The sequence below is a fragment of the Flavobacterium ginsenosidimutans genome (assembly GCF_003254625.1).
GTDB lineage: Bacteria > Bacteroidota > Bacteroidia > Flavobacteriales > Flavobacteriaceae > Flavobacterium > Flavobacterium ginsenosidimutans.
Map to the genome: position 1 here is coordinate 1 of NZ_QJRJ01000067.1, position 103,713 is coordinate 103,713.

Here is a 103,713-nt window from a genome sequence, read left to right on the forward strand (position 1 = left end):
GTTCTTACAGGTGTTTAATTAAATATATTTGTCTAATAATCTGTATCGATTATTTAGGACTAGTCACTGTAAACTGAAACTGAGACTGAAAACTAAAAATTATTTCTCTTTTCTACGTTTACGTTCTGCTTTAATCATAGATAATTCACGGCTAGTTTGACCAGCAACAGAAGTGTTTTCTTCTGCACGTCGAATCAAGTATGGCATAACATCTTTTACAGGTCCAAATGGTAAGTATTTAGCAACGTTATACCCGTTTTCTGCTAAGTTATAGCTAATATTATCACTCATTCCGTATAATTGTCCAAACCAGATTCGATTATCGTTTTTAGCGATACCTCTCTGCTCCATCATTTCCATCAATTTATAAGAGCTCAATTCATTATGAGTTCCTGCAAAAATGGCCATTTTATCGATATGCTCTAACATATATTGTACAGCATTATCATAATTGATATCAGTAGCTTCTTTAGAAACACAGATTGGAGAAACATACCCTTTTTCTTCAGCTCTTTTGTGTTCTTTTTCCATGTAAGCACCGCGAACTAATTTCATTCCGATATAGAAACCTTCTGCTTTTGCAACTTCATGAAGTTTTTTCAAATAATCTAAACGATCCCAACGATACATTTGTAAAGTGTTGAATACAATTGCTTTTTCTTTATTGTATTTGCGCATCATATCGGTAACCAAATCATCAGCCGCATCTTGCATCCAGCTTTCTTCACCATCAATTAATAATGCTACATCTTTTTTATGAGCTTCACTACAAACTTTATCAAAACGAGCTACCACTCTATCCCATTCTGCTTGTTCTGCAGGAGTAAAAGCTTGTTTTTCTCCTAATTTCTCATATAATTCAAAACGTCCTAAACCAGTTGGCTTAAATACCGCAAATGGAATTGCAAGACGTTCTTTTGCAAAATCTACTGTTCTTAGTGTCATTTCCAAAGCAGCGTCAAATTGCTCCTCTTCTTCTTTTCCTTCAACAGAATAATCCAAAACAGACGAAACTCCTTTTGTAAACATTTTGTCTACAACACTAAGGCAGTCATTTTCGTTTACACCACCGCAAAAGTGATCAAAAACAGTTGCACGAATTAATCCTTCTACTGGTAAATGAGCTTTAATTGCAAAATTAGTTACAGCTGTTCCAATTCTTACCAAAGGCTCGCTGTCAATCATTTTGAAAAGGAAATAAGCTCTATCAAGTTCCGTATCACTTTTAAGTGAAAAAGCAACTTGAGTGTTATCGAATATCTTTTCCATTAAATTTATTTTTTATGCAAATATAGAGAGTGTTTTGAATATTATTCATCAAAAGATATCATATTTTTTAATATCTTTAATCAGACTGCTGTTTATATTAAATTATGAAGTAAATGTTTACCCATTCTTAAAATTAGTTTTATTCTTAATTAGGATATAGATCAGTATTTTAAACAAATTAGCCTTAAAGTTTGAATATTATTAAACTAAAAATGCCTTATTTTTGCGCTTTCAATTAACTAAAGAATTATGCAATCTATTCAAGCCAACAATTATCTCGTACATTTCAACCAGAATGCTTACGAAGCTTTAAATAAACATTTAAGAGAAAATAAATATTCTAATATATTTATAATTGTAGACGATCAAACCAATGAATATTGTCTGTCTAAATTTATTCCTCTTGTTGAAACTGATTTGGCAATTGAAATCATAGAGTTTGAAGCTGGAGAAGCAAATAAGAATATTGAAACTTGTATTGAGATCTGGAATATTTTGACAGAACTTGGTGCCGATAGAAAATCTCTTATTATTAATTTAGGAGGAGGCGTTGTTACTGATTTAGGTGGATTTGTGGCTTCTACTTTTAAAAGAGGTGTAGATTTTATTAATATCCCAACTACTTTATTATCTATGGTTGATGCATCTGTTGGAGGAAAAACGGGTGTTGACTTAGGAAATCTTAAAAATCAGATTGGAGTTATCAATGTACCGCAAATGGTACTAATTGACACAAAATATTTAGAAACTTTGCCGCAAAGCGAAATGCGTTCAGGTTTAGCAGAAATGCTAAAACATGGTTTGATATATGATGCGCCATATTGGAGACAGTTTTCAGATTTAAAATCAATTGTTTTCGATGAATTAGATCAATTAATTTATCGTTCAGTTGAAATTAAAAATGAAATCGTTATTCAAGATCCAACTGAGAAAAATATCCGTAAAGCTTTAAACTTCGGACATACGCTAGGCCACGCTATTGAAGGATACTTCCTAGAAAGCAAAGAAAAAACGACTTTACTGCACGGAGAAGCTATTGCAGTCGGAATGATCTTAGAAAGTTATATTTCTCTTCAAAAAGGTTTAATTTCTCAAGAAGAATACAGAGAAATTAAAACTATAATTAAAGGTATTTATGAGGATATAATTTTTGAAGAAAATGACATCGATCCGATCTTAGAATTGTTAATTCACGACAAAAAAAATGAATACGGTTTAATTCAATTTGCATTAATTGAAGGAATCGGAAAGATAAAAATTAACCAATCCGTTGAAAATAAATTGATTCTAGATGCGTTTCAAGATTATAAATCTTAAACTTTTTTTAATCGAAAGCGTTGCATTTGGTATATTTTATTTTTTACATTTGCCCCATGAAAACAAACAAGCAGCAAAGACAATTTAGCTCTTATAGAAACCGCCTCAACAGTTCTTTACTTAGAATGTTGAATCGTTTTTATAATAGTAAAAGTCCGTTTTGTTTTGATGTTTTCCAATGTTCAAAAGCCGAGCACGAAAAACTGCCGATTATATTTGCCAATATTAGAGTTTGAATTTAAGATTTAGCATAAAAAACACTAAATTTAAAATACAATTACAATCTCTAAAACTTTGACAAATAAATGAATACAAAATATTCTGATCTAATAAACCAAACATACTACTTTCCACAAGAGGAATTTAAATTAAACAAAGACAACTTATTGTTTCACAACATCGATTTGATGAAATTGGTTGAACAATATGGTACACCGTTAAAGTTTACTTATCTGCCTCAGATTTCTGAAAACATAAATAAAGCAAAAGCTTGGTTCAGAAAAGCAATGGAGAAGAACAAATACGACGCAAAATACTACTATTGTTATTGTACAAAAAGCTCTCATTTTGAATATATTATGAATGAAGCTTTCAAGAATAACATTCATATAGAGACATCATCTGCTTTTGATGTTAATATTGTTGAGAATTTGTTGGAAAATGGTAAAATCAACAAAAGCACGTACGTAATTTGTAACGGTTTTAAAAGAGACGAGTACATTACTAACATTGGTAGGTTAATCAATAACGGACATAAAAATACTATTCCAATTATTGATAACTATGAAGAGTTAGATTTGCTTCAAGCAGAAATTAAAGGGAAATTCAAAATTGGAATCCGTATTGCTGCCGAAGAAGAGCCTAAATTTGAGTTCTATACTTCTAGATTAGGTATTGGTTACAAAAACATAGTTTCTTTCTATAAAAAACAAATTCAGGAAAATGATAAATTAGAGCTGAAAATGCTTCACTTCTTTATCAATACTGGAATTAACGATACATCATACTACTGGAATGAGCTTGTAAAATGTATTAAAGTTTACATAGCTCTTAAAAAAGAGTGTCCTACTCTAGACGGCCTTAACATTGGTGGTGGTTTCCCAATTAAAAACTCACTTGCCTTTGAATATGATTATCAATATATGATTGATGAAATTATCAATCAAATTAAAATTGCTTGTGAAGAAGCTGAAGTAGATGTTCCAAATATTTTTACGGAATTTGGATCATTTACAGTAGGTGAAAGCGGTGGTGCAATCTATCAGATTTTGTATCAAAAACAACAAAATGATAGAGAAAAATGGAATATGATCGATTCATCTTTCATTACCACTTTACCAGATACTTGGGCTATAAACAAACGTTTTATCATGCTGGCTATCAACCGTTGGAATGATACTTACGAACGGGTTCTGTTGGGAGGTCTGACTTGTGATAGTGACGACTATTACAACTCTGAGCAAAACATGAACGCCATTTATCTGCCTAAGTATAACAAAGAAAAACCTTTATATATTGGTTTCTTTAATACTGGCGCTTATCAAGAAACAATTGGAGGATATGGTGGTCTTCACCACTGTTTGATTCCGCAGCCTAAACACATTTTAATTGATCGTGACGAAAACGGAATTCTGGCAACTGAAGTGTTCTCAGAACAGCAAACTTCTGACGATGTTTTAAAGATTCTAGGCTACAAAAAAAAGGTGTAAAAAAACGGCAGATTAAGTTCTAATTTTTCTTAAAAATTTCTTAATTTGCATTAACATCCAAAAAGGTTAAACTTTTTAATTCAAAAAAAACAAAAAAAAATGAAAGGACCAATCAGTCAGTTTATTGAAAAACATTATTTGCATTTTAATTCTGCTTCATTAGTAGATGCTGCAAAAGCATACGAGCAGCAATTAGCTGATGGTGCAAAAATGCTGGTAAGTATGGCTGGCGCAATGAGTACAGCAGAAATTGGTAAAATTTTTGCCGAAGTAATCAGACAAGACAAAGTACATATTATTTCATGTACTGGAGCAAATCTAGAAGAAGATATCATGAATTTAGTAGCTCATTCTCACTACGAAAGAGTTCCTAATTATCGTGATTTAACACCAGAAGATGAGTGGGCTTTATTAGAAAGAGGATTAAATCGTGTTACTGACACTTGTATTCCTGAGCATGAAGCTTTCCGTCGTTTACAAAAACACATTTACAAAATTTGGAAAGATGCTGATGATAAAGGAGAGCGTTATTTTCCACATGAGTTCATGTACAAAATGTTGTTATCTGGCGTTTTAGAAGAGTACTATGAAATTGATTTAAAAGATAGCTGGATGTATGCAGCTGCAGAGAAAAACCTACCAATTATCGTTCCTGGATGGGAAGATAGCACAATGGGTAACATCTTTGCTTCATACGTGATTAAAGGTGAATTGAAAGCATCTACTATGAAATCTGGAATTGAGTACATGACTTTCCTTGCGGATTGGTATTCTAAAAACAGTTCAAACGGAATTGGATTCTTCCAAATTGGTGGTGGTATTGCTGGTGACTTCCCTATCTGTGTAGTTCCAATGCTATATCAAGATATGGAAATGCACGATGTTCCATTTTGGAGCTATTTCTGCCAAATTTCAGATTCAACAACTAGTTATGGTTCTTATTCTGGAGCAGTTCCAAATGAAAAAATCACTTGGGGTAAATTAGACATCAAAACCCCTAAATTTATTATTGAATCGGATGCTACAATTGTTGCTCCGTTAATTTTTGCATATTTATTAGATTTATAGAATAATTTATGAAAAGAGTTATAGTAGACTACGCCAAACTTACCAACGAAATTTTAAACCTTTTGGTAGAGAAATTTCCTGATGGTTATGATGATTCGGATGTAATCCGTTTTAGAAATGCTAAAAACGAATTGGTTGAAGCTGTTGAAGTTCGTACTGAAGACACAATTTATTTGGTGAAAATTAGTACTAAACTTGCCGACAGAATTGAAAACTACGATGAAGATGATGATTTAGATGTTGATGTAGATGCAATTGCACCAGTTAAAGGCATAGATCTAGATGAAGATATTAGCAACGACGATGATGACGACGATGATAATCTAGACAAACCTGATAGCGATGGAGGTGATGACGATGATGACGATGATGATGATGACAAAGCCGACACTGATTATGATGAAGAAGAAGACGATGAAGATTAATTCATTTTCTTTAAAATAAATAAAAGGAACTCGATTTGGGTTCCTTTTTTTATGTTTTAATTTAAAGTTTAACCAAAATTTATATTTTTGCATTTGTAAGAATATTTTTATTCATACAGCAGAAATTTTATGCCCATGACTACAGAAATTTTACATACGACATTAAAAGAAAATTTTGGTTTCGAAAAATTTAGACCCAACCAGGAATCTATTATTAATACAGTATTATCTGGACAAGATGCCTTAGCTATTATGCCAACTGGTGGCGGTAAATCGATCTGCTTTCAGCTTCCGGCTTTAATCTTACCAGGAATTACTATAGTGATCTCTCCTCTTATTGCATTAATGAAAGATCAGGTTGACAGTTTAAAAACTAACGGAATTTCGGCTTGTTACATAAATAGTTCACAATCAGCGCAGGAGCAGCAATATTATATAGATAATTTAAAATCTAATAATTTTAAGTTGGTTTATATTGCACCAGAAAGCCTTTCTTATCTTGAAGTTGCGTTTAACGAATTAACAATTAGCTTAATAGCGATTGATGAAGCACATTGTATTTCTTCGTGGGGACATGATTTCAGGCCGGCTTATACTAATTTAGGTTATTTAAAGAGCCGCTTCCCTTCTACTCCAATTTTGGCATTAACTGCTACGGCCGACAAAGCAACTCGTACAGACATAACAAAACAACTGAACTTAAGAAAGCCAAAGACTTTCATTGCATCTTTTGATCGTAAAAATTTGAGTTTAGAAGTCCGCCCAGCTCTAGATCGCGTAAAGCAAATAATTGATTTTATTGAGAACAAACCGAATGAATCGGGAATAATTTATTGTCTTAGTCGAAAAACTACTGAAGAACTAGCTGAAAAATTGAAAAAAAGCGGAATTACTGCAAAAGCTTATCATGCTGGTTTGGATAATGATACACGTGCTAAAACTCAGGATCAATTTATAAATGATGACTGTCAGGTTGTTTGCGCAACAATTGCATTCGGAATGGGAATTGACAAATCGAATGTTCGTTGGGTAATTCATTATAATCTTCCAAAAAATATTGAAGGTTATTATCAGGAAATTGGACGTGCAGGTCGAGATGGTTTGCCTGCAGAAACTGTACTTTTTGAAAGTTATGCAGATGTAATTCAATTGCAGAAATTTGCTTCTGATGGACTTAACTCAGATATTCAGCTTGCAAAATTGGATCGTATGAAACAATATGCTGATGCGGTGAGTTGTCGAAGAAAAATTTTATTATCGTATTTCGGAGAATTGGTAACTGAAAATTGTGGTAACTGTGATATTTGTAAAAATCCTCCAACTTTTTTCGATGGTACGATTCTCGCGCAAAAAGCATTGTCAGCTATTACACGATTAAAGGAATCTGAACCTCTGGCTGTAATTGTAGATTTTTTAAGAGGCTCGAGAAACGCGTATATCTACGAAAAAAATTATCAAGAGCTAAAAACGTATGGAATTGGCGTTGATGTTTCTTGGTACGATTGGAACCAATATCTTATTCAGCTTATTAATTTAGGGTATTGCGAAATTGCTTTTCATCAGCACAATAAAATTCTCCTTACTCCTTTTGCAAAGAAAGTTTTATTTGAAGGAGAAAAAGTAAAACTTACAACTGTAGTTAAAAAGGTAATTGATAAAAACGAGATTAAAGAAACTAAACAAAAAGCAACTAAAAATTCTCTTTTTGAAACGCTAAGAAAATTACGTTATGAAATTGCAGAGGAAGAAGAAGTTCCTGCTTATGTAATTTTTAGTGATGCTTCTTTAAGACAAATGGAAGTTTTAAGACCAATGACCGATGAAGATTTCCTTGCGGTTGAAGGTGTTGGTAAAGCTAAATTAGAAAAATATGGCTCTGAATTTATTAAAGCTATTATTGAATTCCAACGAAATAAATCAGTTGTCAAAAAGGAAAAAAAAGACAATACTTATAAAAAAACGCTGGAATTATTTCAAAATGGAGTTTCAGTTGAAGAAATAGCAGAACAGCGAGATTTGAGTCAAACAACAATTATTTCGCATTTAGCTAAATTATACGTTGACGGCCATGATTTAGATTTAAGTCAATTTGTTTCTGATGATGAAATTCTTCAAATTGAAAAAGCTCATAAAGAATTAGAAAATCCAAATGCATTAAGACCTTACTTTGATTATTTTGAAGAAAAAATGTCTTATGATAAAATTAGATTTGGTTTGGCTTTTTTGGAGAGAAAGAATCAAAAGGTATAAAAGAAAGACTTCGACTTCGCTCAGTCCGACATTTGACATTTAAGATCACTATTGTCAGGCTGAGCGAAGTCGAAGCCCTCGTTTTCAGAAATATCTAAATTATATATAACGACAAACCCGACAGGTTTCTAAAATCTGTCGGGTTTATTTATGCTTAAAAATGTAAGGCTTTTACAAATATCTTTCTTCAAAAATTTTCTGATGATGTTTTTGATGTCCAATCATAACAAAACCTAAAGCGCGAACTGAAATTGGATTATTTGAAGCAGTTCCAATACGTTTAAGCTGTTCTTGAGATAAGCTTTTATAAAACAATAAAGTTGAATGTCTTACAGCAGAAAATTCAGTAAGTAAATCTTGAATACTTCTACTGTTTGAATCTGTATTATCAGCATAATCATTTTCTTCAAAACTTGGCAAAGGCGTTTTATCGTTTCTTGAAAAACGCAAAGCACGATATGCAAAAATTCTCTCAGTATCTATTACGTGCTGAATAATATCTTTGATTGTCCATTTCCCTTCTGCATAACGATAATCAAATTTATCCATCGGAATATTTTGAACAAATCGAATGAATTCATGAAGCGAAATTTCCAAATCTTCAATCAAAATTCCGTCACCAGCTGCTTTTATATAAGTGCCAAAGTGACCTGAATATTCATTATCTAATAATTCTGCTGCTCTCATTTTTATTAATTTTTAAGCTGAATTTCTACTTGCATTCGTATTACCAAATAAAGATCTTGTAACGATTTTCTCGTACACTTTCACTAATTCTTCGTCTGGAGTTTCTTCTTTATTCAACTCATTGATTCTCAATAATGCATATTGCTGAATAGTCAACAAAGGTAAAACTATACGCTCTCTTATCTGAATCGAAGCAATACCATCTGGATAATTTTCCATTAAAGTTTTGTGATCAGCAATTTTTAATAAAAGACGTTTTGTTTCTGAAAACTCGTCATAAATAATCTGCCAGAATTCACCAAATTCAGGATCTTTTCTCATATAAGCTGTCAATGGCAAGAATGATTTTGCTAATGACATCATACTGTTTTCAAGTAAAGTTTTGAAAAATAAAGAATTGTGATATAAATTACTCACTTTATCCCATTGTCCTGTTTCTTCAAAATGTTTTAAGGCTGACCCTACTCCGAAGAAACCTGGAACGTTTTGTTTTAACTGGCTCCATGAACCAACGAATGGGATTGCTCTTAAATCAGCAAAATCTAAGGATTCTGATTTGCTTCTTTTTGACGGTCGGCTTCCAATGTTAGTTTTTGAGTAATATTTCAGCGTACTCATTTTTTCTAAGTACGGAATAAACTTTGGATGATTCTTGAAACTTAAGTATTTCTCATAACCTAAATTAGCTAAATCCGTTAAGATTTGAGTTTCATCTGCTGTCAATTCATTTTTCTCTTTACTAAATACTTGATTTGTAACACCTGCACTCAATAAGTTTTCAATATTATAACGACAAGAGTCTAAAGTTCCAAAATTAGAGCTAATAGTCTGACCTTGAACAGTTATCTGAATCTCATTGTTTTCAATTTTTGGTCCTAAAGAAGCATAGAATTTATGTGTTTTTCCACCGCCACGAGCTGGAGGCCCACCACGTCCGTCAAAGAAAATCGCTTTAATTCCGTATTCTCTAGAAATTTTAGTCAACGAAATTTTAGCTTGATAAATACTCCAGTTAGCCATTAAATATCCACCATCTTTAGTTCCGTCAGAGAAACCAAGCATAATTGTCTGTTTGTTTCCTCTTGCTTTCAGATGCTTAGAATATTCTGGATTTGTATACAATTGCTCCATAATAGAATGAGCATTTTGTAAATCATCTACAGATTCAAAAAGCGGAATAATATCAACAGTTGGATTTTCCCAATTATTCAAACGAATCATTGCAAAAGTTTCCATCACGTTCAATGCACTTTCGTTATTACTAATAATATAACGATTAGCACCTTCTTCACCATTGTTTTGCTGGATGGTTTTAATCGCTTGAATTGATTCTAAAGTATATCTTGTAATTTCATTTTCGAAATCACTTGGATTTAAATTCCCTTTTACTTTCGATAAAACATCAATTTTTTGATTTTCTGTTAATTCGAAATAATTCTTTGGAAAAACATCGGAACTAGAGTTCAAATAATAATTTACGACATCTTTGAAAACTGCATTATGAATTTTACTATTTTGGCGAATATCTAAAGTCGCAAAATGGAATCCGAATAGATTGATTTTTACTAAAAAAGCTTCCAATTCATCCAAGTATAAAGACTGATGTTTTTCAATAATTATAGTTCGGATCTTATTTAACTGCGTCAATAATTCCTCTAAAGTGATGAAAATATCACCTTTAGAATAAAATACAGAACGGTAAAGTTTATTTTCAAGTTCAGCTACTAAAGTGTCTACACCTGAGAAAGTTAACTTACGTTTTAGATTTCTCATTTCTACGTAATAACATTTCAAAATTGAAGTACGCAAACGGTCCGCAACTTTAAGGGTAATATCTGTAGTTACAAAAGGATTACCGTCACGGTCACCTCCAGGCCAGAAACCTAATTTGATCAATTGATTCTGAATTGGATTTCCTTCTAAAATATTTTTTTGAAGATAATGTACAATTTCTCCAGCTGTAGCATAAAATACATTTTCTAAGTACCAAATTAAACTTACCGCTTCATCATAAGGATTTGGTTTCTCTTTCTGAATGAAAGGGGTTTTTCCTAATTGAGCCAGTAATTGTTTAATCTGAAGTAGATTGTTTTGACGAATCGCTTCTGTCAAATCATTTATAATACCTAATACAGGTCCAGGGTAAAACTGAGTTGGATGCGCTGTTAAAACCGTACGAACATTGAAATTTTCCAGAAATTCACTTAGTTCGTCATCTTTTTCTTTAGCATCCGATTTTTCCTTGATATCTCTTAAAGATCCGCGTCCTTCCATGTTATTAACTTCTGGAAAAGCAGCATCTTCAATGGCGTCAAATAATACGATTTGGCGTTCTATATATTGAATAAATCGAAACATAAGATCGATTTTTTCTGCTTCAGAAGTATTATTTAAAAATTTATTTGAGAAAAAATCAACAATTTCTTTTGGTGTTTCCTGTTTTTTAAAGCCTGTTTCGCAAGTTTCTGTAAATAAAGGAAGTAAAACTCCTGTATTATCTATAGAATCAAAAGGCAATGTTATGAAAACACTATTATAAATGTGATATTTTGAAAGAACGTCTTGATTAAAACGTTCAATTTTTGGCAACGTATACATAAAATCGTGTTATAGTTGGTTGGTTAATTGGTCATAAAAAAACCCCAAGAATAAACTTGAGGTTATATTTTAATATAGCATTCAAGAAAAGTTCTTACATATTTTTGAAAATAGTATGCATCAAACGCTTCTTATCGTTAATACTTTCCTCTAATGAGATCATTGTTTCTGTTCTGTAAACACCTTCAATATCGTCGATCATGAAGATAACTTCTTTCGCGTGTTTAGTATCTTTTGCTCTAATTTTGCAAAAGATGTTGAATTTTCCTGTAGTAACAGAAGCTACAGTTACGAATGGAATTTGATTGATTCTTTCTAATACAAATTTAGTTTGAGATGTATTATTAAGGAAAACCCCAACATAAGCAATAAATGAATAACCTAATTTATCGTAATCTAAGGCTAATGAAGATCCCATGATAATACCGGCATCCTCCATCTTTTTTACTCTAACGTGTACTGTACCAGCAGATATCAATAGTTTTTTTGCAATGTCAGTAAACGGAACTCTCGTATTGTCTATTAACATATCTAAAATCTGGTGATCTACTTCATCTAAACGAAATTTACTCATAATTGTTTAATTAATATTACTAATTGCTATTACAAAGTATAAAATTATATATAAAAAACAACAAATTCACATAAAAATTAACTTTTTATTAATCCGTTAACAAATTTAACATTTTTATTTAAATAAAAATTTGCTTTCTGACCCGTTTTTGGAAAATTTTGGAAATCGTCCGAATATTCTGCACCCTTTGCGTCGTATTCATAATGACCAAAATAATTTTCCAACTCGCCTACTTCAACTATGTAAGCGTTAAAATGAATCTTATTTTCGATTAATTCTTCTTTGTATTGAGCGACAAAATTCGTAATAATTTCGATACCATCATAATTTATTTTGACATTTTTATACATAAAATCATAAAAAACCACATTATTTTGTGAAATATTCAAATATTCACCAAATCTATTATCAACTAAATCGTTTTCGGAAATTAGTTTAAAGCTCAAAATTAACGCGAAAAATATGTATTTACGGGTGATTTCCCTTTCATAGTCCCCTGGATAGTGTCCAGCCTCAAATAAGATCGTAGGAGCTCCTAAAAACTGAAAAGTATCTCCAATGCAATTAATATTGAAAGAATCATCAAAACGTCCAACTTGCCCTGGAATGTATTTTTGAAGCTCTTCATTTATTCCTGCAATTATATTTATTGCTTTCTGTCTCACATCATTAACATCTCTTTCTTCATTATAAGATGGTGCTAAAAATGAAACAGTTGCCGGTTTTCCAGTAGTTCCAGCTCCAAATATAGTACGCTGATCATGAAGGTTGAAGCAAAAATCTGGCTTAAAAGTTTCGAAAACTTCTCTTAAAACATTGCTTTCTGGTTGAGTCAAATTTTGAGAATCTCGATTTAAATCAATTTCATTTGCATTAGCACGAGTATATAATCTAGCGCCATCTGGATTTAGAATTGGAATAGCATAGAATGTAAAGGTACTAAGTAATTGTTTTGCTAAATCCGTATTGTCATTTAATAAATTAATGAAATCAAATAAAGCTTTTGTTGTTGTACTTTCATTTCCGTGCATTTGTGACCACAGATATACGCGTGTTTTTCCTTTACCAATTTGATAACTATATATAGGTTCGCCTAAAACTGATTTACCAATAACTTGTACTTGGTTGTCTGTATTTAGTTTATCCAAAAGAGGCTGAATATGGTCTAAAGTCAGATATCTGCCAGATATTGAGTTTTCTTTGTACTGTATAAAAAGTTGTTCTAAATTCATTGCGTTTTCGATTGGTTTACAAAAGTAAACATCTTTATTTTTACAATTGTAAACTATCGAAAAAGTTAAGAATTTAAAATTGTAAACAATATTTTAAAGATTTTATTAGCTAAGCATATAACTTATTTCAGCACAACCAATTAATTAGATAATTACATATTAAGTGATTCTTTTTCAATTATTTAATAAGTATCATTTGACATATAAATTTAACATAAAAGTATACTATGCTTAAAATTGAAACATTAAAATTGTATCGCATTGTATTTTTATTTACATTTGTAAATAGACTATTTTAAAACAAAAATTTACAATGGTAAACATAGACGATTTTGTAAAAAGACTTGAAACTATACTAGATTATTATGGTTTAAATGCCTCTGCATTTGCCGATAAAATTGGTGTACAGCGTTCTAGTATGTCTCACCTTTTATCAGGAAGAAACAAACCAAGTTTAGATTTTGTAATGAAAATTCTAGAAGTTTTTCCTGATGTTGACTTATATTGGATTTTGATTGGAAGAGGAAATTTTCCTAAAAATAGTGATGACGAAATTCGAGAAAATTCAAAAGACTTAACTCCTATTCAATCTAACGAAAATTCTGGTGGAGATTTATTTTCTGCTACAGAAATAAATGAAGAAGAAAAAAGAGAAATAAAAAAATCATCCCTTCCCAAAAATGTAAATTTTAGTTTAGAAGACGATGATATTGATAAAATTGTGTTTTTCTATAAAAATGGTACTTTTAAAGCCTATTCTCCATGACGCAAAAATTAGAGCGTATTTGACTCTTTGTCCAGAAAATTTTCAAATATGCGATTCTCGCGCGTTTGGAAAAAATCTAAAAAATCACAGTTTTACGCCATTTTCAGGGATTTTGCCTAAAACTCCTTCATAATGTTTTTTTAAGATTTCAAAATCGGCTTCATAATTTCCAGTTGGATAAAATAGTGTTCCAAGATTTACTTCTTTTTTACCCCAATCAAAAGCTACGGGAACAATTGGCACATTAGCTTTAAGCGCTATAAAATAAAATCCAGTTTTAATTTCTTTTACTTCTTTTCTAGTCCCTTCTGGAGCAACGGCTAAACGGAAGATTTCTTTTCTATCAAAAATAGCTGCAATAGAATCTACTTTGTTTAATCCGCCGGAACGATCTAAAGGTTCGCCTCCAACATTTCTAAAATAATACCCAAAAGGGAAACGAAACAATTCTTTCTTTCCTACCCAATTCATTTGTAGTCCAGAAATTCCTCGCGTAAAAAGTCCTATATAAAAATCGTGATTACTTGTATGAGGCATCACCATAAGTATACATTTTTTTACTTCAGCATTTTCTATTCCTACTATTTTCCAGCCCATTAGCTTAAAAAATATGAATTTGTACAATAGTTTTTTCATTAAAAATTTAATATTTGGTGCAAATTAAAGATTTAATGGTAAATTTGAGTAAAAGCATTCAAAATGATTCAAAAATTTTTCAGTTATATAATACCAATAAAAATATTTAAAAAGAAATCAGCCAGAAGTAAAATGATCGAAGTCACTTGGGCAAATGGAGAATTAGTTTTGGATACTGAAAACACAAATTATTCATACGGAAGTTTACAGCGTATATTAAGGTACGGACTTCGAAATATCGGTTACGACAAAATTTTAGAAATGGAACACATTTTATTATTAGGAGTTGCCGGCGGAAGCGTTGTTAAAACATTGGTAAACGAAATAGAATATAACGGAAAAATAACTGGTGTAGAAATAGATCCAGATATGATTCAGGTTGCAAATGAGTATTTTAACCTTAATCAAATTAAACAATTAAAAGTTGTTATAGACGATGCATTTGAATTTGTTTTAAAAACAAAAGATAAGTACGATCTCATAATAATTGATATTTTTGAAGATACAAATATGCCAAACTTTTTGTTCGAAAAGTTTTTTGTAGATAGAATATGTACGCTTTTAAAAGATAATGGTGTTGTATTGTTTAATACCATGATTTTAGATGAAGCGCACAATGTCAGAAACAGAAAATATGTTTCTGAAGTAAATCCAAAAATGTTTAAAACCAAAATGCTGCCTCGCATTGAAGTTCACAACGAATTAATAATTATAAATAAAGTAGCTTAAATTCCATGAAACCCCTTGCCTCTATCTTAAACGCCTTACCACCTACTAAAGTTATTGATGAAACAATTAGTATTTCAGAATATACTCCGTTAAATCTATCGGTTTCAAATCAAGATCTAATGAATTCTAAGTTAGATACTTCAGAAGATTTTGAAAAATATATTTCGAATTATTTAAAAGAGAACAACGCCAAAGTTGCTTTTGGCGGTTATATTGAAGGACGTTTTTTATACCAAAGAAGTCCCATTTTTTTGAATGCTACAAAACCTGAACGAAATATTCATATTGGTTTAGATTTATGGGCAGAAGCTGGGACAATAGTTCTTGCCGCATTAGATGGCAAAGTACATAGCTTTAAAAACAATATTGGTTTAGGCGATTATGGCCCAACTATAATATTAGAACATGAAGTAGATAATGAGAAATTTTATACTTTATACGGACATTTATCGTTAGAAAGTATAGAGAACTTAAAAATCGGAGACCATTTTAAAAAGGGTGAAAAGATTGCAACTTTAGGAAATGCCTCAGTCAATGGAGATTATGCGCCCCATGTCCATTTTCAAATCATCCATAAAATTGAAGATTATTGGGGAGATTATCCTGGTGTCTGCAATACAAAAGACCTTAACTTTTACATTGAAAATTGTCCCGATCCTAACTTATTATTAAAAATTACTTAAATAGTTATGAAGAAAGCAGGATTGATTATATGTTTGTTATTATTATTAATTGGATGTAAATCGAAAACGGTAAGTAGAGATACAGAAGATTTAAAAATAAAAAAAGTTTCTGGAGCAGAAGTAAATGCAAATCAGCAGCGTAAAGCGTACGATTTAGGAAAGAGAGTTTTAGAAACGTGTAATACTTCAAAATTTAAACCTTTTAATGAAACTGAAGTAACTAAATCGGTTATGGAAAATACAACGGAAGAACGTTTAACCAAAACCTGCCAAAGATTTAGACAGTATTACGGAAGTTTTATAGATTTAAAATTAGATGGAGTTTACAAAACCAAACATGAAGTCATTTACCGCTACCACGCATTGTACAGCAAAAAAGTTGCCAATAAAGAATTGCGAATTTTTGTAAATGAAGACAACCTCATTTCTGCCATAAAATCAATGGATTGGGATGAAAAATTTGATGCCAAATTAGCCGATCAATAAATACTATATATATGAATTTTAAACTACCACTACTTCTGTTATTATTTATTTCAACTTTTGCTTCAGCACAGCAAACTATAAGCGTAAAAGGTTCAGCTCCTTATCCAGCGACACAAGAATATACTTTTATTTGCGAAAAATATGCTTACTCTGGCGAAATTAATGTTCAAATAGCTAAAACGGAAAAAGGAGGTGTTTTAAAACTAACCGTTTCTACAGCAAGCGACAAAGCAAAAATTGCTGGTGGCGTTTATGTCGATTTGACAAATGCAGATGTTATTGCATGTACCGACAAAAATGTAAAAGAATCTGCAGACGGCAAAACAACTGCTTACTATTATTTTACACCTGCGGAATGGCTGAAGCTTAAAAAGACTGATATTTATGCGATAAGATTCATAATTGCTGGTGGACCAGATATTTCAGGAAATCTAACAGGACATTTTACAGCTTACAGTAAAGTGAAATATTTTTCAACTGCATTTGATAAGTCTAAAAAAACATTTGATACAGCAAAAGAAATTAGTGTTTTATAATGATTTTTTAATCTAATAAATCTTATATTTAACATAAATATTTTTTTATGAACGCAAATGAAGCCTTAATCACAAAGTTTTATACCGCTTTCGCTAACGCTGATGCAAAAACGATGAGCGAATGTTATCATCCAAAAGTTCATTTTATCGATCCCGCTTTTGGTTTATTAAAAGAAGAACAGGTTTCAAAAATGTGGGAAATGCTGCTTTTAAAAAGTAAAGGAAATTTAAAAATTGAATTTTCTAATGTAAAAGCAGATGATTCAACTGGTTCTGCAAATTGGACGGCAACTTATAATTTTAGTAAAACCAACAGAAAAGTGATCAATAAAATAAGCGCCGAATTTGTTTTTCAAGATGGCTTAATTATCAAACATACAGACAATTTTGATGTATGGAAATGGTCAAAGCAAGCCTTTGGAACAACAGGTTATTTACTTGGCTGGACAGGATTTTTCCAGAAAAAAGTACAGACGCAGGCTTTGTTATCACTCCAAAAGTTTCAAGAAACCAAATAATATCCTTAAATTGAAAATCCTTAATTACATTAAAGTATAAAAGGGTTTACAATTTAATATCCGCCTTTTGCCCGATTATAATTATTTGTTGCTCATTGTTTTGTACTAAAGTGTCAATTCAAAATACTGATGAAAGAAATCGTACACAAAAAATTAAATCAATTACAGGCAACTGCAATCTGCGGAAACGATATTAGTTCTTCTTGTCTATACGTTTCAGCTTTAACAATACTATATGCTGGTCAGTATGCTTGGATTTCACTTTTAATTGTTGCTGTTGTATTATTTCTTTTCAGAAAAATTTATGGTGAAGTTGTTGGAGCAATTCCTTTAAATGGAGGTGCTTACAATGTTTTATTAAACACCTCTACTAAACGTTTAGCTTCTTTAGCGGCAACTTTAACCGTTTTGTCATACATGGCAACTGCTGTAATCTCGGCATCCGAAGGAATGCACTATTTACATGGAATATTTGACGGACTAAATGTTACAATTGCAACTGTCGTCGTTTTAATTTTGTTTACTGGATTAGCTATTTTAGGAATTGGAGAATCTGCCTTTGTGGCTGTTATCATCTTCATGACCCATATCGGAACATTGACATTACTGGTTTTAACTTCTATCGGTTTTGTACTCATGAACGGCTTAGATATTTTTTATATCAATTGGCAAACTCCAATAGCTTCAGGAAGTATCAGAACAGCACTTTTCTTAGGATTCTCCGCAGCAATGCTCGGAATATCTGGTTTTGAAAGTTCAGCCAATTTTGTTGAAGAACAAGAACATGGCGTTTTTCCTAAAACACTCCGAAACATGTGGGGAATTGTGAGCCTCTTCAATCCCATAATTGCTATTTTATTAATTAGTGTAATTCCGTTAACTGAAGTTGGAGAAAATAAAGAATCCCTTTTAGCTTATTTAGGACAAACAACTGGCGGAGCTTGGCTTGCTTGGCTAATTTCTATCGATGCCGTAATGGTGCTTTGTGGAGCCGTTTTAACTTCATTTGTTGGTGTTTCGGGACTTTTAAACCGAATGACATTAGATCGAATTCTACCAAATTATTTTCTAAAACAAAATAAAAGAGGTTCTCATTACAGAATCGTTATAAGCTTTTTAATTCTTTGTATTTCAGTTCTTTTTGCGACAAACGGACATTTAGAATCTTTGGCTGGCGTTTATACTTTTTCATTCTTAGCTGTGATGGCGCTTTTCGGAATTGGAAACTTACTTCTGAAATACAAACGCAGAAAACTGCCAAGACCTGAACGTGCTCGAGGAATTGCCGTCGTTCTTGCTGTAGCTTTTGTTATTACAGCTTTTATAGGAAACATGCATCTTAACATCAATTCGTTTTACACATTTCTGCAATATCTTATTCCAGCTTTAATTTTCATTGGTGTTATGCTTAACCGTGTGTTTTTAATCCGATTGCTGATTGAAGCTTTAGAATATTTTTATCAGCCATTAAGAAAAATGGTGATTATAAGTAACCGTTATCTTCAAAATTTAAGTTCTGAAATCAATTCGCAAGAGTTCGTCTTCTTTACAAAAGGTGACGATATCACTATCTTGAACAAAGTCTTGCAATACGTTGAAGACAACGAAACAACCAAAAAACTTAAAATAGTTCACGTAAAAAGTGATCCTGTAAATAATGAAGCGCTTAAAAAAGACTTAGAAGTTTTAGACCGTGCTTACGACGGATTAGATATTGAATATATAGAAATTGAAGGCATATTTGGCCCTGAAATTATAGACGAGCTTTCTCAAAAATGGAAAATTCCTAAAAACTTTATGTTCATAGGATCTCCAGGAAATAGATTCTCATACCGCGTTGCAGATCTAGGCGGCGTCCGATTGATTATGTAATTTTTTTAGAAGCAGACCAATTCGTGTTTTTAAGAACACTCGTCCCGCTATCCGTTTCAATCTTTTGCGCCGAACCCCGGCACAAAAGGATTTCCTCCCGAAGCCTCGGGACTATCGGGGCTAAATTACAAGTATATTTTTCATAAGAACATAAAACCGAATAGTATAAAAACAATCCCGACAAGTTTTGAAAACCTGTCGGGATTAATATGATCAGTTTATCTTTGTAAAAATTTTAAACTTTGAAAAAAATCTTTTAAAAGCTAGCTTTGCGATCTCAACAGCAACTAATATTTAGCTCAAAAAAAAACTTCCCAACTCTGCGAAAATCCTTTGTGAACTCTGCGTTAAAAAATAGCCAAAAGTTAAGACTTAAACCAGCTTTCAACTAATTCATCTTCAAAAGAATTCGCATCTTTATGAATAAACTCATTACGGTTTTTATCATAAGAATAATCCAAAGCCCATTCTTTATGATTTGCCGCCAATTCTTTTATGCTGTTACAAACAAAAGCAATTTCTTTATCTGTAGTTGTTGGGTGAATAGACATTCTAATCCATCCTGGTTTTTTGATCAAATCACCAATTGTAATTTCATTAACCAATTTATTAGAAGTTTCTTGATCAACATGTAATAAGTAATGGCCATAAGTTCCTGCACAGCTGCATCCTCCTCTAGTCTGGATTCCAAAACGATCATTTAAGATTTTAACTCCTAAATTAAAATGAAGATCATCAATAAAAAACGAAATAACACCAAGACGTTCTTTGTGCTGTCCTGCTAAAATTTTAATAGTATCAATTGGATCCAATTCAGAGAAAACATAATCTACAATTTCGTGTTCACGCTGCATAATGTTTTCAATTCCCATTTCTTCTTTCAATTCAATGGCAAGAGCAGTTTTTATCACTTGAAGAAAACCAGGAGTTCCGCCATCTTCACGATCTTCAATATTATCAATATATTTATGTTCTCCCCAAGGATTTGTCCAGCTAACTGTTCCTCCACCTGGGCAATCTGGAATCATATTATTGTATAGCTTTTTATTGAAAATCAAAACTCCAGAAGTTCCAGGACCGCCCAAAAATTTATGAGGCGACATGAAAACAGCATCCAAATAAGATTCTGGATCGGCAGGATGCATATCAATTTCAACATAAGGTCCCGAACAAGCAAAATCAACAAAACAAACACCATTATATTGATGCATTAATTTTGCTGCTTCATGAAATGGAGTTCTTAATCCAGTAACATTAGAACAAGCTGTAATAGAAGCAATTTTCAAGGTTCTATCTTTATATTTTTCCAATAAAACTTCAAGATTTTCTAAATTAAAAAGCCCTTTTTCACAAGACGGAATAATCTCTACATCGGCAATAGTTTCTAACCAAGAAGTTTGATTAGAATGATGTTCCATATGTGAAATAAAAACAATTGGCTTTTTCTCAGCAGGAACATTGGTGAAACTTTTCAAATTTTCAGGAATTTTCAATCCTAAAATACGCTGGAATTTATTGATAACTCCAGTCATTCCCGTTCCATCCGTAATTAAAACATCATCATTGCTTGCATTTGCATGACGCTTAATAATATGTCTTGCATGATGATATGCTTTTGTCATTGCAGTACCAGAGACAGTAGTTTCAGTATGTGTATTGGCAACAAATGGTCCAAATTGATTTAAGAGTTTCTCTTCAATTGGGCGATACAATCTTCCGCTGGCAGTCCAGTCAGTGTAAATAATTGATTTTCTGCCATAAGGAGAGGTAAATTCTTGATTTATTCCGACAATATTCTGCCTAAATTCCTGAAAATAAGTTTCCAGTGTCATGGTACTATTTTTGCTATTCATTAGTTGTGCCTTGTGTTTGATTGCAAATATATAGTTTTTTTATAAAATTGCGAATTTATCAATAGTAAACTTCAAACACTATATTACTGTTTAGTATTTTTAGTTAAAAGAACTTTTTTTTAATAAATTATCACAATATCCTATCGAATTAATAGGCATTAAACTTATAGAAAGTAATTACTTATGGGAAATTTATCAGTTGCTACTTTTGGTGGCGGATGTTTTTGGTGCATTGAAGCTGTAATTCAGCGTTTAAAAGGTGTAGAATCAATAAAATCGGGTTATTCAGATGGGTTTATTAAAAATCCAGCTTATCGGGAAGTTTGTACTGGAAGAACAGGACATGCAGAAGTGATTCAAGTGACATTTAACCCTGACATAATTTCATATCATGACTTAATTTTCATATTCATGACAAGCCATGATCCAACAACTTTAAATCGTCAAGGTGGCGACAGCGGAACGCAGTATCGTTCTATTATTCTGTACCATAACGATGAACAGAAAGAAATTGCTGAGAAAGTATTTGAAGAAGTACAGCCAGCATATGCAGATCCAATTGTAACGCAATTAAAACCTTTTGAAGTTTTTTACGAAGCAGAAGATTATCATAAAAATTATTATAATGAGAATCAAGAAGCTGGATATTGCCAAGTTGTAATTGATCCAAAAATTCAAAAACTTAAAAAAATGTATGCCGATATGCTAATTGGCTAATTTTTAAGTTTTGCCACAGATTAAATTTATAAATTAGATTGTCACCCTGAGCGAAGTCGAAGGGCGTTCCAATTGGACTTGGACTTGGGCTTCGACTTCGCTCAGCCTGACAAAGATTAGAATAAAAAATCCTTTTAATCTGTGGCCAAAAAAGAAAGAAAAACTAAAATGAAAAATCTAAAAATAAAAAACCGCTTTACAGCAGAATTACCAGCAGATCCAGACTTGACAAATGAAGTTCGTCAGGTTAAAAATACGCTGTTTTCATACGTAAATCCGATTAAACCTTCAAATCCAAAACTAGTTCACGCTTCTGAAGAAGTGGCTGAATTAGTTGGTATTTCTAAAGATGAAATTCAATCAGAAGAATTTCTAAATACGTTTTCTGGAAAAGAAATTCTTCCAAAAACCCAACCATTTGCGATGTGTTATGCTGGTCATCAATTCGGAAATTGGGCAGGACAATTAGGCGATGGTCGCGCCATAAATTTAACGGAAGTTGAAAACAATAATCAGTTTTATACACTTCAATTAAAAGGTGCTGGTAAAACACCATATTCTAGAACCGCAGATGGTTTAGCTGTTTTGCGCTCTTCTATTAGAGAATATTTATGTGCTGAAGCCATGTATAATTTGGGAGTTCCTACTACCCGATCACTTTCGCTCATTCTTTCTGGAGATCAGGTTTTAAGAGATATTTTATATAACGGAAATCCTGCCTATGAAAAAGGTGCGATTGTTTGTCGAGTTGCTCCTTCATTTATTCGTTTTGGAAGTTTTGAAATGCTGACGGCTAGAAACGAGCTGAAAAATCTTAAACAATTTGTAGAGTTTACGATTAAGCATTATTTTCCTGAAATTACTGGAGAACCAAAAGATCAATATTTACAGTTCTTCCAAAAAGTTGCAGATACAACTCGAGAAATGATTTTACATTGGCAACGCGTTGGATTTGTTCATGGTGTAATGAATACGGATAATATGTCGATTCACGGAATCACGATCGATTATGGTCCTTATGGCTGGCTCGAAAATTATGATCCAGATTGGACGCCAAATACAACTGACAGTCAAAATAGAAGATATCGTTTCGGAAATCAGCCTCAGGTTGCGCAGTGGAATCTATTTCAATTGGCAAATGCGCTTTATCCTTTAATTAATGAAGCGGCACCTTTAGAAAAAATTCTGGATACGTTTATTACTGATTTTGAAAATGATTATAAAACAATGTTTTTTAGTAAATTAGGAATATTTACTTCAAGTGATGCTGATGACAAAATCATTAAAGGTTTAGAAGAAATTCTGCAGTTATCAGAAACCGATATGACAATATTTTTTAGAAATCTTAGTAAGATTAAAAAAGATGATTCTGTAGAACAAGCATTCGAAAAAATAGAATACGCATTTTATATTCCAGAAGAAATAAAAGAAAATATTCTAGACGCTTGGCAAAAATGGTTTACAGTTTATTTAAAAAGATTAAATACTGAAACACTTTCAGATGAAGAAAGAGCTTCAAAAATGAACCAAATTAATCCAAAATATGTATTGCGAAATTATATGGCACAATTAGCTATTGATGCTGCAGATAAAGAAGATTATTCTATAGTTGATGAATTATTTCAACTTTTGAAAAATCCATACGATGAACAATCAGAATCTGAAAAATGGTTTGCAAAACGCCCAGATTGGGCTAGAACAAAAGTTGGCTGTTCGATGCTGTCTTGCAGTTCTTAATAATAAAAAGGTTCACGACTTCGCTCTAACTGACAAACGTGTTTTTATAACTTTGTCACATTGAGCGAAGTCGAAATGCTTTTTAGCTCAATGTGACATATTTTCACTTTGAGCTAATATAATCCATAATTAGATTAGCATGAATTCTAGAGTTTTCTATAAACCATTTATGCGTCTGCATTCCGCCGCATACTACTCCGGCAAGGAATAAACCTTCAACATTTGTTTCCATCGTTTCTGGATTGTAAGAAGGAATTTTTAATTCATCCTCAGAAAGCTGGATTCCTATTTGCTCTAGAAAATTTAAGTTTGGCTTGTAACCTGTTAAGGCTAGAACAAAATCATTTTCAATAGTAATTTTTCCGTTTGGCGTTTCAATTTCTACTTCGTCTTCTCGAATTTCAGTAATATTTGATTGAAAATAAGCTTTAATACTTCCTTCAGCAATACGGTTTTCAATATCAGGTTTTACCCAATATTTAACACGACTATTAATTTCGTTTTTACGAATTACCATTGTCACATCTGCTCCTTTTCTCCAGCACTCTAAAGCCGCATCTACAGAAGAATTATTAGCTCCAACGATCAAAACTTTTCTAAAAGCATATTCGTGTGCTTCTTTGTAATAATGACGAACTTTTGAAAGATTTTCACCCAAAACCCCCATTTCAATTGGAATATCATAAAAACCTGTTGCGACTATAACATTCTTAGATTCGTAATTTTGTTTATCGGTACTAATTTTGAAAATTCCCCTATTTTTCTGAACATCAATTACTTTTTCAAATAAATTAATATTGAATTTAAAGTAACGATGAATATTTCTATAGTATTCCAAAGCTTCTTGTCGTCCAGGTTTTGGAGCCAAACAATTAAATGGAATTTCACCAATTTCCAATCTTTCTGCAGTAGAGAAAAAGGTCATGTAAAGCGGATAATTAAAAATACTGTTTACGATCGCGCCTTTTTCTATAATCAAATATTTTAATTTTTTCTTTTCGGCTTCTATTGCACAGGCAAGACCAATTGGTCCGCCGCCTACAATAATAAGGTCATATATTTCTTCTGTCATTTTATTTCTGCCAGTCTTTAAAAGGATTTTTACTTAAATAGGCGTTGTAATACCTCTCGTCGTTTGTAACTTCTTCGCCAAGCCATTCTGGTTTTTCAAAAATCTCATCTTCAGAATTTAATTCGATTTCAGCCATAACTAAGCCTTCGTTTTCTCCATAAAATTCATCAACCTCAAATACGTGATCTCCAGATTTTATTTCATAACGAGTTTTTTCAATTTTACCTTTTTCGCACAATTTTAATAATTCCTGAGCTTCGTCTAGCGGAATTTCATTTTCCCATTCAAAACGAGACATACCGCCACTATGGCTAATTCCTTTGATTGTGATAAAGCCTTTATGTCCTTTAATTCTAACCCTAACGGTACGCTCAGGTGCAGAACTTAAATAACCCTGAGCAATCTTATTTTGAGCAAAAGCTTGATTCTTGAAGTCATTAGATTTTACAAGAAATTTTCTTTCTATTTCGACCATTTTAAATGTGCATTATTTTTTATGCAAGTTACTCATTTTAATCAAGCTGCTGAAATTATAGAAAATCAAAAATATGTTAATTGATCATTTTAAGAACAAATCCAAAATATTAAAATAACTGATTATTAACACGTTACACATTGTTATTTTAACTAAATTTGATAAAATCTTAATTTCATCATCTATGTCTAAAAAAGCACTTTATCTATTAGGCATTGCTGTAACGATTATTTTAGGTACTTTTTTGTATCTAAAATTTTGCTGCAACTGCTCTGAGAAAACAACAACGGATGATACTCCAAAAACAGCTTCCCCTACTGTTCAAGAGCCCAATTTTGTTCCGTTTGTATTAAATGGTTCGGGAATTGAATATCGTACAAATGATAATCTCAAGTTCCTCAAAAACAGCGCAAGGCTTATAATGCCTGTAAGTGACTCGATTACAACTGGTATAGACAAATTAAAAGCGTTTTTGCAAGCAAACCCAAAGCAGAAATTAACGATTACTGGTTATGCTACGTCTGATGAAACAAATTCAACTACTTTTGAAAATTTAGGTTTAGCAAGAGCAATTGATATTAGAAATTATTTTGTTTCAAAAGGAATCCCTGAAAGTCAGTTTAATACAAAAGGAGAAATTTTAGATACATGGAAAATGAACGCAGATACTCTTCTTGGCCCTGCAGATTATTCATTTGAAACTGTCGATTCTACTTCTACTGCAAACGATGAATGGAGCGCATTAAAAACTAAAATTAATGCAGATCCATTGATTCTTCATTTCAATACAAATCAATCCCGCCAAACATTAAGCGATAGCGAGAAACAAAAAGTTGCTGATATTGCTAAATATATTGAAAATATAAAAGATGCTGTAGTTCTAGTTGTCGGTCATTCTGATAATGTTGGAAATCGTGATTCTAATATTGTTCTAGGCCAAAAAAGAGCTGAATTCTCTAAAGATTATCTTTCTAAAAACGGAATTGATAGTGCCAAAATTGAAACCAACTCAAAAGGTCCGGACGATCCAATTGGTGATAATAGTACTCCAGAAGGGAAAGCAGAAAACCGAAGAACAGTAATTACAATCAAATAATTAATCAAAAATATACGATCATGAATATACCTTGTATCTTAATACCTATACTAGTTGGCTTAATCTGTGGAATTTTGGGTTACTTACTAGGAAAAATGAACTCAAGAAATGATGATTCACTTTCAGCATCGCTTCAAGCCGATTTAGACGCATGCAAAGCTAATACACGAAATCTAAATGCGAGAATCTCTACATTAGAAGCTGATCTTGCAGCAAAATCTAAAGCAACAGCACAATCATTTACTGCCGCAGCTCCTGTAATTATTCCTTTTGACGCAGAATTGGCCGAAAATGTTTTAGGCAAAAAAATAAAAGAAAACGATTTGAAAATAGTTGAAGGAATTGGCCCTAAAATCGAAGCTTTGTTTAATGAAGCAGGAATAAAAACTTGGCACGAACTTTCTCTGACTTCAACTGATAGACTGCAATCCATCTTGGATGCTGGAGGCGAAAACTTCGCTATGCATAATCCGAGTACATGGGCTAAACAAGCATCAATGGCTTATCAAGGAAAATGGAAAGAATTAAAAGACTGGCAAGATAGTCTTTTAGGAGGGAAAGAGTAAAAAAAGATTCTAAGTTTCTGAGGTGCTAAGATTCTAAGATTTTTAAGTTTTAAAGCGTAAAATTGCTGATTTTTACTTTAATCTTAATTCTCAGAATCTTAGAAACTTAGAAACTTAGAAACTTTTCCAACCTTTTAAATTACTATACAATAATTGTCCATTTTTTACTTCTAGCGGACAATCTATATTATTTGTATATAATGCTCCAGTTCCTAAACCTTGAGGCATATCTGAATTTAATGTATATGTCCATTGTGCAATAGCATTCAAACCAATATTACTTTCTAACGCTGATGTAATCCACCAGCCTATATTATACTTTTCTGCTAAAGTGATCCATTCTTGTGTACCTTTAAAACCGCCAATAAAACTTGGTTTTAAAATGATGTACTGAGGCCTAATTTCTTGAAGTAATTTTTCTTTTTCTTCGAATGAAAATACACCAATCAATTCTTCGTCTAAAGCAATAGGAAAAGGTGTTTGTTTACACAACTCAGCCATTCCTAAAACATTGCCTTTTTTAATAGGCTGTTCTATACTATGAAGCTGAAATTGATTCAATTGATTCAGTTTATCTAAAGCTTCTATTAAAGAAAAAGCACCGTTTGCATCAACTCTAATTTCGATTTGTTCCGCTGAAAAATGGCTTCTAATAAATTCCAATAATTCCAGTTCCTTATCAAAATCAATAGCTCCAATTTTAAGTTTTATACAATTAAAACCGTCTGCTAGTTTTTCTTCAATTTGCTGTTTCATAAAAGCAGATTCGCCCATCCAAACCAATCCGTTTATCGCAATTGATTTCGAATTATTGGTAAAATCTGAAGGAAATAAAATATATGGATTGTCACTTTTAAGAGATAAAAAAGCCATTTCAATTCCAAATTGGATTGAAGGAAATTCTAATAAGGCGTTCCAAAGTGCAGCTTCTCCTAAATGAATATTATCGCAAGCCCATCTTAGTTTTTCTTCATAATCTGCGCGATCATCTGCGCTTAAGCCACGCAGTATGCCACACTCTCCTATTCCTTTTTTGCCGTTTTCTTCCAAGATTATAAACCAAGTTTCTTTCTCGGTCATAATTCCTCTGGAAGTTCCAGACGGACGTTTAAATTCTAGTAAATATTTATGATAAGATGCGTTCATTTTTTTTAGATGCTAAGTTGCTGAGATGCTAAGTTAAAAAAGACTTTAAGAAGCAATTCGTATCTAAGAATCTTAATTGTATAATTTTAAGATTTTTTCAAAATCTTTCGATGGTAAACCTGCTTTTTCAAATGTTGCGAAGTCTAATTTAGTTTTCGCAACCCAACTTAAACTGTCCGTTACATTTTGAGTCTGATATTTTTTGTAAATGGCTTTGGCTGCGCTGTAATCATCACTTACCAAATAAGTATGTGCCAGATTCAATTTGACTAATAATTCTGTATCGTCCAATTTTTCGCCTTCTTGAAGCACTTTTAGTGCTTTCGAATATTGTTTGGTCAAAATGTAGCAATATCCCAACGAACTGTAATCTAATGCAGTCGCTTTTCCTTCGTTCACGATTGTATTTAATTTCGGAATTGCTTCGTTATATTTTTGCGCTTTGATCAAAGAAGCCGTTTGTGTTCTTAAATCGTTGAAAACATTTTTAGAAATATCTGCGTCTTTATAACATGCATTTCCAAAATCTTTGTACACTTTTGTTTTTTCAACAGCTAATAATTTTTGAAACTCATCATAACGGTATTGTTTCATAATTTTATTTAAAATACAAACGCAGAAATCATCTGAATTGGCCATTTTCTGTGCCATTGTAGAAGTTTTACACAAACTTATGATTTCGTTTTTATTGTCTTGATTCCAGCCACGGCTCAATTTGGTATCAACCCAAGGCACGACTTCTAAAACAACTTTTTGACTTAAAAGCCAATTTTTGCTTTCGAAACCAAACCAAATAGTACTGATGTTTTCTTTTAAACAAGATGATTTATTGACAGATAATCTTTTGGCATCTTTGCTAACTGGTTCTGCTTGAGAATAGCATGCTTGATCAATTTTACCATCTGCAACATATTTCTTAGCATTTTCGTTGGATGTAAAAATTGAATAAGTGCATTCGTCATCGCCAGAAATTTTTGACATCAGAAAAACTGCGCCTGCAGAACCTTGGCTTACTCCTGTTGGGTCTGGAATAGCTTTTAATAAAGAAACCAAGCTATTTGCCATTTCTTGGTTTTTATCTAAAAGTGTGATTCTGTATACAATTTCTGTGGTTCCAACTGGTAGATCTTCTGTTGGTATAGAAATTCTATCGCGTGCGGGAACCATAATTTCTTTGGTTGTAGCACGTTCTTTATCCCAATAACCGTCTTTTTGTGCAAATGCATTAAAGGAAACTGTAATAAATAGTGATAGAATTATTTTTTTGAAAGTTATATTTCGTGATAATGCTTTAAGTGCCACGGATTTTACAGATTAAAATGATTGTTACTTTTTAAAACTTTAATTCAATTAGCATAGATTATGCCAAATAACTTTCTTATGGAATTGAGTGCCCTAGCCCCGATAGCAGCGATATCCTTTTGTGGCGGGGTTCGCCACAAAAGATATAGCGTATAGCGGGATTAGCTCCTTCCTTCGACTCCGCTCAGGATGACAATTATAATTCGATAGAATCTCCGATTGGTAAAAGCATTAAATCTTTTCCTTTATCGAAAAATTTGCGGATCGCTTCTTCGTGATCGATTTTTATATATCCAAAAGTGTCGAAGTGATATCCTAAAACTTTATCGCATTCTACAAAATCTGAAGCAATAATAGCATCTTCAACATCCATAGTAAAGTTATTTCCGATTGGAAGAATTGCTAAATCTAATTTTGTACGAAGCGGGATCAACTTCATATCGTATGTCAATGCCGTATCTCCAGCGATGTAGATGTTTTTGTGCTCGCCTTCGATTACAAAACCTCCAGGATTTCCTCCATAAGTACCATCAGGAAAACTGCTTGAGTGAATTGCATTTACATATTTTACTTTTCCGAAATCAAATTTCCAGCTTCCGCCGTGATTCATTGGATGAGAATTGAATCCTTTTTTTGCGTAATAACTTGCAATTTCTGCATTAGAAACAATAACTGCATTGGTATTTTTAGCAATAGCTTCAACATCCAAAACGTGATCAGGGTGTGCATGCGTTAGTAAAATATAATCGGCTCTGATCGTGCTCAAGTTGATTGCTGCTGCTTGTGGGTTTCCAGTAATAAATGGATCCACAATAATGTGTTTTCCTCCCACTTCAATTCCTAATGAAGCGTGTCCGTAGTATGTAATTTTCATTTTGTTAAGTTTTAAGTTTAACGTTGTTTTATCTTCCTCCTAAAAATAGGTTTACAATAATGTCTGAAATCAATGAAATCATACAAACTGTAAGCAATATCGAAAGCAGGAATGTACTTAATGCCAGTTTTTTTAATTCTGGATCTAATAATTTTGGATCTTGGTTTTTGTAAACCGTGATTAGATGTTTGGTTAATGGAATATAAGCCAATACAAATAGATATTGATCAAAGTTATAATCACTTAAAATAGCGAAAATAACCACCAAAAGCATTGCACCACCAATCAAAGTATAATGGTAAATCTTAGCTTTTTCAGCTCCCATTTGCACTACAATTGTATTTTTGCCTGCTTTTTTATCTGATTCTTGATCACGCATATTATTTAAATTCAAAACACCAACGCTCAATAATCCGATTGCTACAGCAGGTAGAATTAAAAGCGGATCAACTTCTTTTGCATAAAGAAAGTTTACTCCTAACGTGCTCACTAATCCGAAGAAAATGAAAACAAATAAGTCTCCAAATCCTCTGTAACCGTAAGCCGAATTACCAACTGTGTAACGAATTGCAGAAATAATAGCGGCAATTCCTAACAATAGAAAAAAGATCGAGTACCCAAAATTGTCTTTTCCGAAAGCGAAATAAATCAATATAATTGATGACAATAAAGTCAATAATGATGTAATGATAATAGCCTTTTTCATTGCCTGAGGCGTAATAACACCACTTTGAATAGCACGTTTTGGCCCAATTCTGTCTGCATTATCGGTACCTTTTACTCCGTCACCATAATCATTTGCAAAATTGGATAAAACCTGTAATCCTAATGTTGTCAATAATGCAAAACCAAATACTTTCCAGCTGAAAACTTCTGTTGGAGTATTAATAGTTTCTGTTGGATTTGACAAAGCATAAATACTTCCAACTATAATTCCGGAAACTGATAAAGGTAATGTGCGCAGTCTTGCGGCTTCAATCCAATGTTTCATTCTATTTTTTAGTTTATATGGTTTAAAGTTTCAGGTTTCAAGTTTTTCGCAGAACGTATAACATGAAACTTGAAACTTGGAACAATTTTATTAAATTAAGGTAACCACTTATTTTCGCCGAAGTTTGGTTTTCTTTTCTCTAAGAAAGCATTTCTACCTTCTTTAGCTTCTTCGGTCATGTAAGCTAAACGAGTTGCTTCTCCTGCAAAAACTTGCTGTCCAACCATTCCGTCGTCTGTTAAGTTCATTGCAAATTTCAGCATTTTTATAGATGTTGGCGATTTTTGAAGAATTTCCTGTGCCCATTCGTAAGCAGTAGCTTCTAATTCGTCATGCGGAATTACAGCATTTACCATTCCCATTTCAAAAGCTTCTTGAGCAGAATAATTTCTACCTAAAAAGAAAATTTCGCGAGCTTTTTTCTGCCCCACCATTTTAGCCAAATAAGCAGATCCGTAACCTCCATCAAAGCTTGTTACGTCTGCATCTGTTTGTTTAAAAATTGCGTGTTCTTTACTTGCAAGCGTCATATCGCAAACTACGTGCAAACTATGTCCGCCACCTACAGCCCAACCTGGAACTACTGCGATAACTACTTTAGGCATAAAGCGAATTAAACGCTGTACTTCTAAAATATTTAAACGGTGCTGACCATCATCTCCAACATATCCTTGGTGTCCGCGTGCATTTTGATCTCCACCGCTGCAGAAAGAATAAACTCCGTCTTTTGTTGAAGGTCCTTCAGCAGAAAGTAACACAACTCCAATTGAAGTGTCTTCTTGAGCATCGTAAAAAGCTTGGTATAATTCTGAAGTAGTTTTAGGACGGAAAGCATTTCTAACATTTGGTCTGTTAAAGGCAATTCTCGCTACTCCATTGCATTTTTTATAGGTTATATCTTCAAATTCTCTGGCTGTAATCCAATCCATTTTGATTTATTTGTTTAATAATTATACGGTAAAAATAAGGCATTTTTACTATTTTACCTACTCAATTTACCTTAAGTCTTTGTGAAATTGACTTGCAATGTTAACAAATGGTATTTACTTACAAAAAATAACATTTTTTAACATTAGTTTAGAAAAATAATAATTAATTTTACACCCTAGAAATCAATGAGATACATTTTATTTCAATGATTTCAGATTGATTTTCTTTCACTGATTTATTAACCTAAAAAATGATTTTTTTGAGAAAATTTAAAAAATTTGTCGCTCATTTTTTTAGGGTTTTAAGTAACAAACCTCAATTAAAAGAGCAAATGATTTATGTGTTTGTCGAAACTTCAAAAAGAAAAAAGTAACACCTAAGGTTAAATGTTAGAATTGTATCTATAATTAGTATAGAAATGATAACGAAAAGAGGAAAAAAGTACTAATTCACACTTTCTAAAAGTTATTTTATAGAACCAATGGATTAAGCCGTGAAATTCTTTTTTTGCTTTTAAGATAGGTACATTGATTATTTAAAAGACATACCCATCAATGGAATGATTTCTAAAATTCGTAAAGCTGTTATTCTGAGATGGATTCGAATTATTTTATTTCTGTTTTTTTTTAATTACAATTTTTTTTAAAACTAGAATAAAAAGCGAAAGGCTGCTCATTATGAGCAGCCTTTTGTGTTATAATAATTTTGCTAGCGCAAAATAAAATCCAAAATTTTAAATTCCAAATTTCAAAAATTATAGATTTCTATTATCAATTGGAATTTGGAATTTTAATATTGGAATTTTTGGTTTTTAATCTTTTACCAGATAAATCCCGTCTTCTTTTATTTCGATCAGTTTTTCTTTGTACAAAGATCCAATTGCTTTTTTGAATGATTTTTTACTCATTTTCAAAACAGTCTTAATGTCTTCTGGATGAGAATTATCGTTTAAACGAAGAAAACCTCTGCTGGCTCTTAGTTCACTTAAAATCTTCTCTGCATTTGGTTCGATACTTTCAAAACCTTGTACTTGAACTGCAACATCAATTTTATTATCAGGACGAATGTTTTTGATATAACCGCGCATTCTGTCTCCAGTTCTTATTGAATCGTCATAAACTTCATCTTTATACAAAAGACCTTTGTGACGTTCGTTTATAATTACATTGATTCCCATATCTGTAATATGAGAAACAATCAAATCAACTTCTTCGCCTTTTTCAACCGTTAAATTGTCATTATTCAAAAACTGATTTGTTTTACTTGAGGCAACTAAACGATTGGTTTGTTTGTCCATGTACAAGTAAACCAAATAGCGTTTTCCTTTTTCCATTGGGCGCGCCTGTTCTTTAAACGGAACAAGAATGTCTTTTTCCATTCCCCAATCCATAAAAGCACCAACATTATTGATGTAATTTACTCTTAAAAGTGCAAATTCATTCAATAAAATATAAGGTGCCAAAGTAGTTGCAACTGGCCTTTGTTCATGATCTAAATAAACAAAAACGATTAATTCTTCACCAATTTCAAATTCTTTTGGAACGTATTTATTTGGAAGTAAAACATCGTGAATTCCATCTGGATCATTTTCAGGATCTCCTAAAAACAAACCAACTTTGGTATCACGTAATATAGTTAGGGTATTGTATTTTCCTATTTCTAGCATTTTAATATTTTTCTAAGTTGCAAAGGCAACTAAGTTTCTGAGGTGCAAAGGTACGAAGTTTGACGCGGTAGATAGAAATTAATTTTAACAAAACTTAATTTGTAGGTAAAAATTAAAAAATCCCTTTAGAGGCAATTGCTATAAAGGGATTTTAAGTTATGTCAAATGTACATTATTTGTAAACACTTTCTTTTTTAAAGTGAATTGTCAATAAATAATACACAACAGCTCTGTATTTGTGTTTATTAGATTTTCCGTACTTTTCTAATACAGCGTGAATTGCTCCGAACAATTCTGGACTATCTTTTAAACCTAGCTTTTTAACTAAAAAGTTCTTTTTGACAGTTTCTAATTCCGATTCCTGAGTTCCGGCAACTACAGAAGCATCATCGTTATATATTGCAGGTCCACAACCAATTGTAACCTTAGTTAACAAATCCATGTTTGGAGTCACTCCGCATTTTTCTTTTAAATCTGATGCATACTTTTTAATTAATTCTTCTCTCTTGCTCATAAACTATATAATTAATTGGTGAATAATACACCAAAGTTATAGCTAAAGCAAGAATGAAACAACAATTTTAACAAATATTTTCTTTCAAAATTAATGTAGATATTTGAAATACTGTTTCAGAATCTGATCATTCTCAAATGTTGGCGTAAAGACTTCCAAAATTGCTGGAGCTTCATCCGAACTATATAATGATTGTATTTCGTTTTCTAAAGATTCATTATCTTTTGCAGTATAATAATTAAAATTATACATCTTAGCCAAATGTTGGGCTGTAAGATTATGAGAGGTTTCAAAATACGTATTGAAAACAGGTTTTTCTTCATGCCCTGGCAAAATTCTGAAGATTCCTCCTCCTCTATTATTTATTAAAATAATCTTGAAGTTTTTCGGAATGTATGAATTCCATAAAGCATTGCTATCGTACAAGAATCCGATGTCTCCAGTTACAAAAACAGTTTGCTTTTCGTTTCCAACCGCCGCACCAATTGCTGTAGAAGTACTTCCGTCAATTCCGCTTGTCCCGCGATTACAGAAAACTTCAATAGAATCATCAATATCAATTAATTGCGCATAACGAATTGCAGAACTATTGCTAATTTGCAATAAACTATTTTTAGGAAGTGATTCGATTACTTTTTCGAAAACTTTAAAATCAGAAAATCCAATTTTACTTAAATATTCTTTTCTTCTTTCTAATCTCTTTTGGTAAACGGTATCTACATTATTAAAATAGTTACTTTTTACAAAAGATGTTTTTGAAAGAAGGTCTTTAAAGAAATCATTTGGTTGCATTTCAAAATGTTTTGTCAATGCTCCAAATGTATCATAAGCTCTTAAAGTATCAATATGCCAATGCTCTTTTGGTTTGTATTTTCGTAAAAATCCTTTAATTCTTTTTGAAACAACCATTCCACCAAAAGTTATTAAAACTTCAGGGTTAAATTTCTTAAAATCAAAATCATCGAAAGGCGTAATTAAAGTATCAATTGAATTAATAAAACTAGGATTATGCAGATTTGAAGTCGTCTCTGTAAGCACTACAACTGACGGATCTGAAGCTAAATTTTCAATAACTTCTTTATCAATTGCATTTGCTTCGTTAACTCCAACCAAGATTAATTTTCGTTTTGCAGTATTCCAAACAGAAACTACTTCGTCACTATTTTCTATTGTTAATGGAAAAACTTCTGGCTCTGGATTTGTAATTTTTGGCTGTACAGAAAGTTCTTCTGTTGTTTCGTATAAAGGTTCTTCAAAAGGCGCATTAATATGAACTGGGCCTTTCTTTTGAATTGCGGTTTCAATTGCCAAATTGATTTTCAAATCATTTTCTTCTGAAGCTTCTTCGGTCAAATTTGCATTAAAAACAGAATGATTAGAAAAAACATTTTCCTGACGAATAGTTTGTCCGTCACCAATATCAATTTTACTTTGTGGACGATCAGCAGAAATTACAATTAAAGGAATCTGGCTGTAAAACGCTTCCGCGAAAGCGGGATAATAATTCAATAAAGCTGATCCTGAAGTACAAACAATTGCAGTTGGCTGTTTGGTTTGTTGTGCAATTCCTAAAGCAAAAAAAGCAGCGCAACGCTCGTCTGCAATGCTATAACAGGTGAAATTTGGATTTTGAGCAAATCCGATCGTTAACGGCGCATTTCTAGATCCTGGAGAAATTATAATATTAACAATGCCTTTGGCAGATAAAATTTCGATAATGCTTTGTGCAAGCGCTATTTTGGGGTAAATCATTCCGGTCGTATATTATTTTTTTAAAGAAAATCGTCAACTAGATTTTTCTTCGTCGTGCTCACAAAGTTACAAACTTCGCAGTTGATTTATATTATAATTAGGAATATATTAAGGCTCTTTCTCAAAAAAGGAAATATATTTGTAAAATCGAATAATTAATAAAAGCCAGACTTGATATGCGTTTCTTATTTATACTTTTTTTATCAGTTACTTTTCAAAGTGTAATCTCTCAAAATCAATTTGTTCCAGTTGATATTCCTTATAAGACAGCTTTAGAAACGGCTAAAAAAGAAAACAAACCTCTTTTCGTGATGCTTTACGCAGATTGGTGTCCGCATTGTAATCTGATGAAAACAGAAGTTTTGAGCGATCCTGCTGTAATTGATTTTTTAAATAAGAATTTTGTCTGCACTTACAAAAACATAGAAAAAGATGAAGGTATTGTTTTAAAGAACAAATTCAACACAAAATCATTGCCGACTTTTTTATTTATCGACAGCAATGAAACGTTGATTTATGCTTTAAAAGGCGAAATGAAAAAAGCAGAATTTCAAAACGAACTGCGTTATGCTTTAAATCCGAAAATGCAATTGCCTTATTTAGAAAAGGAATTTCTAGCTGATCCAAGCAATTCAGATAAATTCTTTACTTATTTAAATACTTTAAAAAAAGGAAAAGACAGAACAGAATTATCGCCTGCAACGCATACGTATTTAAATACGCAATCTGATGCACAATTGGTTAGTGAATTAAATTGGAGAGTTATTGCAAACGGCGTTACAGACATTAATTCGAGAGAATTTCAATATGTTTTAAAGCATCAGAAAGAATTTGCTTCTGTAGCTTCTCAGAATCGTGTTGACAGAAAAATAGAAAGTATTGTAAACGAATTGCTTCGCCCTTTGGTGGATAATTTAGACACGATAAACTATTATAAACAAAGAGAAGTTGCAAAATCGATTCGTTTGCAAAAGACAGATTCTTTAGTTTTTAAATACGATTTATCTTTGGCTGAAAGAACTGAAAAATGGGATTTTTATAAAAAAGTTACGCTCGAAGACACTCAGAAACTAGTTTGGAACGATGCAAGTTTTCTAAAAGACATTGGAAATACTTATTTGAAACATATAAATGATACTGAAAGTTTGAAGAAAGCTATTTTTTGGGTCAATCATTCTTTAGAATTAAATGATTCTTATGATGGAAATCTGCTGGAAGCGAAACTTTATAACAAGATAAAAGACAAGAAAAAAGCTTTAGAATATGCTAAAAATGCCAAAGCCATTGCAAAAGAAATGGATTGGAATTCTAAAGAAGTAGATGTTTTATTAGCTGAATTGAATACAAAACAACCGAAATAATTACCAATGAGCATTATATTAAGACCTGCAACAGCAGAGGATTTGCAAAAAATTCTAGAAATTGTAAATCACTCTATTTTACATACAACAGCAAACTACAGTTATGAAACTCAAACTTTAGAAGTTCAGAAAAAGTGGTTTGATGATAAAACAGCTAAAAATCTTCCTGTTATTGTAGCAGACTTAGATGGCGAAGTAGTTGGTTTTGGAAGTTACGGTCAGTTTCGAGAAAAAATTGGTTACCAATATACTGTAGAACATTCTGTTTATGTGGTTGATAATATTATTGGAAAAGGAATTGGTTCTAAACTTTTAACAGAATTAATTCGTTTGGCAAAAGAACAAGGCTACCATGTTATGATTGGTGCGATTGATGCTGATAATGCAGGAAGTATTGCTTTTCACGAAAAATTTGGATTTGTAGTAACAGGAACTATTCGTGAAGTAGGCTACAAATTTGACCATTGGCTGGATTTGGTTTTTATGCAGCTTATTTTGGTTTAACCGCATAGGAAGCAAAGAATTACGCAAAGTTCGCAAAGTATTTAAAAAACCTCTGCCCCTTTGTAACTTTGTCCCTTTGAACCTAAAAAAAAATCCGCAAACTTAAATTTTAAGTTTGCGGATTTTTTGGTTTAGACAGTTATAATTTAACTTTTAATCCAATTAATTACTTCAGGTTCTGTTACTAAAGTTTTTGGTTTAATTACTTTAACTAATTCCCCTTTTTCGTTAATTAGGTATTTTTGAAAATTCCATTCTACTTCAGAATCCTGTAAACCGTTTCTAGATTTCTCAGTTAAGAATTTATAAACTTCACACATATCACTTCCTTTAACTGAAACCTTGTTCATCATCGGGAAAGTTACGCCGTAATTCTGCTGACAGAAAGTTTCGATTTCTTTAGCCGTTCCAGGTTCTTGTGAAGCAAAATTATTTGCCGGAAATCCAACAATTACGAAACCTTTATCTTTATATTCTTTGTATACCGCTTCTAAATCTTTGTATTGCGGAGTTAAACCGCATTTTGAAGCAGTATTGACAATCAAGACTTTTTTGCCTTTTAAAGACGCAAAATCAAAAGTGTCTCCTGATAAATCCTCTACTTTAAATTGATAAATTGTTTCTTTTGCCATGGCTTTATCTTTTTTAGATAATTTGTTCTTACTTGTTTGAGCATTTGTTTGTGCACCACACAATAAAGCTGCTCCAAATAGTATAAATAATATTTTTTTCATCTGATAATTTTTTATAAAATTAGCTAAAATCCATTTCATTAAAACTATTTTCTGTCTTTAAATTTTCCCAATCAAAAGTTAAATAAAAAATGAAGCCTAACGTTAATCAGACGTTAGGCTTCCCCCCATACAAACAAATCAAACCATGAATTAACTATTATGTAACCTTTTATAAATTATAGTTGATGACTCGGTTGTTTCGAAAATTTCTTTAACCCCCAGATGTTGAACGAACTTTCAAAATATTTTCAAATGGCTTGTATTTTGTAATCTTAATTCCTAAATCATCGTCTAGACATCTTTAAAGAAATCTTGAATTTGGAAGTCCGAGTACATCAACTATTTTATATCTTCTTTTATTAATTTCAATATTTCTACTGTTTATAGAGCAGTATAAACAATAGTGCGAAAATGAGCAGAACGAATAATTTTAAAAATTTCATAATCGATTCTGTTTTATAAATTCTTAAAGATTTATTCTACTCTAACTTCTATTACGTCTTTTAAAAAAGCCTTTTCATTAAAAATGGTCAACGTCAAAACTGTTGTTAATCCAACTATTAATATTTTGACTAAAATCGTGCTATCCATAATGCCTTTTTTTTTAAAATAATTTTTATAACAACAGTTTTTCTCTGAATTAGTTTGTTTTGATCATTTTTTAAGATCATTCTGACGTTTATAAAAACATTTACGTAATTGGATTGTTTTTGGTTTTAAAAAAAATCAAAAAAAAATGACTTTTTTTTAAGAAACCCTTATTTCATGAGGGTTTACAGCACTAAAAAAAATAAGAAAAATCACAAAAAAATAATTTATCTTTATAATAGGTTACCTATATAATATCTTAGCTTTTAATGTTTAAACTTAAAAATCCCAATCTATGAGTCAAGAAGAACTATTAGTTTTAATTTACAAAAAGGACGAAAAAGCGTTTACACATTTGTACGACATGTACTCGAAAAGTCTTTTTTCTGTCATTCACGTACTAATTAAAAATCGAGAAGAAGCAGAAGATGTTCTGCAAGATGTTTTTGTCAAAATCTGGAAAAACATCGATTCTTATAACGAAAGTAAAGGTCGTTTTTACACCTGGATCATTAATATCGCCAGAAATACATCGATCGATAAACTTCGTTCTAAAGATTATAATAACACTCAAAAAAACCTTTCCTCAGATAATTTCGTAAATCTGTTAGATGAGAGTAATAAATTAAGCCACAAACTTGATGCAATTGGAATTCAAGAATTCGTAAAAAAACTGAAACCAAAATGTATCGAAATAATTAATCTGTTATTCTTTAAAGGATATACCCAGCAAGAAGCTTCAGAAGAATTGGCACTGCCACTGGGAACTATCAAAACACAAAACAGAAACTGTATTAACGATTTACGTAATTATTTGAAAATATAATGGAAGCACAAGAATATATAGAATCAGGAATTTTAGAGCTGTACGTTTACGGCTTACTGAGCGAAAAAGAAAATCTAGAAATAGCTGAACTAGCAAAAAAAGCACCCGAAGTTGATCAGGAAATTATTTCGATAGAAAAAGCCATAATTGCCCTTTCGTCTAGCTTCTCTCCTTTCCATTCTGTGGAAAATTTTGAGAAAATTAAAGCGCGCCTGGAGCTGAAACATGGAAAAGTAGTCGAAATGAAACGCACTTCAAACTGGTCACAATATGTGGGCTGGGCGGCTGCAATACTATTATTGTTAGGTTTAGGCTATCAAACTTTAGAATTGACAAAAACCAAGGAAGCAATTTCTACTGTTGGAAATGAGAAAAATAAGATTCAACGCGAATATGCTTATTTAGGACAGGAAAATAAAGAAATCAAGAAAAGTTTAAATATTGTAAGAGATATTAAAAATACGGGCGTGACACTTGGCGGTCAAGCTGTATCTCCAAGATCTTATGCAAAAGTGTATTGGAACAAGGAAACTAAAACGACTTATATTGATGCTGCGGGTTTACCAACTCCTCCAAAAGGAATGGTTTATCAAGTTTGGTCTCTTAAATTGACTCCGGTTCTTACGCCAACAAGTATTGGTTTACTGGATAATTTTGAAGGCAATTCGCAAAAAATCTTTGCTGTTAGTCAAACAGATTCGGCTGAAGCATTTGGAATCACTTTGGAACCAGCTGGCGGAAGCCCTACTCCAACAATGACACAGCTTTATACTTTAGGAAAAGTTTAAATTTAATCTGTTGTAAAAAGTTAAAACGCATATTCATAGCAATATGCGTTTTTTTTTTATTTTTAATTGACCAAAAACCAATTTATGAATGCAAACTTACTTTTGAGAATCGCAATAGCGATTATTCTCCTCACTCATTCCGTTTTTGGAATGTTTAATAATGGTATAAATGATTTTGGAAATCTCTTTCTCAACCAAATTGGATTTGCTCCTTATGGCGTATTTCTTGCCTGGAGCATTAAATTGTCTCATGTTGTTGCGGCGATTCTTCTATTAGCCAATAAATACATTAAACTTGCTGGCTATGTTACCATTTTTGTCCTTATAATGGGAATTGCTTTAGTGCATTTTAAAGAAGGCTGGTTTGTTGTAGGCGGCGGAAGAAATGGCGTTGAGTATAATTTTCTTCTGATAATAGTTTTATTGGCAATTATGTATCCTAATGGTTTTAAATTAAGAGATAATAAATAGGATGAAAAATTATAAAACACCTCACTTTCGAAAAACAGCTCTTTTTGTCTCTTTCTTATTTAGCGGAATTATTTTTTCGCAGAATATTTCTGTTGATCCTTATAATTCAATAAATAAGAATAACAAGGGGGTGAAAAAAATGATTGTAAAATTAAATGATACCATTAAGGAAGAGCATTTCTTTGATAAAACTGGAATGCCTTATCTTTTAAAAGAAAATTCATTTTCTGTGAAGTATTACAAATACGATAAAAAGAATAGAATTATAATAAGAATTCAAGGTGACATAATTAGAGGTTTTAGCTGTCAGGAGATAAAATACTTCAAGAATAAAACAGAAGTTTTCTCTTATCTTACTGAAGACGAAAAAAATCTTCAAATTGAGAATGATCAATATTTAAAAAATAAAGCAAACGGAATACAATATACTATTGTCGGAAATGATACTATTAGTATTGACGACGCCTATGCAGTAGTTACGTCTGACGAAGAATATTATAAATATGCTAAAGAAATTACTTCTATTCAAGACACTACTAGCATGTTTAATTCTTTTGCTTTCAAAAATTTAATGAAAGAGCCAAAGTATATGTCATTTAAAGCGGATTATGACAGTAAATTAAGGCCTTTGAATGAAAAATACTTTGATTCGAGAAATAAAATCACCTCAGACAGAAAGTTTTCTTATTCTGGGAATACCATAAATATTACCTATAAAGTTGACATGATAGGAACTGGTGAAATAGTACAGACTTTAGATTCTTCTGGTAATATATTGACTGAAGTCGAAAAACAAAAAGTTATAAATTATAAATATGACAAAGGAATTTGCATTGAAAAAAAGGAATTTCAGAATAACGTTCTTCTTAATGTAGCTTCTCATCTCTATAAAGATGATCTTTTACAACAAGATATATATGATGATATTCAAAATGGAGGCAAATTTATAACAGATTATGTTTATGATTCCAGTAAAAGAATAATCCAAATAACAAATTCATCTAATTATTCAAAACACGTTTACCAATATACTTATGAGTATTATTAGTTATTCTGTTTTCATTAATAAGTGAGAACAATATCTACTAATGATTTAGAAACGCTAAAAAGAAATAAAATGGAAATAATATGTAAAAATTGCCATCAGGTTTTTAAGGGACATTATTGCAATAACTGTGGACAAACTGCAGAAACACACAAGATAAATGTCCATTTTTTATGGCACGATATACAGCATGGTTTATTACATTTTGACAAAGGAATTTTGTATTCTTTAAAACAGCTTTTTACAAGACCAGGACATTCTGTTCGTGAATTTATTGAAGGCAAACGAGTTCGTCATTTCAAGCCTTTATCACTAGTTGTCGTTTTAGCTACTTTATACGGCTTTTTAATTCATTATTTTCATATTAGTTACTTTAAGAGAGAATCTAGCGAATATTTGAATTATGAAAATTTAAACGAATGGGTTCCTTCTCATTTTTCTTGGGTTACTATCGCTACGATTCCCTTATATACAATTGGGACTTATGCTGTATTTAGAAACCAAGGCTACAATTTTATTGAGTTTTTTGTATTGAATACTTTCAAAGCATCCCAAAGGCTTTTTGTTCAGATTTTGACATTTCCAATTCTGCTATATTTAAATAAAACAGATCATATGCAACTATTTTCGTCATTTACATATTTCGTTGGATTGGTTTTAATATTTTGGACTAACATTCAGTTTTTCAATAAAATATCAACAGGAAAGGCTTTTTTATTATCTATATTAAGTCATATTATATTTTTGATTTCATTCTTTATCATTCTCACTATTATACTTTTAATAAGCGGGAGATTTTCAGTATAAAGTTTAAATCTATACAATAAAAAAAGGGTTCAAATTATTGAACCCTTTTTTGTATCTAAAAATAATCTTTTAAGATTGTTTTTTCTTTACTTTTTTAGTCTTGTAATATTTTCTGTATTTCGGATAAGTAACTGCTCCGATTAAAGAAATAACAATTAAACAGTAATAAATCCAGTTTAATGAATGTGCTTCTCCGCTTGCATAAGAGTGTAAACCTACTAAGTGGAAGTTTACCCCATAATAGGTAAACAAAATCGAAATAAAAGCATACATACTCATTAAGTTAAAGAACCATTTTCCTCTTAAAGCTGGAACAAAACGAGCGTGAATTACAAACGCATAGATCATAATCGAGATTAAAGCCCAAGTTTCTTTTGGATCCCAACCCCAGTAACGTCCCCAACTTTCATTTGCCCATTGTCCTCCTAAGAAGTTTCCAATCGTCAACATGATAAGACCAATTGTCAACGCCATTTCGTTAATGTAACTTACTTCTTTGATATGTAAATCCATTTTGGCTTTGTTTTTATCATTTGTAAAGAAAATCAATAATAAAGCAACAAAACCTAAAATCATTCCTAAAGCAGTTGGACCATAACTTGCTACAATTACGGCAACGTGAATCATTAACCAATAAGAGTTAAGAACTGGCTGTAAATTTGCAATTTCTGGATCGATCCAGTTCATATATGCCGCCATTAAAATCATTGCTGTAACAAATGCTGATGAAGCAATCGTTAATTTTGATTTTCTATCGAAAGCCAATCCAAAGAACATTGTCGACCAAGCAACATAGACTATAGATTCGTAAGCATTACTCCACGGTGCGTGGCCGGAAATATACCATCGTGCAATTAATCCTAAAGTATGAAGAACAAATAGTAAACCTACGATGACATGAAAAATATTTACGGTAATTCGAAGCCATTTTTTCTCAAAGAAAATATTTAAGATCGTAAACATAAGCATCAAAATTGCTACCGTAATGTACCAATAAGGCAATACTTTGAAAACATCGTATTTGTTGTAAGCAATCTCAGCGTCGATTTTTTCTTCACTTGGTCTTACTTTAGCTCCAAATTTCTTCTGGAAGCCGTTAATACTTTCAACCAAATTATCTGCTGTATCAAAGTTTTTCTCAATAGAACCGTTATTTAAAGCACTAAAATATAATGGAAGAATTTGCTTTACATAAGTAGAATCCATTCCTTTAAAACCAGCACTTTCACGCTCTAAATAAGAAACCCATTTGTGGTTTGGATCATTCGGAATTGGGAAGATTCTTAAAATGCTACCACTTAATGCCGATTCCATTAAGTTAACTTTTTTATCTGTCTCGACAAAATCTTTCTCAAAATTATTCGGATTTGCTGCTTTGTAAGCCGCATCTAAATAAGGAGATAATTTATAATTTCCTTGTTCATCAAAGAATTTTACGAATGGAGCGTATTGATCTTTCGAATCGATTCCGATAATTTTACGAATGCTATCGTTTCCAGATTTAATATAAATCAATGGAATCTGAATCCAAACCTGCGCATATTGCGTCATTGATAAGAAAACCTGATCAGAATTCATTCCGTTATACGTATCATTGTGACTTACTTTTCTCAGTAATTCAGAAGAAAACGTATTAATAGGTTTCATTCTTCCTCCAGCATCCTGAATAATTAATCGACCAAATTTTGCGGCGTGAGATTCTGGTGCTTTATATATAGTCAATAACGAATCAAGTTGTTTCTGACTTGGTGGAGCTGTAACGTGATTAGCATGATCGTTTGGATCTGCAGAATGTGCGTGATCGTGTTCATGATCATGAGAATGTACATGAGGCGTTTGCTGTGCAAAACCATTCAAACCAATCAATAAAACTAAAATCGAAATTAATTTTTGTTTTTTCTTTTGAATATTTTCTAGTTTCTTTTTCAAATCCCCAAAACGAGAGTGTTTGGTAAACATAATTGCCATTAAACCAATATATAATAGAAAATACCCTAAGTAAGTAATATTAGTTCCCCATGAATCATGGTTTACAGATAAAACAGTTCCTTTTTCGTCTGGATCAAATGAAGACTGGAAGAAACGGAATCCTTTATAATCTAAAACGTGATTCATAAAAATATCAGCATCAAACGTTTCTGTAGAATCTTGTACAGTAACTTTACTTTTGTATGAAGAATAACTTTTTTCTGTGCCAGGATATTTCTCCGCAATAAAGTCATTTAAACGAATTTTAAAAGGTAAAATATAAGCTTTACTTCCAAAGAAAATAGAATATTCAATATTACCTATTTTAACAGTTTTAGCTTCACCAACTTGGCCTTTATTACCAAAAACCATTACTTCTTTTTCTTGTCCTTCGGCTTTTACTTTTACCACAACAGCATCTGTATGCGATTTTGCTTTGTAGTCGTTATTTGATTCGTAATCTACTTTTCCTTTCATTGGAGGCTCTGGAAATACAATTCTAATATCTCCAATGCTATATAAAGAACGCATCATTAAAGGCTGAACGTTATCTTTTGTAACTTTTCCTTTAAACTGATCTGCCATTCGCATAAATTCACCTTCAAAAGGAGTCTGGATTGTATATTCTTTTCCAGTTGTATTGATGTTAATTGCACCGTCAGTTTGTTTATTCAAAGCAAATAAAACATTGTGAATGTTCTGAACTTCACCTTCTTTTAGGTAATGTTCTTCTCTCCCGCCCGCTCCAGCTTCAACTAATTTTAAGTATAAAGTTCCATTTGGATCTGGCTTAACCACTTCTTTAGCTCCCATGATATAGTTTGAATACGAAACTTCAAAAGGAGTCTCATCAAATTTTCCAGAGATTGTAAAATCGTTGTTGGTAACTGGAGAAAGCAATAGGTTTTTCTCGAAAACTCTTCTTTTCATTTCGCCTTTGTATTCACCGTCAACAAAAACGGTCAAAAAGGTTTTATCTGAATATACTTGATTTTCTGCTGCGCCTTCGCGAATAGGCATCATTCCTTCATAACTGATATATCTAGTAATAAAAGCTCCTAAAATGATAAAAACAAAGGCAAGGTGTAATAACAGAGTTGCCCATTTTTCTTTTTTAAGCAATTGGTATTTTTTGATATTTCCGAAGAAATTAATCATAAAGATGGCCATTATTGCTTCAAACCACCAAGTATTGTAAATTAGTATTCTGGCTGTATCGGTATTGTATTTACTTTCGATAAAAGTTCCAACACCCATTGCAATTGCGAATGTTAAAAAAAGAACGGCCATTAATCGTGTAGAAAACAAAAAAGAGAATATTTTTTTATCCATTTCTTAGGAATTACATTGTATAAAAGTGCGACAAAAGTACTTAAAAATGTTGATTAGCAGTCTTTGCCTTTTGTTAATAAAAACTAAAAATAAGGACTATTTTTCAAACAAATTGATAATTTAGAAAGTTTAAACCTACAAAACAAGTGTGGTTTTATTAAACAATGATTTTTATCAAAAAAGTGTTAGAATTCAAACAAAAAATAAAGAACAATAAAAACTTCAAAAAACCATTATCAATAATTTGACAGACCCTTTGCATTAAAAAAATAATACTAATTTTGCTCTTATGATTCAGATAACAATAATTGGTTCCGGCAATGTTGCACAGCATTTAATAAAGGCTTTCACGGCAAATAAAATTATTGAAATTAAACAGGTTTTTTCTAGAAAGAAAGAAGCTTTACTTCATTTAATTGATTCTGAAAAGATTATTACAAATTTTAATGAATTACAGCCAGCAGATTTATATATTATTTCTGTATCAGATAATGCAATCAGAGAGGTCTCAGAACAAATTCCTTTCAACAATCAATTTGTAGTGCATACTTCTGGAACATCTTCAATTGAATTTTTGGATCCAAAAAATCGACGCGGTGTTTTTTATCCATTGCAGACTTTTTCTAAGAATAAAAATATCGACTTTTCAATTGTTCCTTTTTGCTTGGAAGCAGAAAATACAGCCGATTTTAAGCTTTTGGAAACTGTTGCAAAAAGTGTTTCTACTGCAGTTTATTCCATAAGTTCTGAACAGCGAAAAGCGCTTCATGTCGCTGCAGTTTTTGTTAGCAATTTTACGAATCATTTATACCAAATGGGACACGAAATTTGTGAAGAAAACCAGCTTCCTTTTGCGATATTAAAACCTTTGATTCAGGAAACGGCAGATAAAATCAATACGCTCGATCCAATTGATGCGCAAACAGGTCCGGCTATACGTCACGATTCTAATACAATCAATGCCCATTTGGCTTTTTTACAAAACGAAAACAAAAAAAATATCTATAAAATCCTAACACAATCTATACAGCATAATGGCAAAAAGTTATAAAGAATTAATGAATGACATCACAACGTTTGTTTTTGATGTAGATGGCGTACTTACAGACGGTTCTGTTTTAGTAACCAATGAAGGCGAAATGTTAAGAACAATGAACATTCGTGATGGTTATGCAATGAAAGCAGCAATTGAAAGCGGTTATCACGTGTGCATTATTTCTGGAGGAAGCAATGAAGGTGTTCGTATTCGTCTTCGTAATTTGGGTATTTCAGACATTCATTTAGGAACTCCTGATAAAGTAAAAACTTTTAACAAATATATTGAAAGCCATAATATTAAACCTGAAAATGTGTTGTATATGGGAGATGATATTCCTGATTTTCATGTCATGAAATTGACGGGACTTCCAACTTGTCCGCAAGACGCAAGCCCTGAAATAAAAAAAATCTGCCGTTATATTTCGCACGTAAAAGGCGGACGCGGAGCTGTAAGAGACGTTATCGAACAAGTAATGAAAGTACAGGGAAAATGGATGGAATATTTTAACGGACAGCACGATTAAGTTTTTAGTCGCAGTCGCAGTTTTCAGTTAATAAAAAAACTTAGCCCCCTTAGAATCTTAGTATCTTAGAACCTTAGAAAAAAAAATGAAATTCCTAAAACTTATACGTTATCAAAACCTTTTAATGCTTGCTTTTATGCAGCTTCTTTTTCGTTATGCTTTTTTAAAACAACAAGATGTTCCGCTTGCATTAGCTGACTGGCAATATGGATTGTTGGTTTTAAGCACCGTTTTACTCGCTGCAGCAGGTTATGTTATTAATAATATTTATGATGTAGGAACAGATAGTATCAATAAACCAAATGATGTTGTTGTTGGAAAAGGAATAAGCGAAACAGCAGCTTACAACATTTATATTGGTTTAAACGTTTCTGGTGTTGCAATTGGGTTTATTTTATCAAATATTATTCAAAGACCAACTTTTGCATCACTTTTCATTTTAATTGCTTCATTATTGTATTTCTACGCAACAACATTAAAACAAATCATGATTGTAGGAAACTTTATTGTAGCATTACTTTTGGCTGTAAGTGTTTTAATTATTGGAGTTTTCGATCTTTTTCCTGCTACAACACACGAAAATCAAGCACAAATGGCAAGTCTTTTCTCAATTTTAACCGACTATGCTTTATTTGCTTTCATGATTAATTTTATCCGTGAAATTGTCAAAGATATTGAAGACGTAAATGGCGATTACAATATGGGAATGAATACACTTCCAGTTGCAATTGGCGTAAACAGAGCCGCTAAAATTGCTTTAGGTTTTGCAATTGTGGCGTTTATTTTACTTGCGCTTTATAGCAATACCTATTTCATGCAGAATAAGCTTTATATTACTATATTTTATGCTTTTGCAACGGTATTAGCGCCTTTATTATACTTTATTGTAAAAATATTTAGTGCTAAAACACAAAAAGATTTCCAACATTTAAGCACTATTTTAAAACTTATTTTATTCTTCGGAATTTTATCAATCCTGGTTATTGCCTTAAATATCAAATACAATGCTTAAAGAAAAACTAAAAAAATATAAAATCATTTTAGCTTCAGGATCTCCTCGCAGACAGCAGTTTTTTAAGGATTTAGATCTTGATTTTGAAATTCGCTTAAAAGATGTCGAAGAAATTTATCCGCCAGAATTAAAAGCGGTCGAAATCACCGATTATCTTGCAGAACTAAAAGCCAATGCATTTGAAGGCGAATTGAACGAAAATGAAATTTTAGTTACGAGCGACACTATTGTTTGGCACCGAAATAAAGCTTTAGGAAAGCCTAAAAGCGCAGAAGAAGCTTTCGAAATGATTAAATCGATGTCTAATACTACACATGATGTAATTACTTCTGTTTGCTTTAAAACTAAGGACTCTTCTACTCTATTGCACGATATTACCAAAGTAACTTTTAATGATTTATCAGACGAAGCTATTTTATATTATATCGAAAATTACAAACCTTACGATAAAGCGGGCGCATACGGAATTCAGGAATGGTTTGGTTTCATGGCAGTTGCAAAAGTTGAAGGTTCTTATACAAATGTTATGGGACTTCCAACAGCCAAAGTTTATGAATTTTTGACTACTTTAGTGTAAAAATTTATTTATGTTTTCTTTTAAAGAGTATAGTCGCGAAATAATAGCAACAATCATTCTTATTGGAGTTTTGATTGTATTAAGAATGGTAATTGCCAAATTAATAAGACGTTTTGCCTATACAAGTCAATTATTTGAACACCGTACAAATTTAGTTATCAAATACATTAACATTTTAATGAACATTCTTGTCGTAACAAGTTTAATTGTTATTTGGGGAGTTCAGACAGAAGATATTTTTATTACAATCTCTTCTATAGCAACGGTTATTGGTGTTGCAATGTTTGCTCAATGGTCGATTTTGAGCAATATTACTTCTGGAATGGTTTTATTCTTCTCGTTTCCTTTTAGAATTGGAGATACAATCAAAATACATGATAAAGATTTTCCAATCGAAGCTGAAATTGAAGATATCAATACATTTCACGTAAGTCTAAAAACGAAAGAAGGTGAAAAAATAGTTTTTCCGAACAATTTATTACTGCAAAAAGGAATTTCGATCATTCCTGCAAAATATGAAGAAAGAGAATTTTTCGATTAAAATTGTAATGGGAATTTTATAACGGGCGCAGGAAAAGCTGGAACGTAAAAAGGCAAATTAATTGTAATTTTTGTTTTATAAATTCAGCTAAATAAAATAAAAATGACTCGGCCCGTAACTTTACCATTTTATGCAAAACTTTCTTTTATTCTTGTCACTTTAATCTGTTTTGCATTTATTTTTTGCATCGGAAAAGATATTTTGACACCAGTTTTAATGGCATTTCTATTTGCCGTTTTACTATTGCCTATTTTTTCTTTTTTCAATACAAAATTGAAATTCCCAAGGCATCTTGCCGCAATTACCTGTCTGGTAATTTTTCTATCTTTTATTGCTGGAATCTTGATTTTCATTTCTTATCAAGTCACTTATATGGCGAATGATTTTGAGACTATAAAGAAAAATGCTAATTCTTTTATTATCGAAATTCATAAATTTATAAGAGAAAATTTTCAGGTAAGTATTGGAGACCAAAAAAAATATTTGGATTCGGTTACCAAAGATTCAGTAAAGACGGGTCAAGCAAAACTGGGATCTTTTATAATATCAGTAAGCGACGTTCTTTTAGACAGTATGATTATTATTGTCTATACCTTTCTGTTTTTAATTTATAAAGAACATTTTAAGCTGTTCTTAGCCAAATTAATTAAAAAAGAAAATCATCCCGTTTTAATGGATATTCTTTCTCAGATAAAAGTTTCTATAAACAATTATATCGTAAGTTTAATTATCGAAATGCTTGTAGTTTCTGTCTTAACAAGTTTAGGATTATGGATTATTGGCATTAAATATTTCATATTGTTAGGATTAATTACGGGTATCTTGAACCTTATTCCTTATATTGGAATTACAATCGCTGGAATTATAACGATTTTAGCTTCTCTAACAGGATCAGGCGAAACTTCTGTGATTCTTGGAATTTTGATTGTGAATATTATTGTACAATTCATTGACAATAACCTTCTTGTGCCATTAATTATTAATTCTAAAGTAGAAATAAATGCGTTTGTTTCGATTATGGGAATTATTGTTGGAGGCGCCGCAGCTGGAGTTTCTGGAATGTTTTTAGCTATTCCGCTTTTGGCAATCTTGAAAATCATTTTTGACCGAATTGAATCTCTCTCCGCATGGGGTTATCTCATGGGAAATCATGTTCCTCGGAAATTTAGATGGCGAACACGAAAAGTTACAACAGAAAATTAAAAAGAACGTTATGCTATAACGCTTCTATATATTACGTATATTCATAAAACTTAAATCTATTAGCAGAAAAACTACCGAATGTCTTTAAACAAAAAAATACTATTTTTTATTTTGTTATGCTTTTGCTTACAAAGCGGATATTCTCAGGTAGATACAACTAAAAAAGAACCAAAAACGCAAAAAGACACAACAGAAATCTATACCAAAATTCGAAATTATTCTAAGAAAAATAAATTTACGCAAGCCATGCATAAATTGTTTTTTAGATCTAAAAAGTCACAGAAAAACAAAGAATTGCTAGTTCCTATTGATTCTACTCATTATGATGGAAAGATTATCCGAAAAATAAACATCATTACCTTAGATCCTTTTGGACATTCTGTTGCCGATACCACACAAATGCCTAAAAACTGGGGAGAAAGAATGGGTAACCGACTTCATTTGAAAACAAAAAAAATAGCGATTTATAATTTATTGCTTTTTAAGAAAAATACTCCGTACAATACTTATAAAGTTCTAGAAACCGAACGTTTAATTCGTGCGCAACGCTATGTTACTGCTGTTCGAATTTCAAATCAGACTGTTGGCGTCGCATCCGATTCTGTAGATGTTACTATTCGTGTTTTAGATTCGTGGAGTACAATTCCGAGATTTTCTATTTCTAGCAATCAAGTTTCTGTCGGATTTAAAGAAAAGGATTTTTTTGGTTCTGGGCAGCAATTAGAATATCGTTTTACCAATCGATTTAGCGATGGACAAAATGGAAATGACGTAACCTATACAGTTCCAAATATTAAAAATACTTATATAGGTACTGTCCTTCATTATAATATGGATTTGGACAATAATTATATTAAAAGTATTGATATTGAGCGAGACTTCTACTCTCCATTAACCAAATGGGCGGGCGGAATTTACGTTGATGAAAGCTTCAGAAAAGATACTTTACAAGCAATACAAGACCCAAATCACGAGTTTGCTTATCAGCCAAAAAAATATACTTCTCAGGATCTCTGGGCAGGACACGCCTTTAAGATGTTTGAAGATGAAAATAGGGCGATAACAAATTTGATTACTACTGCCCGATTTTTGAATGTCAATTACAGCGAATCGCCATCAGAGATTTATGACCCAAATCATTTTTATTCTTCTGAAAAATTAATTTTAAGCGGAATTGGTTTAAATACTCGAAAGTTTATTAAAGACAGCTATATTTTTAGAAATGGACAAACCGAAGACGTTCCGATTGGACGGATTTATGGCGTAACTTTTGGCTATCAATACAAAAATACTTTCTGGAGGCCTTATGTTGGTGCGCAATTTTCGTTTGGAAATTATTATCGATTAGGATTTTTAAGTATGAATTTTGAAGCTGGAACTTTTTTTCATCAATCTAAAACCTATCAGACTTCTTTTTTGTTTGAATCTAATTATTTTACAAAATTGTTTAGTGTCGGAAAATGGAAAATCAGACAATTCGTGAATCCTAAAGTAATTATTGGAATAAATCGAGATGATATTATTGGAGATCAATTGAATATAAATGAAGAAAATGGTTTAGCAGGATTTAACAGTTATTTGTATGGAACAAGTAAAGCCGTTTTGTCATTACAAACGCAAACTTATTCTCCCCATGCTTTATTGGGTTTTCGTTTAAATCCTTTCTTTAACTATTCTATTGCAGTTTTAGGAAGCCCAGAAATCGCAATGACTAAAAGCAAACCGTATTCTAAACTTACTATTGGTTTATTGGTAAGTAATGATTATTTGGTTTTTAGCTCGTTTCAACTATCACTTTCTTATTACCCAAGTATTCCTCAACAAGGTGATAATGTTTTCAAAACAAATACATTTGAAACTACCGATTATGGACTTCAAAGTTTTGAACTTGCAAAGCCAAGAGTTGTCAATTACAAATAATTTTTTTTTATTTTTTTATAAATTTCAAAATAAACGATAGAATATTCAATATCAATAAATTAGACACTTTACAAAACACAGCGTATTCGTTGAAATGCATTTTTATCCGATAAAATACATCTCATTTATTTTTTTGGCACAGTATATGGATATCCCTATACAAGATTAACATTTAAAAATAAAAAAAGATGAAAACGATAAAATTAGCAATCGCCGGATTATTTCTAATGGTTGCAAATGCCACGCAAGCCCAAGTATCGATCAACGTTAATATTGGAACTCCACCAGCTTGGGGACCAGTGGGATATAGCGAAATGGAATATTACTATCTTCCAGATATTGAAGCTTATTACGATGTTCGTGCATCGCAATTCATCTATTTCGGAGGAGGAAGATGGGTAAGAACAACTTACTTACCTAGACAATATAGAAACTATGATTTGTATGGAGGTTATAAAGTAGTTTTGACAGATTACCACGGAAGAACTCCTTATACTTACTTTGATCGTCACAGAGTAAAATATTATAAAGGATATCACGGAGCTCCACAAAGACCATACAAACCAAGACCTGTATATGGTTACAATGACCGTCGTTACGATCGTAAAGATTACAAACATTACGACAAACACGACAAACATGATAAACACCATGACAAACATGATCACGACGATCACGATCATGGACACGGTCACGGAAGAAGATAATGCTAAATCATTAGAAATCAACACAAGAGAGTATCATTTATTTGATACTCTCTTTTTTTTATGATTTGTTTAATCGGATCTTTTGTTAAAATGTTGTATTTTTAGTATAAATCACTGTAAGGCAATAAGTTTAACAACAGAAATGCCTTACATTAATTTATTTATACTTTATCTTTGCGCCGAATTTTATAATCCAAAAAAGAAATTTATGAAAAAGAATGTTTATTTACTTTCATTTTTAGCAATGTCACTTCTAATTGGTTGTGACGATAATAATGACAAAAACGACAACCAATCGTTAAATAACATTACAATTACTACAGATCAAACTGCCTTAAATCAAAGACTTGACCTTACAAATTCTGGTGTTATCTCGGTTGACAATGTTTCTGCTACAGGAAAAACGACAGAAACAACGAACACTACTTTTCCTTTAGTCCAAATCGCTGAAGTAAAACCTCCAGTTGATGCTAATGGAAAAACACTTCAAGCGAGTCATGTAACTGTGAACGGAAATTATGCTTATGTTTCTTATATCACTAGAGGCGATGTTTATTCGGGAGCAATTGATGTTATTGATGTTTCTGATCCTTATAAACCAAAATTGGTTACTTCTGCTTTAATTCCAAATACGGATATTACATCTCTTACTTACGCAAATGGGAGTTTAATTATCGGAGCTGCAAAAGATGTAGATAAAGATTCTCAGCTTGCAGGAAATCCGGCAATTGTATTTAATATGGATTTAAGTTCTGGATTACTTACCAATACTTTAAAAACGAATTATTTAGAAAGCAGAGTTACAACAGATGTTGCCGCCAATACTTCTAATTATTTTGCAGTTACGGGAGATAACGGAAGTTTATTTAAATTAAGCACTTCAACCAAAGCAATTACAGGAAAAGCTGCAATGGCCGATTTGCGTTCTATTGCTCTTTCTGGTGATAAAGTTGTGACTTTGAGCGGAACTAAAGGAGTTAATATCTATAATCAATCGACTCTTGCATTACAAAAAAGCTTTACGACATCTACAGATATAAGCGGTGCAAAAAGAACAATGGATATAGACGGGACAAAATTATTAGTTTCTGAAGGTCCAAACGGTCTTGGTGTTTATGATATTAACAGCGGATCAAAATTGCAAACTATCGGGATTCCAACTGCTGCTGAAGACAATGTAACAAATGCAGTTTCTGTAAACGATGGATATGCTTTTGTTGCAAATGGAGCTCTTGGACTTAATGTTTACCAATCCGCAACACAACTTACTTTATTGGGTTCTGTTGGAATTGCAGGTTCTTCAAACTATGTAAAATCTAGCGGTGATTATATTTATGTTGCCAGCGGAACAGGTGGTTTGAAAATCATTAAAATGGAAAAGCCAAATACTACATTTGCAAGCTGTTTAACTTACGGTTTATATAATCAAGGTAGAGATTTGATCTTGAATTCTAATGAGATTAAATCATACCAAGGAGCAACTGCTATTAATTCGGCAATCATCAATTCTGGTGCAGTTTTAACACATTGTGGTTCTATTGCAGTTCTTAGCAATTTGACTTTAAATAGCCAAGGAACTTTTAATATGAGAGGAACTTTATCTCAAGGTAAATACCAGCAGACAAACCCAACAGAGCTTATTATTAATGATAAATCAGTTTTGAATGTTGAAGGTTCTGTTGTTATCTGGGGAGATCTAAGATTGAACAGCGGGGCTAAAATCAATTTTATAGGTAGTACTTCTTCAATTACAATTTATGGTAAAGTTACTAAAGGAAGCAACGTAACTATTACAGGAAATTATGTTGATACAGAAAACAAACTGAAATAATTTAGAGCACATTCGCAAAGATAATTTCAAAAGCTGTCAGATTATTTCTGGCAGCTTTTTTGCTTTCTGTAATTCAAATATTGCTCAAATTATTAATCATTAACATTTCATTTAAATACTGTTCCGTAAAATAATTAGTACTTTTGAGGCACTTTCAAAAAAACAATTAACCACAATATGCGAAAAATACAGGTTCAAATCTTTCTTTTATTTTTTATAGGTTTTCAAATTTCATTTGCACAGCAGCCACAAAAACCAAATTCAGTAGAAATTTACAATCAAATCAAAAAATTAAACTTTCTAGGTTCTGTATTGTATGTTGCAGCGCATCCAGATGATGAAAATACTAGAATGATTTCGTATTTAGCAAATGAAATGAATGCTAGAACTGGCTATTTATCACTTACACGTGGAGATGGAGGTCAGAATTTAATTGGGCCGCAATTGCGTGAATTGCTTGGAGTTATTCGAACTCAAGAATTAATTGAAGCTAGAAAGATTGATGGAGGCGAACAATTCTTTTCAAGAGCAAATGATTTTGGCTTCTCAAAAAATCCTGATGAAACTTTAGACATTTGGGATAAAGATAAAGTCCTTGCTGATGTAGTTTGGACTATTAGAAAATTTCAACCAGATATTATTATCAATCGTTTTGACCACCGTTCTCCAGGAACAACACATGGTCATCACACTTCTTCTGCTATGTTGAGCGTTGAAAGTTTCAAATTAACAAATGATCCAAAAATTTATCCTGAACAATTAAAATATGTTACTCCTTGGCAAGTAAAACGTCAATTCTTCAATCCGTCTTGGTGGTTTTACGGAAGCCAAGAAAAATTTGATGCGGCAAATAAATCTAAATTTACAAAGCTAGAAACAGGCGTTTACTACACAGGAATCGGAAAATCGAATCAGGAAATTGCAGCTTTAAGCCGAAGCCGTCATCAATCTCAAGGTTTTGGAAGTACTGGTGTTCGCGGTGAAGAAACCGAATATTTAGAATTAATTAACGGAGAAAATCCAAAAGAACGCGATAATTTATTTGACGGAATCGATACAAGTTGGAATCGTGTTAAAAACGGAAAACCAGTTGGAGATTTAATCGCTTCGATTGTTACAAAATATAACTTCAGTAATCCATCTGCAAGTATTCCAGATTTAGTTAAAGCCTATTCCATGATCGAATCTTTAGATGATACACATTGGAAAACGATTAAACTAGCTGCTATCAAAAATATTATCGCCTCTTGTTCAGGTTTATATCTTGAAGCAGTTTCAAATGAACAAGAAGCAACTCCAGGAAGTACAATTAAATTAGTACTTGAAGCAATCAATAGATGTTCTATTGATATGCAGTTAGTTAGTGTAACAACACTTCCAGATAATAAAACGACAACTCAAAACAGCGTTTTAAAAAACAATAACGACCAAAAGATCAATTTACAGTTACAGCTTCCAAACGATATAGGATATACACAGCCATATTGGTTAAAAGAAAAAGCAACTGTTGGAATGTACACTGTTTCTAATCAAGAAATTATTGGTACTCCAGATATTATTCGCGATACAAAAGTTGTTTTTAATGTAAAAATCAATAACGTTGAAATTCCGTTTGAGCGCACCGTTGTTTACAAATACAATGATGGCGTAAAAGGCGAAATGTATAATTTCCTTGATATTGTGCCTGAAGTTACAACTTCAATTTTAGAAAGAGTTTTACTTTTTACCAATACAAAAAGTAAAATGATTCCAGTAAAAGTTCGTGCTGGAAAAGATGATGTTAAAGGAAATCTACAATTAGAATTACCAAAAAGCTGGTCTGTTTCTCCTAAAGAAATTCCGTTTACTTTAGACAAAAAAGGAAATGAACAGGTATTTTATTTTGAAGTAACGCCTCCTGTAAATCCAGAAGAAGTTATGGCAAAAAGCGTTGCTGTTGTAGATAATAAACGTTTTGACAAAGATGAGACTATTATAGATTTCAGCCATATTACGAAACAAATGATTTTAAAACCAGCTGAATCAAAGTGTATTAGAATAGATTTAAAAACTTCTGGCGATGCAATTGCTTATATCATGGGCGCTGGAGACGAAGTTCCTGAAAGTTTAACTCAAATGGGATACAAAGTCACTATTTTAAAACCTGAAGAAATTACACCTCAAAAGCTAGATTCTTTCAGTACTGTTATTACAGGAATTCGTGCTTATAATACCGTTAATGCTTTGGCAAACAAACAAAATATACTTTTCAATTTTGTAAAAAACGGAAAAAACATGATTGTTCAGTACAACACAAACGGAAAATTGGTAACTGATAAAATTGCTCCATATCCGTTAAAATTGTCAAATGATCGTGTGACGGAAGAAAATGCTAAAATTACTTTCTTGGCGCCAAATCATCCTGTTTTAAATACGCCAAATAAAATCTCTGAAAAAGATTTTCAAGGATGGACACAAGAGCAAGGTTTATATTATCCAAATGAATACGATCCTGCCTTCACTCCTATTATTTCGTCGCATGACAAAGGAGAATCTGCTAAAGACGGAGCTTTACTTGTCGCGCCATACGGAAAAGGATATTATATTTACACGGGTTTGAGTTTCTTTAGAGAATTGCCAGAAGGTGTTTCTGGAGCATATCGATTATTATCGAATATTATTTCTCTAAAACAGCCTATTGAAGCTCCTAAACAAGATTTAAAGCAATAAAAATGGACGCTAAAAAAACAAAAAAATGGAAAAAAAGCTACACTTATGTTTTAGTAGCTAATGCAATTTATATTGCTATCTTTTTCTTAATCATGCAATTATACTCATAACCTATGCAGCTATTTGACTGGATCGTACTTATTGTCACATTATTATTCATTGTTGGATATGGCTCTTGGAAAACCCGAGGCAGTAAAAACGTCGAAGATTTCATTTTAGGAAACAATGAAACACCTTGGTATACTGTAGGACTTTCTGTAATGGCAACACAAGCCAGCGCAATTACATTTTTATCTACGCCTGGACAAGCATATCATGACGGAATGGGTTTTGTGCAATTCTATTTTGGTTTGCCAATTGCCATGATTGTGATTTGTGTGACCTTTATTCCGCTATATCATAAAAGTAAAGTTTATACTGCTTACGAATTTTTAGAAAAAAGATTTGACGTTAAAACCCGTTCACTTGCTGCAATTTTGTTTTTAGTTCAACGAGGTTTAGGAACAGGATTAACCATTTATGCTCCAGCCATCATCTTGTCTGCGCTTTTAGGATGGAACTTAACAATAATGAATATCATTATTGGAGTTATGGTAATTATCTATACTTTTTCTGGTGGTACAAAAGCGGTAAACGTAACCCAAAAACAACAGATGTTTGTAATCATGTCTGGAATGTTTATCACATTTTTCCTGATTCTGCATTATCTGCCAAATGATATGACTTTCAACAGTGCGCTTCATATTGCTGGAGCAAACGATAAAATGAATATTGTTGATTTCTCTTTTGATCCCGAGGAAAAATACACCTTTTGGAGCGGTATAACTGGAGGTTTCTTTTTAGCTCTCGCCTATTTTGGTACAGATCAATCTCAGGTTGGACGTTATTTGTCTGGTAAATCGGTTCGTGAGAGTCAGATGGGATTAATCATGAACGGACTTTTAAAAGTTCCAATGCAATTCTTTATTCTTTTGACAGGAGTTATGGTATTTGTGTTTTTTCAATTCAATCCAGTTCCCTTAAATTTTAATCCAAATAATAAAATTGCGATTGAAAAATCGGCTTTTAAGAATGAATATCACGTTTTAGAGGAAAAGTTAGTCAAACTTTCAGAAGACAAAAAAGTAATCAATTTATTATACATCGATCAGTTGAACCAAGATTATGACAATCCGATTTTAAGAAAAGAATTGGTTGCTTTGTCCAATAAAGAAAAAGATCTTCGAGATAAAGCGAAAGAAATTATTTCAAGAGCAGATAGTCATACAGAAACAAACGATAAAGATTATGTGTTTTTTCACTTTATCCTAAACTATTTGCCAAAAGGCCTTATCGGATTGTTATTGGCCGTTATTCTTTCGGCTGCAATGTCTTCAACGGCTTCTGGGCTTACTGCATTGGCTTCTACAACTGCAATTGATATTTATAAACGAAACCAAAAAGAAGAAAAATCAGAGAAACACTATTTACATGTTACTAAGTTTTTTACTCTTTTTTGGGGAGTTATAGCGATACTTTTTGCTTGTGTTGGAACTCTATTCGAAAATTTAATCCAACTTGTAAATATTATTGGTTCTATTTTCTACGGAACCGTTTTAGGAATTTTTCTTGTTGCTTTTTATTCTAAAAAAGTTCAGGCAAAGCCAATGTTCATTAGCGCTATTATAAGTCAGCTCACGATTTTTGTCATTTATTATTTTATGATTTACAGCCAAGAAAAACTGGGTTATTTGTGGCTTAATTTCATTGGAGCAATTTTAACGATTGTATTGGCAGTTGTATTACAGTTTTTATTTTTTAGAGGAAAATCGGATGATAACGAAGTGATTTTGGAATAGCAAATACTCTTTCTTGATGTTTATTAAATAAAAAAAAATGCTCTTAAAAAACATAATGCCCTAGCCCTGATGGAAGCGGCATCCTTTTGTGCCTTTCGCGAGGCACAATAGATACAGCGGACAGCAGGATATAGCTCCTTAAACTATATAAATTAGACATATAATTTCTTTCAAGCAGAATTCTCCTTTTTTGTAAGTAAAAAATATTATTTTAGTAAGTTGTAAAACGGACCACTAACTAATTTAAAACTGGAGAAATTAAATGAAAATTTCGAGCGATATTGAAAAGTTACTTCCATTAGGCTATGTATTTCTTATCATGATGGGAATACTTAAAGACTGTATTTACTATTATCAATTAGGAATAAATATCTTGAAATTCTCTACAATTACAGATATTTTAATGAGTCCAATCGCGTATTTGAGTTCAAATCCGATAGTTTTGTTTGCAGTAATTTCATTATTCGTCAGCCATTATTATCTTCCAAAATTTCTTTTAAAGAATAATCAAGAACCTTTTGTACAAAGAATGTTTGAATTAAAATCTGTAGAAGGATTTTCTTTAGAAGAGAAAACAGCTTATTACAATAGTATTGCTTTACGAACATTGGCAGTTGTGCTTTTGTCTTTCTTTTTAGGAACTGGTATCGCCGACGGCTATTATACTTCAGGACGCATCGACAAGCAAACTTTAGATTATAATTATAAAATTAATTTTAATGACGAAGAACAGCAAGAAGTTTGTCTTCTCGGTACAAATAGCTTGTATTATTTTTATGTTGCAATAGGGCAAAAACACATAAAAATCGCTCCAATAAGCTCGATTAAAAACGTTGAGCTGATGTATAAAACGGCAAATCGATAAAACTGAAATAAGTAAGTTACTCCTAAAAAAATAAGCTTTATGAAAGATCAAAAAAAATACAGTAATAAAACAAAAGCTGCTTTTATTCTGTTAATAGTAATGCTTATAATTTTGCTTGGGAATTTTAATACGCTCCGAAACTCCAAAAACGTAAATGACAATATCAACGCCATTTACAAAGACAGGTTGGTTGTGGCACATTATATTTTTCAATATTCAAAAGAACTTCATTTTATAAAAGCTGAGGCTGAAAAACTAAATTTAAGCGACAATATTAAAAAAGATGAAATTATTCATACACTCGATATTATTCATGATATCGATGACTTGTACGCGAAAACAGTTTTAACCAACAAAGAGAAACAATATTTCGATGCGTTTTTACTTTCTTGTAAAGAAATAAACAAACAAGTCGAAAACAAAAACTGGAATCAAATTGCTAATTCTAGCGCACAAGCTTTAAAAACACTTGAAGCATTATCTCAAATTCAGATTGAGGAAGGAAAGGCTAAACTTGCAGTTGCAAACGCTATGTATAGCAGAAACAATGTGCTTGGCCAGCTTCAAATTGCATTGCTTATTATTTTGGGCGGAATTACTTTTTATCTTCTGATAAAGAAAATCAAAAAAACGGTTAGAATTCCTGAACCACCAAGTCTGAATTAAAATTTCAATTTTTTAAGTTTAAAAATTCCAATGACAGTTTGTCAATTAATCTTCACTTTATTGCTCTATGGTTTAAAAAAAAGGACAAAAAAAATTCCAAAACCCGTTGGCTTTGGAATTTGGAATTTATATTTTGAAAATTTAAAAGCTTATCTGCTCCACTCAGCGATACTGTCTTTATTCAATTTTACGTAATCTGCGTTGTTTGCGGCTTCAGCAGATGCCAAAGAAGCTTTTGCAGTTTCAATTGCTCCTTTTTTATCGCCTTGTTTTGCTTGAATCAAAGATTTTAATCTTGATACATAATATGGTTTATCAGAACTCATATCAAGAGCTTTGTCAACGTAAGTTCTTGCAGTTTCAATATTTCCGTTTGATTGAAATAAATATTGAGACGCAGCAAAATAATCGTTCCAAGTTGGACCAGCCAAAGCTTTGTCAATACTTGCCACAGCAATTTTAGCTGTTGGAACTTCAAATTTTAAAGCAACATGAGAGTTTTCCCAAGCAAGATCTAAATAGCCAAAATTTGGATCTAAACCATTAATTCCAATTGTGAATGTTTCAACAGGCGTTGGCAATGCATCTTCTTTTACTGTAGTTTTCAAAGCTACATAAGCATCGCTCCAGTTTTCTGGCAATCCCCAGTTATCTGTAGAAAGATAAAAAATGATATCCCAGCTTTCGATTCTAGGAACTGTATAAATTGCATATTTTCCTTTCTTCAGCGTTTTACCGTCAATAATTACGTCATCGCTAAAGTTGATAATTGTATTTTCATTCGCTCCTGTTCTCCATAATTTCCCAAATGGAACTAAATTCCCGAACACAGCTCTCCCTCTCGCTCCCGGTCTTGAATAGGTAACTTCAACATCGGTCAAACCAACAGTTTGCTTAATATATCCTTTCGGACTTGCTTGTGGCGTTTTTACTTGTGCTTCTGATGCTAATGGCGCTAAGATCAGGGCTAAAGCAATAAGTAGTTTCTTCATTATTTTAAGTTTAATTTTTTTCAAATTTACAAATTCAAACAGGGAACAAATGTTAAATTTTATATAATTCAGGCCTTAAGCTGTGATATTTTTTCTGCGTTTAATTCGTTAAAATGATCGATAACCAAGTCTGCTTCAGACAAATCCTGAAGATGTGAATGTTCGCTTCTATAACCCACACAATAAATTCCTGCGCCTTTTGCGGCTTTTACCCCATTTGTGCTGTCTTCGATTATAATACATTCTTCTTTTGGCGCTACAGACAATGAAGCAGCATGAATAAATATCGCCGGATTTGGTTTTGATTGCGGAAAATCTTCCCCGCTAACAATATGTGTAAAATACTGATGTAAATTAAATCTTGTAAAAACACGATCAATGGTTACTTTTGAAGCCGAAGAAGCTAAAATTAATTGCAATCCGTTCTTATACAAATCCTTAATTAAATCTTCAACACCATCCAAAAGATACAAATCTTCCTTAGTGTCAAAAGCATCATTAAAAATAGTTCTCTTTCTCTGAATCAAATCTTCCACTTCCTGCTCTACAGTTGGGAAATAGCTTTTTAAAGTTTGGAATGTATTTCGAGTAGAAAATCCTGTAAATGAGGTATACATTTCTTCAGGAACTTCGATATTCAATTCCGAAAATTGTAAATAATAGGCATAACGATGAACAGGCTCTGTGTCAACAATTACGCCGTCCATATCAAAAATTACTGTTTTAATCATTTTTTTTAAGTTTCTGAGATTTTGAGATACTAAGATTCTAAGGTTTCTCTCTTTTGTATTTAACTTTGTCGAAGTTTAAACTTTGACAAAGTTCCTTTTGAGTTCTATTTATAAGGTTCAAAAAAAATAAGATTCAGTCTAGCAGCTACAAAAAACTTAGCAACTTAGAATCTTAGCGTCTTAGAAACTTACTTTTTAAGCAAGTGTCTAATCACTGTTTCGGCTGCGTGTAAGCCAAATAATCCTGGCATATAGCTATTTGTTCCGTAGAATGATTTTTTGAAGTTTTTACCATCTGTTAGCTTTAAGCTTTTTTCGTCTTGAATTTCAGAAGAAAAAACTACTTTCAATTTATTGATTTTTGCTTCTTTTAAACGTTTACGAATTGTTTTAGAAAAATAGCAGTTTATTGTTTTAGAAATATCTGTCACGTTTACTTTAGCCGCCAACATTTTTCCTCCAGCTCCCATACTGCTGATAATTTTTACTCTTTTACGTTTTGCAGCAATGATCAGATTTAATTTTGGAGTAATACTGTCAATACAATCTAAAACATAATCAAATTCTGGAGATACAATCTCAAAAGCACGTTCTGGAGAAAGAAATTCCTGAACACGAGTTAAATTTAATTCTGGATTAATATCCATCAAACGATCGCCTACAATTTTAATTTTTGGCTGACCAACTGTTGAATGTAAAGCTGGCAATTGACGGTTAATATTGGTAATATCCACAACATCACCGTCTACAATTGTCATGTTTCCTACTCCTGCTCTTGCTAAAAATTCAGCTGCAAAAGATCCAACTCCTCCTAGTCCAACGACTAAAACATTAGATTTTTGTAAATTTTCTAATCCTTCTTTAGTAAACAAAAGCTCTGCTCTTTCTGTCCATTCTGCCATATATTCTTTATTTTATTTTTTGTTTCAAGTTTTAAATTCTTTCTTATTGTCGCCCTGAGCGAAGTCGAAGTGCGCTCTAATTGGAATGAGGCTTCGACTTCGCTCAGCTTGACAAATGACATTTTACTTTTAACTGTTCACATTTTACAATACGAACAAACTTCTATAATTACTTAAAATAACTTCTTGCAACTCTTTTAAATTTAATTCTTTATATTCAGAGGCTAATTCATAAACTTCTTCAATTGATTCTTCAATTGTATCTGTTTCTAAGAAAAAACGATCATTTGGAACATTTTGAAAAACCGTTTTTAAATCTGGATTTTTCAATAAATATTTTCCAAATGAAAGATAAAACCCTGCCGAAATTAATTGTTCCGCCAACTGATTATTCTTTGAAAAACCATGAATAATCATTGGAACGTTTATTTTCATTCTTTTCTTAATTGCCATTACTTCTTGAAAAGCGGCAACGCAATGAATAACTACGGGTTTCTTAAATTTTTCTGCTAATTCTAACTGTTTTTCAAAAACTGAAATCTGTAAATCAAACGGTACTTCAATTCTTTTATCCAAACCGCATTCGCCTATTGCCAAACAATTTTGAGTTTGCAATTTTTTTTCTATAATTTTCAAATCTTCATCAATACGATTTTCGTCTATATACCAAGGATGAATCCCAATAGAATAAAACGGAATCGTAGCATCAAAATCTTTTGGATACTGATTAACCAATTCTAAAACGTTAGACTGATTGGTAAATTGATGCGTATGAAAATTGAAATATTCCATTAATGAAAAGCTTTTACTCCTGCTTTAATTTCAATTTTCAAATCATTTTCCTGAGGCACAAGCGGACAAGAATACTTATAATTATAAGCACAATAAGGATTATAAGCTTGGTTAAAATCGATTGCTATTGTATTTCCTTTCGGAATTTCTAAATCAATATAACGGCCTCCAATGTAGCTTTGTTTTCCACTTGTTAAATCTGAAAAAGGTAAAAAGAGATGATTTTTATATTTTTCCTGAACAATAAGTTCTAAACTTTGGTAAACGGCCAACTTAAAAGCTTTTCCATTTATTTTAAAGTTTAAAGTTCCATACTTAATATACTTTGGAGTATAATTTCCTGAAGTTTTCATTTCAAAAACTTTTCCGCCTTTAGCTTTTACCAAAGTAGCATTCACAAAATAAGTTTCAGAAATAGGAAAAAAATCTAAGCTTTTAAAAGTTTTTAAATCGTCAGCCATCAACGGACTTGCCTTAGGATCAGCAAATTCTGAATTAATTCTCTTTTGGAATTTTTGAACATCAGCTTTATTAAACTTTTTTTGGGCAAAAGCAAAATTAAAAACCAACAATAAAGCTATGGCGTTTATAGTTTTCATCTTAGAAATTTTCTGCAAAAATAGTTCAAAAGTAACAAAACAACAACCACTTAACGAGACAAAGTTTCCTAACTTTGTGACGATAATTTATCAAACAAAATGCTTAAAACTGCTTTAACCCACTACATTAACAACTTTCGAGGTTTCACCAGAGAAGTTTGGATTCTTGCCATCATCACTTTTATCAACCGTGCCGGAACAATGGTTCTTCCTTTTTTATCCAAATATTTAAAAGAAGATCTTCATTTTTCATACAATCAAGTTGGTTGGATTATGGTTGCATTTGGTTTTGGATCAATGTTGGGTTCTTGGCTTGGCGGTAAACTTTCAGATAAAATCGGATTCTATAAAATCATGATTTTTAGTTTATTTACTAGTGGAGTTTCTCTTTTCTTTGTGCAATATATTACAACTTTCTGGACACTTTGTGCCGCAATGTTTGTTCTTATGACCATTGCCGATATGTTTAGACCTGCGATGTTTGTTTCTCTTGGAGCTTATGCTAAACCAGAAAATAGAACTCGCGCGCTTACATTAGTCCGTCTTGCTGTAAATTTAGGTTTTGCTGCTGGTCCGGCACTTGGAGGTTTGATTATTATGGGAATGGGATATTCAGGGTTATTCTGGGTTGACGGAGCTTCTTGCATTATTTCGATCTCGATTTTTGCTTTATTGGTAAAAGAAAAGAAAAAGGCAACTCACGACGATAAAACTGAAAGTGCTTCTGATGTAAAATCAGTTTTTCATGATAAAATATTCTGGGTTTTCTTATTTGTAAGTTTCATTACAGCTATGATTTTCTTCCAGTTATTTACCACCCTACCTTTATATCATAATGAAAAGTTTGGCTTAAGCGAATTCCAAACAGGTTTGTTAATGACTTTAAACGGATTATTAATATTTTCTCTAGAAATGCCAACAGTTGGGTTTTTAGAGCGAAAAGCCTTTCCGAAGATTCGAATCATAATTATAGGTTCTTTTGTAATGGCTTCTAGTTTCTTTTTGCTTCTGATTAATTTCTGGGCTGGAATATTGGTTGTAAGTATGGTTTGTATTTCGATTGGTGAAGTTCTTACTTTTCCATTCTCTAATGCTTTTGCCTTAAGTCGTGCTCCACGCGGACAAGAAGGTCGATATATGGCGCTTTATACAATGAGTTTCAGTCTTGCACACATTGTGAGTTCTAAACTTGGCTTTGAGATTATTACCAGATTTGGTTACCAAATCAACTGGTTTTTTATGGCGAGTATTGGTGTGGTTGCAACCGGATGTTGCATTTGGATTAAAAATGCTTTAACAAACGAGAAAGTTTCATAAAAAAACTTTAACTTCTTAAACCCTTAAAATTCAATTTATTACTATTAAATTTGAATGGCTTTTTTGCGCTCTAAATTCAAATTCAACTTAATTTTTAGTTAAATAACTAGTTTTGTAGTTGTGTAACTAAAAAAATAGTTGTAGGTTTGAATTAAAATTAGAGAAGATGCAGAAGTTAACAAACAAAGAAGAAGAAATTATGATGATTTTATGGAAGCTTAAAAAAGCTTTTGTAAAAGAAATTCAAGCCGAAATCACAGAAGACCAGCCTCATTATAACACATTATCGACAATTGTTCGTAATCTGGAAGAAAAAGGGTATGTTGGACATAATGCTTTTGGAAATACACATCAATACTTTCCAGTTGTAGCAATTGAAGATTACAGAAAAGGATTTATGAAAACCGCAATTGATAATTACTTTAACAGTTCTTATAAAAGTATGGTTTCCTTTTTTGCCAAAGAAGAAAAAATTTCAGCAGATGAATTGCGTGAAATTTTATCTATGATCGAAAATAAAAACGAAGAAAAATAATTGGTTTATGGAAGCAGTTTTCATTTATATCGCCAAATCAAGCAGCTTAATGCTTTTTTTTTATTGCGTTTACTTTTTTTTACTTCGAAAAGAAACATTTTTTAACAGCAACAGGTGGTTTTTATTATCAGGCTTGATCGTTTCTTCTATTTTACCATTAGTAAGTTACACAAAGGTTATATGGATTGATGCTACAACCGATTTTAATACAAATATCGCAACATCATTAGTAAATGATCCGCAAAAAGAAGCAGTCGATTTTAATTGGACGATTCTAATTCTTGGCCTTTACGCGGTCGGATTTTTAGTTTTCTTTATAAAATTAGGAATTGATTTCTACAGTTTGAATTCAATTATTAAAGGAAAAAAAGTAAAACAACAAGCCGATTTTAAATTTATAGATATAAACGAAAACATTGCGCCTTTCTCCTATTTTGAATATATCGTTTACAACTCATCACTGTACACGCCTTCAGAATTAGAGAATATTATTGAACATGAAAAAGTACATAGCGATCAAAATCATACTATAGATGTACTGATTTCGAGAGCATTCAGCATCATTTTCTGGTTCAATCCGATTGTTTGGCTTTATAAAAAAGCAATAATGCAAAATTTAGAATTTATTGCTGATAGTGAAGCTGCAAAAAAAATTTTAGATAAAAAAGCCTACCAGTATACGCTTTTAAAAATAACAACACACGAAACTTGTGTTGCAATCACCAATCATTTTTATCAATCATTAATCAAAAAACGAATCGTCATGTTAAACAAAAATCAATCAAAAAAGAGGAATTCATGGAAGTATTATGTTGTAATTCCTGCTCTAGCGGCTTTTGTATTTTTATTTCAAATTGAAGTAATTGCAAAAGAAAGACAGCAGAATGTAAAAGCAGTTTCGGTAGGAAATGAATCTGTAAATGTTTACAAAATAACAAAAAACTCTACAGATGCTGAGTTAAATGAACTTAAAGCAAGCTTAAAATCAATTCACAATATTGATTTTAAAGTTTCTGAAATCAAGAGAAACTCTCAAAATCTATTAACATCTATTAAAGTTGATGTAATTAATGGCAGTGAGAAAACGCAATCAATACAAGTTGGAGATAAAACTATCAAAGATTTTGGAATAGTTGTTATTACAAATAAAGATGGAAGCAAAAAAGCTGGCATTCAAACTTCTGATGAAAAAATTGTTGTTAGCAAAAAAGTAAGTTCAAACGACAATGCGAAGGTTACTTCAAAAACAACAGAAAACAAAAATATAACTACTAATACAGAAACCCATGTTAACACTAATTCTATTACTAGTACAAAAACTAACAGTGATACTAATACAAATATTAGCACTGTTGTAACGACAAATAAAGACAACAATGTTACCACAATAACAACAACTGAAAACGGTCCGAAAATTATCATTTCTACTCCAAATAATGTGAAGCTTACTGGAAAAAAACTTGTTATTGTAGATGGAGATGTAATGCCAAGCACTTTCAAACTAGAAGATTTAAAGCCTCGCGACATTAAAACTATGCACGTGTATAAGGGGATAGACGCAATTGCGCAATTTGGCGAAGCTGGTGCAAATGGCGTTATCGAAATTGAAACTCGTGAGTAATCATTTAAAATATAAAGGATGCAAAAACTAACCAACAAAGAAGAAGAAATCATGCATATTTTATGGAAGCTGAAAAAAGCTTTTGTAAAAGAAATTCAAGCAGAGATTTTAGAAGATCAGCCGCATTACAATACTTTGTCAACCATTGTTCGTAATCTGGAAGAGAAAGGTTATGTTGCTCACAATGCTTATGGAAATACTCATCAATATTATCCAGCTGTAAGCATTGAAGATTATCGAAAAGGCTTTATGAGTACTGCAATAGACAATTATTTTAATAGTTCTTATAAAAGCATGGTTTCGTTTTTTGCTAAAGAAGAGAAAATTTCAGCAGATGAGTTACGCGAAATCTTAGATATGATAGAAAATCCAAAAGAAGGTAAATAATCAAAATATTATGGAAGCACTTTTCATTTTTATCTTAAAATCAAGCGGGTTGTTGGCAATGTTCTATTTTGCTTACATTTTGTTACTTCGCAAAGAAACTTTTTTTAACAGCAGCCGTTGGTTTTTAATCGCCGGATTAATTACTTCTGTTGTACTTCCTTTCGTAGTCTATACCAAAGTAATTTGGGTCGAAGCTCCGCCGACACTGGCTCCAGACCCTGTTGTCGTGAGAAATACTGTTGAAAATATTCCAACTTCAAATCATGATGTTATTGCGTATGAACCTCAGTACAAACCAACAACAATAAATGTCGTTGAAGAAGAAAGTTTTGAAATCAATTGGGATTTAGTTTTAGCTCTTGCGTACGGAATTGGTTTCTTGGCTTTCATGACCAAATTTGCACTTGATTTTTACAGTTTAAACTCTGTTTTAAAAGGGAAAAAAGTAGAACAGCAAGATGATTTTAAATTTATTGACGTCAATGAAAATATTGCTCCTTTCTCTTATTTTGATTACATCGTGTATAACTCATCACTATACACGGCTGCAGAATTAGAAAACATTTTAGAACATGAAAAAGTGCACAGCGATCAAAAACACACCGTTGATGTTTTAATTTCTAGAATATTCTGCATTCTATTTTGGTTTAACCCAATTGTATGGCTTTACAAAAAAGCTATTTTGCAAAATCTTGAATTTATTGCCGATAGTGAAGCAGCGAAGAAAATATCGGACAAAAAAGCGTATCAATACACGCTTTTAAAAATAACAACACATGAAACCTGTGTTGCAATCACCAATCATTTTTATCAATCATTAATCAAAAAACGAATTGTTATGTTAAACAAAAATCAATCAAACAAAAGAAATTACTGGAAATATTCGGCAGTAATTCCTGCTCTTGGTGCATTTATTCTTTTATTTCAAATAAAGACAATTGCTCAAGAAAAAAAACAAGATGATGTCGCAATCATAAAAAGAGACACCGTTAAAGATTCTGACGAAACTATCAAGATTACAAAAAATACAACTGATAAAGAGTTAAATGAATTACCAGGGAAATTAAAAGCAAATCATAATCTTGATGTTGAAATTTCTGATGTAAAAAGAAATACGAAAGAAGAGTTAACTGCAATTCAGATCAAAGTAAAATCAGATTCTGGTAAAAAACAAACGATCAAAATTGACGGAGACCAAGCTATAAAAGATTGCGAGCTTGCTATTGGAACTGACGAAAATGGAGCAAAAGCTATTGTTATCAATACTGATAAAAACTTTAGAACACCGATAATTATCAGAAATGAGAGAGTAATTGTTCGTAACGGAGATATTGTTCCTCCAACACCTCCATCTCCACCTTCATTTCCTTCAGGACCACTGCCTCCTGCTCCAGCAATAGACATGTCAAAAATGCCAAAACCTCCAGTTGCACCAAAGAATCCAAATGATAAGGTAGCGATGAGTAAATTTGAAAAAGAAATGGAAGCATTCGAAAAGCAGATGGAATCATTTGAGCCTCAAATGGACGCTTATGAAAAACAAATTGAAGCTATCATGTCTCAAAGATCAGCTGATTATGAAAAAGAAATGGCGAAATATGAAATCGCAATGGAAAAATTCAGTGCTAACATGGAGAAATTCAATTATGACTTTAAATTCAAATTTGGAGATAACTCTCAAGATTACGAAAATAGCATGAAGGAATACGAGCAAGACATGAAGCAGTATGAGCTTGACATGAAACAGCACGAAAAAGATATGAAACAACATGCTAAAGATATGAAGCAACACGCTAAAGACATGAAACAGCATGAAAAAGACATGAAAGCTTGGGAAAAAGAAAATAAAAAAGCTTAATTATTTAATTCTCAACAGAAAAACCAGTGCTTAAACCACTGGTTTTTCTATTTATTATTTCAGCAAAAAACAAAAATCTCGCGCATGAAAAAAAATATTTCAATTTTATTCTTGTGTCTAAGTTTTTCAATACTAGCACAAAAAAATACCGTTGATAAAAGCATTTTTATTGCAATGGATAAAACTGCTTCAATACTTTCTAATAAATCAAAAGCGAATTCTATTTCAATTGGCGTTGTCAGAAATGGAAAAACATATACCAGACATTACGGAGAAATTGATAAAGGAAAAGAAAATATAGCCAACAATAATACTGTTTTTGAAGTCGCATCTATTACTAAATTATTTACTGGATTACTCGCAGCTCAGGCAGTTTTAGAAGGAAAACTAAATCCAGATGATGATATTAGAAAATATATTACAGGTTCTTACCCGAACTTAGAATATAATGGAACACCAATTACAATAAAAGATTTGGTTTCTTTTAGAACTGGTTTTGACAAAGATCTTCCAGATAATTCCGAGTTAAGAAAAAACAGAAATGACAGCAGTTATTTAGCATTCAAAAAAATGGATGAGAATTACACTCGTAAAAACTTCTTTGAGGATCTTAAAACCATTAAATTAGACACTTTACCTGGAACTAAATTTAAATACAGTAACGGAAGCCTTAATTTGACAGCACATATTTTAGAAAATGTTTATCAGAAAAGTTACGAAACGCTTTTAAAGGAAAATATTTTTTCAAAGTTGGATATGCAATCAAGTGGTATAAATTTAAGTCCTAATACTGTAATCGCCAATGGCTATAATTTGAAAGGAGTTTTAATGCCGACGATTTCAGATAATCTTTGGGGAGCTGCAGGAAGATTAAAATCTACTTTAAGTGACTTGACCAAATTTATTAGTTATGAATTAAATACAAAAAATAAAATTGTCCAAGAATCTCAACGAAATCTATTAAATAGTCCAACAACTTGGAACGGTTATTTTTGGGATTATATTCAAGTCGATGAAAATGGTAAAAACTGTTGGAAACATGGCGGTGCATTTGGTACTCAAAATATGCTAGTTATTTATCCGGAACGTCAATTAGGAATTTCAATTATTGTAAATATAAGTGACGAAAGCACTGCAAATGCATTAGGCGAGGCAATTGTTAGACTTTCTAATGATTTATTGAGTGAAAACAAAAAACAAACTGGAATTTATGGTTATAAAATCATAGCTGATAATGTTGTCTTTCTTTATGAGCATGATAAAAACTTAGACCCTAATTTAGTTAAAAGTGTTTCAATCGCTGGTTCCTTTGACAAGTGGAATCCAAATGACAGTAATTTTCAGATGATTCAAAAAAACAAAAATACATTTGAACTATCGATTCCGAAATCACAATTTGAAAAAGACAAAACGCATCTTTTTAAGTTTGTCATTAACAAAACAGGTTGGATGGAAGCTCCAAAAAATGCTATAAATAGACAAACTGAGGGAGACGAAAACCTCATTCTAAAAATCTAGATACTTTTTACATTTTACTGCTTAAAAGACTTTGTTTCAAACACAAAGTCTTTTTTATATCTTTGCCGAAACAAATCTACTATGTATAAATTATTAGCTAAACTAAACAAACTACTTTTGCCAAGCTTTACCAAACAAGGTTTAGATATTTCTAAAGCAAAGAAATGGCAGATGGCTATTATTGGTTATCGCGCTTATGTCACTAAAAGAGCTTTAAGCAATTAATTTAGAATACATTTTTATTTATCCGACAGAAATAAAGCTTTTTATGATTCTGTCTTACTTTTTATGAAAAACAGAGAAATCAGCCTACCTCCTGTTCCTGCGGTATTATTAGCAATTATAAGTGTGCAATGTGGAGCAGCAATTGCAAAAACTTTATTTCCTGCAATTGGCGCAGCAGGCACAGCATCTATACGTATTGGCGTTTCTGCATTAATTTTATTATTAGCTTACAGACCTAATTTTAAGGCTGTAACAGCAAAACAATGGAAAATTGTAATTCCGTATGGCTTGTCTTTAGGCGCAATGAATCTGATTTTTTATTTCGCTATAGAAAAAATCCCAATCGGGCTTGCTGTAACACTAGAATTTGTTGGTCCATTACTATTAGCAATAGCGGGTTCAAAACGTTTAGTAGATTATTGTTGGGTTTTATTGGCTGCAATCGGAATTTTACTAATTGCTCCTTGGACAAATGATAGTTTAAATCCGATAGGAATTATCTGTGCGCTTTTAGCTGGAGCATTTTGGAGTGCTTATATAGTTTTAGGCGGAAAGATTTCTCAAATAATGAATGATGGTGATGCTGTTTCGACAGGAATGTTGTTTGCAGCACTTTTAGTTTTACCATTTGGCTTTCTAGAAAATGGCTTAACCAATCTAACTCCAAAACTTTTCGGAATGGGTGTTGCTCTTGCGCTGTTATCAAGTGCAATTCCGTTTACATTAGAGATGAAAGCTTTAGGTCAGCTTCCTCCACGCACTTTTAGTATTTTAATGAGCTTAGAACCTGCTGCCGCTTCTATTTGTGCTTTTATTTTCCTTCATGAAAATTTGAATTTCAACGAAATTTTGGCTGTAATTTGTGTTATAATTGCTTCTGCAGGAAGTACGTTGACCGCAAAAAAATAATTATCAAATGAAAAATAATTTTCTGCAATTCATTAAAGTTACAAACGGAATATTTTTCATTTCTATTCTAATCTGGTTATTATTCTGGCTTAAAACTGATGAAATTGGTGACTTAAGAAATCTAACTATTATACTTTATTTGTTATTTGCTTCTGAGATTTTTGTTTTGATTTGCAGTACTATTTTCTACTTTCTCACAAAAAACATGCTTACATTAAAAGAGCAAATAAAATACACTTTAATAATTTTAATTTTCGTTATAGATTTCTTCTGTTTAGCACAAGGTGCGGTAATGGATAGATCTGTTCTTGTCTTTTTGTTTGCTATCAATGCCTTTTCAATTTTATACATAGTAAAAGATAGATTTTTATAAAAAAGCCCTCTAGAAAATCTAAAGGACTTTTTATTGTAGGCAAACTATTCTGGAGATTTTATTTATTTTTTCGGAAGCAGCACAGCATCAATTACATGTATCACACCATTTGACTGATTTACATCAGCAATTGTAACTTTTGCTTTGTTTCCATTTTCATCACTGATATATAAATCTTTTCCTTTCATCCATGCGGTTAATGTTCCGCCACTAACCGTTTTAAAAGACGCTTTTCCTTTTCCTTCTTTAATTGCATCTGCAATATTATTCGAATTCAGTTTGCCACTTACAACATGATAGGTTAAGATCGTTTGAAGTTTCTTTTTGTTTTCTGGTTTCAATAATGTTCCTACAGTTCCCTTTGGCAATTTATCAAAGGCTGCATTTGTTGGGGCAAAAACGGTGAATGGTCCTTTTCCTTGTAAAGTTGTAACCAAATCAGCTGCTTTTACTGCAGCAACCAATGTTGTATGATCCTTTGAATTAATGGCGTTTTCAATTATGTTTTTATTTGGATACATCTCTGCACCACCAACCATAACTGATTTTTGAGCATTTGATGTAAATGCAAATCCTAAAGCTAAAACAGCAAGAGCTAAAAATTTTCTAGTTTTCATATTTAATGATTTTAAGTTATAAGCTCATTTACGGGGATAAAGTTGTTTTGGTTTTCGCTTGAAACTAATCTTATGTAAAAAAGCGCAGATTTTCTTTTAAATTTCCAGCAAAACAAGGCATTAACGTAATTTAATATTTCTTTAAAAAAAATCTAAAATATTTACTTTTTGCATTTATTTTATTGTTAAATTTAAAAACAAAAATCATCAATTATGAAAAATTTAGCTCAAAAATTTAGAGATAGAAAATTAAATTCAAGAGTTGATTTAACTGCAATGGTTAGTGTTTCTTTTTTACTTATTTCATTTTTTATGGTTGTTAACGAATTATCAAAACCTCCAAAAATGAATTTGTATTTACCAGAGAAATATGCATGTCTAGAGAATATTGGATGTTTTAAAGCTGATCAACTTTTTACAATATTGTTAGATAAAAACGGTAAAATGATTACTTATTCAGGTTTATTAGAATTTCCATTGGAGAAACCAAAAGAGTTTAAATTTCAAAAAAATGAGATAAGACAAGAGGTGTTCCGCAAAAAGAAAGAAGTTCACGATTATATGATTTCTGAAGGAAAACCAATGAGTGGAGTAATTGTTATTATAAAGCCGAGTAAGCACTCGAACTATGGCAGTTTAGTAAATATAGTAGATGAAATGAAAATTGCTAAAATTGAAACCTACTCAATAGTTGACGATTTTACGGCAGAAGAATCAAAATTGCTAGCCTCTAATTAATATAAATTGTTTCTTAATCAAAAAGCATATGAAAAATCTACCTCAAAAAGTCAGAAGCAGAAAGTTAAATTCAAGAGTGGATTTAACTGCAATGGTTAGCGTTTCTTTTTTACTGATTATATTTTTTATGGTCGCCCTCGAGTTACGAAAATCTAAAGTTATGGATTTAAGTTTACCAGATTATGATGCCTATACATGTGGATGGACAGGTGGCTGTGGTGAAAATAGATCTTATACAATTTTACTTGGAGATGACAACAAATTAATCTGCTATATGGGATTATTGGAAGTGCCAAAAATTGCTCCGAAAAAGTTAGAATATGGAAAAAATGGAATCAGGCAAGAGCTTTTAAAACAAAATAAAAAGATGCTCAATTATTCTGCTCAAATAGGAAGACCTGGAAGAGGAATGGTTGTTATTATTAAACCAAGCAAAAAAAGCAACTTTAAAAATCTGGTTGACATTTTGGATGAAATGGCTATTGCAGATATAAGTACATATGCAATTGTAAATGATTTTACGCCAGAAGAAGCAAAATTATTGGCTTCAAAATAATTCTTTAACTTAAATCAAGATACATGAAAAACCTACCTAAAAAAGTTAGAAGCAGAAAGTTAAATTCAAGAGTAGATTTAACCGCAATGGTTAGTGTTTCTTTCTTACTTATTATATTTTTTATGGTTGTTGGGGAACTATCGAAATCAAAAGCAATGGATCTCGCTTTACCTGAAAAAGATGTATGCAGATGGAGTCATGCATGTATCAAAGCTCATCGGGTCTATACCATATTATTAGACGACAACGATAAAATAATAACTTATTCTGGAATATTAGAATTTCCAATGGAAACGCCAAAGGAATTTAAATCTGAGAAAAATGAAATCAACCAAGAAGTATTCCGTAAAAAGAAAGAAGTTCATGACTATATGATTTCAGTAGGAAAACCAATGAATGGTGTAATTGTAATAATAAAGCCGAGTAAAAAATCAAACTACGGTAATTTAGTAAACATACTCGATCTAATGAAAGTTGCCAATATTGAAACCTATACAATAGTTGATGAATTTAGTGGAGAAGAATCAAAATTGTTAGCATCAAATTAATACTAAGTAAATATTGTTTTCAAAAAGTTCTCGACTCCGCTCGAACTGACAATTGAGGAACAACTTGAAACCTGAAACATAAAAAAAGTCCCACATTGCTGTGGGACTTTCTATTTATAAAAAATCTAAGAATTATTTTTTCTCAGTTTTTTCCATTTTAGCTTTTAAAGCAGCTAATACATCATTGTTATCACCTAAAGTCGCTGCTGGTGCGTTTGTAGATGCAGATGCAGTAGTTTCAGCAGCAGCTTTCACGTTTTTCTCTTCTTCTTCTCTGAAGATAGCAGTGTGAGAAGCAACTACTCTTTTGAATTCTTTGTTGAATTCAATTACTTTGAAATCAGCAGTATCACCTTTTTTCAATTTCTTTCCGTCTTCTTTTTCAAGGTGACGAGTAGGAATGAAAGCAACGATATCATCTCCGAATTCTACAGTAGCTCCTTTGTCAACGATTTCAGAAATCTCACCGTTGTGGATAGTTCCTACAGCGAAAGAATCTTCGTATTGATCCCAAGGATTAGCAGTAGTTTGTTTGTGACCTAAAGATAATTTACGTCCTTCAACATCCAATTCTAATACTACAACATCAAGTTTTTCACCAACGTTTACAAACTCAGATGGGTGTTTAATTTTCTTAGTCCAAGAAAGGTCAGAAATGTAGATTAATCCATCAATTCCTTCTTCTAATTCTACGAAAATACCAAAGTTTGTAAAGTTTCTAACGATACCTGTATGTTTAGAACCTACTGGGTATTTAGAAGTAATGTCAGTCCATGGATCTTGAGTCAATTGTTTGATACCTAATGACATCTTACGATCGTCTCTATCAAGAGTTAAGATAACTGCTTCAACAACATCTCCAACTTTCACGAAGTCCTGAGCAGAACGTAAGTGAGTTGACCATGACATTTCAGAAACGTGGATTAAACCTTCAACACCTTCAGCAACTTCGATAAATGCACCGTAATCAGCGATTACAACTACTTTACCTTTAACTTTATCACCAACAGTTAAGTTAGCATCTAAAGCATCCCATGGGTGAGCGTTTAATTGTTTCAATCCTAATTGAATTCTTGTTTTCTCATCATCGAAATCAAGGATTACAACGTTTAATTTTTGGTCTAATTCAAGAACTTCACTTGGGTGGTTGATTCTACTCCAAGAAAGGTCAGTAATGTGAATTAATCCGTCAACACCACCTAAGTCAATGAACACACCATAAGAAGTAATGTTTTTAACAACACCTTCTAATACTTGTCCTTTTTGTAATTGACCGATGATCTCTTTTTTCTGTACTTCAATATCAGCCTCGATAAGAGCTTTATGAGATACAACTACGTTTTTGAATTCGTGGTTGATTTTTACCACTTTGAATTCCATCATTTTGTTTACATATACATCGTAGTCTCTAATTGGCTTAACGTCAATTTGAGATCCAGGTAAGAACGCTTCGATACCGAATACGTCAACAATCATACCTCCTTTAGTTCTACATTTAACAAAACCGTTAACGATTTCTCCAGTTTCATTAGCTGCAATAACTCTATCCCAAGATTTGATAGTACGTGCTTTTCTGTGAGATAATACTAATTGACCTGTTTTATCCTCACGGATGTCGATTAATACTTCTACTTTGTCACCTACTTTTAAATTAGGGTTGTAACGAAATTCGTTTAAAGAAATAACACCTTCAGATTTAGCATTGATATCAACGATAACGTCTCTATCTGTAATTCTAACTACAACTCCTTCAACTACTTCTTCTTGATCTGTAGCGATGAAAGTTTTTGATACTAGTTCCTCAAACTCTTGTAAGTTTTTTTCATCTACTGCATCGATTCCTTCTTGGAAGTTGTGCCAGTTAAAATTTGCTAAAAACTCTTCTTGTGATTTTGTTTGTTCAGACATGCTGATAAAAAAATTTGTATTCTGTTTTTCTCGAGTTTCTCTATGCGATAGAAAATACAGAAGTTGTTTTACATAAATGGTTGATACCTAATGGAAACTCTTCTCTGCCAAAAGGTTTGCAAAATTACTACAAATATTTGGACTTACAAAATAATTCAGTATTGATTATCAGTCATTTTGTTAAGAAGCAGAAGATTTATGGTTTTTCAAACCTTTTTGTCCCGCTTTCGCTCCTATCTTTTATGGCAAACCCTGCCATAAAAGGATATCCGCTCTATCGGGGCTAGATTAGAACTTTTAGTTTTCATAAGATCTTTAGAAACGAAAACCCGACAGGTTTTAAAAACTTGTCGGGCTTTATAGATCCTATTTTATGTTTTTTATAAAATCATCATATATTTTTAAATTTTCAAAATATTCATCTAAATGATCAACATGAACTATATCTACCCATAATTCAGTATCTCTTAACTGCTGGAAACATAATCTAAAATAATTAAGTTTACCTAGCCCATCGGAATTTAACTCCCAAAGATTTGACTCAACAACAATTACAGGATGTACAATCTCTTTATGTTTTGCATCATCAATTAAATCACAAACGATTTCTTCTACTAAATTACTTGAATTAAATAATGAATCATTTTTAATTCTTTTAATAGAGTAATCAATATCGGCCCAAAACATCTCTTCAATTGAAGATATACAACTTGACAAACTTTGTTGACATTTCCAGATTACAGAATTATCAATATCTTTAGTATTAGCAATATTTGTTTCTCTAAAAACATTATAAGCATCAATCTTGAATGCATTAAATATATAATTTGCATTTCTATAAACAATTCCATCTGGAGAACAATATAAATCTAGTTTTTTAATTATAGTATTTATATCATTTTCGCTAATCTTAGCTTTTTTCAACAATTTTCGAATCTTTTGATAATGAAATATATTATCATTACCTATCCAAAAATCCTTTAATTCATAACGCTTAGAGTTTCTCTTATTATCAACAATGATATGATAATCTTTTAAAGACTTACATTCTATTAGCAAGTTAACCCTACAACTAAAATCATCTTTAACATTCCAATACTTACTAGCAACAACATCAATTTCTCGATGTTTCTTAGAATCAAAATCAATATAATATGGAGAATGAGATACTTGCCATTTTCTTTCACTTAAAGATTCAAAAACTTTTCTTTCAAGGATAATTGAATTTACAGCACTTGATTTAAAAAGTTTATTTATTAATTGATTTTTATCTTCAATCATTACCTGATAATTAATGACTTAAATTCTCAATCTCCTTCGGATCATGTTTATGCTTAAACAAAACAGCAAAAGCAATTGCAATCACCAAGGCATAAATAGCAAATGACAACCAGATTGTATGCCAATCTTTCATTAAAACCGGGTTTGCAAAAATACCTTCAGGCGAAATTGAATTTCCTTGGCCTGTCACAAATTTAGCCATTAACTCATTTGAAGAATCCGTTTGTAAAAATCCAGCTAATTCTGTAGTTGTATGAAACGATTTTGTAAAGAAACGATCAATTGCCCAACCCGAAGTTAAACTTCCTAAAACAGCTCCTACTCCATTTGTCATCATCATAAACAAACCTTGTGCGGAAGAACGAATTTTAGAATCGGTATTGCTTTCTACGAATAAAGAACCTGAAATATTAAAGAAATCAAATGCCATTCCGTAAACAATACAAGACAAGATAATCATCCACAATCCGCTTATAGGGTCTCCAAAAGCAAATAATCCAAAACGTAAAACCCAAGCCAGCATACTAATCAACATAACTTGTTTGATTCCGAAACGTCTTAAGAAAAACGGAATTGCCAAGATAAACAGCGTTTCAGAAACCTGAGAAATTGACATAATAATAGTAGAATATTGGATTACAAATGAATCTGCATATTTTGGAAAATGTTTAAATTCATCTAAAAATACATCTCCATAAGCATTTGTCAACTGAAGCGCCCCTCCTAAAAACATAGAAAAAACAAAAAACAAAGCCATTTTATAATTTGCAAACAATTTAAAAGACTCTAATCCAAATGTTTCAATCCAAGTAGCATTTTCTTTAATCAAGCGCTGTGGTTCACATTTTGGTAAAGTAAAAGCATAAATCCCAAGAATTAAAGCACCTATTCCAGCAATATAAAACTGATATTCAGTTGCTTTGCTTCCACTTAAATTAGTAATCCACATTGCAACAATAAAACCAATTGTTCCCCAAACTCGAATTGGCGGAAAATCTTTAACGATGTTTTTATTGTTTAATTTAAGCGAAGTATAAGAAATAGAGTTACTCAAAGCAATTGTTGGCATATAACAGCACATTGCCAAAAGCATTACAATAATAAAGGTGTCTGGTGTTGTAACTTGCGCAATTCCGAACAAAACTGCAGCATATAAAATATGAAGGACTCCGTAAAGCTTTTCGGCATTTACCCATCTGTCGGCGATAATACCTGTAAGTGTAGGCATAAAAAGAGAAGCGATTCCCATTGTTCCAAAAACCAATCCAAATTGAGTTCCTTCCCAGTTTTTAGTGCCAAACCAATAATTTCCAATTGTTATAAGCCAAGCTCCCCAAACAAAAAATTGAAGAAAGCTCATTAAGATCAATCTGTTTTTAATCCCCATATAATAAATTTGTCTTTAGTAAAAATGAAGCGGTAAAACTACCATTTAAAATGAAATCTGCAAAAAATTACGCTGTTTTAACAACATCATTCACTAATTCTAGAACAGCTGCAAATTGTTCTTCTTTATTTAAGTAAGAATTATCGATCTCAATTGCATCATCAGCAATTACTAAAGGAGAATCCTCTCGATGCGTATCCATATGATCTCTTTCAACAACATTTTTCAAGACTTCTTCATAAGAAACATTGTCCCCTTTTTGCTGTAATTCATCAAAACGTCTTTGAGCTCGAGTTTCTGCACTAGCGGTCATGAATATTTTAAGTTCTGCATCCGGAAAAACAACAGTTCCAATATCTCTTCCATCCATAACAATAGCTTTGTTTTTCCCCATTTCTTGCTGTTGTTCTACTAATTTAGCACGAACCTCTGATACAGCAGCAACTTTACTAACAAAATTAGAAACTTCGATAGTTCTAATTTGTTTTTCAACATTATCACCATTTAAATACATTTCAGCAAAACCTAAATCGGGATTGAATTTAAATTCTAACTGAATTTTAGACAAATTTTCAATAAGAGCATTTTTATCAAAAAAATCAGCTCCTATAAAATTATGCTGCATAGCAAAATAAGCTACAGCACGATACATAGCACCAGTATCTACATAAACATATTCCAGTTCTTTTGCTAATTGTTTTGCAAGAGTGCTTTTGCCTGTAGATGAAAATCCGTCGATTGCAATGGTAATTTTTTTCAATTCTTTATTTTTAAATTTTTATTCTTTTTAATGACCGCTTATTCGATTAATAACAAAAGCGTCGCCAAAACTTCTACAAATGTAGCCATCTTTATTTTTATTTGGAACACCTATATTAATAATGAAATATTATTTAATTTCTCATTAACTAATGAACTTAAAAAAACTTTTTATCATCGAAAATAAATCATTTCGACAATAAAAAGTTTTATTTATTATTTCTAACTAAGAAGTTCTTTTTAATAGTAAATATCCATAATGATATTCGATTTTGAGCCATCAATTATTTTTTCTATTCTTTTGAAGAATTGCTCATTAACCATTGGACATCCGTGACTATTACTGATATAATAATCTTGCTCATCATAAGGAACTGCAGAATAATGATGAAGTACAATTGCTCTTTTCAAAGCATTATTATTAGTTTCCTCTAAACCAGCCAATCTGTATGCTTTTCCAAAAATACCTTTGTATGTTTTGCCTACTGAATACCTTCCTAATGCAGTGCAATTAGAATTAGGCATATTGCTAAATTTTAGAATTCCCTTCACACCTGTTTCAGAACCCGAACCATGAGCGACAAGACCTTGATCTACAACTTCATTTTTTTGTAAATCGTAAACAAAAAAGCGATTTTTCCCAGAAGGAACTTTCATGTCAATAAGAAAAGCAATCTTTTGATTGTATTTAGAATCAATACTAATCATGTTTTTTATATCAGCAATTCTACTGTTAATTCGTTCCATTTCTATTGTAGAAATAGCATCATCCTCTTCTTTGAAAGCAAGTTTTGAACTAGAAAAAAAACTTACAGTCACAAACAAAACCAAATAAAATAGTTTCATGTATTTATTGAAAATTTAATGTTAGACCAAAAAGGCTGGTGTTGGCCGCCAAAGTATATCTCGAATACGAATAGTTAAATCTTAACTTGTTTAATTTTAAACCGAAACCTAATGAAACTCCTGAAAAATTACGCTGTTCATCTACTCGTAACTCTTCTCCTCTTCTGAAATTATATCCTATTCGAAAATTAAATGCCTTTTTAGGAAAAAGTTCCACACCAAATGCAACGTGTCTTAAAGTATTGTTTAGAAAAGAAACTTTCTCTGGACTTGTTGATCCATCAATGTTAGTTTCGCCACGAACGGGGTTAGAAAAAGAAATATCCCATTGCTGAAGATTCTCTAATGTAAGATGCCAGCGAATAGGCACGTGTTCTAATTCTTGAGAAATACCTGCAACGATTTCAAACGGTAAATTCTCTTTGATTCCTGAGTATGTAGTAAACTGCGTACCAATGTTGCGAAATACCAATCCAAAATTTAAATTTTTCTCTTCAATTAGATATAAAAAACCTAAATCGACTGCGCCTCCTATTGAATTGTAAGTTTCTAATGAAGAAGTAATTAACTTACCGCTAGCACCAATAAAAAAATTAGTATAAGGAACATTGTAGGCATATCCGAAAGAAAGCGCACCTTCGCTTCCACTAAAGTTTGATGTAGCTTGGCCATTTTCATCATAACCCTCAAATGTACCATAGTTCACATAAGTAACACCGGCATAAAAAGTTTGATAATGCCTGTCATAAGTATAAGCATACGAAGCTGTACCGTAAGATGCCTCTCCGTAATAACTTCCATAATTCATTGCCAAGTGATTGTCCATGTCTGCGTTTATAAGTGCTGGATTAGACATAGCTTGATTAACATCTTCATCATATATTGTAATAATATCCCCTCCTAACGCCGCCTGCCTTGGTGAAGTAGTTAAATTTAAAAATTGATAGGTGTAACGCCCCCCAACTTGTCCGAAAGAAAACGAACAAATTAAAATTGTAAAAAATAAAATAACTTTCTTAAGCATTTTGTTTTGGGCGCTCCAATATGGGAATAACGCAAATACAAAGATAAAATTATATAACTTAAAAAATAATTTTTATAACTATATGAAATCTAATATTTATATCAAGTTTGAAAACTAAAATTCTAAATGTAAAAACAAAAAAAAATCCAAATCCCAATCGGTAAATTGGAATTTGGATTTTTATAATTTGAAGTTTTAAAAACTTATTTTAGTTCTTTAGCGTTTTTAACTTTTTGATCTGTCAAAGCTAGCGCCAATACTTCGCTCATTTCTTTCACATAATGAAAAGTCAAACCTTCTAAATATTCTTCTTTAATTTCATCGATGTCGCTTTTGTTTTCATGACATAAAATAATCTCCTTAATACCTGCTCTTTTTGCAGCTAAAATTTTCTCTTTAATACCGCCAACAGGCAATACTTTTCCTCTAAGAGTGATTTCGCCTGTCATAGCAAGGCTTTTCTTAACTTTCTTTTGAGTTAAAAGAGAAACTAAAGATGTCAGCATTGCAATACCTGCACTTGGTCCATCTTTTGGAGTTGCGCCTTCTGGAACGTGTAAGTGAATATTGTATTTTTGGAAAAGATCTGTGCTAATGCCTAATTTCTTAGCATTTGCTTTAATATATTCTAAGGCAATAGTTGCAGATTCTTTCATTACAGTTCCTAAATTTCCTGTAATAGTCAAAGCTCCTTTTCCTTCAGAAATCAAAGATTCGATAAATAAAATATCACCTCCAACACTTGTCCAAGCCAAACCAGTTACAACACCAGCAACGTCATTATTTTCATATTTATCACGCTCTAATCTTGGCACTCCTAAAATAGCTACAATATCTTCATCTGTAACTTTTTTGTTGTACTCCTCCTCCATTGCAACAGATTTTGCTGCATTTCTAATTACCTGAGCAATTTTAGTTTCTAAATTACGGACACCTGATTCTCTAGTATAGCCTTCAACGATTTTTTCTAATTGTTTTTTACCAATAATCAAATCTTTTGCAGTTAACCCGTGAGCTTCTAATTGTTTTGGAAATAAATGTCTTTTAGCAATTTCAACTTTTTCTTCAATTGTATAGCCTGACATTTTAATTACTTCCATTCTGTCTCGCAACGCAGGCTGGATCGCCGCCATATTATTTGAAGTTGCGATAAACATTACTTTAGACAAATCATATCCCATTTCAAGGAAATTATCGTAAAAAGCACTGTTTTGCTCCGGATCTAAAACTTCTAATAAAGCTGAAGATGGATCGCCACTATTACCATTTGATAATTTATCAATCTCGTCTAAAATAAATACAGGATTTGATGTTCCTGCTTTTTTCAAACTTTGAATAATACGTCCAGGCATTGCTCCAATATAGGTTTTTCTATGTCCGCGAATTTCTGCTTCGTCACGTAAACCTCCTAAAGAAATACGAACATATTCACGCCCTAAAGCTTCTGCCACAGAACGACCGATAGAAGTTTTACCAACTCCTGGAGGCCCCGTTAAACATATAATTGGTGATTTCATGTCATTTCGCAATTTTAAAACTGCCAAATGTTCAATCATTCTTTTCTTAACTTCATCAAGTCCAAAATGATCTTTATCTAAAATTTTCTGAGCATGTTTTAAATCGAACTTATCTTTAGAATATTCGCCCCAAGGCAATTCTAAAAACAGTTCTAAATAATTACGCTGAATTCCAAAATCTGGAGATTGTGGATTCATACGGCGCATTTTAGATAATTCTTTCTCGAAATGTTTCTGCGTTTTTTCGTCCCATTTTTTAGTTTTCGCTTTCTGACCCATTTCGTCCATTTCCTCTTCCTGAGAAACGCCACCCAATTCTTCTTGAATGGTTTTCATTTGCTGGTGAAGGAAATATTCTCTTTGTTGCTGATCTAAGTCAAAACGAACTTTTGACTGAATATCATTCTTCAATTCTAATTTTTGAAGTTCGACATTCATATAACGCAAAGTTTCTAAAGCGCGTTCTTTTAATCCATTTATCGATAAAAGCCCTTGTTTCTCTTTTACAGATAAATTCATGTTTGAAGAAACAAAATTGATTAAAAACGACTGGCTTTCAATGTTTTTAATTGCAAATGTAGCTTCAGATGGAATGTTTGGACTTTCTTTAATAATCTGAATTGCTAATTCTTTTACAGAATCTAAAATAGCTGTAAATTCAGAATCATTTTCTTCAGGACGTTCTTCTGCAACTTCTTTAATAGTTGCTGTCATATAAGGTTCTTCTAAAACAACTTCGTCAATTTCGAAGCGTTTTTTTCCTTGAAGGATAACTGTTACATTCCCGTCAGGCATTTTTAAAACACGTAAAATACGCGCTACAGTTCCTATTTTATGAATATCGTCTTTTGACGGATCTTCGTCTTCTTCATTAATTTGAGATACAACACCAATGATTTTACCACCAGCATTTGCATCATTAATCAATTTAATAGATTTATCTCTTCCAGCAGAAATTGGAATTACAACCCCAGGAAATAAAACAGTATTGCGTAAAGGTAAAATTGGAAGCGAAATAGGAAGCTCTTCATTATTCATTTCCTCCTCGTCTTCCGGCGTCAATAATGGAATTAATTCTGCCTCTGAGTCAAATTCTTGAAGTGACAGATTGTCAATAGTAAGTATTTTATGGTTTGACATAATAAAATATAAGTCGTTTTGTCATTAAAAATTTTATACTATCTGTAAAAAGAGTATGATTTATTGTAGTTTTTACTGAAAACACGTTTCGTATTTCAATTACAAGATAGGGCATAAAAATAGACAATCATTATGCCAAAACAAACTTAAAGTACAAATAATTCGAATTAACTATTTTTAGAAAAATAATTGATTGTACAGTTTAGAAAATAAAAAACCCGAAAAAGAATTTTCGGGTTTTAAAAATGTATTTTTTAGAATTATTTTACAGAATATGAAACTAATTCTGAAGTACTTCCTGATGTTTCAAATTTAACGATTCCAACATCTTTAGCGATCCAATAGTAAGAATCAGATGAAGATGTTTGTCCTTGCATTGAAGCATCCAAATGGAATTTAAATTTAACAACATTATCATAAGTAACCTCTTTCACTTTTATACTTGTTCCTTTTTCTAAAATAGTTCCTGTATAATTTACAGTCATTTTAATAGCTGGAAAATTAGCTATGTTAAAAGTTGTTTCTTGAGAATAACTTCCTGTCCAAGTTTGATTAACTTCTAGATAATCTTTAAAAAAGATGAATTCATAACCAGTCATTTTACCAGTTATTCCTTCTGCATCATAAGTAACTTCATCAATACTTACATAATAATCTCCTTTAACCTTTTTTAATGAAGCGCCTGCTGTACCAGAAATTTCATCATTTCCTCCAAATAGCTGATTAAATTTATAATATGTATTGCCATCTTTATTTGATGAGCTTAGAATTTTTATTGTGCTTTCAGATCCATCTTGATCAAAAATCCATTGATTTCCTACTTTAGAAGGCCAGTAATCGCCTGTTGATTCGCCAGCCGTTTCACCAGAATCACTACTGCATGAAGTTAACATAAATCCTGTCATAACAAACAGGATAGTAAAGCATTTGTTTAGTTTTCTCATAATTGAATTTGTTTTTGGTATTAAAATTTTATGTGAAATTATAGCAATGAATGTATTATACCTTACGGCATTACGTAAAATCAAAAAATATTTTTTATTTTTTTATCAAAACTGTAACAAACAAAAAAAAGCCAAGTCTATATTAAAAACCAAAAGCCGCTACTTGAATATAAAAAACCAAAATATCGAAGATCTAATTGCGCTTTGTAAAAACAACAACCAGAAAGCGCAGTTTGAAATATACAATCGCTATTGTAAAGCGATGTATAATGTGGCTTTTCGTATTGTAAAAGACGAACATTTTGCACAAGACGTCATGCAAGAAGGTTTCTTAAAAGCTTTTACAAAAATCAATGACTATAAACAAGAAGTGGCTTTTGGTGCATGGTTAAAAAAAATAATCATCAATTATAGTATCGATTTTTATAAAAAAAACAACTCTTTTCAAGTAGAAGATTTAAGCAAACAGCTTTATAAAATTGAAGAAAATGACGGAATTATTTCTGAAAATATTGACTTAAACAGTCTAAAAGTAAAACAGGTTTTAGATACAATTCTACAGCTAAAAGACAATTACAGAATGGTATTGACGCTTTTTTACATTGAAGGTTATGATCAAGAAGAAATCTGCGAAATTTTAAACATTACCTATGCAAATTGCAGAACAACTTTGAGCAGAGCAAAAGACAGCTTGAGAAAAAAATTGGAAGAGATATAAAATGAATTGGAATTATGAAAAATGAAAAAGACAATTTAGACGAATTATTCAACAGATTTGAAAACCAATGGGACATTCAGGAATTAAAGCCTGATCATCAAATGGATTTTCTGCAAAAATTAGAAAAGGAAGAACCTAAGAAAAAATATTGGTTCGTAACGGCTATTGCCGCTTCGATTGTATTAATGATTGGAATATCTCTTTTTTACAAAAATGAAAAACCACAAGAATTCAAATTTGCCTCTAAAGAAACTAAACGTACCGATTCTATTTTCAATATTCTGATTGATAACGAACTGGTTAAACTAAAAGAAAAAAGTTCGCCTGAAAATGAGCAGATCATTAATGACGCCTTGAATCAGATGAAAACTTTTGATGCTGATTATCAAAAAATCATAAATGAATTGCAGAAAAATGGCGAGAACAAACAGATTATTTATGCAATGATAAACAATCTTCAAACGCGTATTTCTTTTTTACAAACCGTTTTGAAAAGAATTGAAGACAATGAAAAACTAAAAAACACCTCTAATGAAAAAACACTATAACTTACTAATCTTATTTCTTTTGATTCCATTTTTAGGATTTTCAAATGATGATACTTTTATAACAAAGCAAAAAAACATAAAGAAAACTTATATCGTAAACTCGAACGCAGGAATCGATGTTGATAATAAATACGGAAATATCACTGTGACAACTTGGGACGAAGATAAAATTGATCTGGATATAACCATAAAAGTGAACGGACCAAATGAAAATTGGGTTAACGAACGATTAAATAGCATTGATGTAGATATAACTGCACTAAAAGGATTAGTTTCTGCAGTTACTAAACTTGGAAGTTCTAACCTTAAAAGTAAAGGAAGCAATAACAGTTTTGAAATTAATTATGTTATTAAAATTCCAAAAAATGGATCTGTTAAATTGGCCAATAAATACGGTAATATTTTTGTTCCAAATGCAGAATCTTCAACAGAAATTGACTGCAAATATGGAAAAGTTGTTTTAGGAAAATTAAATGGAACTAACAATCAAGTTTCAATTCAATATTGCCAAAATTCAAGTATTGATTACATAAAAACAGGAAACGTTGATGCTAGATATTCTGGCCTTAAAATTAGTGATTCTGGAAATTTAAATCTAAGTGCAAATTATACAGATGTTAATCTTTTAGATGGCCAAAACATCAAAATGGATTGCAATTATGGGACTCTTAAATTTGATAAAGTCAATTCTTTAAGCGGTTCAGGAAATTATTTAACGATTATTATTGGAGAAATCTCAAGCAATTTTAGCTATGATACTAATTATAGTAAAATCAAAATTGAAACAATGAATGAAAAAGCTGGAAATATCAACATAAATTCCGGGTATACAGACATTTCGATTGGCTATGTACCAAATTATGCTTTTGACTTTGATATTTCTGCAAGATATTCGAATATCAAACATGACAATACTTTAGATATTTCTGTTTCTGAAGTCAAAAACAACAGCAAAAGAATTGCTGGCTTCTACAAGAAAAAAGGCCAGAATAAAATCAATATTAATTCGAACTACGGAAATATTTCGCTAACAAAAAATTAATCATCTAAAAATCAAAACAATGAAAAAATCAATTTTACTATTAGCATTATCGGTGCTTTTCATAAACAGCACTATTAATGCGCAAGACAATAACAAATTAAAAGGAAACGGAAATGTTGTAACAGAAACCAGAACAACTGGAGATTATGACGGAATTAGAATTTCAGGCTTTTTCGATGTGGATTTGGTTGCTGGAAAAGAGGGAAAAATAACTTTAAAAGGTGAAGAGAATTTATTATCTGCAATTAAAGTTGAAGTTGAGGATAATTCGCTAAAAATTTATGTTGAAAAATTTACGAATATAAAACCAACTAAAAATATTCAGATTACAATTCCTTTTGAAAAAATATCTGAATTGAGTTTATCTGGTTCAGGAAACATTCAGTCAAAAGACGTAATTAAAAATGACAAATTTGTCGTGAAATTATCTGGCTCTGGAAATTTTACTTTACCAGTTGATGCTAATAATTTGGAATTAAACGTAAGTGGTTCTGGAAATGTACACTTAAAAGGAACTGCTGATAATTTTTCGACAAAACTTTCTGGTTCGGGCGACATCGATGCTGCAGATTTAAAATCAAAAATTGTTGAAGCAAATGTTTCAGGTTCTGGAAATAGTAAAGTTTCTTGTAACGAAAGTTTAACTGCAAGAGTTTCAGGCTCTGGAAACATAAGATATATTGGAAATCCTGAGAAGAAAGATGTAAAAGTTTCAGGATCAGGAAGCATTTCAAAAAGCTAATTATAGAAGAAAAAAAATCACGAATTACAAAACTATCATCAATCAAGTAATAATTATTGCAATTCGTAATTTGGCTATTTTAAAGGCGTTTCAATTAATTTGAAACGTCTTTTTTATGTACTCTTCTAAGAAGGAAGATTGCTGTAATAAAGAAAATTGCTAAAATTACAATTGCCGCACGCGGGCTTCCAGTAATTTGATCTATAATTCCGTAAACACACATTCCAATTACAATTCCGATTTTTTCAGCAACATCATAAAAACTAAAAAATGAAGTCGTGTCTTCTGTTTCTGGAAGTAATTTCGAATACGTAGATCTTGATAAAGCCTGAATTCCTCCCATTACTAAACCAATTACGGTTGCCATAATGTAAAAATGCAATGGAAGTGTAATAAAGAATGCCAAAGCACAGAAAACAGCCCATAAAGTATTGATAACAATTAATGTTGGAATATTTCCCCATTTTGCAGAAGCTCTGGAAGTTAAAATTGCTCCCAAAACAGCTACTAATTGTATAAGTAAAATACAAATAATTAAACCAATTGTACTTTCTTCTTTTGAAGACCATTGAATTTCCTGAGCTCCAAAATATGTAGCAACCAACATTACGGTTTGTACTGCCATACTAGAAACAAAAAAACCTCCTAAATAACGTTTTAATGGTGTAATATTCTGTAAAGCTCCCCAAACCTTTTTAAGCTCTTTAAATCCGTTAAAGATAACATTTTTAGTTAGTTTCTGAGTTGTTTCTCTACTTCCGTTTGGTAAATAGTAATAAGTATATTGACTGAAAAGAATCCACCATACTCCGACCATTACAAACGAATAACGCATTGCTTTCATTGCAGCTTCTCCATCTGTACCGGTAATACCAAAAAGTTTTGGTTTCATGATCATTGCTAAATTTATAATAAGCAAAATCACACTTCCTATATATCCTAAAGAATATCCTTTTGCACTAATTTTATCCTGTTGATCTTCAAATGCAATATCAGGAAGATAAGAATTATAAAAAACTAAGCTTCCCCAGAAACCTAATAATCCTAAAAAGTAAAATAATAAACCAACATAAATATTATCCAAATCAAACCAATACAATCCCATACATGACAAAGCCCCCATGTAACAGAAAAACTTCATAAAGGATTTTTTATTTCCAACATAATCGGCGATTCCTGATAATAGTGGGGAAATAAATGAAACAACTAAAAATGCTGCAGCCGTAATAAAACTAATTAAAGCCGAATTTTTAAGATGCATTCCGAAAACATCAATATAATGATCACGATCGGAAAATAAAGCTTCATAGAAAATTGGAAATACAGCAGAAGCAATTGTTAAGGTATAAACTGAGTTAGCCCAATCGTAAAATGCCCAAGCATTTAAGAGCTTCTTATCTCCTTTTTGAAGTTTTTTCATAGAAATGATTTTATTAATAGGCTACGAATTTATCTAATTTTTATCATAATCGGATAGAAATTATTCAATTCGTGCATTATTAAATCATCAACTCTTCCTGAAAGAAAAAAGCTACTCGAAATCGAATAGCTTTTTTGCATTATATAAAAATAAGTTTGTCTTATTTTATTGTTCCAACTTTAAGAGCAATCGCTTTTGCTTCAGGAATTAAAGCTTTAATATTTGCAATTCTTGTTGCATCAGACGGGTGCGTACTCATAAACTCAGGAGTTCCAGATCCGCCAGATTTAGCTGCCATCCTACTCCAGAAAGTAACAGCGTCGTCTGGATTATATCCTGCAATTGCCATTAGAGTTAAACCTATTTTATCTGCTTCGCTTTCATTACTTCTGCTAAATGGAAGCATTACTCCCACTTCAGAACCAATTCCGTAAGCTTGAGAAAATATTTGTCTCGTTGATTCGGATTTATTGCTTGTTGCTGCATCAAGGGCTACACCTCCTATTTGCTGCAATTGTGCTGCAGACATTCTTTGTGCGCCATGATTTGCAAGTGCGTGAGAAACCTCGTGTCCCATTACAGTTGCTAAACCTGCTTCGTCTTGCGTAATTGGCAAAATACCAGAATAAACCACAATTTTTCCTCCAGGAAGACACCAAGCATTTACTTCTTTATTATCAACAAGTTTATATTCCCAACGATAATCTTTTAAATATTGAGATTGTCCTAAATAATTCAGATACTTCTCTGCTGCCGCTTTAATTTTATAACCAACAGTTTCTACGCGTTTTGCATCTGCTGTTCCAGTTATCACTTTATTCTCTGATAAAAATTGACTGTATTGCTGGAATGAAGATGGAAATAGTTCACTATTTGAAACAAAATTCAAATTTTGTTTTCCTGTAATTGGATTTGTTGCACATGCTATAACAAGCGCTCCAAAAATTCCTAAAAACACATATTTTTTCATAATTCACGCTATTTTTATATCAAAAATACAATTAAAAAAAATAAAATATTTTATACAATTAGGAAAAAAAATATCAGAATTAAACTATTCCCCAACAATATGAAGTTCATTAAACTCTTTATCAATGATTAAGAAATTATTCTTCTCAAAGCTAACTTTATCAAATTCAATTTTTTCGTTGTCGATTTCAATCTCAGAAACTTTAAATGGCAAACCAATTAAGTTGATTTTGTATTTTGTATAAGGAGTTATGTATTTTCCTTCTTTATGGAGCTGGATAATCAATTCTTTTTCTTTTCCGATATTTCTTAATGACAAGAAGCTGTAACGTCCTTTTTTATAATCATAACCATCTTGTGCATCTTCATAAACTGCTGACTGTTCTTTACCATTTTTGAAATAAACATCAAGCGTTAATTCATCAAATTCTAACTCACCAACATATTGTTGAACCGGGTATTTCGGAATAATTGCACCTGCTTTTACAAAGACTGGAATCTCATCAAATTTGGTATCAACCCAGATTTCTCTTCCACCTATAAATAGCTCATTTGTCCAATAGTTATACCACTCACCTCTAGGAATATACATACGTCTACCTACAGCATTAGGTTCAAGTATTGGGCAAACTAAAATCTGATTTCCGAAAATGAATTCATCATTACGATAATGCGTTTGTGTATCATCTTGATCGAAGTAAACCAAAGGTTTCAGCATCGGAATTCCTTCTTCAATATACTGCCAAAACATTGTATATAAATAAGGCAATAATTGATAACGAAGACTAACAAATTTTCTAGTGATATTAATTACTTCTTCATCAAAAGCCCAAGGTTCTTGATTTCCGTGATCTCCAGATGAATGCGTTCTACAAAACGGATGAAAAACACCTAACTGAATCCAGCGAGCATATAATTCGCCTGTTGGCTGTTCTGCAAATCCTCCAATATCAGAACCTGTAAATCCCATTCCTGAAATTGACATTCTCTGTACCTGAATATTAGCTAGCCAAAGATGTTCCCAAGTTGCGACATTATCACCTGTCCAAGAAGAAGTATAGCGTTGCGCTCCAGAATATGCTGATCTCGTAATTACAAATGGACGTTTTGGATATGCAAATCGCTTAACACCATGATAAGTTGCTCTTGCCATTTGTGTTCCGTAGATATTATGAGCTTTTCTATGACTGCAAGGATTTCCATCATAAATATGACGAACATCTATCGGGAAAGTCTTATTTGGAACTTCCATTACTGCAGGTTCGTTCATATCATTCCAAACTCCTTTAACTCCAATATCTGCAACTAATTCTTTAAATAATCCTGCCCACCATTCTCTAACTACAGGATTTGTGTAATCAGGAAAATTACATTCTCCTGGCCAAACTTTTCCTTTCATATAAGGTCCATCGGCTCTTTTACAGAAATAATCTTTTTCTAGAGCTTCTTTATAAACCCAATAATCTTTATCAATTTTAATTCCAGGATCTATAATGACAACTGTTTTAAAACCATCTTCAGCTAGTTCAGCAACCATTCTTTTCGGATCTGGAAAATAGTTTTTATTCCAAGTAAAACATCTAAATCCCTCCATATAATCAATATCCAGATAAATAGCATCGCATGGAATTTGAAGCTCCCTAAATTTTGATGTAATTTCTTTTACCTTACTTTCAGGATAATAACTCCATTTACATTGATGATATCCTAAAACCCAAAGTGGTGGTAATTCTGGTTTTCCTGTCAAATCAGTGTAAGTAGTTACAACATCTTGCATTTGCGGACCGTAAACGAAATAATAATTCATTTCGCCTCCTTCTGCCCAAAAACTAGTTACATTTCTTCTTTCCTGACAAAAGTCAAAGAAAGTCCTAAATGTATTATCGAAGAAAATCCCGTAAGATTGTTTATTATGAAGGCCAATATAAAACGGAACTACTTTATAAAGAGGATCTTGGTCTTTTTGATAAGCATATTGATCTGTGGCAAAATTTTCGAGTCTTTTACCTTTAAGATTCATTTGAGTAGCTTTGTCTCCAAGACCATAATAACATTCGCCATCTTTAGAATATTTACTCATTTTTACGATATTTCCACCGTATTCATAGCTTTCTTCCCAATGAAAACCAAGTTCATCTTCAAGAATTAGAAAATCATTTAAATCGTAAATTGAAAGACGTACATCAGCTTTCTGAATTTTACATTTTACTTTGCTAGTTCTAATTTGATAGTATGTTTCTTCTTCTGTAACTTCTAAAAAATTATAACCATGAAGCTGTGTTTTATCAATAGCATAAGAAAAGTCATTGCTAAAATATCCTTTTGTAGTAAAACGAAAACGAATTAAACTATCACGAAGAATTGTGACTTTTAAGATTACTTTATTATCTGTATTAAAGAAAACCGAATCTCCTTCATGTTCATAAGAGACAATTTTTGATGGATATAAATCGCCTTTGTATTCTAATGATGTGTTTGTAATCATATCTCGAATGAATTAATTTATAACTTTGTCTTTCTTTCAAACATACAAAAAAAGTTCGTAAACCTCTATGAATAAAAGGTTTATTCACGAAAACGTTTTTTCTGACTGAGTCTTAAATTACTGATCAAAAAATCGATAAATCGATAATTTTAATACGATATAATAACAAAATCTTACCAGTAAAAACGATTGTAAGATTTTTATTAAACCAAAGAATATACGGTTACACTAAGTGGTGGCAAAATTAATTCAGCTGAAAAATCTCTTCCATCATAAGAAATTGATTCAACATTTAATGAATTTGAACTCTCAACTCCGCTTCCGCCATATATTTTGGCATCACTATTAAAAATCTCTTTTAATTTGCCTTTTTTCGGAATTCCAATTCTGTAGTTCTCTCGAACGACTTGGGTAAAGTTGCAAACCACAATTATATTTTCATCTGGATTATTCCCCTTTCTGATATATGATAAAATTGCATTTTGATGATCGGAATAATTTATCCATTCAAAACCATCTCCTCTAAATTGCTTTTCATACAATGCGGGCTGTGACTTATACAATTGATTTAAATCTGTAATTAATCTTTTTATTCCCGAATGAAAATCATATTGAAGTAAATGCCAATCTAAACTTTGCTCAAAATTCCATTCAGATGTTTGTCCGAACTCCGCTCCCATAAACAAAAGTTTCGTTCCTGGATGCGTAAACATATATCCGTATAATAATCTCAAATTTGCAAAACGTTGCCATTCGTCACCAGGCATTTTATAAATAAGAGAATTTTTGCCATATACAACTTCGTCATGAGAAAACGGAAGCATGAAATTTTCAGTAAAGGCATAAGTCATCGAAAAAGTCAATTCATTCTGATGATATTTTCTATAAACTGTTTCTTTTTGAAAATACTTTAAAGTATCATGCATCCAACCCATCATCCATTTCATGCCAAAACCTAAACCTCCAACAGAAGTTGGTCTTGAGACCATTGGAAACGAAGTACTTTCTTCTGCAATAGTTTGAACTCCAAAGAAATTAGAATAGATTACTTCATTAAACTCTTTAAGAAAACTAATGGAATCCAAATTCTCTCTTCCTCCAAAAATATTAGCTTCCCACTCGCCATCTTTTCGAGAATAATCCAAATAAAGCATTGAAGCTACGGCATCAACACGAAGTCCATCAATATGGTAATTTTGAAGCCAAAAAACAGCATTACTTATTAGAAAAGCTCGAACTTCATTTCTTCCATAATTAAAAACTAAACTTTTCCAATCTGGATGATAGCCTTTCCTTCTATCTGGATGTTCGTATAAATGCGAACCGTCAAAATAACCTAAACCATGTGCATCGTCGGGAAAATGCGATGGAACCCAGTCTAAAATTACTCCAATCCCTTCCTGATGAAGCCTATCTACTAAAACCATAAAATCCTGCGGTTTTCCAAAACGAGAAGTAGGAGCAAAATATCCTGTCAATTGATAACCCCACGAAGGATCATAAGGATATTCCATAATTGGCATAAATTCAACATGCGTAAAACCAGTTTCCTTTACATATTTTACTAAATCATCTGCAAGTTCAAGATAAGTCAAAAAACGATTATGATCTGCTCTTTTCCAAGATCCTAAATGAACTTCGTAAACCGAATAAGGTTTATCTAAAGCATTAAAATCCTGACGATTTTGCATCCAATTTTCATCTTTCCATTTATAATCTAAATCCCAAACAACAGAAGCAGTTTGAGGCGGTTTTTCGCAATAAAGTGCAAAAGGATCGGCTTTTTCTGTTATTACACCATTTATATTAGATTGAATTTTATATTTATAAAGTGTTCCTTTTGAAATATCCGGAATAAATCCTTCCCAAATTCCAGAAGAATCCCAGCGAACATTTAAAGCATGTTCTCCTTGCGTCCAATAATTAAAATCACCAACGACCGAAACTGAATGAGCTGTTGGTGCCCAAACTGCAAAATAAACACCTTTTATCCCATTAACTTCAATTAAATGAGCTCCAAGTTTTTCATATAGCTTGAAATGCTTTCCAGCTTTGAACAAATCTATATCAAAGTCAGTAAAAAGAGAATGTGGGATTACTTTGCTCATATTAGTTTAGAGAATAATTGGGTTTGGAATTTGGGACTTTTATATTGGATTTTTTGAAATTTTATTCTATTCTGAAATTATCTGAAAGCGTAACACCTTTTTTGATAACAACAATTCCATCTTTTATACTGTACAATTCATTGGTGAAATTATCTAAATGCTTTCCTCCGCTAATATGAACGTTGTTTCCAATGCGCACATTCTTATCGACCAAAGCATTTTTGATATAACAATTTTCGCCAATACCAACGTGAATTTTATTTATACTGCTTTCATGGTTCATTTCCTCAAGATCTTGATAGAAGTCATTACCCATGACATAACAGTTTTCTAAAACCGTTCCCTCGCCAATTCTTGAACGAATACCAATTACAGAGCTTTTGATTTCCTTCGCATTAATAATACAGCCTTCTGAAATTAAAGATTGATTAATAATTGAATTTCTAAACTTTGAAGGAGGCAATAATCTTGGTCTCGTGAAAATTTTATTTTCATTATCGAATAAATTAAACTCTGGAATATCATCTGTTAAACCAATATTTGCCTCAAAAAAGGACTCAATATTTCCAATATCTGTCCAATATCCTTCATATTGATAACTTAGTATTTTATGTTTTCCAACGGCTTGCGGAATAATCTCTTTTCCAAAATCTTTTGTTTCTGGATCAGCCATTAATTCTTGCAGCAATGATTTATTAAAAATATAAATTCCCATTGAGGCAAGGTATTTTTTACCTTTTTCCTGCATTTGTTCACTAACTTCAGATTCCCATTCAGGCAATAATGACGCATGCGGTTTTTCTATAAAAGCATGAATATTGTTTTCGTGATCTGTTTTAAGTATCCCGAATTCTGGAGCATCTTTAGCATTTACTGGTAATGTCGCAATAGAAATTTCGGCATCAGCCGCGATATGAGCTTCCAACATTTCATTGAAATCCATTTGATACAATTGATCTCCTGATAAAATTAAAGCGTGGTCGAAATCATGTTTTAAAAAATGTGACATACATTGTCTTACAGCATCTGCCGTTCCTTGAAACCAAGTTGGATTATCCGGAGTTTGTTCAGCCGCCAAAATATCAACAAAAGACTGACTTAAAATACTAAAATTAAAAGTGTTTTTGATATGAGCATTTAACGATGCTGAATTAAACTGCGTCAAAACAAATATTTTAAAGATATCAGAATTGATACAATTAGAAATCGGAATATCTACCAAACGGTATTTTCCTCCAATCGGAACCGCAGGTTTCGATCTTGTTTCTGTCAATGGAAATAAACGTGAACCTTGTCCACCTCCTAAAATAATGGCAACTACATTTTTCTTTTTAAATTTCATTTTGCTGAATTATTAAGTTGTATATTTCGATATATTCTTGGCAAACTCTTTCCCAGGAATGATCTGCTGACATTCCTCTTTTTAAAACTTTATTGAAATTTATTTTATCCTCATACAACCTAACCGCACGGTTTATTGAATAGCAAATATCAGCCACCGAAGCTTGATCGTGACAAACTCCATTTCCTTCATCTCCATAATCAATAACTGTATCTCGTAATCCTCCAGTTCTTCTAACAATCGGAATTGTTCCGTAACGCATCGCATACATCTGATTCAATCCGCATGGTTCAACCCTAGAAGGCATTAAAATATAATCTGAACCTGCATAAATTAAATGTGCCAAATCTTCATTATAACCTATAAAAACATTATAATTCCCTTTATAATCGTTTCGCAGCTGAGTTAACTGCGATTCAATTTCTGAATTTCCTGATCCTAAAATCAAAATATTAATTTCTTCGAAATGTTCAGATAAAGCCAAAGCAGAAGCATGAGGAAGTAAATCACCGCCTTTCTCTTCAAACAGTCGGCCAATAAAACTGAATAAAGGTTTTGATGGATCTAATTCAAATTGCTCACACAACTTTTCTTTATTTTTTCTTTTTCCTATTACAAAATCCTGGATCGAATAATTCTCCTCAATCATTGGATCTTTCAACGGATTCCAGACTTCAATGTCAATTCCGTTTAAAATTCCTCTAGATTTATTTCTAACAGAATTAAACAGCGATTCTAAGCCATTTGCTGAAATATTAATTTCGTTTAAATAGCTCGGAGAAACTGTAGTTACAGCATTGGCACATTTTATACCTACTGCCAAAGAGTTTATAGAATTACTCCATTCCAAAAATCCAACATGTCTTAAATCAAACTCAGGCAGGTAGTACAATTTATCAAAACCAAACCAGCCTTGATATAAACCATTATGAATTGTAATAACCGTTTTTACATCTTTTAAAACCTCATATTTATAAGCAAATTGCAATAAAAAAGGAATAACGCCTGTATGATGGTCATGACAATTAATAATATCAGGAACTTTATTGCGCGCTATAATCCAATCGAGTGTAGCAATTTGAAATGACAAAAATCTTTCTATATCATCTTCATAACCATAAACATTTGGGCGGTTAAATAATTCATTAATTTCTATTAAGTACAATTGATAACCTAATTTATCTGTCGTTTCTTTTAGAACACTAAATGGAAAATTGAAATTCCCCAATTTAACTGTCCCCCAGTGAACACACTCAAAATTATTTTCATTTCTAAACTTAGTGTCATAACAAGGGACAACAACCCTAACATCATGTCCAGCAGATTGCTGATATTTTGGTAATGCTCCTACTACATCAGCCAAACCACCAACTTTTGCCATAGGATAACATTCTGCACTAATATGAAATATTTCCATTCCAGAAATTAATTTATAATTATTTATAAGAAGCAATCAATTAAGTGTTACTTTTATGCTTTTTTAAATTTAGCAAAAAAAAAGCATAATTCTTCATTTAAATAAGTTTTATTGAAATGGCAAAAAAGGCAATTAATCCTACTAAATCATTAAAAATTCCTAAGATTATTATAATTTCTGCGAAAATTTGCGAATTTATATCCACAAAATTAGTTACAAAATTTGCTGCAAAAATCTTTACGACTCCTATAAAGCATAAAGTTCCGAAACGTGAATTAGAAATGGATCGTAAAAGTTTACAAGAATTAATTCCTATTCCTGCAATTGATAAAAGCGTTGTTACTTATACGTATGGACAAAGTCCACGTAAAGTTTTGTTGGTTCATGGCTGGTCTGGAAGAGGAACTCAACTTTTTAAAATAGCTGACGAACTTTTGGAAAACGGATATTCAACGGTAAGTTTTGATGCGCCAGCACATGGAAAATCAAAAGGAAAAACAACAATAATGTCTGAGTTTATAGCATCAATTTTAGAAATTGAAAAACAATTTGGACCTTTTGAGATCGCAATCGGACATTCTTTAGGTGGAATGTCAGTTCTAAATGCGATTAAAGACGGACTTAAAGTAGAAAAAGCAGTAATAATTGGAAGTGGTGATATTGTTCAAGATATTTTGGATGAATTTACTTTTAAACTTGGATTAAAAAAAGAGATTAGTGCGCATTTGAAGGATTCTTTTGAAACTAAATATCAAGTTAAAATGGATGATTTTTCAGCTTTCAGAGCAGCTCAAAAAGTAAAAATTCCTGTTTTAGTAATGCATGACAAAGATGATCCTGAAGTCCCAGTTAAAGCGGGAATACATATTAATGAAAATCTTGAAAATGGATCTTTATATCTAACAGAAGGTCTTGGTCACAGAAAAATTTTAGGAAATCATAACGTTATTAAAAAGATTCTAAGTTTTATTAAAAATCCGTAAATTTATAATCATAAAATTCTAATTACCAATGTTTTAAATTTAAATTAAAATGGATTTATTTGGAAAAAATACGGATTGGGAAACTAAATTAAAGCCAATTTTAAAAGAATATAAAGGACGAAAACATCCATTAGATTATAAAAATCCATATCAGTTATTGGTTATGGTTGTTTTATCAGCTCAGGATTCTGATGCCAATATCAATTCAATTGCACCAGCTTTGTTTGACAAATTCCCTACACTTAAAAGCTTATCAAAAACCGATTTAGAAACTTTCTTGCCATACATAACTAAGGTTCGAAATTATGGAACTAAAGCACAATGGCTTCTGGATATTGCAAAAACAGTTCAAAATGACAACGAAATTCCTTTAACAATGTCAGGACTAACTGCATTAAAAGGCATTGGAAGAAAATCTGCAAACGTAATTTTAAGAGAAACAGGCAAACCGGCCGAAGGAATTATTGCTGATTTACATGTAATACGAGTTGCTCCTAGAATTGGAATAATTAAAGAAAGTAAAGACGGAAATAAAATAGAAAAAGATTTAATGCAGGCTTTGCCTAAAAATATTTGGTCAGAAATAGGAATGGCAATCTCATTTCTAGGTCGTGAAATTTGCAGACCAAAACCAAAATGCCTTGAGTGTCTATTAAATGATATATGCTTGTATTATAACACTGAAATTCTCGAAAATTAGCTATTTCCTTCTGGTATCAATCAAATAAATAATTTTCCAAGAATCTTTTTCTTTGAATAAAGTAAAAGTATTAACACCTGAATGACTGAATTTATCATTTATGTAAAATTCATAAGGTGCCCAAACATGAGCCATTGTTCCGTCAATTTGAATATTGTAGCTCAATATTTTTTCCTGAAATTTCATATTTGAAGGAATTGATGCTATAGATTTATAAAATTCCTTTGCACTCTCATTAGACAGTTTATTCCCTTTAGCAACGTTTTCACTAATAGACTGCAATATCATTTTATCAGAACAAACTAATTTAATTTTTACAGAATCTCTTTGATGAAATCCTTCAAAAAAAGATTCAATACAATTTTGAACTTCTTGTTTTTGAGCATTAGAAGATAATCCAAAAAGAATACAAAAGATAAGTATATAAATTTTCATAGCCATTAACTTAATTTTAAACGCCAAATTGAGAAAAATGATGGTCTAAATGTTTTGCAAACATATTATTCCATTCTTTAGAAGATAAATTACCAAAAGAAAGAGATTCTTTTCCTTCAAACTCTTTTTCTCCTAATTTTTGTGTTCTTTCAATATAAGAAATCAATCTGTTTTTTTCTAGTTCAAAATCACGATCTCCTTTAATAATAAATTGTGGAGCTGTGCTAAGATTTCTTGGATAAGGAGTTTCGCTTACTACTTTATTTTTAGCCAATAGTTTCAGAAGAAGTTTCATTAAAACATTAGGCTTTTGATGAATATCATCATATACCATTTCATAAGTAACATTACAATGAGCCAACATTTGATCAACTGACATCTTACCCCAAAGCGGTTGTGTATCTGATTTAAGCTGGTTAATTCTACTTATAAATTGATCACAATCTTCTTTAAGAAAAACATTTTGCATAGTTTATAAATATTTGAGATAAAATAGTGAAGTAAAAATATAAAATTTAGTGACTGGTCTCAATTTTATGCAAAAAAAAACTTCAATTAACAAAAGCTAATTGAAGTTTTAGTACTCAGAGCGGGACTTGAACCCGCACGAACATTGCTGTTCACTGGATTTTAAGTCCAGCGTGTCTACCAATTTCACCATCCGAGCATTATGTGGTACCTCCAGGGATCGAACCAGGGACACATGGATTTTCAGTCCATTGCTCTACCATCTGAGCTAAGGTACCATATTGCTTATATTTCTATAAGCAAAAGTTAGAATAAAAAACCCCGTTTAATAACAGGGTTTTTCAAAAGAAAGGCGACGACATACTCTCCCACAATAATGCAGTACCATCTGCGCAGGCGGGCTTAACTTCT

At 31.8% G+C, this 103,713-nt stretch carries 95 protein-coding genes and 2 tRNA genes; 54 read left to right on the plus strand and 43 right to left on the minus strand.

Going from position 1 to position 103,713, the window contains the following annotated elements; genetic code table 11:
- Positions 1 to 99: 99 nt before the first annotated feature.
- Positions 100 to 1,269, minus strand: a complete 1,170-nt coding sequence (locus DM444_RS03155; RefSeq protein WP_111283903.1) for a proline dehydrogenase family protein — start codon at positions 1,267 to 1,269, stop codon at positions 100 to 102.
- Between the two features lie 249 nt (positions 1,270 to 1,518).
- Between DM444_RS03155 and aroB the strand changes: the two genes are divergently transcribed.
- From aroB to recQ, 5 genes are all read left to right on the plus strand, one after another.
- Positions 1,519 to 2,586: a 3-dehydroquinate synthase gene (gene aroB / locus DM444_RS03160; RefSeq protein WP_111283905.1), complete on the plus strand. Its 1,068-nt coding sequence runs from the start codon at positions 1,519 to 1,521 to the stop codon at positions 2,584 to 2,586.
- A gap of 305 nt (positions 2,587 to 2,891) precedes the next feature.
- Positions 2,892 to 4,295 carry a type III PLP-dependent enzyme domain-containing protein gene (locus DM444_RS03165; RefSeq protein WP_111283907.1) on the plus strand — a complete coding sequence of 468 codons (1,404 nt, stop codon included), beginning with the start codon at positions 2,892 to 2,894 and terminating at the stop codon, positions 4,293 to 4,295.
- 99 nt (positions 4,296 to 4,394) lie between these two features.
- Positions 4,395 to 5,363, plus strand: a complete 969-nt coding sequence (locus tag DM444_RS03170) for a deoxyhypusine synthase family protein (RefSeq protein ID WP_095931202.1) — start codon at positions 4,395 to 4,397, stop codon at positions 5,361 to 5,363.
- Positions 5,364 to 5,371: 8 nt separating this feature from the next.
- A complete protein-coding gene (locus DM444_RS23570; RefSeq protein ID WP_162614910.1) occupies positions 5,372 to 5,788 on the plus strand; it encodes a DNA primase in 417 nt (138 codons plus the stop codon).
- Between the two features lie 135 nt (positions 5,789 to 5,923).
- A complete protein-coding gene (gene recQ, locus DM444_RS03180; RefSeq protein WP_111284070.1) occupies positions 5,924 to 8,038 on the plus strand; it encodes a DNA helicase RecQ in 2,115 nt (704 codons plus the stop codon).
- Between the two features lie 171 nt (positions 8,039 to 8,209).
- Here the strand turns inward: recQ and DM444_RS03185 are convergent, their stop codons facing one another.
- The 4 genes from DM444_RS03185 to DM444_RS03200 form a co-directional block, all read right to left on the minus strand.
- Entirely contained in the window at positions 8,210 to 8,725 is a 516-nt protein-coding gene (locus DM444_RS03185) for a DinB family protein (RefSeq protein ID WP_111283909.1), read from the minus strand.
- A 12-nt stretch (positions 8,726 to 8,737) separates the two neighbouring features.
- Positions 8,738 to 11,323, minus strand: coding sequence for a phosphoenolpyruvate carboxylase (locus DM444_RS03190; RefSeq protein WP_111283911.1), 2,586 nt, complete (start codon positions 11,321 to 11,323; stop codon positions 8,738 to 8,740).
- Positions 11,324 to 11,417: 94 nt separating this feature from the next.
- Entirely contained in the window at positions 11,418 to 11,897 is a 480-nt protein-coding gene (locus tag DM444_RS03195) for an Lrp/AsnC family transcriptional regulator (protein ID WP_007805990.1), read from the minus strand.
- A 77-nt stretch (positions 11,898 to 11,974) separates the two neighbouring features.
- A complete protein-coding gene (locus tag DM444_RS03200; protein WP_111283913.1) occupies positions 11,975 to 13,129 on the minus strand; it encodes a M14 family metallopeptidase in 1,155 nt (384 codons plus the stop codon).
- 313 nt (positions 13,130 to 13,442) lie between these two features.
- Between DM444_RS03200 and DM444_RS03205 the strand changes: the two genes are divergently transcribed.
- A complete protein-coding gene (locus DM444_RS03205; RefSeq protein WP_111283915.1) occupies positions 13,443 to 13,895 on the plus strand; it encodes a helix-turn-helix domain-containing protein in 453 nt (150 codons plus the stop codon).
- Positions 13,896 to 13,979: 84 nt separating this feature from the next.
- Here DM444_RS03205 and DM444_RS03210 read toward each other — a convergent pair whose 3' ends face one another.
- Positions 13,980 to 14,531: a 1-acyl-sn-glycerol-3-phosphate acyltransferase gene (locus tag DM444_RS03210; RefSeq protein WP_111283917.1), complete on the minus strand. Its 552-nt coding sequence runs from the start codon at positions 14,529 to 14,531 to the stop codon at positions 13,980 to 13,982.
- Positions 14,532 to 14,594: 63 nt separating this feature from the next.
- Between DM444_RS03210 and DM444_RS03215 the strand changes: the two genes are divergently transcribed.
- The 6 genes from DM444_RS03215 (at position 14,595) to DM444_RS03240 (ending at position 19,355) form a co-directional block, all read left to right on the plus strand.
- Positions 14,595 to 15,260, plus strand: coding sequence for a spermidine synthase (locus tag DM444_RS03215; RefSeq protein ID WP_111283919.1), 666 nt, complete (start codon positions 14,595 to 14,597; stop codon positions 15,258 to 15,260).
- Between the two features lie 5 nt (positions 15,261 to 15,265).
- Positions 15,266 to 15,943 (plus strand): peptidoglycan DD-metalloendopeptidase family protein, encoded by a 678-nt coding sequence (locus tag DM444_RS03220; RefSeq protein WP_111283921.1) that lies wholly within the window; start codon positions 15,266 to 15,268, stop codon positions 15,941 to 15,943.
- Between the two features lie 6 nt (positions 15,944 to 15,949).
- The gene (locus DM444_RS03225; RefSeq protein ID WP_111283923.1) at positions 15,950 to 16,429 is read left to right on the plus strand and encodes a hypothetical protein; all 480 of its coding nucleotides are present in this window, start codon (positions 15,950 to 15,952) and stop codon (positions 16,427 to 16,429) included.
- An 11-nt stretch (positions 16,430 to 16,440) separates the two neighbouring features.
- Positions 16,441 to 16,965: a hypothetical protein gene (locus tag DM444_RS03230; protein WP_111283925.1), complete on the plus strand. Its 525-nt coding sequence runs from the start codon at positions 16,441 to 16,443 to the stop codon at positions 16,963 to 16,965.
- Between the two features lie 47 nt (positions 16,966 to 17,012).
- A complete protein-coding gene (locus DM444_RS03235; RefSeq protein WP_111283927.1) occupies positions 17,013 to 17,483 on the plus strand; it encodes a nuclear transport factor 2 family protein in 471 nt (156 codons plus the stop codon).
- Between the two features lie 129 nt (positions 17,484 to 17,612).
- The gene (locus tag DM444_RS03240) at positions 17,613 to 19,355 is read left to right on the plus strand and encodes an APC family permease (protein WP_111283929.1); all 1,743 of its coding nucleotides are present in this window, start codon (positions 17,613 to 17,615) and stop codon (positions 19,353 to 19,355) included.
- 365 nt (positions 19,356 to 19,720) lie between these two features.
- Here the strand turns inward: DM444_RS03240 and DM444_RS03245 are convergent, their stop codons facing one another.
- Entirely contained in the window at positions 19,721 to 21,208 is a 1,488-nt protein-coding gene (locus DM444_RS03245; RefSeq protein ID WP_111283931.1) for an aminotransferase class V-fold PLP-dependent enzyme, read from the minus strand.
- Between the two features lie 183 nt (positions 21,209 to 21,391).
- Here DM444_RS03245 and msrA point away from each other — a divergent pair, with 183 nt between their 5' ends.
- Together msrA and DM444_RS03255 are read left to right on the plus strand one after the other, a co-directional pair.
- Entirely contained in the window at positions 21,392 to 21,925 is a 534-nt protein-coding gene (gene msrA, locus DM444_RS03250) for a peptide-methionine (S)-S-oxide reductase MsrA (protein ID WP_111283933.1), read from the plus strand.
- A 168-nt stretch (positions 21,926 to 22,093) separates the two neighbouring features.
- On the plus strand, positions 22,094 to 23,662 hold the full coding sequence (locus tag DM444_RS03255; protein ID WP_111284072.1) for a protein adenylyltransferase SelO: 1,569 nt from the start codon (positions 22,094 to 22,096) through the stop codon (positions 23,660 to 23,662).
- A gap of 103 nt (positions 23,663 to 23,765) precedes the next feature.
- Here the strand turns inward: DM444_RS03255 and DM444_RS03260 are convergent, their stop codons facing one another.
- Entirely contained in the window at positions 23,766 to 24,734 is a 969-nt protein-coding gene (locus DM444_RS03260; protein ID WP_111283935.1) for a YpdA family putative bacillithiol disulfide reductase, read from the minus strand.
- 1 nt (position 24,735) lies between these two features.
- Entirely contained in the window at positions 24,736 to 25,209 is a 474-nt protein-coding gene (locus tag DM444_RS03265) for a CYTH domain-containing protein (RefSeq protein ID WP_111283937.1), read from the minus strand.
- A 184-nt stretch (positions 25,210 to 25,393) separates the two neighbouring features.
- Between DM444_RS03265 and DM444_RS03270 the strand changes: the two genes are divergently transcribed.
- Positions 25,394 to 26,305, plus strand: coding sequence for an OmpA family protein (locus DM444_RS03270; protein ID WP_111283939.1), 912 nt, complete (start codon positions 25,394 to 25,396; stop codon positions 26,303 to 26,305).
- Positions 26,306 to 26,325: 20 nt separating this feature from the next.
- Positions 26,326 to 26,871, plus strand: a complete 546-nt coding sequence (locus tag DM444_RS03275; protein ID WP_111283941.1) for a hypothetical protein — start codon at positions 26,326 to 26,328, stop codon at positions 26,869 to 26,871.
- A 114-nt stretch (positions 26,872 to 26,985) separates the two neighbouring features.
- On the opposite strand, the gene DM444_RS03280 is transcribed toward DM444_RS03275, so the two are convergent.
- The 8 genes from DM444_RS03280 to menD all read right to left on the minus strand — a co-directional run bounded on the left by DM444_RS03280 (position 26,986) and on the right by menD (position 36,046).
- Positions 26,986 to 28,017, minus strand: a complete 1,032-nt coding sequence (locus DM444_RS03280; protein WP_111283942.1) for an o-succinylbenzoate synthase — start codon at positions 28,015 to 28,017, stop codon at positions 26,986 to 26,988.
- A gap of 72 nt (positions 28,018 to 28,089) precedes the next feature.
- Entirely contained in the window at positions 28,090 to 29,292 is a 1,203-nt protein-coding gene (locus tag DM444_RS03285; protein ID WP_111284074.1) for a tetratricopeptide repeat protein, read from the minus strand.
- Positions 29,293 to 29,515: 223 nt separating this feature from the next.
- A complete protein-coding gene (locus tag DM444_RS03290; protein WP_111283943.1) occupies positions 29,516 to 30,193 on the minus strand; it encodes a metal-dependent hydrolase in 678 nt (225 codons plus the stop codon).
- A gap of 28 nt (positions 30,194 to 30,221) precedes the next feature.
- On the minus strand, positions 30,222 to 31,184 hold the full coding sequence (gene menA, locus DM444_RS03295) for a 1,4-dihydroxy-2-naphthoate octaprenyltransferase (RefSeq protein WP_111283945.1): 963 nt from the start codon (positions 31,182 to 31,184) through the stop codon (positions 30,222 to 30,224).
- Positions 31,185 to 31,279: 95 nt separating this feature from the next.
- Complete coding sequence (locus DM444_RS03300) at positions 31,280 to 32,113, minus strand: 1,4-dihydroxy-2-naphthoyl-CoA synthase (protein WP_012024845.1); 834 nt, start codon at positions 32,111 to 32,113, stop codon at positions 31,280 to 31,282.
- Positions 32,114 to 32,925: 812 nt separating this feature from the next.
- Positions 32,926 to 33,780: a CvfB family protein gene (locus DM444_RS03305; protein ID WP_111283947.1), complete on the minus strand. Its 855-nt coding sequence runs from the start codon at positions 33,778 to 33,780 to the stop codon at positions 32,926 to 32,928.
- Between the two features lie 172 nt (positions 33,781 to 33,952).
- Entirely contained in the window at positions 33,953 to 34,294 is a 342-nt protein-coding gene (locus tag DM444_RS03310) for a DUF2853 family protein (protein ID WP_111283949.1), read from the minus strand.
- Positions 34,295 to 34,384: 90 nt separating this feature from the next.
- Positions 34,385 to 36,046, minus strand: a complete 1,662-nt coding sequence (menD, locus tag DM444_RS03315; protein ID WP_111283951.1) for a 2-succinyl-5-enolpyruvyl-6-hydroxy-3-cyclohexene-1-carboxylic-acid synthase — start codon at positions 36,044 to 36,046, stop codon at positions 34,385 to 34,387.
- Positions 36,047 to 36,222: 176 nt separating this feature from the next.
- Here menD and DM444_RS03320 point away from each other — a divergent pair, with 176 nt between their 5' ends.
- Together DM444_RS03320 and DM444_RS03325 are read left to right on the plus strand one after the other, a co-directional pair.
- A complete protein-coding gene (locus DM444_RS03320) occupies positions 36,223 to 37,407 on the plus strand; it encodes a thioredoxin family protein (RefSeq protein WP_111283953.1) in 1,185 nt (394 codons plus the stop codon).
- Positions 37,408 to 37,413: 6 nt separating this feature from the next.
- Complete coding sequence (locus tag DM444_RS03325) at positions 37,414 to 37,911, plus strand: GNAT family N-acetyltransferase (RefSeq protein ID WP_111283955.1); 498 nt, start codon at positions 37,414 to 37,416, stop codon at positions 37,909 to 37,911.
- Positions 37,912 to 38,057: 146 nt separating this feature from the next.
- Here DM444_RS03325 and DM444_RS03330 read toward each other — a convergent pair whose 3' ends face one another.
- The gene (locus DM444_RS03330) at positions 38,058 to 38,645 is read right to left on the minus strand and encodes a glutathione peroxidase (RefSeq protein ID WP_111284076.1); all 588 of its coding nucleotides are present in this window, start codon (positions 38,643 to 38,645) and stop codon (positions 38,058 to 38,060) included.
- An 883-nt stretch (positions 38,646 to 39,528) separates the two neighbouring features.
- On the opposite strand from DM444_RS03330, the gene DM444_RS03335 reads away from it, so the two are divergent.
- From DM444_RS03335 to DM444_RS03355, 5 genes are all read left to right on the plus strand, one after another.
- A complete protein-coding gene (locus tag DM444_RS03335) occupies positions 39,529 to 40,059 on the plus strand; it encodes an RNA polymerase sigma factor (protein ID WP_111283957.1) in 531 nt (176 codons plus the stop codon).
- Positions 40,059 to 40,847 (plus strand): anti-sigma factor, encoded by a 789-nt coding sequence (locus tag DM444_RS03340; RefSeq protein ID WP_111283959.1) that lies wholly within the window; start codon positions 40,059 to 40,061, stop codon positions 40,845 to 40,847. Before DM444_RS03335 ends, DM444_RS03340 begins: the two co-directional genes overlap by 1 nt.
- An 84-nt stretch (positions 40,848 to 40,931) precedes the next feature.
- Complete coding sequence (locus DM444_RS03345) at positions 40,932 to 41,318, plus strand: DoxX family protein (RefSeq protein ID WP_111283961.1); 387 nt, start codon at positions 40,932 to 40,934, stop codon at positions 41,316 to 41,318.
- A gap of 1 nt (position 41,319) precedes the next feature.
- On the plus strand, positions 41,320 to 42,366 hold the full coding sequence (locus tag DM444_RS03350) for a hypothetical protein (RefSeq protein ID WP_111283963.1): 1,047 nt from the start codon (positions 41,320 to 41,322) through the stop codon (positions 42,364 to 42,366).
- Positions 42,367 to 42,435: 69 nt separating this feature from the next.
- A complete protein-coding gene (locus tag DM444_RS03355; protein ID WP_162614911.1) occupies positions 42,436 to 43,170 on the plus strand; it encodes a DUF3667 domain-containing protein in 735 nt (244 codons plus the stop codon).
- Between the two features lie 69 nt (positions 43,171 to 43,239).
- Here DM444_RS03355 and ccsA read toward each other — a convergent pair whose 3' ends face one another.
- A complete protein-coding gene (ccsA, locus tag DM444_RS03360) occupies positions 43,240 to 46,470 on the minus strand; it encodes a cytochrome c biogenesis protein CcsA (protein WP_111283967.1) in 3,231 nt (1,076 codons plus the stop codon).
- Positions 46,471 to 46,759: 289 nt separating this feature from the next.
- Between ccsA and DM444_RS03365 the strand changes: the two genes are divergently transcribed.
- The 13 genes from DM444_RS03365 (at position 46,760) to DM444_RS03425 (ending at position 61,901) form a co-directional block, all read left to right on the plus strand.
- On the plus strand, positions 46,760 to 47,521 hold the full coding sequence (locus DM444_RS03365; RefSeq protein WP_111283969.1) for a Rossmann-like and DUF2520 domain-containing protein: 762 nt from the start codon (positions 46,760 to 46,762) through the stop codon (positions 47,519 to 47,521).
- Positions 47,505 to 48,032, plus strand: a complete 528-nt coding sequence (locus DM444_RS03370; protein ID WP_111283971.1) for a KdsC family phosphatase — start codon at positions 47,505 to 47,507, stop codon at positions 48,030 to 48,032. Before DM444_RS03365 ends, DM444_RS03370 begins: the two co-directional genes overlap by 17 nt.
- A gap of 85 nt (positions 48,033 to 48,117) precedes the next feature.
- Positions 48,118 to 49,044 (plus strand): geranylgeranylglycerol-phosphate geranylgeranyltransferase, encoded by a 927-nt coding sequence (locus tag DM444_RS03375; RefSeq protein WP_111283973.1) that lies wholly within the window; start codon positions 48,118 to 48,120, stop codon positions 49,042 to 49,044.
- Entirely contained in the window at positions 49,037 to 49,621 is a 585-nt protein-coding gene (locus DM444_RS03380) for a Maf-like protein (RefSeq protein ID WP_111283975.1), read from the plus strand. Before DM444_RS03375 ends, DM444_RS03380 begins: the two co-directional genes overlap by 8 nt.
- A gap of 10 nt (positions 49,622 to 49,631) precedes the next feature.
- Positions 49,632 to 50,162: a mechanosensitive ion channel domain-containing protein gene (locus DM444_RS03385; protein ID WP_111283977.1), complete on the plus strand. Its 531-nt coding sequence runs from the start codon at positions 49,632 to 49,634 to the stop codon at positions 50,160 to 50,162.
- 102 nt (positions 50,163 to 50,264) lie between these two features.
- Positions 50,265 to 51,365, plus strand: a complete 1,101-nt coding sequence (locus DM444_RS03390; RefSeq protein WP_111283979.1) for an AI-2E family transporter — start codon at positions 50,265 to 50,267, stop codon at positions 51,363 to 51,365.
- Between the two features lie 78 nt (positions 51,366 to 51,443).
- Positions 51,444 to 53,285, plus strand: a complete 1,842-nt coding sequence (locus DM444_RS03395) for a hypothetical protein (RefSeq protein ID WP_111283981.1) — start codon at positions 51,444 to 51,446, stop codon at positions 53,283 to 53,285.
- Between the two features lie 188 nt (positions 53,286 to 53,473).
- Positions 53,474 to 53,992: a hypothetical protein gene (locus tag DM444_RS03400; protein WP_111283983.1), complete on the plus strand. Its 519-nt coding sequence runs from the start codon at positions 53,474 to 53,476 to the stop codon at positions 53,990 to 53,992.
- Between the two features lie 208 nt (positions 53,993 to 54,200).
- Complete coding sequence (locus DM444_RS03405) at positions 54,201 to 55,823, plus strand: LVIVD repeat-containing protein (protein WP_111283985.1); 1,623 nt, start codon at positions 54,201 to 54,203, stop codon at positions 55,821 to 55,823.
- 177 nt (positions 55,824 to 56,000) lie between these two features.
- Positions 56,001 to 58,532, plus strand: a complete 2,532-nt coding sequence (locus DM444_RS03410) for a PIG-L family deacetylase (RefSeq protein ID WP_111283987.1) — start codon at positions 56,001 to 56,003, stop codon at positions 58,530 to 58,532.
- A gap of 113 nt (positions 58,533 to 58,645) precedes the next feature.
- On the plus strand, positions 58,646 to 60,370 hold the full coding sequence (locus DM444_RS03415; RefSeq protein ID WP_111283989.1) for a sodium:solute symporter: 1,725 nt from the start codon (positions 58,646 to 58,648) through the stop codon (positions 60,368 to 60,370).
- Between the two features lie 262 nt (positions 60,371 to 60,632).
- Positions 60,633 to 61,235 carry a hypothetical protein gene (locus tag DM444_RS03420; RefSeq protein WP_111283991.1) on the plus strand — a complete coding sequence of 201 codons (603 nt, stop codon included), beginning with the start codon at positions 60,633 to 60,635 and terminating at the stop codon, positions 61,233 to 61,235.
- 39 nt (positions 61,236 to 61,274) lie between these two features.
- On the plus strand, positions 61,275 to 61,901 hold the full coding sequence (locus DM444_RS03425; RefSeq protein WP_111283993.1) for an MCP four helix bundle domain-containing protein: 627 nt from the start codon (positions 61,275 to 61,277) through the stop codon (positions 61,899 to 61,901).
- A gap of 149 nt (positions 61,902 to 62,050) precedes the next feature.
- On the opposite strand, the gene DM444_RS03430 is transcribed toward DM444_RS03425, so the two are convergent.
- The 5 genes from DM444_RS03430 to DM444_RS03450 all read right to left on the minus strand — a co-directional run bounded on the left by DM444_RS03430 (position 62,051) and on the right by DM444_RS03450 (position 65,917).
- The gene (locus tag DM444_RS03430; protein ID WP_111283995.1) at positions 62,051 to 62,893 is read right to left on the minus strand and encodes a DUF2911 domain-containing protein; all 843 of its coding nucleotides are present in this window, start codon (positions 62,891 to 62,893) and stop codon (positions 62,051 to 62,053) included.
- Between the two features lie 68 nt (positions 62,894 to 62,961).
- Complete coding sequence (locus DM444_RS03435) at positions 62,962 to 63,624, minus strand: HAD family hydrolase (RefSeq protein WP_111283997.1); 663 nt, start codon at positions 63,622 to 63,624, stop codon at positions 62,962 to 62,964.
- Between the two features lie 188 nt (positions 63,625 to 63,812).
- Entirely contained in the window at positions 63,813 to 64,526 is a 714-nt protein-coding gene (locus tag DM444_RS03440; protein ID WP_111283999.1) for a tRNA threonylcarbamoyladenosine dehydratase, read from the minus strand.
- Between the two features lie 144 nt (positions 64,527 to 64,670).
- Positions 64,671 to 65,318: a TatD family hydrolase gene (locus DM444_RS03445; RefSeq protein WP_111284001.1), complete on the minus strand. Its 648-nt coding sequence runs from the start codon at positions 65,316 to 65,318 to the stop codon at positions 64,671 to 64,673.
- Positions 65,318 to 65,917, minus strand: coding sequence for a DUF1684 domain-containing protein (locus tag DM444_RS03450; protein WP_111284003.1), 600 nt, complete (start codon positions 65,915 to 65,917; stop codon positions 65,318 to 65,320). Before DM444_RS03450 ends, DM444_RS03445 begins: the two co-directional genes overlap by 1 nt.
- A gap of 99 nt (positions 65,918 to 66,016) precedes the next feature.
- Between DM444_RS03450 and DM444_RS03455 the strand changes: the two genes are divergently transcribed.
- From DM444_RS03455 to DM444_RS03495, 9 genes are all read left to right on the plus strand, one after another.
- The gene (locus DM444_RS03455) at positions 66,017 to 67,234 is read left to right on the plus strand and encodes an MDR family MFS transporter (RefSeq protein WP_111284005.1); all 1,218 of its coding nucleotides are present in this window, start codon (positions 66,017 to 66,019) and stop codon (positions 67,232 to 67,234) included.
- 166 nt (positions 67,235 to 67,400) lie between these two features.
- Positions 67,401 to 67,769, plus strand: a complete 369-nt coding sequence (locus DM444_RS03460; RefSeq protein WP_111284008.1) for a BlaI/MecI/CopY family transcriptional regulator — start codon at positions 67,401 to 67,403, stop codon at positions 67,767 to 67,769.
- Positions 67,770 to 67,776: 7 nt separating this feature from the next.
- Positions 67,777 to 69,390 (plus strand): M56 family metallopeptidase, encoded by a 1,614-nt coding sequence (locus DM444_RS03465; RefSeq protein WP_111284010.1) that lies wholly within the window; start codon positions 67,777 to 67,779, stop codon positions 69,388 to 69,390.
- Between the two features lie 18 nt (positions 69,391 to 69,408).
- Complete coding sequence (locus tag DM444_RS03470) at positions 69,409 to 69,777, plus strand: BlaI/MecI/CopY family transcriptional regulator (RefSeq protein WP_111284012.1); 369 nt, start codon at positions 69,409 to 69,411, stop codon at positions 69,775 to 69,777.
- 10 nt (positions 69,778 to 69,787) lie between these two features.
- Positions 69,788 to 71,635, plus strand: a complete 1,848-nt coding sequence (locus DM444_RS03475; protein ID WP_111284014.1) for a M56 family metallopeptidase — start codon at positions 69,788 to 69,790, stop codon at positions 71,633 to 71,635.
- Positions 71,636 to 71,719: 84 nt separating this feature from the next.
- Positions 71,720 to 73,153, plus strand: coding sequence for a serine hydrolase (locus tag DM444_RS03480; RefSeq protein ID WP_111284016.1), 1,434 nt, complete (start codon positions 71,720 to 71,722; stop codon positions 73,151 to 73,153).
- Positions 73,154 to 73,234: 81 nt separating this feature from the next.
- On the plus strand, positions 73,235 to 73,378 hold the full coding sequence (locus DM444_RS03485) for an SsrA-binding protein (RefSeq protein ID WP_111284020.1): 144 nt from the start codon (positions 73,235 to 73,237) through the stop codon (positions 73,376 to 73,378).
- A 63-nt stretch (positions 73,379 to 73,441) separates the two neighbouring features.
- A complete protein-coding gene (locus DM444_RS03490; protein ID WP_111284022.1) occupies positions 73,442 to 74,287 on the plus strand; it encodes an EamA family transporter in 846 nt (281 codons plus the stop codon).
- A 7-nt stretch (positions 74,288 to 74,294) separates the two neighbouring features.
- A complete protein-coding gene (locus DM444_RS03495; protein WP_111284024.1) occupies positions 74,295 to 74,660 on the plus strand; it encodes a hypothetical protein in 366 nt (121 codons plus the stop codon).
- Positions 74,661 to 74,722: 62 nt separating this feature from the next.
- Here DM444_RS03495 and DM444_RS03500 read toward each other — a convergent pair whose 3' ends face one another.
- The gene (locus DM444_RS03500; RefSeq protein WP_111284026.1) at positions 74,723 to 75,277 is read right to left on the minus strand and encodes a fasciclin domain-containing protein; all 555 of its coding nucleotides are present in this window, start codon (positions 75,275 to 75,277) and stop codon (positions 74,723 to 74,725) included.
- Between the two features lie 213 nt (positions 75,278 to 75,490).
- Here DM444_RS03500 and DM444_RS03505 point away from each other — a divergent pair, with 213 nt between their 5' ends.
- The 3 genes from DM444_RS03505 to DM444_RS03515 are packed head-to-tail and all read left to right on the plus strand — an operon-like array spanning position 75,491 to position 77,119.
- Complete coding sequence (locus DM444_RS03505) at positions 75,491 to 76,015, plus strand: ExbD/TolR family protein (RefSeq protein ID WP_111284028.1); 525 nt, start codon at positions 75,491 to 75,493, stop codon at positions 76,013 to 76,015.
- 28 nt (positions 76,016 to 76,043) lie between these two features.
- On the plus strand, positions 76,044 to 76,571 hold the full coding sequence (locus tag DM444_RS03510; protein ID WP_111284030.1) for an ExbD/TolR family protein: 528 nt from the start codon (positions 76,044 to 76,046) through the stop codon (positions 76,569 to 76,571).
- A gap of 23 nt (positions 76,572 to 76,594) precedes the next feature.
- Entirely contained in the window at positions 76,595 to 77,119 is a 525-nt protein-coding gene (locus tag DM444_RS03515; RefSeq protein WP_111284032.1) for an ExbD/TolR family protein, read from the plus strand.
- A gap of 132 nt (positions 77,120 to 77,251) precedes the next feature.
- On the opposite strand, the gene rpsA is transcribed toward DM444_RS03515, so the two are convergent.
- The 8 genes from rpsA to DM444_RS03555 form a co-directional block, all read right to left on the minus strand.
- Complete coding sequence (rpsA, locus tag DM444_RS03520) at positions 77,252 to 79,027, minus strand: 30S ribosomal protein S1 (protein WP_026728756.1); 1,776 nt, start codon at positions 79,025 to 79,027, stop codon at positions 77,252 to 77,254.
- Between the two features lie 366 nt (positions 79,028 to 79,393).
- The gene (locus DM444_RS03525; RefSeq protein ID WP_111284034.1) at positions 79,394 to 80,308 is read right to left on the minus strand and encodes a hypothetical protein; all 915 of its coding nucleotides are present in this window, start codon (positions 80,306 to 80,308) and stop codon (positions 79,394 to 79,396) included.
- Between the two features lie 10 nt (positions 80,309 to 80,318).
- On the minus strand, positions 80,319 to 81,695 hold the full coding sequence (locus DM444_RS03530) for a nucleoside permease (RefSeq protein WP_111284036.1): 1,377 nt from the start codon (positions 81,693 to 81,695) through the stop codon (positions 80,319 to 80,321).
- Positions 81,696 to 81,762: 67 nt separating this feature from the next.
- On the minus strand, positions 81,763 to 82,455 hold the full coding sequence (gene cmk, locus DM444_RS03535; RefSeq protein WP_111284038.1) for a (d)CMP kinase: 693 nt from the start codon (positions 82,453 to 82,455) through the stop codon (positions 81,763 to 81,765).
- Between the two features lie 239 nt (positions 82,456 to 82,694).
- Positions 82,695 to 83,300, minus strand: a complete 606-nt coding sequence (locus tag DM444_RS03540; RefSeq protein WP_111284040.1) for a murein L,D-transpeptidase catalytic domain-containing protein — start codon at positions 83,298 to 83,300, stop codon at positions 82,695 to 82,697.
- Positions 83,301 to 83,304: 4 nt separating this feature from the next.
- Positions 83,305 to 84,324, minus strand: a complete 1,020-nt coding sequence (gene porQ, locus DM444_RS03545) for a type IX secretion system protein PorQ (protein WP_111284042.1) — start codon at positions 84,322 to 84,324, stop codon at positions 83,305 to 83,307.
- Between the two features lie 203 nt (positions 84,325 to 84,527).
- Positions 84,528 to 86,981, minus strand: a complete 2,454-nt coding sequence (gene lon, locus DM444_RS03550) for an endopeptidase La (protein WP_111284044.1) — start codon at positions 86,979 to 86,981, stop codon at positions 84,528 to 84,530.
- 260 nt (positions 86,982 to 87,241) lie between these two features.
- Entirely contained in the window at positions 87,242 to 87,925 is a 684-nt protein-coding gene (locus DM444_RS03555; protein WP_111284046.1) for a TapB family protein, read from the minus strand.
- Positions 87,926 to 88,088: 163 nt separating this feature from the next.
- Between DM444_RS03555 and DM444_RS03560 the strand changes: the two genes are divergently transcribed.
- The 4 genes from DM444_RS03560 to DM444_RS03575 are packed head-to-tail and all read left to right on the plus strand — an operon-like array spanning position 88,089 to position 90,975.
- The gene (locus tag DM444_RS03560; protein WP_111284078.1) at positions 88,089 to 88,643 is read left to right on the plus strand and encodes an RNA polymerase sigma factor; all 555 of its coding nucleotides are present in this window, start codon (positions 88,089 to 88,091) and stop codon (positions 88,641 to 88,643) included.
- 14 nt (positions 88,644 to 88,657) lie between these two features.
- Positions 88,658 to 89,191, plus strand: a complete 534-nt coding sequence (locus DM444_RS03565; protein WP_111284048.1) for an anti-sigma factor — start codon at positions 88,658 to 88,660, stop codon at positions 89,189 to 89,191.
- Positions 89,175 to 90,233: a hypothetical protein gene (locus tag DM444_RS03570; RefSeq protein WP_111284050.1), complete on the plus strand. Its 1,059-nt coding sequence runs from the start codon at positions 89,175 to 89,177 to the stop codon at positions 90,231 to 90,233. The genes DM444_RS03565 and DM444_RS03570 overlap by 17 nt, the downstream gene beginning before the upstream one ends.
- 19 nt (positions 90,234 to 90,252) lie before the next feature.
- A complete protein-coding gene (locus DM444_RS03575; protein WP_111284052.1) occupies positions 90,253 to 90,975 on the plus strand; it encodes a head GIN domain-containing protein in 723 nt (240 codons plus the stop codon).
- A 94-nt stretch (positions 90,976 to 91,069) separates the two neighbouring features.
- On the opposite strand, the gene DM444_RS03580 is transcribed toward DM444_RS03575, so the two are convergent.
- The 6 genes from DM444_RS03580 to DM444_RS03605 form a co-directional block, all read right to left on the minus strand.
- The gene (locus DM444_RS03580) at positions 91,070 to 92,395 is read right to left on the minus strand and encodes an MFS transporter (RefSeq protein WP_111284054.1); all 1,326 of its coding nucleotides are present in this window, start codon (positions 92,393 to 92,395) and stop codon (positions 91,070 to 91,072) included.
- Between the two features lie 160 nt (positions 92,396 to 92,555).
- Positions 92,556 to 93,365, minus strand: coding sequence for a M48 family metallopeptidase (locus DM444_RS03585; RefSeq protein WP_111284056.1), 810 nt, complete (start codon positions 93,363 to 93,365; stop codon positions 92,556 to 92,558).
- A gap of 84 nt (positions 93,366 to 93,449) precedes the next feature.
- A complete protein-coding gene (locus DM444_RS03590) occupies positions 93,450 to 95,849 on the minus strand; it encodes a glycoside hydrolase family 31 protein (protein ID WP_111284058.1) in 2,400 nt (799 codons plus the stop codon).
- Between the two features lie 203 nt (positions 95,850 to 96,052).
- Positions 96,053 to 97,957: a 1,4-alpha-glucan branching protein GlgB gene (gene glgB, locus DM444_RS03595; protein WP_111284060.1), complete on the minus strand. Its 1,905-nt coding sequence runs from the start codon at positions 97,955 to 97,957 to the stop codon at positions 96,053 to 96,055.
- Between the two features lie 61 nt (positions 97,958 to 98,018).
- The gene (locus DM444_RS03600) at positions 98,019 to 99,299 is read right to left on the minus strand and encodes a glucose-1-phosphate adenylyltransferase (protein WP_111284061.1); all 1,281 of its coding nucleotides are present in this window, start codon (positions 99,297 to 99,299) and stop codon (positions 98,019 to 98,021) included.
- Positions 99,289 to 100,716, minus strand: a complete 1,428-nt coding sequence (locus DM444_RS03605) for a glycogen synthase (RefSeq protein ID WP_111284062.1) — start codon at positions 100,714 to 100,716, stop codon at positions 99,289 to 99,291. Before DM444_RS03605 ends, DM444_RS03600 begins: the two co-directional genes overlap by 11 nt.
- A 116-nt stretch (positions 100,717 to 100,832) precedes the next feature.
- Here DM444_RS03605 and DM444_RS03610 point away from each other — a divergent pair, with 116 nt between their 5' ends.
- Together DM444_RS03610 and DM444_RS03615 are read left to right on the plus strand one after the other, a co-directional pair.
- On the plus strand, positions 100,833 to 101,699 hold the full coding sequence (locus DM444_RS03610) for an alpha/beta hydrolase (RefSeq protein WP_111284064.1): 867 nt from the start codon (positions 100,833 to 100,835) through the stop codon (positions 101,697 to 101,699).
- Between the two features lie 49 nt (positions 101,700 to 101,748).
- On the plus strand, positions 101,749 to 102,399 hold the full coding sequence (locus DM444_RS03615; RefSeq protein ID WP_111284066.1) for an endonuclease III domain-containing protein: 651 nt from the start codon (positions 101,749 to 101,751) through the stop codon (positions 102,397 to 102,399).
- On the opposite strand, the gene DM444_RS03620 is transcribed toward DM444_RS03615, so the two are convergent.
- From DM444_RS03620 to DM444_RS03635, 4 genes are all read right to left on the minus strand, one after another.
- Positions 102,400 to 102,840 (minus strand): nuclear transport factor 2 family protein, encoded by a 441-nt coding sequence (locus DM444_RS03620; RefSeq protein ID WP_239455571.1) that lies wholly within the window; start codon positions 102,838 to 102,840, stop codon positions 102,400 to 102,402.
- A gap of 10 nt (positions 102,841 to 102,850) precedes the next feature.
- The gene (locus tag DM444_RS03625; RefSeq protein WP_111284068.1) at positions 102,851 to 103,303 is read right to left on the minus strand and encodes a DUF1569 domain-containing protein; all 453 of its coding nucleotides are present in this window, start codon (positions 103,301 to 103,303) and stop codon (positions 102,851 to 102,853) included.
- Positions 103,304 to 103,415: 112 nt separating this feature from the next.
- Positions 103,416 to 103,501, minus strand: a tRNA-Leu gene (locus tag DM444_RS03630).
- 6 nt (positions 103,502 to 103,507) lie between these two features.
- Positions 103,508 to 103,580, minus strand: a tRNA-Phe gene (locus DM444_RS03635).
- Positions 103,581 to 103,713: the final 133 nt, after the last annotated feature.

Bases quoted from the DNA above. Each gene is read 5' to 3' on its own strand.
- DM444_RS03155 (WP_111283903.1), bottom strand. From the start codon at position 1,269: ATGGAAAAGATATTCGATAACACTCAAGTTGCTTTTTCACTTAAAAGT.
- aroB (WP_111283905.1), top strand. From the start codon at position 1,519: ATGCAATCTATTCAAGCCAACAATTATCTCGTACATTTCAACCAGAAT.
- DM444_RS03165 (WP_111283907.1), top strand. From the start codon at position 2,892: ATGAATACAAAATATTCTGATCTAATAAACCAAACATACTACTTTCCA.
- DM444_RS03170 (WP_095931202.1), top strand. From the start codon at position 4,395: ATGAAAGGACCAATCAGTCAGTTTATTGAAAAACATTATTTGCATTTT.
- DM444_RS23570 (WP_162614910.1), top strand. From the start codon at position 5,372: ATGAAAAGAGTTATAGTAGACTACGCCAAACTTACCAACGAAATTTTA.
- recQ (WP_111284070.1), top strand. From the start codon at position 5,924: ATGACTACAGAAATTTTACATACGACATTAAAAGAAAATTTTGGTTTC.
- DM444_RS03185 (WP_111283909.1), bottom strand. From the start codon at position 8,725: ATGAGAGCAGCAGAATTATTAGATAATGAATATTCAGGTCACTTTGGC.
- DM444_RS03190 (WP_111283911.1), bottom strand. From the start codon at position 11,323: ATGTATACGTTGCCAAAAATTGAACGTTTTAATCAAGACGTTCTTTCA.
- DM444_RS03195 (WP_007805990.1), bottom strand. From the start codon at position 11,897: ATGAGTAAATTTCGTTTAGATGAAGTAGATCACCAGATTTTAGATATG.
- DM444_RS03200 (WP_111283913.1), bottom strand. From the start codon at position 13,129: ATGAATTTAGAACAACTTTTTATACAGTACAAAGAAAACTCAATATCT.
- DM444_RS03205 (WP_111283915.1), top strand. From the start codon at position 13,443: ATGGTAAACATAGACGATTTTGTAAAAAGACTTGAAACTATACTAGAT.
- DM444_RS03210 (WP_111283917.1), bottom strand. From the start codon at position 14,531: ATGAAAAAACTATTGTACAAATTCATATTTTTTAAGCTAATGGGCTGG.
- DM444_RS03215 (WP_111283919.1), top strand. From the start codon at position 14,595: ATGATTCAAAAATTTTTCAGTTATATAATACCAATAAAAATATTTAAA.
- DM444_RS03220 (WP_111283921.1), top strand. From the start codon at position 15,266: ATGAAACCCCTTGCCTCTATCTTAAACGCCTTACCACCTACTAAAGTT.
- DM444_RS03225 (WP_111283923.1), top strand. From the start codon at position 15,950: ATGAAGAAAGCAGGATTGATTATATGTTTGTTATTATTATTAATTGGA.
- DM444_RS03230 (WP_111283925.1), top strand. From the start codon at position 16,441: ATGAATTTTAAACTACCACTACTTCTGTTATTATTTATTTCAACTTTT.
- DM444_RS03235 (WP_111283927.1), top strand. From the start codon at position 17,013: ATGAACGCAAATGAAGCCTTAATCACAAAGTTTTATACCGCTTTCGCT.
- DM444_RS03240 (WP_111283929.1), top strand. From the start codon at position 17,613: ATGAAAGAAATCGTACACAAAAAATTAAATCAATTACAGGCAACTGCA.
- DM444_RS03245 (WP_111283931.1), bottom strand. From the start codon at position 21,208: ATGAATAGCAAAAATAGTACCATGACACTGGAAACTTATTTTCAGGAA.
- msrA (WP_111283933.1), top strand. From the start codon at position 21,392: ATGGGAAATTTATCAGTTGCTACTTTTGGTGGCGGATGTTTTTGGTGC.
- DM444_RS03255 (WP_111284072.1), top strand. From the start codon at position 22,094: ATGAAAAATCTAAAAATAAAAAACCGCTTTACAGCAGAATTACCAGCA.
- DM444_RS03260 (WP_111283935.1), bottom strand. From the start codon at position 24,734: ATGACAGAAGAAATATATGACCTTATTATTGTAGGCGGCGGACCAATT.
- DM444_RS03265 (WP_111283937.1), bottom strand. From the start codon at position 25,209: ATGGTCGAAATAGAAAGAAAATTTCTTGTAAAATCTAATGACTTCAAG.
- DM444_RS03270 (WP_111283939.1), top strand. From the start codon at position 25,394: ATGTCTAAAAAAGCACTTTATCTATTAGGCATTGCTGTAACGATTATT.
- DM444_RS03275 (WP_111283941.1), top strand. From the start codon at position 26,326: ATGAATATACCTTGTATCTTAATACCTATACTAGTTGGCTTAATCTGT.
- DM444_RS03280 (WP_111283942.1), bottom strand. From the start codon at position 28,017: ATGAACGCATCTTATCATAAATATTTACTAGAATTTAAACGTCCGTCT.
- DM444_RS03290 (WP_111283943.1), bottom strand. From the start codon at position 30,193: ATGAAAATTACATACTACGGACACGCTTCATTAGGAATTGAAGTGGGA.
- menA (WP_111283945.1), bottom strand. From the start codon at position 31,184: ATGAAACATTGGATTGAAGCCGCAAGACTGCGCACATTACCTTTATCA.
- DM444_RS03300 (WP_012024845.1), bottom strand. From the start codon at position 32,113: ATGGATTGGATTACAGCCAGAGAATTTGAAGATATAACCTATAAAAAA.
- DM444_RS03305 (WP_111283947.1), bottom strand. From the start codon at position 33,780: ATGCTAGAAATAGGAAAATACAATACCCTAACTATATTACGTGATACC.
- DM444_RS03310 (WP_111283949.1), bottom strand. From the start codon at position 34,294: ATGAGCAAGAGAGAAGAATTAATTAAAAAGTATGCATCAGATTTAAAA.
- menD (WP_111283951.1), bottom strand. From the start codon at position 36,046: ATGATTTACCCCAAAATAGCGCTTGCACAAAGCATTATCGAAATTTTA.
- DM444_RS03320 (WP_111283953.1), top strand. From the start codon at position 36,223: ATGCGTTTCTTATTTATACTTTTTTTATCAGTTACTTTTCAAAGTGTA.
- DM444_RS03325 (WP_111283955.1), top strand. From the start codon at position 37,414: ATGAGCATTATATTAAGACCTGCAACAGCAGAGGATTTGCAAAAAATT.
- DM444_RS03330 (WP_111284076.1), bottom strand. From the start codon at position 38,645: ATGAAAAAAATATTATTTATACTATTTGGAGCAGCTTTATTGTGTGGT.
- DM444_RS03335 (WP_111283957.1), top strand. From the start codon at position 39,529: ATGAGTCAAGAAGAACTATTAGTTTTAATTTACAAAAAGGACGAAAAA.
- DM444_RS03340 (WP_111283959.1), top strand. From the start codon at position 40,059: ATGGAAGCACAAGAATATATAGAATCAGGAATTTTAGAGCTGTACGTT.
- DM444_RS03345 (WP_111283961.1), top strand. From the start codon at position 40,932: ATGAATGCAAACTTACTTTTGAGAATCGCAATAGCGATTATTCTCCTC.
- DM444_RS03350 (WP_111283963.1), top strand. From the start codon at position 41,320: ATGAAAAATTATAAAACACCTCACTTTCGAAAAACAGCTCTTTTTGTC.
- DM444_RS03355 (WP_162614911.1), top strand. From the start codon at position 42,436: ATGGAAATAATATGTAAAAATTGCCATCAGGTTTTTAAGGGACATTAT.
- ccsA (WP_111283967.1), bottom strand. From the start codon at position 46,470: ATGGATAAAAAAATATTCTCTTTTTTGTTTTCTACACGATTAATGGCC.
- DM444_RS03365 (WP_111283969.1), top strand. From the start codon at position 46,760: ATGATTCAGATAACAATAATTGGTTCCGGCAATGTTGCACAGCATTTA.
- DM444_RS03370 (WP_111283971.1), top strand. From the start codon at position 47,505: ATGGCAAAAAGTTATAAAGAATTAATGAATGACATCACAACGTTTGTT.
- DM444_RS03375 (WP_111283973.1), top strand. From the start codon at position 48,118: ATGAAATTCCTAAAACTTATACGTTATCAAAACCTTTTAATGCTTGCT.
- DM444_RS03380 (WP_111283975.1), top strand. From the start codon at position 49,037: ATGCTTAAAGAAAAACTAAAAAAATATAAAATCATTTTAGCTTCAGGA.
- DM444_RS03385 (WP_111283977.1), top strand. From the start codon at position 49,632: ATGTTTTCTTTTAAAGAGTATAGTCGCGAAATAATAGCAACAATCATT.
- DM444_RS03390 (WP_111283979.1), top strand. From the start codon at position 50,265: ATGACTCGGCCCGTAACTTTACCATTTTATGCAAAACTTTCTTTTATT.
- DM444_RS03395 (WP_111283981.1), top strand. From the start codon at position 51,444: ATGTCTTTAAACAAAAAAATACTATTTTTTATTTTGTTATGCTTTTGC.
- DM444_RS03400 (WP_111283983.1), top strand. From the start codon at position 53,474: ATGAAAACGATAAAATTAGCAATCGCCGGATTATTTCTAATGGTTGCA.
- DM444_RS03405 (WP_111283985.1), top strand. From the start codon at position 54,201: ATGAAAAAGAATGTTTATTTACTTTCATTTTTAGCAATGTCACTTCTA.
- DM444_RS03410 (WP_111283987.1), top strand. From the start codon at position 56,001: ATGCGAAAAATACAGGTTCAAATCTTTCTTTTATTTTTTATAGGTTTT.
- DM444_RS03415 (WP_111283989.1), top strand. From the start codon at position 58,646: ATGCAGCTATTTGACTGGATCGTACTTATTGTCACATTATTATTCATT.
- DM444_RS03420 (WP_111283991.1), top strand. From the start codon at position 60,633: ATGAAAATTTCGAGCGATATTGAAAAGTTACTTCCATTAGGCTATGTA.
- DM444_RS03425 (WP_111283993.1), top strand. From the start codon at position 61,275: ATGAAAGATCAAAAAAAATACAGTAATAAAACAAAAGCTGCTTTTATT.
- DM444_RS03430 (WP_111283995.1), bottom strand. From the start codon at position 62,893: ATGAAGAAACTACTTATTGCTTTAGCCCTGATCTTAGCGCCATTAGCA.
- DM444_RS03435 (WP_111283997.1), bottom strand. From the start codon at position 63,624: ATGATTAAAACAGTAATTTTTGATATGGACGGCGTAATTGTTGACACA.
- DM444_RS03440 (WP_111283999.1), bottom strand. From the start codon at position 64,526: ATGGCAGAATGGACAGAAAGAGCAGAGCTTTTGTTTACTAAAGAAGGA.
- DM444_RS03445 (WP_111284001.1), bottom strand. From the start codon at position 65,318: ATGGAATATTTCAATTTTCATACGCATCAATTTACCAATCAGTCTAAC.
- DM444_RS03450 (WP_111284003.1), bottom strand. From the start codon at position 65,917: ATGAAAACTATAAACGCCATAGCTTTATTGTTGGTTTTTAATTTTGCT.
- DM444_RS03455 (WP_111284005.1), top strand. From the start codon at position 66,017: ATGCTTAAAACTGCTTTAACCCACTACATTAACAACTTTCGAGGTTTC.
- DM444_RS03460 (WP_111284008.1), top strand. From the start codon at position 67,401: ATGCAGAAGTTAACAAACAAAGAAGAAGAAATTATGATGATTTTATGG.
- DM444_RS03465 (WP_111284010.1), top strand. From the start codon at position 67,777: ATGGAAGCAGTTTTCATTTATATCGCCAAATCAAGCAGCTTAATGCTT.
- DM444_RS03470 (WP_111284012.1), top strand. From the start codon at position 69,409: ATGCAAAAACTAACCAACAAAGAAGAAGAAATCATGCATATTTTATGG.
- DM444_RS03475 (WP_111284014.1), top strand. From the start codon at position 69,788: ATGGAAGCACTTTTCATTTTTATCTTAAAATCAAGCGGGTTGTTGGCA.
- DM444_RS03480 (WP_111284016.1), top strand. From the start codon at position 71,720: ATGAAAAAAAATATTTCAATTTTATTCTTGTGTCTAAGTTTTTCAATA.
- DM444_RS03485 (WP_111284020.1), top strand. From the start codon at position 73,235: ATGTATAAATTATTAGCTAAACTAAACAAACTACTTTTGCCAAGCTTT.
- DM444_RS03490 (WP_111284022.1), top strand. From the start codon at position 73,442: ATGAAAAACAGAGAAATCAGCCTACCTCCTGTTCCTGCGGTATTATTA.
- DM444_RS03495 (WP_111284024.1), top strand. From the start codon at position 74,295: ATGAAAAATAATTTTCTGCAATTCATTAAAGTTACAAACGGAATATTT.
- DM444_RS03500 (WP_111284026.1), bottom strand. From the start codon at position 75,277: ATGAAAACTAGAAAATTTTTAGCTCTTGCTGTTTTAGCTTTAGGATTT.
- DM444_RS03505 (WP_111284028.1), top strand. From the start codon at position 75,491: ATGAAAAATTTAGCTCAAAAATTTAGAGATAGAAAATTAAATTCAAGA.
- DM444_RS03510 (WP_111284030.1), top strand. From the start codon at position 76,044: ATGAAAAATCTACCTCAAAAAGTCAGAAGCAGAAAGTTAAATTCAAGA.
- DM444_RS03515 (WP_111284032.1), top strand. From the start codon at position 76,595: ATGAAAAACCTACCTAAAAAAGTTAGAAGCAGAAAGTTAAATTCAAGA.
- rpsA (WP_026728756.1), bottom strand. From the start codon at position 79,027: ATGTCTGAACAAACAAAATCACAAGAAGAGTTTTTAGCAAATTTTAAC.
- DM444_RS03525 (WP_111284034.1), bottom strand. From the start codon at position 80,308: ATGATTGAAGATAAAAATCAATTAATAAATAAACTTTTTAAATCAAGT.
- DM444_RS03530 (WP_111284036.1), bottom strand. From the start codon at position 81,695: ATGGGGATTAAAAACAGATTGATCTTAATGAGCTTTCTTCAATTTTTT.
- DM444_RS03540 (WP_111284040.1), bottom strand. From the start codon at position 83,300: ATGAAACTATTTTATTTGGTTTTGTTTGTGACTGTAAGTTTTTTTTCT.
- porQ (WP_111284042.1), bottom strand. From the start codon at position 84,324: ATGCTTAAGAAAGTTATTTTATTTTTTACAATTTTAATTTGTTCGTTT.
- lon (WP_111284044.1), bottom strand. From the start codon at position 86,981: ATGTCAAACCATAAAATACTTACTATTGACAATCTGTCACTTCAAGAA.
- DM444_RS03555 (WP_111284046.1), bottom strand. From the start codon at position 87,925: ATGAGAAAACTAAACAAATGCTTTACTATCCTGTTTGTTATGACAGGA.
- DM444_RS03565 (WP_111284048.1), top strand. From the start codon at position 88,658: ATGAAAAATGAAAAAGACAATTTAGACGAATTATTCAACAGATTTGAA.
- DM444_RS03570 (WP_111284050.1), top strand. From the start codon at position 89,175: ATGAAAAAACACTATAACTTACTAATCTTATTTCTTTTGATTCCATTT.
- DM444_RS03575 (WP_111284052.1), top strand. From the start codon at position 90,253: ATGAAAAAATCAATTTTACTATTAGCATTATCGGTGCTTTTCATAAAC.
- DM444_RS03580 (WP_111284054.1), bottom strand. From the start codon at position 92,395: ATGAAAAAACTTCAAAAAGGAGATAAGAAGCTCTTAAATGCTTGGGCA.
- DM444_RS03585 (WP_111284056.1), bottom strand. From the start codon at position 93,365: ATGAAAAAATATGTGTTTTTAGGAATTTTTGGAGCGCTTGTTATAGCA.
- DM444_RS03590 (WP_111284058.1), bottom strand. From the start codon at position 95,849: ATGATTACAAACACATCATTAGAATACAAAGGCGATTTATATCCATCA.
- glgB (WP_111284060.1), bottom strand. From the start codon at position 97,957: ATGAGCAAAGTAATCCCACATTCTCTTTTTACTGACTTTGATATAGAT.
- DM444_RS03600 (WP_111284061.1), bottom strand. From the start codon at position 99,299: ATGAAATTTAAAAAGAAAAATGTAGTTGCCATTATTTTAGGAGGTGGA.
- DM444_RS03605 (WP_111284062.1), bottom strand. From the start codon at position 100,716: ATGGAAATATTTCATATTAGTGCAGAATGTTATCCTATGGCAAAAGTT.
- DM444_RS03610 (WP_111284064.1), top strand. From the start codon at position 100,833: ATGGCAAAAAAGGCAATTAATCCTACTAAATCATTAAAAATTCCTAAG.
- DM444_RS03615 (WP_111284066.1), top strand. From the start codon at position 101,749: ATGGATTTATTTGGAAAAAATACGGATTGGGAAACTAAATTAAAGCCA.
- DM444_RS03620 (WP_239455571.1), bottom strand. From the start codon at position 102,840: ATGGCTATGAAAATTTATATACTTATCTTTTGTATTCTTTTTGGATTA.
- DM444_RS03625 (WP_111284068.1), bottom strand. From the start codon at position 103,303: ATGCAAAATGTTTTTCTTAAAGAAGATTGTGATCAATTTATAAGTAGA.